Origin of the sequence: Kaistia soli DSM 19436 (genome assembly GCF_900129325.1) — a bacterium.
Taxonomy (GTDB): domain Bacteria; phylum Pseudomonadota; class Alphaproteobacteria; order Rhizobiales; family Kaistiaceae; genus Kaistia; species Kaistia soli.
Genome location: NZ_FQUP01000006.1, coordinates 1 through 115,343, shown reverse-complemented (window position 1 = coordinate 115,343; position 115,343 = coordinate 1). Strand labels below are relative to the sequence as shown.

Below are 115,343 nucleotides of genomic sequence, written 5' to 3'. Positions count from 1 at the left end.
CAGTGATGCGGCGCCAGCAACAGCTGGAAAACGGCGCGGTAGCAGGCGATGGCAAGCAACAGCCAATAGGCCGGCAGATAGAGGAGGGCGCTGGACGGCCGCTTCTGCCTGCGCAGGCGATAGGTCTGCCGCGACAACACCACGAAGACCAGATAGGCGGCGACGAAATTGGTGACGTTGAGGCCCGTGACCACCGACAGCAGCGGGCTGTCGGCCCGCCAAAGCCGCGCAGGATCAAACAGCATCGCCAGCGCCGTGGCGATATAGAGCGGGTGCACCGCCGCCGCGATCAGCGAGCCGATCGACGTCAGCATGAAGCCGATGAAGCGCTTCGTCCCGATCTCGCGCCACAGCCGGCGTGGCTCACGCAGATGGACCAAAACCGTCTGCATCCAACACTTCAGCTTGCATCCAGCCAAACTCGAAAGTGCACAATTAATGGCAGAAAACCGCCGATAATTGCGCACCAACGGTCGGAGAGGTGTGGCACAGTTTGGTAAGATCCGATAAATTTGTTGCGACACGGTTGCGACGGAAAACGGGAGGACGACTCCGTGGTAAGTGGATCAGGCGCTACTAAATCGGGAATAGCATTGACCGCGCGATCAGTTGAGGCGCTCCATCCGGAGAAAGCCCCATATCGTGTGCCCGATATCCGATGCCCTGGTTTGGCCATCCGTGTCGCGACTTCCGGCGTAAAAACGTGGGATATGAGCTACCGTATCAAAGGCGGTCAGGTCAGACGGCGTTCTTTGGGCCGATTCCCCGAAGTTGGTTTAGCCGAGGCTCGCGAGCGCGCCAACGATCTCGCCGCAGCGGCCAGGGGCGGTCGCGATCTAGTCGGCGAGGAGGATGCGGCCCAAGTTCTGATGGCCGCACGGCCCACGATCGCAGAACTGATCGAACGCTATTGTCACAGGCGTGTCAGAGGGAGACTTCGCACTGCCGTCGAAATCGAACGTCGGCTGAAGAGGGCTCTCCTGCCTGTCCTTACTAGGTACGCGGATGATCTCCGTCGCCGGGATCTTCGTGAATTGCTGGATGCTGTCGCAGACGCCGGTATGACTAGAGAGGCCGAGGCCCGACGACAGTCTATCAGCACAATGTTTCGCTGGGCTATTTCCGTTGACCTCATCGAGACCAATCCGATCTGGGGGCTTCCCACCTACGATGCCGGCCAGGCTCGTAGCCGGGTGCTCAGTGCGGACGAAGTTAGGACAGCCTGGCATTGGTTCGCCTCCTCTAACATGCTCCCTAGCCATGTGGCCGCACTTAGGTTGCAGCTGTGCATTGGTGCTCGAATTGGCGAGATCGGAGGCATGGCTCGTTCCGAAATCGACTCAAATTGGGTTTGGCACCTGCCTGCCGAGCGATCGAAGAATGGCTCTCCCAGAGCTACTCCACTTGATGGTCTTGCCAAAGATATTGTGATGGAGCGGCTCAACTACTCCACCTCAGAGCTTCTTTTTGAAAGCGAGCGGGGCGCTGCCGCCACCGCCTCGCAGATTGGCGGAGCAATTATCAAGCGCCGAAAGGATTGTCCTATTGAAAGTTTTGCTACTCACGATCTTCGGAGAACTGCGGCGACCTCAATGGCGGAACTCGGTATTTCTCTTGAAACTATTGCAACTATAGTGGGGCACTCGGCTGGAAATGCTGCCACGCATACGCTTTTGAAGCATTACATTCATACACAGAGTATTAAAATAAAGAGAGACGCTTTGGATATATGGAATTCCAAGCTCAGAGAGATAATTAGAGCGTCATGATTGGCAAGTCAGTCGATACAGCCGACGCTGACATTCCCGGAAACGGATATCGCAGACCGACCGCCGGCGGTCGTGGTGGCGCCAACTGGCGAAATTCAAACCGAGCCCGGAAAGCGGTCGTTCAGGGCTGTCTGTGGTTGCGGTGCGCCGCACCATCTTCGGGCACTTCCATCAGCAGTCGTTGATAGGATGGTGGGGCTAGTCGGGAGCCTGAGAGGTTGAGCTATAAGCTTCCTCGATGAGCGCCGCTGATATTCGGCGCAGACAGAAAGCGCTGTTTCTTCTTTCTGCTTGCGACACGATAGTCAGAGCGTCGCTTCAGAATGGATCCCAATGTCTGCCTCAGCTACTACATCCGCCCTTTGGGACGGCCGGTGATTGAGGCCTTCTGCGGCGGCACGGGTGCGGTCCTCATCGAACGCGCCGGCCCTGTGGAGGGGTTTGCGTTTGCCGTGGACGAGTTGTCAGCCCTTCTGGGCAGCAATATCCGTCGCCACCTAAGTCCGTTCGTAGCCTCGTCCTGGTGTGGCACCGAGTGGATCGGCAGCTCCTACAGCCACGCGCTGCCAGGCCACGCCGACGCCCGCCAGATACTGGCATAACCCATTGATGACAGACTATTCTTTGCAGGTGAAGCGACGCACCGGTCCGACTTCTCGACGGCGCATGGCGCCTGGGAAAGCGGCCTAAGAGCAGCCGAGCGGGTCATAGAGCGAACAATCTAAACAGTTCGGGATGGCAGTATCTGACTCTGCGCGACCCGGTACAGCCTATGCTGGGCCTGCCTACGACATCCAAGCGATCGCGACCTCGCCGACGGGGTTCTTGAGCGGAGCTGACGGATTGGTGGCGGCTTCGAACACCGCCGCCGCAACGTCGGCGCGTGCGTGACCAGTCCCGTGTCTCCGCGGACTCTGACCTGGGTCGACTGGTTCAGCGTCACCGACTGCTAGAGCCCTTCGTCAATATTCCGCCGGCCGAAGCCGAGGAATACTACTATGCAATGCTGGGCGAGCCTGCCATCGCGGCGTGGCCCAAACAAAAACGCCTCCGATGAAGCCGGGCCGGCTCCGACTGGCTAGCCGGTCGACAAACGCCAACTCTGCTTTTCTGATTCAAGTACAATCCAAACCGACGGCTGGCTCGCAGGGTCGTCTTAGAACTCTATTTGACAGTCCGGATCAATCTCGCGAGCGCGTTGCGTGGCAACGGCCCGAGCCGATTTGAGGATTTTGGCCCCGATTCCTCCCGCAAGTGCCAACTGAGGCTTTCTGAGATCGCCATAGACACCGAGCAAGGTTCCGAGCTGGGGTCCCCAGAGCCGCTCCCGGTGATGGTGATGAGTCTCGCGACCGAGCGGCGCTCGCACGGGGTTGGTGACGTATCGGCAGCGAGTGTCTTTGGCGCTGTAATCGATCCAACCCTTCAGATCAAAGATATCCACGAGCTTGTGCCCAGGCGCCCCCATAAAGCCACTGCCCCATCCCTTGAGCCGCGCCTTGATCTCAGCCTTTGTGCCCCACGCGACTCCATGGAGGTGATAGCAAAGCGTTTGCTGTCTTCCTCGGGACGTTCGATGGATCGCGACATCGACAAGGAGGAGGTACGAGAGGCCCTCTAAGGCTGCACTGACATCGCTCTCCATCGCAACGAGCATGTCCTCAAGTACTGGTGGCCGAGATGCCCCTTCGAGAGCGAAGGACCACTGTTCCGAGTAAAGGGTTATGGCGATCGTGGGCAATGAAGAGCGCTCTTGCTCGAAGGCCTTCATCAATGCGCGGCGCCACAAACCACCCGCCCAAGGGTTCAACGCGCGCATTTCGTGCGCTCTCAACTTCGAGAACTCGGCGACAGCGAATCGGCGACGGCCGATGCCACGATTGTTCAGTCTTGATGCGGCCTTGCCAATTCGCGTGTACTGGGTATATCTATTCGGTATTACGAAGGGTCCAGGCATTATATATGTGGCTCCAATAATTTACAGTCGTCGATCTATAGTACGAGTCATCGATAAAAAGCACATATGAACAGCGCAAATGTAGTTTACAGTATTGTCGTCAAGTGTTGGTTACATACGAATGAGCGATGAGATCGTGTAGCGGGCATATCGACTCCAATATATGCGAGGGATATGCCCGCTCCGCCAGCTATTCTCTTACGCGGGCGACCTTCTCGGCATCGAAAATCACGCGCTTGTTCTTCGTGCCATTACGTCGAACAAAAAGCTTTACGAGCTCTCCATCGCGCGATTTGATGACCTTCTGATAGAGCTCCAGAGGTACTGTGATGCCAAGTACGTGGCTGGTGGCAGCCGCTGATGCGTCGTCCTGCGCATCAGCGGCTTGGCTGCTCTGCCGCGCCTTAGCCGCCTTACGAATGAGCCGTTCGATCCCGCCTTTGAGAGCTTTCTGCACTTCCGCCGGTGAGGAGTCCTCTTCTAAGAACGGTGTGACGGCGCTGGCGTACTTGTAAGCGCGCTTCCGTTCGCTCACGGTTTTCGCGCGTTTCACAAAGATCATTACCGCTCGAGAGATGTTCTCGACGGTTGGCTTCGTGGATTTCATCTTGGTCTTCGAATGCACCCAGTAGGGGTTGCTTAAGAAGTCCTCCCACAGAACGGTGTCGGCGATATAGGCTTGCGCGATAAAAAAGGACTTGAGCACAAGGCGGCTCCTGGTTGCGCGTGACGTGTCGCGCAGATCGGCGAACTCACCCTGGCACGCTTCCGCTGCGGCCAACGGATCGTTGTCGATTTGCTTTTTCAGGAGCTTGACGTCGATGTGACGTGGGGTTTTGCTTTTTGAAGACATGCATTCTCCCAAGTCGCGTTACGCGACTTTCGATGGTTGACATTGATTGTGCTCTGCGCCACCAGCTTTGCTGGTAGGGCGTTCGGAACGGAAGCACTCCGGGTGCATCGGTATATTCGCGGAGGGCAGGCAGACGCCTACCGCACCGCCGGCACCGTTTAGTGGTGCCGCCGACGCTCCCGTTGCATTCCCTGGCGTCGGCCGCGAGTTCGCGCGAATCGGCTTCAGTCTCGGTTTCGCATCGGGCCGACTCTTTGGGCCTAGCTGCCGAGAAGCCGCTCTATATCACCCAGGCGCCATACGGCGATCCTCGGCCCTAGTTTGATAGGCTTCGGATATCGACCGTCTTTGATGCCGGCGAGCCAGGTGCTCCTTGCAATGGGAAGTATCCCATTCGGTTTCACAATATCGCTCAGTCGAAGCAGTCGCTCGTTCGCGATCGGCGATCTCCTTGTGTCGGTGTGCATCGCACCCTCCGTTTGTTGACGGGACGGAAGATGCGGGTGTCAGAATCGATCGAATAGTGGTGACGATTTAAGCGACGCTTCGATTCAATTTACACGCGCTCGGACTTAAGCGCACCGGCAATGAAAGTGAGCGTTCTGCGGTTATAAATTTCCGAGGTCGGTTCGATCGTATTTTGAATCAGCTCGCGGAAGCGCAATTTACCCACAATGCGATCTAATAGAAAGCCGGCGTACGAGTCGGTTTCCGCGCCGCTGATGGGGCGCTTCAATGGAGGGCGATTTCGAAAGACGTAGGTTTACACGGAAGGTGCGGGATAGCGGCTTCGGGAGGCCCACATATCGGCTACTTCTTGACCGCTAAGAGGATAGCCTTCAGGAACGTCGCTCTCTGGTCCTCCGACAGCTTTGCCAAATTTTTCTTTGGTCTACCTGCGTCGTGAAATTTGTGTGACGTTAGATCATGCCGGATTCGTTTGATCTCAGCGTCAGCTATTGGCGGACGGCCGCTTAATGCGACTGCATCGGCAATCAAATTAGTTAGCTCGTCTTTCCGCGGATAACACGAAGTAGCCGAACTAGACTGTTCGATTGCCTCGGCAATTGCTCGTTCCTTACCGGAGCCTAAGTATCGTGCTCGTTGCGGTTCCGGCTGGCCGGTGCCTTGCCGCCTGGATTGTAGCCAACGTTCGAAGCTGGCTTGCTCTATGAAAATTGGACACCACAGACGATTGCTGCGCATAACCCCCAGAGCAAATTGAACCGTCTTGGCCCTCGTTCCGGACAGTAGAGCCCTCGGATAGGGAGAAAATTCCGAAGGCGTCTTATGATAGATTGCGATAACTTGCTCAGATTCAATGGCCTCTTTGAGGGCCCTACGCGCAGCGCGAAACTGCTTCACAGCCTCGGTTGTGGATGGTCCCGCCGGGATCTCTTCAGAAGTGATCTTATATAAAGTCCCCATTACGGTGGTTGTAATGGAGTATTTCAAAACTCTCTGTGTTTTCGTCAAGATGATCGGCATGTACCTAAATGCCTTTTGCGTTCCCCATGTTTCGAAATCGTTTCGTCCTATTTGATCGAGCGCTTGCGGGACTGTTAGGTGTTTGGACGGCGCCGTCACGCCGGCCAGGTGCTTGTAGACTAAGCGACGATGCTTTTTTGGCGCTATTTCGACAGTAAGAGTACCGTCGTCGCCCTGTGCGGCGAAATTATCAACCTGAGTGGTTTTAACATCCGAATCCGATGACTGTCCGATCGGACCAGAATCAATGTAGTGATGTATCGGCAAGACAAGTTCCTTGATTCGAGTTGCTGATGCTGAGGAATCTTATGGCAAAGCGACCCGAGAGTTCCAGTGATGGGAATGGCTACATCGAATTTTGGTACCGGCATCAGTGCAGATGTTGTCGATCGCTGATGACCCGCCATTGATTTGTTAGCCAGCAGCGGCGGGGCCCGACGCGTTAGCGTGGAATTGCGCCTAGATGAGGAGGTTTGGCGTAAGCCGCGACGGGGATGTTCCGAGCGCCGAATGAAGAAATAGATGTTGCAGTCGTCAACCATGCGGCGATTTTGGCTTCAGCACGGTCGAGCCTGGGGGACACGTACCCACCCAGCAATTCGTTGGTATGAGGCCATCGAAGCGCTCGTGGAAGCCGGGCTGAATCGGCTGGACGGACCCCGATGGACTGCCGAGCGTCGGCGCTTCTGTGCCTGGGCGAGCATAGCGTTCGAGCTTAACTCGGCGCGGCGATTGGAGTCGATCACGCCGGGCTTCGCGTTGGAACAGTGCGGTTAGTTCGTTCGCCGCGCCAGCCCGGATCGAGGTGACGGAGATGGCGGTAGGCAATCCCGTGCGCCATTAGCGACGATTTCTAGCGTGCGGAAGCATGGCCGCAGGCGTCTGTCGCTGGACGGAGTCCAGCGACAGACGCGAATTGGCCTTCATCCGCCGACGAGGAGCGACACCTGAGCTTTGATGGCGTGGCGTTTTGACCGCAGCTTGCGGTCAGCCAGACTCTACCCTCGATCGAGCCGATACATCCGACCGACCCCGGCCGGCCCGCCGTCGCGTCGAAGAGGGCCCTGCATTCTTCACTTATATGATCCGTGGTCCGTGCTCGCGTCGATCTATCCATCCTTCAGAGGCCGGGCTCCAACTCCTCGTGGAAGAGAATGCAGCGGCATGGCACTGCTTTGTGTCAGACTATGCGCATCCCTCCACATGATCGGCGGACCCCGCGGGGTCCGCCGATCAAGAACGGTATGGGGACTAGGGACCTCTCAGTTCTCCTCTTTCCGTCGACTGAGATACGGGAGCGCTGTTAGTTCAAGAGTCGGCGGAGTTTTACTCAGTACGACGTTGAAGCCCTTTCCCTCAGCATTTTTCCACATCACGCCGATGGGCTGCCACGTCCTCTTTGGTCCATCGGTGGCGATCCAGTAGACGGTATGGCTGGGATACTTCTTGTCAGAGCCTTTAGTTGTCACAGATGCGTTCCTTTGATTTTTCATCGTGCGGTGTTCTTTCCAGTTGTTGTCTGGCTGCCGCCGTCGACGGCCTTGCCTAAGTCGCGAGCGCTTTGCTCGCTTCAACAGTCTGGTCGGACACAAATCTCGCGAATAGCACTGCCGAATATCTTCACAGCGTGATTTTCAGCGCTCGATTTCGGAGAGATAAATCCGTTCGACGAGGCCGAGGACGTAGTTGTACTAATCACAGTGATCTTCTAGTCCCGCGAGGGCCTCAACTCTCACGATCATCCAAACGGCTTACCTCATACGATTTGCCGACTCATGAAGCGTAACCAACGCGGCAGCGCGCACGCATTCAGGCCGCCAAATCGAATCGATCGCCAAAATGAATCGAGAGCGATTTTCGACCGATTTGCCGTCAGCCAAACATCTGGTCGCGGGCCGCTACCTGGTCACGCGTTGTAAGCGGCACACAAAGGCGAACCGTGCGGTTCTCCAAATGGCCAAGGAGAGATAAATGACAGCGAGCTATACTGAGCCTTACGCCGGCCTGTATGCGGGTGAGACTTTGACCGGAATAAAATTCATGAAGGAGGACTGGGCCATTCGGATGTACGTGCGCGCTGGGGATAGATGCGATATTCGGGTAAGGTTCCAAATGCCGCGGTGCTGGAGGGTTACGCCCATGTCTCAAGTGGAGTCGCCCATGAACGGACAGGTAATCGGCATTGAGACGGGGTTATTCCTGGTCGAAGATTCGCCCTTTTCCCGGAGCTTCAGCGAGGAGATCGTGCTTCACGATCGCGAGATGATGCGTCACTTTTCAATCGTTACCTTAGGCGGGGTGGTCGATGTCCTTTCGACCGATTTCCCAGAGCTGGCTTCGTGCTATCACCTGTGACGTGAGCCTCAGCGACGGCCTCGCTGGGGTTGAATAGGTGCCCTGAGAATGACTCTTGTCGGGGCTGCTCCCGTCGAATTTAGCTACTCGGTCAATCGAGAGTCCGCCAACCACGCTGGCGACATCTGTCAAACAGCGTTCAATGCCGATCCCCGATGGGCGTCCAATATTGACCGGTCGTAAGAATTGAGAAGGCCGTGGCGATCCGAGCGCCGCCGTAGGCGGCGTGGAGATCGACACGGCTTTTTGAGGCCGGCGGTGGTGAGTTCAGAGGCGGTTCTTGAAGCGCCAGCTCTCGTTGCCGGTCTCGACGATGTCGCAATGATCAGTTAGCCCATTCGCTGATGCTGAAATTGATGGTGATGACGACAATGGCCTGTTCATCCATGCCGAGGCCAAGCTGGCGAACGGCATGTCGGCGGCGAACGCTCAGCAGCGGTGGCTGTCAAAGGGACCTCGCTGCCCGGCGAGAGCGAGCAGTTCAAGTGCTAGGCTCCTCGCAAAAATCCTCAATCCATTCCCAGTGCGTTCCTGACACTCCGTCCCAGAGCGCCAGGTATTTGAAGCGGCCGCCCTCAATAGCTCTTTTGGCCCAATCTCTTGCCTGATTCAGCTCGTCAAAGAACTGCTGCGAATCGCCATCGCCATCAGGGTCAGCCGGAATCGAGCTTATGAAGCATGCGATGCCATAGCGCTTTAGGCTGCTATTCCAAGCCCAGTTCATGCGTGTCCTGTACGAATATGAGGCGCTTGAAATTCAACCTGCACCACTGACTTAGCCACACCTTTTGTGAAAGCACAGTGCCCTTGAGCGATCAAGAGCGGCTCATGGCATTTTTGGCAATCTGCCATGGGTTCGTACTTGGCATAATTCCGCTGTTGACCCATTTCAGGCCTCGGGAAGGTCCGCTTCCGGCATGTCGATTGCGCCGCGTTGAATGCCCTAGGTTGAGCCGAAAGCCGCCCATTGGCTTTTGGGCACATCAGCCTCCAAGGCGATCTTGTGCTTGATGATCCAGTTAAGTCATCAAAAAGGCTCGGCTTCGTTTTCGAAGGCGGTTGACTGAAACCCTCGAGAGGATGTTGCTCTCACGATACCGTCATGGCTGAGCGGCGGGCGGTTTGCCCGATCGCGTCGCCAACGGTCCGGTATAAGGATGGCGGCGGATCGTGCCCCATTCCTGGGATCGGCAGCCATTCCGCGCCGGGAATAGAGGCGGTGGTATCGCAACCGCACGCGAGCGGGATCAGGGCATCCTCCGTTCCATGTATGACGAGGGTCGGCGCGCGGATCGTCGATAGCCTCACCCTCCTGTCGCCCGCAAGGGCCATCGCCGCGCCTTGCCGTCCGAAGCCGCCCTGGACGTAGCCACGGCACAGTTCCGCGCCGATGAGAACGCGATATTCCTCTTCGTCCAGCGGATAGGAGCTGCCGGCGATCCGCCGCGCAAAGGCGACGCAGTGTGCGATGAAGCCTGCTTCGTCCAGCGCCAGATCGGGCGTGGGATGCGTCATCATCGCCATCGCGTCGGGCGCGACCGATGGCAGGCTTGGATTGCCCGTGCTCGACATGATCGAGGTGAGCGCGCACACGTCGATCAGTTGATCCACAAGCGTGCTTTCGGTAACCTGGCCAAGGCGGGTGCGATCATCGGCATGGCGCCATCCCGAATAGGTGGGCTCGCTCGGGTATGGTCGGCGAATACGGCTTCGACTACTCTTGGCACCAACCCTCGTCAACGTTAGCGGGATCTGGGCCAACATCAAGCCCGAGGTTCTTTACTATCGGGGCAACAAAACCAGGCCGGCGACGATCTCAGCGGCGACTATGGCTTAACACTCAACCTTCCCCGAGGATCAGTTCTGGAACTGCTACCGCCATCCCCCTTTCTCAGTCGATTTCGAAACGTCGACGTCGCGGGGGACGACTACTTCTTTTGGCTGTTTGAAATCTAAAAATACTCAAATTTTCAACATGCGAATTATTACCCCCAAAGTAGTAGCCGAAGCAACCGAATCCATTTCAAGAGCATTGTTCGTTCGGCGGAACGCATACAAACAAGTGCATAGGCCGCCGGGAGTGAACTTTACCAGGGATGGAAGCAATGAACCGGATCTTAGGTGTTCTCGGCTCGGCTCTCTGTATAAGCACAGCATTGGTGCCAAACTCGGGAGGTGCCCAAGGACTCATCGGCGGCGTCGTTACCAGCGTTACGCCGACCGTCAACAACACGGTCAAATCAGTCGGGTCCGTTACCAGTAGCGTCGGATCAGCGGTGGGCTCGACTGTAGGCACCGTGGGCTCGAGCGCCGGATCGGCGGTCAGCAATGTTGGTTCGGCAGTCGGCGGCCCTGTGGGCGGAACGGTCAGCGCCGTTGGAGACGCAGTCGGGAGCACGGCCCGAACGGTCGGATCGACCGTCGGTACCGCGACGACCTCCGTAGGGGGTGCGGTGTCTTCTGGCTCGACCACTCCATCGGGAAGCTCGAGTTCCAGCAATCCTGTTGCCTCGGCGGCCGGGTCCTTGGGCAACACGCTCAGCGGCGTCACATCTGTTACTGGCGGGCTGGCCGGCAATCGCAATCTGTCGGGTTCCAATTCGTCGACGGCCACCAGTGCGCCCATGCCCCATGGGCCAGGCGGCGCTCGGTCAGGCGGCTCCAATCCGCTCGCCGTTCTGCTTACGCCCAAATCAACCCTGCTCGGCGGCATCGATGCACGGCTCGATGTGCTCTCACGACGTGAGTTGGTGCGCCTCTGCGTGGATGTCGGCGGTGGCTCAGGTTGCGGCGGTTCGCGCCAGAGGCTTTCTGAGCTTGTGGACGCCCGCGTGAAGCTTCTCTCCAAGCAGCAGCTCGCAACCGTGTGTGTCAACATTGGCGCAAGCTGCGGCTCGGTCGGCGGTGCGCGCGTCAATGCGGCGGCGGTCAATCGCGAAGGTGTTCTCAGCGCGGATGCCCGTTCCAATCTGATCAACGGCATTCGAGCCAAAGCGAACGTTCTCTCGAAGGGCGACGTCGTCAAACTGTGCGCGACAGCAGGCGGCGGTGCCGGCTGCAGCACCGGGTCGCGGAACCAAGCAGTCCGTCTTCTCGACACGCGCCTTGCTGCTCTATCACCGCGCCGACTGCTTGACCTCTGCCTGAAGGTTGGCGGCTCGTGCGGTACCAGCGGAACGGTCATCGGAACGGGGCCGCAGCCCGCGACTGGCATGCATCCCGGCAACGGCAATAGTGCTCACCCTGGGATTCCTCATACGCGGCAGGGAACGCGCGTTCTTGCCAGCGTGCTCGACCGGAACGGTGTGCTCAGCGCCAAAGCTCGGTCAAACCTGGTCGGCGGCATTCGCGCCAAGGCGAATGTGCTGGCCAAAGGCGATGTTGCCAAGCTCTGCCTGACCGCCGGCGGCGGCTCCGGCTGCGGAAGCGGGTCGCGCAGCCAGACGATGCAGCTTCTCGACACCCGTCTCGCCGTCCTGTCGCCCAGCAGTCTGGTTGATCTCTGCCTGTCGGTTGGCGGTTCATGCGGCTCTGGCGCAGGGGGCAATGGCGGCGGGACCAATCCCGGCGGTGGCACAACGACGCCTGGAGGCACAATCCCGGGTACAACGGTCAACAACGGCGGTGACAGCACCGTCCCGGCCGGAAACGGCAACAATTCCGGGATTGGAGTAGCCAACAACAACAATGGGAATGGCAAAGGCAATGGGCTTGCCCCGACCCGGCCCGGCACGATGGGTGGCAATCTCCCGAACCGTGGCATTGCCCTCGCCGACAGCAGCATGAGCGATAAGGATGGCCGCTTGGCGCGCAAACGCTGTTCGACGATCCTGATCAATCCTGCGATGTACGACGAGGAACTCATCAAGCTTTGCCGGATGATCAGACAGCCCTAGTGGGAATGACTTCACGCGCGGGGCTCCGGGTCCATCCAACCCGGAGCCTTTTTTGCGTTTGGTTGATCAGAAGGAATGGCGGCAGAAGCGAGGTGAGGCTGCCTTGGTTTGTTGCGCTCCATCGGGAACGTTCGGCTTGCCGCTGCGCGCAGATTCTGAAATCGTATCCTAAAGCGAGTGCAGCAATTTCGGCCGGCTCGAAACCAGGAGACCGGCACAATGCCCTTCAGTGACCCCAATCACCCGCTCTGGGAACCAGGAAACCTGAAGTGCGCACTGCATGCAGCCGGCGTCGCTCTCTGGTGCTGGACTGTCGAAACCGAGCTTTTGCGTTTGATGAGCAGGGGTTCGGTGTTTGGGGTTTGCCGGAGAGAAAAACTGTGACCTTTGAGGACCTCTCGTCTCGCATCCATCCGGCCGACCGTAACAGGGTTCGAACCGCGTTTACTGCAACGCGGGCGATTATCGGCGCCTATGACCTCAGCAGACCACGCACTCACCCTATAACTGCCACGGTATTCGGAGCGGCGTAGTGAAGCGATTGAGAGGGCTGGCAAGTTTGTTGTTGGTGGCAGGCGCGGCCCCACTTGTGGAAATGGCGTGGCTCGCCAGCATCAGCTATGCGCTGTGGCTGGTTATCCGTGGGCGGTAGCCGGCATCGACACCATCCAGCGCCTTCTTGAGTAGGCGGGTGGGGTACCTCGCTGATCAAGGCCATTGGGGAGCACTGCGAGTTTGTTCGAGCGGATCGCAATCTACGCCGCGCCGCTGCCTACCGCGCCAGCTTTCTCGCACGATTAGCTTCAGCTTGACCGGCACTGGTTCGACTTGCGGCAGCTTGAGCCCGAGCGAACCGATCCGAAATACAGCAAGCGCCTCGTGGGCAGCGATCGACCGATGGCGATCTGCTTGGCCTGCGGACGCAGTCGGGCAAGTTCCAGCGCCTCACCAGGTCCAGGAGAGCTTGGCCACGCGCCTCGGCCGGCGCTGCGCAGATCTCGGCTGTGAGCTTGCCTGACGCCCTGTGAGCCGGACGACTTCGGCGATCGCTGCTGGTACGACGGCGGAAACCGCGCGCACCTCAACAGCGACCTTCGCTGATGCCTGGGTGCGGCTCGCGGCACGGCATAGTAGACACCTCAGGTGATGGAGATCATCAATCGGGATACTCTGAAGAGGCGCTGACATGCCCACGACTGCGCTCTTGGTGATGTTCTTGTAGTCGCAAAGGGCGCCCGTCCCTCCAGTAGCCAAACGTTGCGCGATCGACGCATTTCATTATATCGGTCCCGCATCTGTTTCTTTTTCGAAAATCACATGGCCGAAGCCACTCTCTCGCAGCGCATGCTCGAAAATTACGATGACTTCACGCGGCAGGAGCGGCGGCTTGCAGACTTGCTGCTTGAAAATCCCGATCTGCTCGGCCTCAACTCCGCGACTGAAATATCGGCCAAGGCCGTGGTCTCCAAGGCGACCACGGCAAGGTTCTTTCGCCGGCTCGGTTATGCGAGCTTCAAGACTGCACAAAAAAAGGCGCGGGATGGTACCGCACCCTCGACTGCGGCCCCGTTGCCGAAGGGGCTTGAGCGCCGGGTTGGACGGGGTCAACTGGCCGACCATCTGGCGGGCGACGTACAGAATCTAGTCAGGTCCATCGAGGCCCTACGCAGCGACGAGCTCGATCTCGCAATCCAGTCGCTTTCGCGGGCCGAGAAGCTCTGGGTGGTTGGCTTCGGCGACAATTATCCGTTGGCGCATTTCGCGCGCGCGCTGCTGATCCGCATCAAGGCGGACATCCGCATGATCCCAATTGGCGGTTTTTCAGTGCCCGAGGAATTTGCTTCGATCCAGCCCACCGACGCGATGATCGCCCTCGGCGTTGGCCGCAAGACGCGCAGCCTTCGTTCGCTGATGCGCTCGGCGATCCATGCCGGGGCGCAGGTGATCTACCTGACCGACCAAGCTGGCCGTGGCTCGACGGAGGTCGCGACCGTCACGCTTCGCTGCCGGACGCGTGGCGTGTCTGTCTACGAGTCGGTCGTCGCTCCAGTTTCCGTCATCACCTATCTCTGCTCGGCTTTGGCGCTGAGGATCGGCCAGTCGGCGATCGAACGGATGCATTTTATCGAGAACATTCACGAAGAGTGGGGCGATCTGGTGCCCGGAGACCTCTGACGCGCGCCTTTTCTGACGCGTTTCAGTCCACACTTCGGCCTGTTTGTTTCACTTCAGGAAATATAATCGTCATTTCTGAAATTGGTTTGACTAAGCCGGGCCGTTCGCCCAGCTTGCTCGTCGAGCGGAAGGGCGCGCGGCAGTAGGGCGGCGCGGGCGAGGGCAAACAGGTCCTCGCAGTCGACGGGATTGATCAGGGTATCGCCAACAGCGCGACTCCTGCGGCCTGTGCGCCGCGGGCAGCCCCCTCATGGCCGCGTCCTTGCGTTTGCGAAAAAGGAGCCAGGGGAACGAAAGCATGATTGCATTCAAGGGTCTGATACGGGCTGTCGCCGTCGCTGGCGCGATCAGCCTTTCCGTTGCCGGCGCAGAAGCGAAGGGTATCGTCTGGGCGCGCTATGGCGATATCGATACGCTCGATCCGCACCGGGCCACCAGCACGCTGTCGCTGCAGGTCTGGAGTCTCATCTACGACACGCTGCTCGCGACCGATAAGGACGGCAAGCCAGTGCCGAACCTTGCCGAATCCTGGACCTCCAATCCAGCAGGCACGGAATACACGTTCAAACTGCACAGCGGCGTCAAATGCGCGGACGGTTCGTCCCTCGATGCGAACGACGTCAAATACACGGTAGACCGTGCCTTGGACGCGGCGAATCCCAGCGTGACCAAGGCAAGCTGGGGACCGATCAGCAAGGTCGACGTCATCGATCCAACAACGGTGAAGTTCACGCTCGACAAGCCGTTCGTGGCGCTCGTTCCCTTCCTCGCCGACAGTTTCTCATCGATCATCTGCAAGTCGAATAAGGGCGTCGAGGGCTTCGGCACGACGTCTGCCGTCGGCTCCGGACCATGGAAGCTCGTCTCGTGGACGAAGGGGGACAAGATCGTCCTCGCCCGGAATCCCGATTACCAGAATTTCGGCAAGCTCGCGGACAACAAGGGCGCCCCCTATATGGACGGGCTGGTGATCTCGGTCGTCCCAGAGCCGCAGGCCCGCCTTGCCGCTCTCAAGACCGGTGAGGTCGACATTGCCGAACCGCCGCTCGACGATGTCGAGGCCTTAAAATCCTCGGGCGATCTCAAGATCACGGTCGCCGAGAACACCGGGCAGAATGTCTTCTGGGAATTCGCCGTGCACCGGCCGCCTTTCGACGATGCCCGGGCGCGGCAGGCCGTGGGCTATGCGACTGACGCGGCGGATGCGATCAACCTCGTCTATGGCGATCTCTCGCTGCCTGAAGCCTGCCCCGTCTCGCGTGGCGTCTTCGGCAACGACCAGGAGTTCTGCCTGAAGTACCGCACGAATTACGATCCGGAGAAGGCGAAGGCCCTGCTGAAGGAACTCGGCTACGGGCCCGACAAACCGCTCGAGACTTCGATGCTGGTCTGGACCGGCGGCAATCGCCAAAAGCTTGCCGAGGTCTTCCAGGCGCAACTGGCCGAGGTCGGCATCAAGGCCGATATCGAGATGATGGATATCGGCACCATGAACGCCCGCGTCCGCCAGGAGAACGAGACGCCGACGGGCAAGGGCTCGATGGATATGATGACCTGGTCCTGGTACGACCCGGACATCCTCTACGCGCTCTGGCATTCGCCGGGTGCCTATCGCGGCTTCACCTCGCCCGAACTCGACAAGATGCTGGACGAGACCCGTGTGCTGACCGAGCCGGAAGCGCGCAAGGCCAAGGTGCAGGAGGTGTTCAAGTATCTCCTGGAGAACGGCATCCACATCCCGCTCTACACGCCGGGCTGGGAATGGGTCTTTGCCGAGCGTCCGACGGTCGAGGGCTTCCATGTGGCGCCGTTCGTCTATCCCGTCTTCAACGACGTGAAGATCACCGACAAGAAGTCGTGACCCAAGAAGTCTGACCACGATCACCAAGGTCGGAGGGCCCGGTTCGCCGGACCCTCTTCTTGCGGAGAGACCCTGCCATGTGGTTCTTCATCCTCGGCCGTCTCGCGATGGCCTTCCTCACTATCCTCGCGACCACGGTTGCGGTCACGCTGCTAATTCACCTCGTCCCAGGCGATCCCGTGCAGATCATGTACGCGCAGAGCCAGGGAACGACGCCGGAGCAGATCGAGGCGATACGGCACGGGCTTGGCCTCGACCAGCCGATCTATGTTCAGTATGCGAGCTATCTGTGGCGCCTCGCCCACGGCGACCTCGGCTATACTATCCGCGGCCATCAGCCTGTGCTGGACGTGATCCTGCAGAGGCTGCCCAACACTCTGGCGCTCGCGGCCGCGGCGATGGTCGTGGCGATCGCGATCGGGCTTCCGGTGGGCTTCATGGCGGCCTGGCGGCGCGGCAGCTGGCTCGACACAGCGCTGATGGCCGGCGCCATCGCCGGCATATCGATCCCCGGCTTCTGGCTCGGTCTTTTGCTGCTCCTTGTCTTCGCGGTCGACCTCGGTTGGTTCCCCGTCAGCGGCACTGGCCCTGCCAACCTGGTTCTTCCGGCGGTGACGCTGGGCCTTTCCAACGCCGCGGTGATCGCTCGCATGACGCGCTCCTCGATGATCGACACGATGAGGCAGGACTTCGTGCGTACGGCTGAGGCGAAAGGGTTGCCCAAGGCAACCATTCTGCGCCGCCATGTGCTGCGCGCCGGCCTGGTCCCGATCGTCACGATGATCGGCCTCCAGTTCGCCTTCATGATGGGCGGGGCGATCGTGGTCGAGAACATCTTCTCATGGAACGGGGTCGGGCGCATGGCGATCGAGGCGATCTTCCAGCGTGATTATCCCGTCATACAGGGCTTCATTCTTGCCTTCGCAACCGTCGTGGTCGCCGTTTCTCTCATCGTCGATGTGATCTATGCGCTGGTCGACCCGCGCATCCGCAGGAGCTGACGCAATGACTGAGCTCCTTCACGAAATCAGCGTCCCTCCGACTCGCGTCTCCGGTCGCCGATGGGTGTTCCTGCGCCGCGTCGTTGCGACGCCTGGGGGAAGCGCGGGCCTCGCCGTGCTCCTCCTACTGGTCGGCAGCGCGTTGTTCGCCGATCTCGTTGCGCCCTATTCTCCAATCAAGATGGGCGTCGGGAAACGCTTCCTGCCGCCGAGCCTCGCTTTTCCAATGGGCACCGATGAGTTCGGGCGGGACGTGTTCTCACGCATCCTGTTCGGCAGCCGCCTGACGCTGATGATCGGTGCGATCGCCGTGGGCATCTCGATGTCGGCTGGCCTCGTGATTGGCCTCGTCGCGGCCTATCGCGGCGGCTGGATCGAGAAGGTCCTCATGCGCACGACGGATATGCTGCTCTCCTTTACCGAAACGCTGATTGCGCTCGCCTGCGTTGCCGTGCTTGGCCCGAGCCTCGCCAATGCGATGATCGCGGTCGGGATCGCCGGCATTCCGCTCTATGCCCGCACCTGCCATTCAGCCGCGCTCGTCGAGCGGTCGAAACCCTATTTCGAGGCAAGCGTGGCCGCCGGGGCGGGCCACTGCCGGCTCATCGTCCTTCATCTCCTGCCCAACATCCTGCCGACAATGATCGTGGTCGCGACACTTGGTATCTCCTCCGCCATCCTTGCCGCGGCAGCGCTGAGCTTCCTCGGCCTCGGCGCACAGCCACCGCAGCCCGAATGGGGCGCGATGCTCTCTGGCGCACGGGACTATCTCAACCGAGGACCCTGGCTTATGGCCGTGCCGGGCCTCGCCATCGCCGTCACCGTCCTTGGATTCAACCTTCTCGGCGATGCCGTCCGCACCGCTCTCGATCCCCGCGAGGCAGGCGAATGACCACCCAGCTGCTCGATGTCGAGAATCTCTCCGTCTCCTTCAGGGCTGGCGAACAGAGGCGTGAGGCGTTGCGCGGCCTATCGTTCAGTATCGGCCGCGCCGAGACGCTGGCCATCGTCGGGGAGTCCGGTTCCGGTAAGTCCGTCACGGCCCTTGCGATTATGGGCCTTCTCCCGCGAGGCGGCCGGATCGACTCCGGCGCGATCCGCCTTGGCGGTCGCGACCTCGTCGGCGCGCCGCCGGCTGCGATCGCCAGGCTGCGCGGCGCGCAGATGTCGATGATCTTCCAGGAGCCGATGACATCGCTCAATCCCGTTCTCTCGATTGCGAAACAGATGATCGAGGGACCGATTGCCCATGGTAGGGCCACCGCGCGTACAGAGACCCGCGAGGCGGCGGCGATGCTGGAGCGTGTTGGCATCACGGACCCGCTGCGCTGCCTTGCGCAATATCCCCACGAGCTTTCGGGCGGCATGCGTCAGCGGGTCATGATCGCAGCGGCCATGATGATGCGACCCGCGCTTCTGATCGCAGACGAGCCGACAACGGCGCTCGATGTGACCGTGCAGGCGCAGATCCTCGACCTGTTGCGCGCGCTGGTGCGGGATGAGGGGACCGCGCTGGTGCTGGTCACGCATGATATGGGCGTGGTCGCTGAAATGGCGGATCGTGTCCTGGTGATGCGCCGAGGCGAAGCGGTCGAGGATGCAGCCGTGCGGCCGCTTTTCGCCCATCCCGAGGCGACCTATACGAGGGCACTTCTTGCCGCCGTCCCGAGACTCGACGATGGTTTTGAAAGTGGTGGACCCCCGGGTGGACGCTCCGGTGGGACTCCGATCCTTGTGGCTCGCGGCATCTCGCGGACCTTCGGCGGACGCAGATTCTTCAGGCAACGCTCAGCCACGCGCGCCCTTGATAACGTAAGCCTAACGCTCGCGAAGGGCGAGATCGTCGCTGTGGTGGGGGAGAGCGGCTCAGGAAAGTCGACGCTTGGCCGTGCGCTGGCTCGGCTTACAGATGTCGACGCCGGCGAGATCCTCTTTGAAGGCGAGAGTCTGACGGCGCTCTCCGGAAAGAAGCTGCGCCGCAGGCGATCCGGCATCCAGATGGTGTTCCAGGATCCCTATGCCTCACTCGATCCGCGCTTTACGATCGGACGCACCATCGCGGAGCCGATGCTCGTTCATGGCCTTGCCACACGGGCGGAGGCGGGCGAACGGATTGCCGCACTGCTCAGTCGTGTCCAGCTCGACCCCGGCATGGCCAGCCGCTACCCGCATGAATTCTCCGGTGGACAGCGTCAGCGCGTCGCCATCGCGCGGGCACTCGCCGCGCGCCCACGCATCATCATAGCCGACGAGCCGACCTCGGCTCTCGATGTTTCCGTGCAGGCACAGATTCTCGATCTGATTGAGGAACTGCGCAGAAACGAGGAGCTATCCTTCGTCTTCATCTCGCATGATCTCGCTGTCGTTCGCCGCATTGCCGACCGCGTTGCGGTCATGCGGGCCGGGCGGGTGCTCGAGCTAGGTCCGACGGGCGTGGTTTTTCGCGAGCCGGCCCATGTCTATACCCGCGCGCTTCTCTCCGCGGTACCCGCGCCGGACCCTGACCTGCGCGGCCGACCGCGCATTCACATCGCCGCCGGAAGCTATCCGGCGGGTCGGCTCGTGGAGCGCGCGCCCAATCATTGGGTCGCGTCATGACGATTGGCATTGCAGCCTACGGCCGGGACGCCGGGCTTGCGGTCCTCCGCGCCCTCGCCGCGGTCGAAGCCGTCGGCCGTGGCGCCATCGGCGGGTTCGTGAGCATGGTCGCTATTTCCAGCGCCGGAGTGCTCGTGCGCGCTGAGACCCAGCGCGGAGGAAGCGCCCGGTTGTTCGAGGGAGGTCTCGCCTCCGCGCCCGGCGCCTTATTGGAGGCGGGGATCGCCGGATTGATGTCGAGCGGCCCCGACCGGCCCGAGCCGCTTTCGCAGTTCACCCCCGCCCTCGCCGATGTCGGGCTGGTCACCGGACACCGGATGCCCAACACGATGGGCGCCGGCGGACTCAACCTCAACGACGAAGTGCTGGACCTTTTGCGGCGCGGCATCGGCGTCGACGAGGCCGTACAACGGGTGCTGGCGGCCAATCCCGGCTCGGATGCCGGCGTGATCGCGCTCTCCATCCACGGCGAAGTCTGCGCCGCCGACAGCGCCCATGTCGAGCGTCGCGGCGATCGGGGCCGCGCTTTGCTTCGCGCGGCGGGTGGCGATGCCGTGGTCGCGGTGCTCCACAATTCGATCCATCCGGTCCGCCCGCTTGCTCAGCTCGCTGCCGAGGTCGCGCTCGACGTGATGTTGCCGGCAGACAGGGCAGATGGGCGGATCCGTCTTCGTAGCGGGACGCCGCTCCGCCTCGGGCCGGCCAATGCGGTCGAGATCGCGCCCGACGGGATGGTCGAGACCGTCCTTGTCGAAGATCCGCGTTTCCTCGATGGCGGGTGGAGCCTCGGCCTAGGACATGAGACCGCCGTGCTTGGCGCGGGGCGCCTAATGGGCGCGATGCTCTACGAGCCTTACCTCGTCGTGCAAGACGGACTGGTGAAGACTTTGGACGGACGAGACGACATCTTCATACCGATCCGGGTCAGCGCCGATCGTGCCCCGCCGGGACGGTTATAGACCAGCAACTCCGGCTAGCGCCGGCCGCGTCGTTTCCCGCGCACGCCCGAACGGGCCGCTGCCTGAAGCCGGGTGTCGACGATTTCGGTCCAGTTGGTCGCAAACGGACCATAGGCGCGTTGATTTCGGAGTTCGACGGCCTATTGGCGCCGATCACTGGTTGCAGGGGCACCGCGAGGAAAGCCAGCGGCCAGATGGTCGATCAGTGCGCGGACGGCCGGTGGCAGGCCGCGCCGCGTCGTGAAGACCAGATGGACGTTGCCCTGAACACCACGCCACTCCGGCAGGATTCGCACGAGCTTTCCTGCTTCGAGCGCCTCTCGACAGACATGATCGGGCAGGATCGCCACGCCAAGGCCGCTGATCGCGGCGTCCCGAACCGTCGCCATGTCTTCGCATCCCAAGCGCGGTTCGATGCGAATGACACGCTTTTGACCATCCTCGGCTTCCAGATACCATTCGAGATCGTCGGCTGCGTCGTTGGTCGCCAAGGCGGGCAGGGAAGCCAGTTGCTCGATATCCCCCACCCGACTGGCAAACTGCGGGCTCGCAACGAGAATACGGGTCGACAGCCCGAGCGACCGCATCGTCAGTGAGGCGTCGCTGGTGAGACTGCTGCGAATACGCAACGCCAGATCAATTCGCTCCTCGATCAGATCGACCGCCCGATCTGTTGCCAGGAGTTGCAGCCGCACTTTCGGATAGCGGCTCAGAAATGAGGAGATCAGGCCGGATATGGGCTGCATCATGCCGGTTGGGCAACTGAACCGGATGCGGCCGTAAGGCTCCGTCTGCGCCTGCTTGACGAGCGCCTCGGCCTGTTCGGCTTCGGCAAGCATGGCGCGGCACCGCTGGTAGAAGGCCTGCCCGGTCTCGGTGACACGGAAGCGGCGGCTCGACCGCTCGATCAGGCGCAGGCCCAGCCGATCCTCCAAAGCTGCGATGCGCCGGCTGAGCTTGGACTTTGGTTCACGCAATGCACGGCCAGCGGCGGCAAACCCTCCATGGGCAACCACCTCGGCGAAATAGGCGAAGTCGTTCAGGTCGGTCTTCATCAGCGTTCCTCCTGCAGAACGCTAAGTGCCATAAATGACAGCTACACGCATCATCGTTCTCACAGCATTTACGTTGGGCAAGGCGCCTGGCGCCGATCCGAGCTGGAGACAGATGATGAAGAACAGGTTCGACGATAAGGTGGTGGTGGTGACCGGCGGCACGAGCGGCATCGGTCTGGCCACGGCCAAGGCGTTCGCTGCCGAGGGGGCATCCGTGTTCATCACAGGGCGCCGACAGGACGCGCTCGACGCCGCGCTGAAGCAGATCGGCGGCCGAGTCACCGGGGTTCGCGGCGATATGGCCAAGCTCACCGATATCGACTGCCTCTACGATGCCGTTCAGCAGAAGCATGCTGAGATCGACGTCGTCTTCGCCAATGCGGGCGGCGGCGAGATGGCGCCCCTCGGCGCGATCACCGAAGAACACTATGCGAAGACGTTCGACACCAATGTGAAGGGCGTGCTCTTCACCGTTCAAAAGGCGTTGCCGCTGCTTAAGGACGGCGCTTCCGTGATCCTCACCGCCTCGACGACCAGCATTTCCGGAACGCCGGCGTTCAGCGTCTATTCCGCTACCAAGGCCGCGGTGCGCAATTTCGCACGCAACTGGATATTGGACCTGAAGGATCGTCATATCCGGGTGAATGCGATCAGCCCGGGCGTCACCGAGACGGCAGGCCTCGACGAGCTGTTTGGTGGCGGCGCGCAGGCCCAAGGCACCAAGGACTTTCTCGCGACCCTCATCCCGGCCGGGCGCGTCGGTCAGCCGGATGAGATTGCCCAAGCCGTCCTGTTCCTGGCGTCAAACGAGGCCAGCTTCGTGAACGGCGTGGAACTCTTCGTTGATGGCGGCCAGGCGCAGATCTGAGCCTCGCCAACACATTCGAGGCGGGTTTGCGAATGCAGAGTTCGCGTCCTGCCTCGACGAACGCCCGATTTTCGAGGAGCAGAATGTAATGATTGAAGAACGCGAATCCACCGAGCGCATCGAGGAACTGCTCACCCGCAATCTCAAGGAGATCTTCGGGGAAGCCGACGAAAAACGCCGCCGCGCCGCGATCGAAGAGCTTTGGGCAGAGGATGGCGTCCTCTACGTGCCGCCGGGTCCCGTTATTGGCTATGAGGCGATCAACAAAGTCGCTGGCCAGCTAAGGGCTGCGCATCCCAACTATGTCTACACGCCGAATGGCAAGCCGCAGGTGCTCCACAATGCAGGCCGCTTAGCTTGGGGATCAGGGCCGCGCGACCAAGCGCCCGCCTATTCCGGCTGGGATGTCATGATCGTCCGGAACGGAAAGATCGTTGCCCTCTACGTTTTCCTGGACGAAACCTCCGAGGAGTTTCGCCGTGTCAAAGTGAAGCTCTGAGGCCGGGAAACGCCACACTCGCTGGGTAGGTCTCCTATCCGGACTCTTCGAACCTGCTAGCGGATAGTTCGGGACAAGACTGCACGATTTCGGCATTCGGCCGTGTCGATCTAGTTCTTGGAGGAGACGACCGCGGGCGAGTGGAGGCAGCCGCTTTGCTCTGCCCATAACACAGCGCTGTGGCCGGCTCGGCTATCCTGAGTTGAAGCCAATTCAGGAGGCGCCGACACGCGCCAGCCCACGCATTGCGAGGCGAGCCGTAGTTCGTAGCTCGGCCTCCTTTGCGCCTCCCCGCGCCGTGACCTTCAATCCTGATCGCAACGCCAGGAGCATCCGGCCGACAGCGTCGGGATCAAGATCCGGATCGAACTCCCCGGCGTTGATGCCGGCGCGAACCCGCTCCGCGAAAGCTGCAATGACGGCTTCGCCGGCCTGATCGTTCAGGGCGTTGATGTCCTCATCCTGACGACTGAACTCGATGATCGAGCCGACGCCGAGACAGCCGGTCTCGATATCCCGACTTGAGCCGAGCCCCACCAACAAGGCCGCCTCGATGGCGTCGACGGCCGTTCCCGTCGCCAGCGCCTCTCCCATTTGCTGCAGCGAGCCGTCCGAATAGCGGTGGAGCGCCTCCAGAAAGAGCCCACGCTTGTCGCCAAAGGCGCCATAGAGGCTTTGCCGGCCGATGCCCATGCTCTCGATGAGGTCACTCGTCGAGGCGGCCTCGAAGCCGTGCCGGGCGAACACCTTGATCGAGCGGTCTATCGCCTCGTTTCGATCGAATTCCGAAGGTCTGGCCATGGCGGCACTCTAGCATTCTTGAAAGATGAGTCCAGAATGTTCTTGACTCATTGATCCATAACGGAGAGAGATTGTGGACTGATCAATCAATAATGGAATCCAGAATGTCTTCCGCTTTCTCCGCTATGTCTCCTGCCCTTGTCTTTGGCGGGTCGCGCGGCATGGGTGCTGCCATCGTCCGCCGCCTGGTGGCCGATGGTCGTCCGGTTGCGTTCACTTATGTCAGTTCGCCCGACAAGGCAGCGGCGCTCACAGAGGAGATCAAAGGGGAGGGCGGAGCCGTCCTCGCCATCCATGCCGATAGCGCCGATCCGGAGGCGATCCGTCTCGCGATCGAAGCTGCCGTCGAGCGCTTCGGCAACCTCGGTGTTCTGGTGGTCAGCGCCGGCTTGCTGATGGGCGGCACCATCGACCGCTTCCCTGTCGGTGACTTCGATCGCATGGTCGCCGTCAATATTCGCGGCGTGTTCGCTGCGATCCATTATGCGGCGCCGCACCTGCTCGATGGCGGTCGCATCGTGACGATCGGCAGCAATACTGCGGACAAGATCGGCTCGGCGGGTTCGAGCGTCTATGCAATGACCAAGGCCGCAGTGGCGCAACTCGTGCGAGGGGCCGCTCTCGACTTCGCTCCGCGCCATATCACCGTCAACAATATTCAGCCCGGCCCGATCGAGACGGACATGACGGCGAGTCTGATGGACTACATTGTGCCCAAGCTGCCGCTCGGACGGATCGGCAAGGCCGACGAGGTCGCCGATCTCGCCGCCTGGCTGGCCGGTCCTGGCGCTGGCTATATGACCGGTGCAAGCCTCACCATCGATGGCGGCTGGACCGCTTGAGGCGAACGCGGCCGCTGCATTCTTCCTCATCATTGTGCGAGGGTGGCATGATCGAGGCAGGTTCGCCGTATCACGCTCCCCTTGATGAGAAAGAGCGGAGCGGTTGCTATCGTGCGCCGTGGACGACGAGGGGGAGTGCCATCATGATGTCGAACGGATCGGAGAAATACCTGGATCGCTGCGGCTTCCCGCTGGCGTCGGCGGCGACCATCGGCGCTTCGGCAGGCCTGGTTGCTCTCGCCGGCGATGCGAGGGTCGAGGAGAAGGGGCCGCCTTTGCCTTTGCAGCAAGCGCCTCGACACCCGGGACCCCACGTATCTCAACGTCCGGTACGGGGCCGTATCCGGACTGTCAGCTATCCGGTAGCCAGTGCCGTGTAGTTGCCCTTCTGGACCCGACCCCATTGCCGTCATTGGCGCCCTCGATGTGAACTGCTGAAATCTGCCATTTGCCGCTCAAGATGCGGACGGCCCGCAGCCCCATGTCAGCTTTTCGCGGGCGACGTCGAATATGTGAATACATTTGTCTGGCACCTGAAGCTCATAAGTCTAGGTGCTACAGTTGCCTTCATGGGCACTTATTCTGATCTCAAGCTTGGAAAATTCGTCGTCGAACAAAGCGGCAATTTCTCAACCAGCACCCACCAGTCTATTTTCCTACCTAAGCACAGCACGTTTGTGCGGCGCGAGGGCAGAGAAGACGAAGACCCCGTGGAGATTTTCCAAGCTCCGCTGCGCGATCTGGTGACCCGGCTTGAGCTGATGGGTTCGACACTGCCGGCGATCGAGCGTCGGTTCTCCAATCCGTGGGTGACTTACGATGAGCCCCACGATATCAGCTTTGGCGAAACGCTGGACCTGGTGCGCAATGCTGATCTGAGTTTGATCCCCGACTGGGAAGGGGACGATGACAATTTCGGCATCTTGCCACAACATTACTACGGGCACCTCATCGAGAAGGTCGGTGTCCACTTTCTGGCCTCTCCAGCTTGGGATTTGACGGCACTGCTGGAGCGCCTCAGTGCAGAAGACATGCTGCGAGTGCTCGCCGAACGTCCTGAGAACCTTGATCTGATGGTTGTCTGGGACTTCATGGACATCGTCGAAAGTGGATACTTCGAGCGGAAAGACTTCTCTGTTGGATGTGGTAACCAGAGCTTCCTTCTGGTTACAGAGGGCACCAGCGACACGGAAATTATTCGGCACGCCTTCGATATCTTGCGTCCAGATATCAAGGACTTTTTCCGATACGTCGATATGGAAAGCAACTATCCTTTCGGTGGTCACGGCAATCTGCAGAATTTTATGAGAGGCCTGAGCAGCATCCAAAAAACGGACGGCGTTCTGGCAATCTTTGACAATGATGCCGCGGGCGTTGGGTCATTGGCGGCACTGTCCAAGCTGCGTGACGTAAATGCTGTAAAACTGCCTGATCTCGAGGAGTTCAGAAGCTTCCCGACCATTGGGCCCACCGGGGAGCACCGTGCAGATATCAACGGCAGAGCCGCTGCGATTGAGTGCTATCTGAAGCTTGCGAATGGCTGCCGTATTAGATGGACCAATTTCGATGACAAGGCCGGAGAGTACCAGGGCGCCATTGATCAGCGTGGGTCAGAGAAAAGTAGGCAACGGGATGAGTTTGTCAGAACGACCGCCAGCGACGACTATCCCTTCGACAAGATCGAAAAAGTGCTGGATGTGATCGTAGACGCCTGCATCAGGAGCAATTGCACTTAGGGGTTGCGGGCGACACTGTGAATTTTCTCATATAGAGTTTGGTGTCCGTTGGTTTGCCAGTCCTCCCCAACAGCTGACAGTCTCCTTCCCACCCAAGACTGACAGGCAGGCAACATATCCTGCGCGTCAAAGCGGCCATCCGAGGGGGCGCGGATGGCCGCCCAACTTCAGATTTCCGTCTGCTCTGCCAGCAGCAGAGCGTCCTCCACGTCGACACCAAGATATCGGACCGTGTTCTCAATCTTGGAGTGACCGAGCAAGATCTGGATGGCGCGGATGTTGCCCGTCGCCTTGTAGATCATGGAGGCTTTCGTGCGACGGAGCGAGTGAGTGCCATATTCCTCTTGGCGTAGGCCGATCGCGGTGACCCACTCGTCGACTAGGCGAGCATACTGCCTTGTGCTCATGTGGTGCGCATGATCGATGCGGCTCGGGAAGGCATAGTCCTCAACGGTGCCGCCGCGCCGTTCCAGCCAAGCCAGCATGCTGGCTCGTACGTCGCTTGTGATCTCGAACTGGACCGGCCGCCCCGTCTTCTGTTGCACGACGATCGCGCGAGCCCTGATCTCCGGACCGGCGACCACATCACGGATCCTGATCTTGACCAGGTCGCAGCCGCGAAGCTTGCTGTCGATGGCCAGATCGAACAGCGCACGGTCACGAATGCGTCTTTCGCGATCGAGGAAGAATCGAATGGCCCATATCTGTTTCTGGGTGAGCGGACGCTTGGTGCCGACATGCTTTCCGGCATTCCAAGCAGCACGCTCGCGGCTGGCATCATCAAATTTAGAATGGCCCATGTGAGTTCTCCTCGGCCTTGATTGGCCACGGGAGAAACGTCGAGGGACCCTACCGCACAGGGGCCGATTGCGGATGGGCGGGTTTTAAGTTCGCTATTACCTAAAGCCGACATCGGCTGATCAGCCGTAACCTTTCCGATCCGTCGCACTGAGGTCGTTCTTGCCTCTTGGAACGCGCAGACCGTCGCTCAAAGCGTTTCCGGCAGAACCTCTGTCGAGAGAGACAGGCGATAGCTGATCTGGTTTCTGAGCTTGGGATCGTGCCTAATTAGGCGCCGGACGTTGCGCGGGTCACATTGGCAGCGCAACGACGTTTTCAGTCTCGAAGAGATGCGTCACGGCTTCCATCGCCGCATTGCCGAGCGCCTGCGTTGCGAGCACGGCAAGACGCTTTTTCGGCCGGGACACGGCGACGTAGAAGAGATTGCGGCAGCGGTGAAAACCGCCCGTGTTTTTATCGGTGATCTTGGCGGTAGTGAGCAGTTCGAAAAACTGCGGCCAGTTGTAGTGATTCCAGCCGCCGCTTAGGATGACGAGCACGTTTTCGAACTCGGCCCCCTTCACGCTGTGCTGGGTGGCGAAGGGCGTGAAGCCATTGATGAAGTCGGTGACGGCGATCAACTCGCGATAGGGGACGTTTCGCAGCTCACGGTAGCGCTTGAGCGATTTCGGCTCATCCTCGGTCGGCTCGGGCCCCAGCTTTGCGATCTCATCTTCTCGGTGGACGACACGATCGCTCAATCGCGGCCGTCGCGTACCTTTCAGATGGTCGATCAGTTCGCCGATGGTCCCAGTGTCCCGAAGCGCGATTACCGCGTCCATGTCGGCCTGCCATTGCGCCTTGTCGGCCGTCTTCCGGATGGTCGGGATGCCGCCCATTAGTCGGAACATTTCCCCGTAATTGCCCGCCTTGTAGGCGGCGCAGATGGGCTCGACGGTATCGGCCAGGAAGGCAATCGCAGCGTCTTCCTTCTTGGCGAAAGCCTCGTTGCGATCGAAAATCCGGGCGATGTTGGGATAACCGCGCTCGGCCGCGATAGCGTTGTGGGTGAGCATCAGGATCTTCGTCCGCGCGGGATCGAAATCCCAGCCCTCGTCCTGTAACGTCTGACGGACGCGCTCGATCGAAGCCGCGTGCGAGTCTTCGGGCAATTCCTGTTTGCCGTTGCGGGAATCGACACGCGCGCCGGCAAACAAGTTAGTGTGGAAAAAGCGGGCTTCGCCTTGCCCGTCCACGTCGTTGACTTCCTGCACAAGCTCCGGGCGCAGGCGGTTGAGCACATCCACGATGACCGGGACCGAGCGAAAGTTCGATCCCTTGTCGATGCCCTCGACGTTGGGGAGATCGAGGAGCGCATGATCCTTGCGGTAGATCGTTTGCCAGTGATCGCCGAACAGCCCGGTGATCGGACCATCGCCCGGCGCGAAGAAATGATCGGCCAGCGCCGACATCACGAGCGGGTCGGTGTCCTGATACTCGTCGATGAAAAGGACGGGGTACAGGCTCCTGAAAATTCGTTTGAATTTCGCGTTGGCGAGCATCGCCGCGAGGAAGCGCGGAACGTCGTCATGGTTGAGGGTGATCCGTTTCTCGTCGATCCCGAAGAACCCGAGATTGTAGTCCACCTGCTGATCCTGAATCCCGCCCGCCGCCTCGATCGCCTCGCTGTACGGCTCATGCGCGGCGACGAGCTCGCGCAGGGTCTTTTGAAACCGGGAGATGAAAGCCCAGCCGAACCCGTGGATGGTGTTGACGAGGATGGCCGGGTGTTCCTCGATCTCGTTAGCGATCTCCTGCCGGGCAACCTCCGTGTAGGTGATGCACGCGACCTGCTGCCCGGCGTGTATGAGTGCCGGGCCGCTCTCGGCAATGATCTTCTTGAGTGCCGCAACCAGCGAATATGTCTTGCCAGCTCCTGCGCCTGCTTCGAGCCGGAAATTCTGGCTGTTGCCGAGGCATTCGTCGAGGCGGGCCTGTGCCTGTTGAGCTGCTACAACGGCCGGCGATGGTTGCCCGGTCACGCTGCCCCCTCGGCCGCTGGCGCGTCAGCCCCACCCGGCGCTGGCGGGACGTCTTCGGGAACGATCGGCGGCGGCGCGTCCGGCGGCGGCGGCGGCTCCGATAGCCAAACGAGGCCTTCCTTGATGTATTTGGGGACGTTCCAGTCGGCCTCGATGATCGCGAAACGGATAGCCTCCTCGGACTTCTTGAAATCCTGCGCGGCATCGAAGGCGTTCTGCGCGGCAGCCGCATCGTCGGCGATCCCGAAGCGATCGAGATTGGCAAGGATCAGCGCGTCTTCGTAACTCCGCGCGGTGTGAGCTGAACCGTCCTCGGGCATTTGGTAGGCGATGCGGCAGAATCGGCGCGTTTTGTCGGCCGGCGTCTTCGCGGTGAGCGCGGCGACCGAGATCATGGCGTCATCAAACCACCTTTTCAGGGCGTTGTTCGAAGTCCGCTCCGCTTCCGCGCATGGGCATTTCCGTAGCTTGCCATCGGGATGCAAGCGCACAGCGTCGATGTCGGTGACGATGAGCGTCTTCAGCTCGAGCAAGTCCAGCAGCGGGTAGAAAACCTGCGCGTGCGCGCCGCCAACCTCCATCGTCGTGATATATTGCCGGCAGAGCTTCGCTTCCGGGGGAAGCGTGTCATCCACCAGTTTCAGGATGCGGGGCATCAGGATTTTTTCGGTCGCGCCTTCGACGAGGATCACCTTGTCTGCGAAATAGAGGTCGCACTTCGTCAGCGTCATATACTGCTGGAGGAAGCTACGATCGTCCGACTGAATCGCAGCCGCGCCCTTGCGGAAATCCTTCACCTTCGTCCGCCTGACGCCTTGCGCGGCGGTCGGCTCGTTGAGGAAATACCGGATGGCGTCGAACTGGGCCGCGTTCGCTAGATGCGAGGAGTGCGTGGAGACGATGAACTGCACCTGCCAGACAGGCTCTCCGGGATATTTTTCCGAAAGCGTGGCTATGGCTTCGTTGAGCTGCGTGATGAAAACTTCCTGCATCTGGGGATGCAGGTGCGCTTCCGGCTCCTCGATGAAGACGAGATGCGTCCCCGGTCGGGTGGCGGTGCTGCGATAGGTTTTGTGCAGGGCTTCGAGCTGAAGCAGGATATAGATCAGGTTGCGCGTTCCAAGGCCGTTGTAGCCCTCGGGCAGATGGACTCCATCCGTCCCCGTGTAGAGAATACGGGTGTTGTCGGTCAGAAGGCTCTCAACGTCGATCTGCGTCTGCGGGCGCAGCTCAGTGTCGTTGAGGCTCGGAAATCCAAATGAGTTCAGCGCCGGCAACAGCCCCTTGAGCTGATCGTCAAAATCGCCCTGCATCGTCTGTTCGATACCCGCGACGGCGGCCTTGAGCTGAGTGGCGATTTCCTGATCGCCCGGCGATGCGTTGAGATTGCTCGCCGTGCGGAAGAGCTTGTTGAGAAGCTTGCCGATCACGTCGGTGTCGCCCCGCTTGCCCATATCCAAGGTGCGCTGCGCCTTGACGAAGCCGGTTTGCAAAAGCGCCTTGAGTTCGGCGGTGCCGTCGAACGCCCGGCGATTGTTTGCGTCGGTCGGGTCGATCGCGAAACACTTGATCGAATATGCGGCGGGGATCGCATCACGGAGGTGTCTGAACAGCACCTCGTTGGCATTCTGCGCTCCGGCTTCGTAGTCGGGAAGATCGAGCAGCGGCGCGAGTTTGTTGAGCGAGCAAGAGTATTCGATCAGAGCGATGGCGCTGGTGCAGGCCGGGTCGAGGTCGATGATGAAGGGAGACAGGGGACCGAGGTCAGCCTGCGCGCCATCATAGGTGAAGGTGAGGGTCAGCGCGATACGCGGGAGAGCGGCAAGGACCGCTTCCGGCTGACTGTCCACCACATCCCGCGCCGCCTTCGCCGTCACGAAATGCGCGCGGACGGCGGCCGAGAAGTCCTCCAGACGGAACGAGCCGAAGCGCTCGCCGAGAAACTTGTCGAACACCTCGGTGAGCGAGGTTTTGCCGCTATTGTTGCGGCCGACAATAACTGTCGCCCCCTGCTCGATAGCGATATCCACGCTTTCAAGCAGGCGAAACCCTTCGACGCGCACGTTTGATAGCTTGACCATGAACCCCCTCCGTCAAGCTATCGTAGTGCCGCTTCGATCTCTGCTCTAGCGCCGATTGGGCCGATCGTTTCTATCGCCACGATAGGGAGCGTGAGTTGTTCGGCGCGTTGCCATGCACGCGAGGATGTCCGGAGGGGCACTGATAGAGGGATGCAACGGGAGAGCGCAGCGTCTCACATGCGAAGGCTGCGTGGTACTACCGCGCACGAGTTGCGGTTAGCATAAGCGAATTTCTTCACCCTGCCACAGGTCCGGTGATAGGAGTGTCCCATACATCCGCGAACCCAGCTATGAGATACAATGCTTTAACAGACTGACCTTGCCACTCTGCCGCCCGAACTTGCCAAGGAAATCGCCGAAACCGAATTCGTCTCCATGGCATATCTCGCCGTGATTTCGTTCGTGGTCATGGATACCAAACGCGACCCCGATTATTTTTCAAATCACCTGCCGTCGTGTTTGTCCCAAGACCTTCTTCAGTCCGCCATGTCGCTCCATTCTTGTAAGGGAGGAAGTTCTAAACGTGGCACGACGCGAGTTGCGATTTCTCATCGAAGCGTCCGTTAAAATTGCCGCTATCCAGCAGCGTAGCTACATGACCAAGATTGAGGCGAAGGTCGAAGCCTTCAAGGGCGAATTTTCATCGTCCAGTATCTCGATCAAAAAGGACATCGGCCTGTCGCTTCTACCCGAAGCATATCGAGCCCCCTTTCTTGAGGAGGTTGGCCGACTTTACGGCCTCACGTCGCAATACGTCCATCTGTCTCCGGCACAAATTACTCAGTCGCTCGAAGCTTTCAAGTCGGGCGCGACCGCTGGGAAAGAGCGCCCAGCCGACGTTCGGGAATTCAATCGCACTGCCGAGCGGGCATTAGCGGCCTCGCTCGTCCTTCTTTTTCACGGTGTTCCCTATTGGGTTGCGGGTGACTGGCTCGTCGATGGCGACGGCGCGAGCGTCGGGGGTCACTTCATGAAGTCACGCTTCTTTGCCGCGATGGATGAGGGCTTTGACTACAAGCATGAGCGACAGGCGAAGCTTGGTGAGGTGCAAGCCGCTCGGTTGGCGGCGATAAAGTTTTAGCCCTCCCCCGCAAGGTGGTTTGCGATCCTGTAGCGACGGGCCGCACCACCAATCTCGATGTCAGCTTCCAGTCGTTATCAAGCTCACGTCGAATGGCCGAAGAGGGGGCGCAACGCTGACCGGCAGCGCCGCAGGCCTCAAAATGCTTGGCTTTGACCCGCACTGGGCGGACGGCGTCGCCTTCGACTTCGGGTTCGACGTTCAGGCCCAAGCCGACATCAAACGGCGATGATAGACCAGTTGCCATACCGGATCGAAGCCCTTGAACGGCAAGGTGTTCCAACCGTGGGTCACCTCATCGAGGGAATCGCAAACGACACAGCCGCTACCCGAGACCAGATGGAGGCCAGCATCATGCTGCTCTGTCGGGAACGTCAGATCGATTTGGTGAGCGCTGCAGGTTCGCAGCGGAGGCCGGGCGCCAAACCAGAGCCCGGCAATTTCATAAGGCTATCGCGGCAATTGCTCATACCCGGTGTCGCAATGCCGCAGAGATAAAGCCTTTGGCGCGCGGGGCAACGTTAGTTGCACAGGCCGCTTTCGGGCACAGCTATAAGGGTGACGAACGACTGGGATGGCGGCGCGTCCCTGACAGACGGCTCCGGGGCCGATTGCCGACAGGCCACTTTAGAGAGGCTCGCAGTGAAAAACGGTCTTTCGATTGCTGCGACCAGCGACTCGACTCCTCACGCAGCCTCCGATTTCTCCCTCCACAGCTGGTCGGCAATGGCCACGAAGTGCGGGATCGAACAGAATTCGCAGTCGACGATGCGGGGGCGACAGCTGCGGAGCTTCCCGATGGGTGACCCCCATGGATCGACCTGCCAGTAGTTGGTGTCTGCCTGACCGGTCTGAACGCGCAGCATCTCGACCACCAGCAGATTGCCGGCCAGAGCACTGACGAACGCGAAGGGGGCGAGAACCTGCTTGCCCTCAGCGGATTTCAACGCCTGCTCAGCGCACAGCTGCTTGAACAGGCTGTCATAGGCCATGCCCTCGATTGCCGCCGCCTGAATTCCCGCGTGGGCGCCAGCGATTAGCGCCGCCGCATCGGCGGAGATGAGACTTTCCCTGACCATGTCCAGGCTGATCCCGAGCCCGCCGGCGATGGCCCGTTCCCGCGCCTGCTCGTCGGGAACGTGGCGGTAGATGCACGACAGGCACGCATTGGCAGTCGGCTGGCGGTGCGAATGAACGACCACCGCCCGGATGTCGGTGGTCGACGCGTCGAACACGCGTCCGGGAACTTCGGCCTGAATAGCGCGACGGACGCGACGACTGTCGACGGTGACGATCGCGGTGCGGTGAGGGCCGTTCTTCGCCACGTAATCGTGAAAATTCCCATTGAAGGGGATTAGCGCGACATGCGGGAAATCGGGGCTGGCGTTCCGCGCCAAAGTTTCAGCCTTGGGGTGCTCGACGTCGGCCTCGGTGAAATAGAGGCACCGGTTCGGATTGCCGCCGCCGACGGCCTTGGGATCGACGATCGGCAGCGTACCCCGCGCGTCGACATGGCGCAACGCCCGCAGGAAGGCGTTGCCGACGGCGCCAGCGCCGATGAGCGCGGCGCCGTCTAGGTCGATCGACGCATCAAGAGCCTCGCGCGAGATGCCGAGCTGATCGAACGGCACCGTGATCGGAAGGCCGACCTTCGGAAGTTCCTCGGCATCGATCGCCAGGGACAGCGTCGCCGCCGCCGCCGAACATGCTGCGATCGCCGCGAAGAGGGGATGCGGCTCCGTAGACGCCACCTTCGGCGGTTCCAGGCCGATCACCGCCTTCGACGCATCGATCCTGGCATACAACCTCTTTGCGTCCGAACGCGGCACGGCATCGCCGACGACAAGTTCGACCTTCACGTCGTCTGCCGGATCCCGCGTCACCGACATCGTGCGATCGAGAAGATCGCAGATCTCCCTGGCCCAATCGGCGCAGGAAGCGCGCTCGCCCGCCGTAACTAGGATCCGTCCTTCGAGACGGGCTGATGCGGCATCCTCGTCGACGCCGAGCGCCGATGCGAGCATCCGAGCATTCTCCTGCCTGGCGTTGATCATCCCACGACTCCAATGCATCCGTCCGGCCCGCCCGTCGGCACGCGAACCCATTCGTTTTCGCCGGAAAGGCGATAGCTGGCGGCCTGCTCCGCGAAGTTCGCCGGCGTGGTGTTACGGGCGAATTCCGGCAGCACGAGCGACAGGGCGCCGACATGGCGGACGATCGCCCATTCGTCGTCGGCCTCCGAGTGGAAGGCCCTGCCGGGGTGGCTATGGACCTGCGCCAGTATCTTCAGGCGCGCGCCGCGCAGATGGGTCATCAGAGCGCGCAGGCTCGTCGGCGGCAGCTTGAAATAGTCGATGTCGGTGATCTGATCCGGCTCGTAGACCTCCGTCACCGGCATCGGTTCTCGGATAGCGGAGGCGGGCCCCAACCAGAGGACGACGCGTTCCTCGGAACGTGCGCCGCCCGCACGCAGGATGTCGATCGTTCGTGCGAGCGTGTCGGTGGTGCAGCTTAGCGCGGTCATCCTACTGTCTTCTTCCATGAGCGGTAGATCTGGGTGACGATGCCGATGAGGTCGTTGCCCGACGTGCCGCGATAGTTCGACCATGCCTCGGTGAGGTGGCTTTCATGGGTATGGTATTCCCGGACCCCGCGCATGCACACGAACAGACGCCCCGTCACCGGATGGGGGCACGGATGGAAGATGCTGCTCGTGGAAGGCGGCGCCGCATCCACCGGCGTGCCGTCGGCACGCAGGAGCTGGATGCTGGGGGGCAGCTCGTTCCACTGCTCGCATTCCAGCCGCAGGCGCAGCGCCGCCGCGGTCGGGTGGTGGAAGATGACGTCGAGGACGGGGTATTCCGCCGACACGATCTCCCACCCCCAGCGACGCACGGCGGCGACGTCGAGGCGGCTTACGTCCGCCTCGAACGCCGCCCGCGAGATCAGCTCAAGCATTGCCGCCGCCACCTTCGCGCGGCATCCAGTCGAGTTCGACGGTACCGGTCAGGCCCGCCTGCCCGAAGGTCAGCGAGGCGTTGATGTCGTTGCCTGCCACGCTGACGACCCAGCCCGACGTGTCGGCGAGGTCGAGCTTCCGCGCCGCCTTCTCCAGCACAGACGAGATCGTCTCGTCGCTCTTGACGCGCAGCCCGCCTTCGCCCGGGAACACGCCGCTGAGCGTCATGACCGTCACCAGCAGCTTGTCGGCACCGTGATGCTTGCGCGAGACGATGTGCTCGACGCCCTTCGGGCCGAACGCGATGGTGTTGCCCGGCCGGAGAACCACGTCCGGTTCGTCCTTCCGCTCCAGAACCCAGTCCTGCCCCTCGGGGGCCGGCCAGATCCGGTAGAACTCGTCCGTCTCGATCTGATCCGTGGGCCAGATCTGCCCGATCTCGTTCACGGTGAAGGCGGACGCCTCGTCGGACAGGATGGCGCGCAACTGACCAGTAGGATGATCGGCGAGGACGATCCTAGCGTCCGTGGTCATATGAGTGGTGCGTCCCTTCTCGATCATGACGGCCTGATACTCGCTGGCCGGGGTCAGCCCGGCGGCATTAAGCGCCTCGCGCACCCTGATGATGGCGTCGTCGAACTTGATGAGCTCGCCGTTGACGGGGAACTCGTTGGCGGCGCGATCGCGCCCGGGGTCGAAGATGGTCATTGTGTCTTTTGCTCCAGTACGATGCCGGCCACGTCGCCGGGACTCTTGACGACCGAATGATCTGGACTAAAGTGTCGAAACAGTCTCGATCTGGACGATGTATGCATCGGGACTAATTACCGCGTCAAGTCCACATATGGACAAGGAGTACTTTAAGATGGCGATAAGCGCCCCCGACGCCCATGCGGTCGTCGGGCGATCAGGGATTCCAGCCGAGCTGGAGGCCTTCTTCGCAATGGCCGAGCGGTGGGGCCTGTCCACCGACGAGCAGATCCTGCTGCTAGGGTCCCCCGGTCGTTCGACCTTCTTCAAGTGGAAGAAAGAGGGCGGCAACCTGCCCGCCGACACGCAGGAGCGGCTCTCCTATATCTTCGGCATCTGGAAATCGCTGCGGATCCTCTTCACCGTCGACGAGCGCGGCGAGGAGTGGGTGCGCAAGAAGAACACGTATTTCGACGGTGCCAGCGCGCTCGACGTGATGCTAGAGGGCAAGGTCACTAGCCTCTACAAGGTGAAGCGCTTCCTGGATGCCCAGCGTGGCGGTTGAGATCGGACCCATCGTGCCATGGAAGGGCGAGACCTTCCGGCTCATCCCGTCCCGTTTCCCTCCGGTCTCGGTGTACGAGGGCCTGGTCGCCAACGACCGCATGGACGCCCTGGTCGACATCGAGAACCTGACCAACCCCCGCCTCCAATCGCAGGCTCGCATAGCCAACATAGAGAACAAGGACCCGAAGACGTCGGCGCGCCTTCAGAACTGGAACCTCGCCCCCTTCGCCTACGGCCATCCGGACGGCAGCACCTTCTTCGACGCCGACCGTCCGTGCCTCGAGGTCGCCGCCGACCGGCAGACCGCGCTGGCGATCTCCGTGGCGAAGCGTCAGCGCTTTCTTGCCTGCACTTCGGAGGGCCCGATCGGCCTGGACATGCGGATGTTCAAGACGCCGCTGTCGGGCCGGTTTGTCGATCTGCGCCACCTCAGCGCGGAGGAGGTGCGGGACCGCGGGCGTGACCTGGGCAAGTCCATCGTGAACGATGTGGACGGGGTGCTATTCCACCCGATCGAACGCCCCAGCGCGATGGCGATCTCCGTGCTGAACGGGTCGATTCTCGAGAAGACCCTCCAGGCGGTCCACTACCGCTACCAGTGGAACGGTGAGCGGATATCGCTTCTCTACGCGTTCGACGACAAAGGTACCCGGATCGAGCCGGACCATCTGCGCAGCGAAGCGGACTGCCTCGCTGCCTAGATCGCGGCGGGAATCCTGCCTGCCCGCCAGCCTTCGAGGCGGACGATCTCGTGGAAGTCGCAGCCCGGAGTCCTACACACGATGCTGGGAACGACGCGGCCGTCGGCTTCGATCGTGTGGTCGCGAAGCGCGATGCCGTGCCCTTGGGAGCACGTCACCTCCGCCTTGAAGCGACGTATCGTGGAGGGATGGCTCGCCTTCCAGTGAAGCCTTTCCGGCCTACCTTCTCCGGCATGCTCCTTGAGGCCGATGAGCGGATAAGATCGCTGGCGCGAAGCAGCGCCTGTCGGCCGGGACGTTCTGGAAGCTGGCCGCTGGGCGATCGGCTCGCCGACGAAGAAGCGCAGTACCGCCTTCAACCACTTTGGCATCGACTTCTCCACGCAGGCGCGGCCACAAATGTCCATATGCAGCGGTCTGACTATAGAGATCGTCGGCGTCTTCGCTGCTACGGATCGGTTTACGGGCTTCATGTCCAGAACCTAGTATGTCGCTGAACCCTATCGGGATCTCGATAGGGACTGAGAAAACGGCGACTTTCAGGACCGAAAGTTGGACTCGCCAATGGCTGAAATGCGGGCGCGATGCTGACCGAATTGCCGAAAGAAGAGGGGCCACCTCACAGTCAAGGTCGGTCGCGTTTTTAGTGATGGGGCCAACCCAAGGGATCAAGAAGTAGCCCTTCAAGTTCCACATTTGAGCAACTCAGGCTACGCATGGCGGATATGATCGAGGAGATTTTTTACATACTGGCGATCCCGTCTTGGGAACCGATAAGGGTGTCGCCATTCCAAGGCTTCGCTCCAGGGCTTTTTCACATCGCGCCATATCTCGTGAGCGTGCCAGCCTTCCCTAGCGACATTTCCGAACTCGCCATGGATCCGGCCGACCGACTTGCGAGACGGCGGGCGGGCCAGGGCGCGTGGCATTGGTCGCCTGTGACCATCGAAAATTTACTCGATCATGGACAACCTACGCCAAGTCGGCCGTTCATGGTCGTCATAACGAGCGAGCCTGAAATGGCGCGCCGTGTGGCGACCTGGCGGAGAGGTCTGCGTGTTCGTCCCTTGCACCTTAGCGCCCATAGAATCGGCGGTGCAATTCGTCCGCATGAACTGACCGTGGAGCGTTTGCAGCAACACTGTCGCACTGCGCTGCGCCAAGCGAAGGAAGCAAACCGATGGCTCGACATCACCGAAAGGCTGTCGATGATCGACGCTTGGCGTCCTTGGGAGATGAAGCCATCCGGGCTGCACCATCACTCCCACAACGTGACGCTGCCTAATGAGATGGTCCTTCGATCGGCGGGGTTCATCACGGAAGGAGAAGATGGCAGGCTAGAAGGGTCGCCTGAGCAGGACTATGTCGACGGCATCACGGAGTCGGCGAGCGCAGTATTCAGCTTGCACGAGCAAGCGAATGACCGCCCGATCTACCTGCTAAACCCGCCGCGACCAGACCTCATTCTTCTAGCGCCCTCGATGCATGTCCAAGCGGCCGAGCTTATCGGAAGGGCGCAGCTACCAAAGTTGAGCATGCGCGCATTCAGAGCGCTCAAACGCCAACGCGGATACACGATCCAACTCCCTGTTCAGGACGAACAGTCTATCAATGAGATCGGACCCATTTTCGGGCTCCGCGGAGGAGAGCTTCGCATCACGACCTACGCGGTTGGGGTTCGCGCCACGTCCACCGCTGCTGCAACCATCCGACTTCCAGCTCTGATCAATCGGTCCGCTGGCGTTGTCGGCCAGTTGGCGCGTTTTCTTCGTCACCATGAAAACCCTCCCCCTATCAAAACTGCCCGAGTCTTTCGCGCCGTACAAAATGCGCTCTCCGAAACAATGCCCCCTGATTATATGGACCTGCTCCGGCAGTCCAACACCGGCATCAAGATAATTGGAGAGGCCCCACTCGAGTGGTTACCGCTCGGCGATCTCCCGCTTGGCATCGCCCGCGACGTCTCACGCATTGGGACCACCCCGGGCAACCTGCTGATCGAACAGCTGCGCCATGTTCCTCCACTCTACATTCCTGCGGACGAATTCAAGAAATACCTCGTCGTATCAATGTTCGAGGAAGGCGACGGCATTGCGCATCATGTGCGGCGGGCGCTTGAGGTTCTTCCTGGTGCTGCCGAAGCCAAGCTGACCGGAATTTCGGCGGCACCAAAGTCGACCGACGAGTTTGTCTCTGTCGTGAATGGCTACAGTGGTCCGATCCTGATCGTCGATAGTCACGGTACCCACGCCGACAATCCTGACGTTGGGGGGCTCAATATTGGTGGGAAGTTTGTCGACGTGTGGGGCCTGGCCGGGCACTTGCGGCCGCCACCTATTGTGATTTTGAGCGCCTGCGATACGCATCCGTTCGATCGCTCCCACGCCACCGTCGCGAACGGTTTCCTGCGATGCGGAGCAATTGCGGTCCTAGGGACGGTCCTACCAATCCGCTCGCGCGATGCGGCAATCTTCCTCGTTCGGCTGATGTTGCGCGCCATCTCGTTCGGCAATGCCATGAACGCAAACGGCAGGTCGGTGGCCTGGACCAACATTGTGGGTGGCGCGCTACGAATGCAGCTCGCGAGTGACATCGTGCGCAGCCTCGGAGCACAAGGGCTGCTCCCCAAGGAACATGTCGCCGACATCCATCGCGCGGCAAATTACGACATCAACCCGCCGAACGAGCGAACCGATTGGCTTCCACGCTTGAAGGAGCGTTGTATCGAGACGAGAGGCTTCAACCAGTCTCAATGGACAGCGGCCTATACAGGCATCCTCGCGGGGTCAGATGTCATCCGCTACGTCAACATCGGTAATCCAGAAGCGATTCTGATCTCCGACGAGCGCGTCCTGAAACGGACGATGCACGATGCGCAGATGCAAGCTTAGGGTTTCAGCGATCGGAGTGCCCGCCGGCACAAACTGAAGGTCCGCATTCGGTGTCGAGGCCAACTTCCGCTTCTGGCGCAAAGGTGCCGACGTGCCCCAACTCGTTGATGTCCGCTTTTGGGCCGCGGCCGTTGCCAGATCAATGACCGAGATGGGGCGCGTAGCCGTCGGGCAGCTATCGATCCCGATCCGGCCCTCGACGGCCAATCGCCGGACTCATTCCGGACACTTAGTTTGCATGGCCGGACGCTGAAAAATGCCAGGTTGCAAGCCCACCGCTTTAGATAACTCCTAGTGCCTCTGTTCTTCCGTTGGAGCGGCCCGCCACCCCGCCACACACGCAGTCAGCATCACGACATTGCCGACTGCGCCTATCAGGCACGATCGGCGCGTCGGAACGATACGTCGGGGTGATCGTCAGCGCGAGGACCAAACCCGGCGACACCAGGCACCGGCCCCCGAGCACGACGAACACCGCCGCCAGCCAACACTGGATCGTGCGGACCGACATCACGGCGCCGCTACAGGCCGTGTGACGACCGCGCAGGGTGCCGGGGTGCAGGGCATCGCCAGCGGCTGCCGATCTGGCAGCACGCTGTATTTGCGTCGGGAGATTCCCGACAGGGCGAGGCTGAGGTTGCGCTTGAACGGCGGGACGCGGTTTAGGATGCGCAGCACGATGTTGCGGATCCGCCGTGCAATGCCCGACCGCACCGTCGCCATCCGCGTCAGGCGGGAGGCTAGCCCTAGCACCAACTGGGCGGCAGGCCTGCGGGTTGCCGCATAATCGTCTAGCACGCCGTCCGGCGCACCGTCTCGCACCACGCGGGTCAACGCCTCGCCGAGCACGATGGCATCGACCAGCCCGGCGTTCATGCCCTGACCACCAGCAGGGCTATGGACGTGTGCGGCATCGCCCATCAGCAGGATCGGGCCCTTCCGATAGGTATCAGCCAGCCGGTGATGCACGCGGAAGCGCGACGACCAGGCCATATCGGTGACGCGCGCGCGCCTCGCTTCCGGGCCGCGCACGTCAAGCAGGTGCTGGATCAGGTCGATCCCCGGCACTGCCGGCGCGTCATCGACCGTAGCGACGACGCGGTAGGACCCGTTCGGCAGCGGCGCGACCACCACGAGCCCGGCCGGCGAGAAGAACAGCGACACTTCGCTGTTGCCCATCGGCCAGTCCATGAAGACGTCGGCGAGCACGAAGGATTCGCCGTATGCCGCTCCCTGGAAGGCGATCCCCGCGGCTTCGCGGATCACGCTGTTCATGCCATCCGCACCGACGACGTAGCGCGCATGGATCGTGCGCTCGCCCTCGGCGGTCTTTACCTGCACCGCCGCGCCACTCGCATCGGTCGTGACGCCCAGCGCCGCGATGCCGCGATGCACGTCGCCGCCAAGATCCACCAGCCGCGCCTGCAGCACGGCCTCGGTGGTCGATTGCGGCACCAGCAGCATGTGCTGGAACGCCGATGGCAGCGCCGCATAGCTGATACCGAGCAACGGCTGGTCGCGGTCGCGCACGGTGAAGTCGGTAACGGTCATTCCCTCGTCGGACAGCGGCGCCGCGACGCCGATCCTTGAGAGCATTTCCAGAGTATGCGGATGCACCACCCCGGCGCGTGACGTGTTTTGCGCGGTCTCCAGCGCATCGACCAGCAGATGATCCACCCCTTCCTGCTGCAGGGCGGTGGCGAGCGCGAGCCCTGTGGGTCCGGCGCCAACGATAAGAACGTCTGTTTGAAGCGGTACCATGATTGTGTCTCCTTAATTTGCCAACAACTGTTGACTAAAATAGCCTATTGCATTTGTCAACACACGTTGGCAAAAAGGCATATGACCAAACCAAAGGGCAGCACGCCCAAAGCGCTCCGTACTCGCGAAGCTATCGAAATTGCCGCGCGGGAATTGTTTGCAATCAATGGCTTCGACCGCACCACTGTGCGCGACATCGGCGCCCGCGCGGGCATCGATCCGTCGATGATCATCCGCTATTTCGGCAGCAAGGATGCGCTGTTTGCGCAGATCGCGGCACCTGATCTGCACCTGCCCGATCTCAGCGCGACCGACTCGGGCGTCATCGGCGAGACTCTGGTGCGCCATTTCCTCGACCTATGGGAAGGTGACGGGGTCGGCGGCGGGATGCCGGTACTGCTGCGCTCTGCGGCATCGAATGAAGAAGCCGCCGAACAGCTGCGTAAGATTTTCCTGACGCAGGTTTTCCCGGCCGTTGCCCGCGCCGGGCCGCCCGAGACCGCGCCGAGGCGCGCCGGGCTGGTCGCGAGCCAGCTGCTCGGACTGGCGCTGACGCGTTACGTGCTGATGGTGCCGCCGGTCGTGATGATGCCGCCCGAGTTCATCATCCGCACCGTCGGCGCGACGATCCAACGCTATGCTTCGGGCGAATGCCTAAGCCCCGACGAAGCCTAGGTTCTCGGTACAGGCGTCGTTGATTGGGTGTGGAGCAACGGCAGCTTTCCACATTGACGCAATACACCGGGAACGACCGCTATGGGGGCGCAAAGCGGACGTCGCGCTTGACGTTTGAGGAGTCGGTAGGTGTTAACACCGGCCTCTCGCGTTTCTGCTAATTCCGACTGGACTTCGCCCGCGGTGCGAGCATTGCTGTGACCGCGTCAAGGCGGCCGGGAAACCTGCCGCCGCCGCCGCCCGGCTCCTGATCTTTGCCGGGCTCGTCTCCGTGCAAGCGCCAGCAGAGGGCTGGTGCCCAACGGAGCAAGATCATGAACATCGCCAACGACATCGAGAAGACCGGGATCGCAGGCGAGGACAAAGAGCAGACCGCTTCGACACGCCGAAGCGCCGGTACCCGAAATGGCAAATTGGGTACTGCCGAAGGGCGCCACGGAGACGGGGGCTCAGAATGCACGGTTGACGGGGCGCAAAATGCGTCTCTCCGCACCCTCGTGAAGAGCGGCGGCTCACAAGCCCCGAAAACGACGGCGCTGTCGGCCGCAGTCTCTCAAAGGTCAAAAAACAATTGAGAACAAGAAGTTAGTGGCGGTGGACGCAGTGGGTCGCTAACCCGCCTCTGTTGATTTCTCTGTTATCAGGGAAAATACAGGGAAGATTTCGCCGATATCGGCCTCTTTCAAGCGTGACAACGCCGATAGCGACGCCAAATCAATGGTTTACGTTATCGGGTCCAGCGCGCGAGAACAGGGAACTCTCCCGGAAAGAATAGGGAGTTGGCCGCAGCAACGTAGAGCTAGCCCTCCGTCGTACAAATGCAGCTGGAGTCGGCGATTCATCGGCCGGGGGGCAGAGAACTCGATCAGGGACATTGGATGCGAGGACTGAGGCGACTCGGTGTGCTGCGTCCTTGGCAGTTGCGACGAAAAACTGTCGTGAGTTGTGCAATGCGTAGCGGTGACGGGACGTCCACTGTCTCGCCGTTCTCATTAAGCCACTGAAAATCCCTGTCACCTGGGATAATCTGGACTCGTAACGAGCTACCCTCGTTTACTGCGATCCCTGGTCGATCTGAGTCGCCACCAGAATCGCGTCGGCCTACAAATTGCCGATCGAAGCTTCCCTTAGGATGACCTTCTCAAGGGTCAAATCGGAGATGGCCTGGCGGAGACGTTCATTCTCCTTTTGCAGTTCTTCGATGCGGAGCGACGCGTGGCCGGTCGGTCGGCCTAACTCTGCACGCCACTGCTGAAAGGACATTGCGGTGATGCCGACCTGGTTAAGGGCGTCGATCATGGCCGCACTATCGGCTCCGCAATCTGCCGGATGCAGGAGCCTGCTCATACCTGCGAGGCCTGCTCGTTTAGCCTCCCGGCTGGTGGCCAGGAAATGAACAGAGGCAACTGGCAACAGATTATCAAAGAGCGGTGTCATATTCATGGTCACCAGCTGGCAGCGACCGGGAACGATCAGCAGTCGCATATCGGCAGGATGCGCGCCGATAGTGGCATTGCCGGTTGGCTGGTGCGGCGGATGTTCCGCCAACGCAGATGTCTCCCGGCCGCCGTCTAGACGGGCCTGTCGCTGTGAAATCAGAATAAAGCACGCTGCGTCGAGGCCGCACGCCTCGTGAAGCAAGGCCAGGAGGGCCCGTGCAACTGCTGTGGGGACGACATTGCTGGTCTCGGTCAGTCTCGCAAAGGTGTCTGATGCCAGAAGGCGAGACAGGACATCGATCGTTTCGTTGGGACTGATCAGAAGTTGCGGTGGCTGTCCCAACGTCGAAGCCGCGCAGAAACTGCCGGCGCCAGGATGAGTCTGAGCCTCTGTCGGCGCAATCCGATTGACTGGTGCCACAAAAGCGTAGCCCCGACCGGCCACATTGACGATATAGCGGGCCTCGCCATTTTGCTCGCCGAGTGTCCGGCGAAGGGTAGCTATGCACACGCGAAGATTGGCTTCCTCGACAACGACGTCGGGCCACACGAGGTTGTGGAGTTGTCTTGCTCCAACAACCTGGCCGGCCCGATCAACCAAGGCGAGCAGCAGGTCGAAAGCGCGGCCGCCTATCGAGACCGGAACCCCGTTCCGCGTCAGCAGACGCTCGCTTGCCCTCAGACTGAAAGGGCCAAATTCGAGACTGGCCGGAACCGTCGGGGTTGCCTGACCTGACGCCCAGCTGCGGTCGGGGACGAGGGCCGCCCGAGTCTGCTTTCCGAACGTTCTCATCGATGGTTCAACCGTCATGATGATGGCCTCCGGGGGTCGAGAGCGCCTGCGAAACGGCCGCGAGCAGAGCGGTGGCGTCGAAGGGCTTGCGGAAATAGCCCTGGTGGTTACTCCTTGACGCGCGCGTTTGATCAGCAGTCTCGTAGCGTCCGGTGATGAAGATGACAGGCAAGTCCGGACACGATGTGCGTACGATCCGACAGAGCTCGATACCGTCGATGGCGGGAAGTCCAATATCCGTAATCAGGCAGTCAAGGCCGTCCACTGCGTCTGCTTCTATGAGTGCCTCTGCAGATGCGAACAGCTGGACTGAATGGCCGACGGCTTCCAGCAAGTCCTCGATGGATTCCAGAATCCGCTGATCATCGTCGACGACTGCAATAGATTTCTTCCCACCTGTCATTTTTCGACACGCTCGCCGATGAGGCGGTTCGCCAAGAAGTTCAATTTCTCGGCCATGCGCACGAGATCGGCAAACGAAGTAGACTGCATCTTCCTGGTAATGTTGCTTCGATGAATCTGCAGCGTCACCTCACTTACGCCGAGTTTCGCCGCGGCTTGCTTGTTCATCAGGCCGCTAGTGACCAGCGGTAGGACTTCTCTCTCTCTTGGTGTCAAGAGGGCGAGACGGTCTCGCAGGATTGCCAGTTCAGACTTCTGCCGGCGATTGCTATGATCGAGCTCGATCGCCGCTCGGACGGAAGCCACGAGTTCGTTCTGCAGAAACGGCTTCGTAAGGAAGTCCACGGCGCCGCCTTTCATCGCCCGCACAGAAGACTGAATGTCGCCATGGCCGGTGATGAAGACGATGGGTGGATGATCCTCGCGGTTGAATTTCGTCTGAAGTTCAAGCCCGTTGATGTCTGGGAGTTCGATATCGAGAAGCAGGCATGCTGCCCGGTCGGGTCTTTCGAAGGCGGTATAGTTGGCAGCCGAACCAAAGGTCCATGTATCAATTCCGTGCGCCGCGAGGAGATCACTCACGGCCTCACAGACGCGCTGATCATCGTCGACGACGAAGGCAATTCCCGTGTCCTCTGACATATCCGACCACCCGCCCGGAGAAGCCAAACTTGCGAATGCACTCCACGGACTTTACCAGCGACGAGGTCAGCTGATCCATAACAGAAGCACGTTAGAGCTTCCGGCTGGACAAGTGCAGGCGCCCATTGCCCGCGAGCCGAGTGCGCCCGGCATGAATCTGATCTTCTTGACAGGCGGGGGCAGGAGAGTCGCCTCGGGACAGGCGGTGTTCAGGATAGAGTCCGTGCGGCTTCTGTCTCTTGCGGTAACGGCTATGCAGACACGATCACGCGTGCCTAGCCGCTCCCGACGGCCACTACACGTCGGGCTGGTCGCGGCTCCCGCGGCGACCGATGTCCCCGAGAGAGATAGCATCGTGGATCGGGAGTTCGAACGCGAACACTGCACCTCGCGATGGGTTAGCCTCCGCCCAGAGCCGACCTGAATGCGCATCAACAATGGTTCGACAGATGGACAGCCCCATGCCCATCCCATCGCTCTTCGTGGTAAAAAAGGGCTCGAAGACCTTACGTGAGTCCGCCAGCCCGATCCCGTTATCGGCAACCCTCACAATCGCGGCGTCGCCAGCCACACGAGAGCTGATATCCAGTCTCATCGGCACTTCTCCGTTTTCTCGCATCGCCTCAACGCCATTTCGCAGAATGTTAAACATAAGCTGCTGAATCTGTACTCTATCGAGTTCTATGAGAGGAATATGTTCATCCAGGTCCATGGAAATTGATAGTCGTTTGTCGGAGTATTTCTTTAAGATTAAGCCGATCATCTCATTCAAGAGGTTATTGATATCGGCCGCTTCCTTGTGAGGCGCCTTTTTTGCAAATAGCTCGCGTATCCGGCTTACAATGTCGGCCGCGCCCTTCGCATCGCGGACTATTCGGCTGACATTCGTTCGAGCTCTGTCGAGGTTCAGCGATTCGGCTGACAGCCAGAGTTGACAGGCTTCACTATTAGTAACCACGGCAGCCAATGGCTGGTTGACCTCGTGAGCGATCGAGGCCGCAAGCTCCGCCAAGCTTGCATATTCCGACGCCTGTGCCAGCTTGTCTTTCGCATCCTGCAAAGCCGCCATGGCCTTCACTTCGTCATCGATATCGATGTGGAGACCGTACCAACGAACGACCTTGCCATTCTCGTCGAATGCCGGATTCACGCGCATCCTGAACCAGCGATATACGCCATCATATCTACGCTGGCGGACCAGCCGATTCATCGGCACAGCGTTCTCGATGCAAAATAGGGTATCGGCAACGTATTCGTCCACGTCATCCGGATGAATGAACTTGTGATATCCTGATCCGTTCACCTCGTGAAACATGCTGCCGTAGAAGATCATGCTATGTTGATTGGAGTATTCATTCTCTCCATTGCTGTCCGCAATCACGATATTTTCTGGAATGTGATCTAGGATTGTTCTGAGGTTCTCCTCGCTGCTGCGCAGAGCGTCTTCGGCTGCTTTCAGATCACTGATGTCAATGAACGTTCCCCACGACGAAACGACCACACCGCTTTGATCAAGGATGGGATGCACTGCCGATCGAAACCAGTGATAGCGTCCATCAGGACCGAGAAGACGGTGCGTGCCACGCTTTTCCGATCTGTGCTGCTGCCCCCATAGATCCAGCGTCTTGTACTTATCTTCCGGGTGAATGGACTCTGGAGAAACTACGAGGGAGCCCCGCGGCACCTGAAGGAACTCCCTCATTCGAGAGTTCATGCTACGTATTCGTCCGCCGCCGTCGGAAGTCCACCCCAGGCCCGGAATGTTCTCGACGAAACCACGTTCGGTTTTGCGGAGAAGGCGTTCCCGATAGTAAGAATGGATCGACCCACCAAGAAGCGCGCTTGTGATGGCTAGAAAGAACAGAGAGAGGATGCCGCCTTCAAACAACAAGAATGCACAGGCGGAAATGAAAAGGGTGACTAGAAGCGCAACCGCGAAAATCACGGGCTTGGCGCTCTTGAGGTCGTCCATCTTGCGCCCCCCCTTCAATCCATTTCAGTGTATTGCAAGCTGCCGACCGTGAACGGACAATTCCGCCTCGTTGCAGCACGCCCGGTGCTAGACGAGGTTATTGCCCCCGCCTTCGGGTCACCACAGCAGGTTTATCTCATGGGCCGACTGGCACAGCAACGAGCTCGCTATATGTGCTGTCTTTCCAAGGCGTTAAGGGCATGTGCTCGGTTGAGCTCTATCGTCAACAACCGTTCTGTACCGATGCTTGCTGGTTATTTCGGCCTAACCGGGCCTTCAAATACCTCGTTCTCGCCATCCTCGACACTGGTGTTGCCGAGGATGGCGATACGTCTGCCGCCATTGCATATTATCTTAGTCCGCTGATGGGCGCGGCAGCACGGTGGCCCTAAATGACCTAGAGCAGCGAGGATTCTTGAGCGCTAGCATCGACATTCTTGTCTTTGGGCCGTTTACGCTCGTTCCAGGTAAACGGCTGCTGCTCAGGAACGGGGATAGGGTACCGCTGGGAAGTCGGGCTTTCGAGATCCTGACCGCACTTACCGAGCGTGCCGGAGAGGTTGTTGGAGCGCGCGAATTGATGCAGCGCGCCTGGCCGCATGCCACCGTCGAGGATGCGAATCTTCGCGTCCAGATCGCGTCTCTGCGCAAATTCTTGGGCGACAGCGCTGAAGGCGCCAAGTTCATTGCCGCCGTTTCGGGGCGTGGATATGTTTTCGTTGCTCCCATCCAGCGGCTCGATCGGCAGACGCGATTTGCACCACCCGCCGACCTTGCAAAACTCCCTCAGCTGCCAGCAACTGTATTCGGACGGCATGAAACCGTCGATGCCCTCTGCCTTCAGGTACTCTCGCGGCGCTTTGTGACCATTGTAGGACCCGGCGGGGTCGGCAAGACAACTGTCGCTGTCGCAACAGCTCAAGCGCTCGCTTCAGATTTTGCTGCGCCGTCGATCGCATTTGCTGATCTCGGGGCAGTGGGTGAACCAACCCTCGCGGTCGGCGTCGTTCTGGCGGCCGCGGGCTGCGCGGTTCGTGGTCCGGATCCGCTGGCCACTTTGGCCCAGCATCTCGCTGACCGGCACATGCTCCTGATACTGGATAGCTGCGAGCACGTGATCGAGGCCATGGCGCCCCTCGTGGCGACATTGCTCAAGGGAGCGCCCAATGTCCACATCGTTGCAACCAGCCGTGAGGCCCTCCGCATCCAGGAGGAGACTGTTCACAGTCTGCTGCCCCTCGGATGTCCCGCGTTTGGAACGCCAACCGCATCCCAGGCACTCGCCGCGCCGGCAGTTCAACTGTTCATGGATCGAGCGATTTCCAGCGGCCACTCGGGGCCCCTCCGGGATTCCGAAGCTCCCGTGGTGGCGGCAATCTGCCGACGGCTTGACGGCATAGCACTTGCGATCGAGATCGCTGCGAGTCGGGCTGGGACCTATGGGTTCGATACGCTCGCCGAAATGCTCGACGGGGGCGGTGAGCTGTTCCTTCAGGGCGATCGAATTGGCCAGATGCGTCATCAGACCCTTCAGGCGACACTCGACTGGAGCTACGCGCGCCTCTCGCCTTTCGAACAAGATGTCTTTCGCAAGCTTTCTGTGTTCGCAGGTCCATTCTCGATGGCTGCCGCCAGCGCTGTCACGGGTGAAACAGGGCTAGGTACCGCTTCCGTGGGCGCAGCTGTTGCCGGCCTCATCGACAAGTCGCTCGTGGCCGTTGCGCCGAAATCAGGACCAGCCTGCTTCCGACTCCTTGACACGACACGCGCCTATGCGGAATTGCGTCTTGCTGAAGCAAGCGAGGCAAGCAAGCTCGCACAGCGCCATGCTGTCTATTTCGCTGATCTGCTCAGAACTGGAAATGGTTCCGGACCCGACATTGTGACGGGAGCGGTATCCCAGCTCGTTCCGCACCTGGGCAATATCCGCAAGGCGCTTTCTTGGAGCTTTTCGGTTTCAGGAGATCGCCGAACCGGAACCGATCTGGCGTCGTCGGCGGGGCCTCTGTTCTTGGGGCTCTCGCTGCTTGACGATTGTCGTCATTGGTGCCGGCTCGGCCTCAACGCGCTCGACGATGACTGCCGCGGATCAATGCTCGAGCTTTCGTTGCAGGAAACGCTTGCGACGGCGCTGATGTATGGCAGCGGCAATGGCGAAGAAGTCAGGCGGACCTACGAGCGGGCACTGGAGATCGCGACAGCACACGCGGATACGGGACGGCATCTGCAACTGCTGACGGGCTATTACACTTTTCACTCCAGGCGTGCCGATTTTCATGGCTCGCTGGCCGCAGCGCGCAGGCGCCGAAGGATCACGCGGGGGATGGACGATCTAGCACAGAAGGCGCTGACCGAGTGGCTTCTTGCAGTTTCACTGCACCTAATTGGACGGCAGTCTGCAGCGCGCCGCCATTGTGAGATTGCATTTAGCAATGCGGCGGGCCTCAGTGCGGAGCGGCTCAATATTTTCGGTCATAGCCTTCATGTGTCCGGTTACACGACCTATTCACGCGCACTTTGGCTCAGCGGTATGCCCGATCGAGCGCTCGCGATTGCCGAACAGGGACTCCAGAAGGCGAGGTTGTATGATCATCCGGTGACGCATTGCATCGCGCTCTCCTACCTGACCCCGGTATTCTTCTGGCTCGGCGATCTGGCGAGGGCAGGGGCGATGGCGGACGAGTTGCTGTCGCGAGCGCGGACCCACGCTCTGGCGCCCTATCATGCCGTCGGCCTCGCCATGAAGGGCGAGTGGCTTTTGCTCGAAGGCGACGCCCAGGCAGCAGCCGGAATGCTGGGCGAGGCCGTGCATGCCGCAGAGGTGAACCAGTACTACACGGCCATTTTCGGGACGATGCGGGCGCAGGCCGAGGCGCTGGCCGGGTGCGGCCGGCCGATCGAAGCCCTTGCCGTCATCGACGACGCAATGGCCCGTGCGAGACGTGCTGGCGGCACGATGTGGTTGTCCGACATCCAGCGCGCTCGTGGCGAGATCCTGCTCCAGCAGCCCAACCCTGACATCGGCTCCGCCAAGGAGATGCTTGAGTCCGCCCTCGCGGAAGCGAAGCTACGTTCCTCCCCGGGATGGGAACTGCGCGCCGCACTGCCTTTGGCGCGCCTCGTCGCCGAAGAGGACAAAGCGCGGGCACGCTCGCTTCTCGCTTCTGTCTATGAGCAGTTCAAGGAAGGCTGGGATACGCCCGATCTCCTTGCGTCGCGCCGCCTGATAGTCCGGCTCGGTACCCGCTGACGCCTCTATTGCGGTGCCGATGTTTTACCGGAATTTACAAACCAAAACTCGCCGGCGACGCGATGCGCAGCGAAGCTTTTCGCATGAGCACGCAATATCCCCCTAAGGTCTTATCGCGCCGCAGCCCCGCTTCGCTCATAGCCGAGAGCTTTGAGGCGCCGGAGCCACCCCCGCACCTCCAACACATCCAGAGACCCGGCGAACTGACGCTGTCGGAGATTCTCCTGGAGCCCCGCAGGACCGGACCGAACCAGTCGCTGGGTTATCAGGAGAGCTTCCACGTCGCCGTTCTCCTACGGGGCGTCGACCACGAGCTATGGCTGAACGGGCGTTCTGTCCCGGTCGAGCCCGGACTGTCCGGCGAGACCTATATCATCGATCAGCGGCAGGATCCGCGCGCGCTTGTCCACGGTCCCTCCCACTTCATTCACTTTTCGCTACCCCTCACCGCATTGAACCGTGCGGCGTCCGAGATCGACAAGGCATCGATCTCCGAACTCCGAAGTGATCTGCCGCGTGGCTGGAACGATCCGGTCATGAGGGGCCTGGCAGAGGGCGCGCGCGCTGCCCTGTCCGGCCGGCACCCGCTCAGCGGCCTCCTGCTTGACGGCCTTCTCAGCGGCGCCTGCGCCCATATCATTGGCCGCTACAGTGAACGCACGGTGCAGACATCAGCCTCCCCAACACGCCTTGCGCCCTGGCAGGAGCGGCGCGCGAAAGAGATGATGAATGCTAATCTCGATGTTTCGCTGGCCGAACTCGCTCGAGAATGTCGGATATCGAGCGCACATTTCGGCCGTGCCTTCCGGAACACGACCGGCGTCAGCCCACATCAGTGGCTGATATCGTGCCGGATCAACCGAGCTGAACAGCTTTTGCTCGATCCTGAGATATCACTCGCCGAAATCGCGCTCGCCTGCGGTTTCGGCAATCAGAGCCATTTCAGTATCGCATTCAAAGCACGGAACAGGGTGAGCCCGGGGCGGTGGCGCCGGGAGCATCTGTCGGGCGAAGCACCCGTTGGACCACTGCTGCTCGACTCGCGGATCGATTATCTCGGCCGATCGTCGGGCGCCGTGCCGACTTTGTAAAATTCGCGCCGGAAGGTTGAAAGACGCCTCCCGCGTCATCCGGCATTTTCTGGCGCACCAAGGATCGTTCCCCTGGAAGAGAGGCCGCACAATGCTCAAGGGCTACACCGTACCTCTGACCCCGGAAGGTGCGTCACAACTAACGCCGCCACCGCCGTGGCACTATTCGAGCGATTGCATTGCGATCGAATATTGGGCGGACCCCGCCGCCGTCACTGCGCTCCTGCCGCCGGGGTTGGTCCCTGACGAGGCGGATCAGGGAAGAGCGTTCTTCTGGTTTCTCGACTGGCAGTTTACGGGCGAGAACGACGAACTCACGGATCCGGCCCGCTATCAGTACCGCGAGGCCTTTGTGCTCGTCGAGGCGCGACTGGATGGCAAGCCGGTCAATTTCTGCCCCTACATCTTTGTCGACAATGATGCCGCGCTCGCTCGGGGCTGGGTCCAGGGCTACCCGAAGAAGCTTGGCAGCGTTTTTCAGACGCGCAGCTTCGCCGCGCCGAGCGCCGCTGCTGCCCCAGTCGCGGCCGGCAGCAGGTTTGGTGCAAGCATTTCGGCGCATGGCGAAAGGCTGGCGACGGCCCGCATCCAACTGGAGGCGAAAGTCGATGATCCCCGAACGGTGTTCAACCGACCGACGATCATCCGCCGCTACTTCCCGCAGCTTAGCGCCGGCAAGCAGGACCAGCCGGCCGTCAATGAGCTGACGCTCTCGCTCATGGACGACCTCACCTTCACCGATGTCTGGGCGGCATCGGCCGAGCTGTCGATTCCAGTGGTGGCTGGCGAGGACATGCACGCGATCGCTCCCCTGCGGGTGGGCCGCGGCTACAGGTTCGGGATGGCTTATTCGGTCACCGATCTGCCAATCCTGAAGAACTACCTCGCCTAGTCCGTCAAGCGCCTGGCAGCGCTGTGAGCGCGGCTCCGCCGCAACATGGGAGTTTTGACCAATGACGCAGACCGGAGCCGATTTCCTCGCGGACACGCTCGCAGCTGCCGGCGTGAAGCGCATCTACGGCGTGGTGGGGGATTCGCTGAACGGCTTCACCGACGCGCTGCGGCGGCTCGGTGCCATCGAGTGGATCCATATGCGCCACGAAGAGGGTGCCGCCTTCGCCGCCGCGGCGGAGGCTCACCTGACCGGAGAATTGGCGGTCTGCGCCGGCAGTTGCGGACCGGGAAACCTTCATCTCATCAATGGGCTCTATGAGGCGCAGCGAAGCCGAGTCCCGATGCTTGCCATTGCAGCGCATATTCCGAGTAGCGAAATCGGTATCGACTACTTCCAGGCGACGCATCCAGAGAGCCTGTTCCGAGAATGCAGCCACTATGCCGAGCTGGTCTCGAGCCCGGCCCAGTTGCCGCAGGTGCTGCTTCGCGCCATGCGGGTCGCAGTGGCCGAACGCGGCGTCGCGGTGGTAGTGCTGCCCGGGGACATCGCGCTGAAGCCCCTCGAAAAGAGTGTGCCCTCCTGGCTGCTGCCCGCTGAGCCGATCGTGCGTCCGGGCGAGAGCGAGCTCGATGCACTGGCTGATCTCTTGAACGAGGGCGAGCGCGTCACGCTCTTCTGCGGTGCCGGCTGCATCCACGCTCATGACGAGGTGGTGGAGCTGGCGCGACGCCTGCGAGCGCCGATTGTGCACGCGCTTCGTGGCAAGGAATTCGTGGAGCACGACAATCCTTATGATGTTGGCATGACAGGCCTGCTCGGCTTTTCGTCCGGCTACAATGCAATGAAGAACTGCGACACGCTTCTTCTGCTCGGCACCGACTTCCCCTACCGCCAGTTCTTCCCCACTCACGCGCGTGTCGCCCAGGTCGATATTCGCGCCGCGGCGCTCGGCAATCGCTGTTCCCTCGATCTTGGCGTCGTCGGCACCGTGCATGACACACTCGCCGCTCTTCTTCCGAAAATCGACGTCAAGGAGGACAGTGCGCATCTTGACGACGCCCGCGCCGATTATCGCAAAGCGCGCGCCGATCTCGATGCGCTCGCCGAGGGCGGGCCCGGAACGCGCCACATCCATCCTCAATATCTTAATCGCCTCGTGAGCGACTATGCGAGCAACGACGCAATCTTTACCTGCGACGTCGGCACGCCCGTGGCCTGGGCAGCGCGATACCTGAAGCTGAACGGTCGTCGCCGCCTCGTTGGCTCGTTCAGCCACGGCTCGATGGCCAATGCCATGCTGCAGGCGATCGGGGCCCAGGCGGCGTTTCCGGAACGCCAGGTCATCTCGATGTCAGGCGACGGCGGCTTCACGATGATGATGGGCGAGTTCGTCACGCTCATCCAGCATGGATTGCCGGTGAAGGTCGTGGTCCTCAACAACGGCACGCTCGGCTTCGTGGAGCTCGAGATGAAGGCTTCTGGATTCTTGGACGCCGGCGTCGATCTGAAGAACCCGAACTTTGCCGCGATGGCAGAGGCAATGGGGATTAAGGGGGTGCGGGTGGAGGATCCGTCCGACCTCGAGGCCGCCGTCAAAGAGGTGCTTGCCCATGACGGGCCGGCCCTACTCGACGTCGTCAGCGTCCGGCAGGAATTGGTAATGCCACCGGTCAAGACGGTCGAGGAAGCGGAGTCCTTCAGCATGTTCATGCTGAAGGCGGTCCTCGATGGACGTGGAGGCGAGCTCATCGATCTCGCTCAGTCCAACCTGCTGCGGTAGCCGACGACAAGGAGGCGAAGCATGCCGCTCTATACGATCGTTACTGAAGCCGGCAGCCTCACGGCAACGGGCAAACAGGCTCTCGCAGAGAAGCTGACGGCGCTGCACCACGAATATGCCGATGTGCCGCGCAACTGGGTCCATGTGGTCTTTCAGGATTACCAGCCGGGTAGCGGCTTCACTGCGGGCGTGCCAGCAGCGGCGGTTGCGCTGACGCTTCTGATCCGTACGGGCCGTTCCGATGTCTACAAACGCGGTCTGCTCGTCCAGCTCTGGGCTTTAGTGCAGGAGGCAACCGGCGCGCCCAACGACCAGATTGTCCTCAGCATTCTGGAAGGTCCCGCCAGTCAGGCCATGGAGATGGGCAAAATCATGCCAGACGTCGTCAGCGGAGGCTGAGGGCGGCCGACGATGGAAGCCAGCAATCGGGCAGGGCGGCTCGCGCCGTTCGGGCTCTAGTGGTGATTTCGTCATTCACTCCGAATGAGGAGCTGCGTCCTTGAGCCAGCGTGTCTCTGATGTCCTGATCGATGTTCTCGTCACCGCCGGCGTGAAGAGGTGGCCGTTCTGGCCTGGCTGGAACAACCGGGGCCGGCGCTACCGCACGTCAAGGTCAGCCCGATGGAGCTCGTTATGCCTCCACCACCCTTCATGCAACCCGAAGCCGCCCTCGGCATGGCCCTCGACGGCGCGAGGGCGGTCTTGCACGGCAAGTGACACGACGTCTGGGAGATGGTCGTCGAGAACATGAAGTAAAGCGACGCCACGATGGCCACTGGTCCTCGGCTGCGCACTTCAAGGCAACTTGCTGGAAAGGAACCGTGTCATGGACACGACCGCCCTGTTGCTGTCCCGCCTCCAGTTCGCTGGGACCGTGTCATTCCATATCATCTTCCCGGCCTTCACAGTGGGGCTTGCGGCCTGGCTCTGTGTGCTTGAGGCGCGATGGCTGGCGACCGGTCGACCGGTCTATCGGCGACTGTTCGATTACTGGCTCACGATCTTCGCTATCGCCTTCGGCATGGGGGTCGTCTCGGGTATCGTGATGGCCTTCCAGTTCGGCACCAACTGGAGCGAACTCGCACGGCGGACCGGTCCCATCCAGGGGCCGCTTCTGCTCTATGAGAGCTTCACGGCCTTCGCGCTCGAGGCAAGCTTTTTTGGCGTTTTGATGTTGGGCCGCGGCCGCGTGCCGAGCTGGCTCTATCTCTTTTCCTGCCTAATGGTGGCGCTCGGAACGACGCTTTCGTCATTCTGGATCATGGTCAACAACAGCTGGATGCAGTCACCGGTCGGCTTCGAACTGCAGCCTGACGGCGTGTTCTGGCCGAACGACTGGCGCGCGATCCTGTTCAGCCCGGTCGTCTGGGTGCGATTCCCGCATATGCTGCTGGCCGCCTATATCACCTCCGCATTCTGTATCGCTGCGGCCGGGGCGTGGCACCTGCTGCATGGCGCGTTCAGGGCCGAGGCCGCGGTCATGCTGCGCATGGCCCTAGGCCTCGCCGCGGTGCTCGTTCCAGCTCAGCTCTTGGTCGGCCATCTGGTCGGCGACTACACCCATGATAAGCAGCCGGCGAAGTTCGCGGCTATCGAAGCGCGGTGGAAGGATGAGCAGCCAGCGTCGGAAGTGCTGATCGCATGGCCCAACGAGGCCACGCAGTCGAACGACTTCGCCGTTACCATCCCGTATCTTGGCAGCCTGATCGGCTCGATGAGCCTGACGGCGAAGGAGGTGGGGATCGAGAGCTTTCCGGATGCGGAACGCCCGCCCGTCATCATCCCCTTTTTCGCGTTCCGCATCATGGTGGGGTGTGGGCTACTGATGCTCGGTCTCGCCTGGTACGGCTGCCTGCAGATCGCCCGCGGGCGGCTCGAGGATCGACAATGGCTCCTCCGGGCGATAGCCATCTCATTTCCGCTCGGCTTCACAGCGACGCTGACCGGCTGGTTCACGGCCGAAGTCGGTCGCCAGCCCTGGACCGTCTACGGCATGCTGCGCACGGCCGACGCGGTCACGCCGTCCCTCACCGGCGCGCAGGTCTGGGCGACAATCATCATCTTCACCGTCGTCTATGCGGTCATCTTCGCGGCAGGGGTGACCTACATCTTCCGCCTGATCCTGCGCGGTCCCGTGCCGATCCCCCTTTTCGAGCCGGGCGAGACCAACCCGAAACGACCCCTGTCCATTCCCGGCGAGAGCCCCGGTGTCCCCGGTCCTGTGGCCGTTTCGCACCAGGAGGTGGCATCATGACGGAATTTTGGACGGCCGCGCTCGCGCTCTCGATCCTGCTCTATGTCCTTCTGGACGGGTTTGACCTGGGCGTCGGAATGCTGCTGGCCCTGATGCCGAACGAGCGGGGGCGCCGGCACATGCTCCGCGCGATCGCTCCGGTCTGGGACGGCAACGAGACGTGGCTGGTGATCGCCGGGACGATCCTGTTCGGGGTCTTCCCCCTCGTTTATGCGACCCTGCTTTCGGCCTTCTACCTGCCGATCATCGTCATGCTGACCGGGCTCATCCTGCGCGGCGTCTCCTTCGAGTTCCGCGAGAAGAGCCGCCATCCCGGGTTCTGGACCTGGTGCTTCATTCTCGGATCGCTGGTCGCCACCTTCGTGCAGGGCGTCGCGATCGGCGCCCTGGTCGAAGGCCTTCCGATCGCCGATGGGCGTTATGTCGGCGGCGCGTTCGGCTGGCTATCGCCCTTCGCCGTGCTGTGCGGGATCGCGCTGTTGCTCGGCTATGCGCTGCTCGGCGCCGGATGGTTGACGCGCAAGACGACCGATGACGTGCAGGCATTCGCCTTCGGCGTGCTGCCCAGGCTGCTCGTCGCCGTGCTTGTCCTTCTCGCCGCGATCTTCGCCTATTCGCTGGCGCTCGACCTCGCCGTCATGAATCTCTGGCTGGAGCGGCCCGTCCTGATCGTCTTCCCGGTGATCGGCGCGCTGGCCTCCGCGGCGATGGCGCTCGCGATCCGCCGGCGGATGGATCTGGCACCGTTCCTGTGCGGCGCCGTCATCTTCGCGGCCGCCTTCGCAACTCTCGCTGTCTCCTTCTATCCCTACATCATCCCGTTCTCGGTCACGATCGCCGAAGCGGCAGCGCCGCATGCAAGCCAGTCCTTCATGTTCTGGGGGGCGGGGATCGTCGTCCTGCCGATCACGCTCGCCTACACGATTTCCGTCTACTTCGTCTTCAAGGGCAAGGTCGATCCGGACGCCTCTTATGGGCAGCCGAGCCGCGAGAAGCGATCGACATGACCGCGGCTGTCGGGCAACGGCCCCTCGTCCTGGCCGGCTTTCCAATTGCGGGCTGGGCCTTCGCGCTGCGAACCTGGATCGCCCTGGTGCTCGCGCTCTATGCCGCGTTCCGCCTCGAACTCCAGTCTCCCGCGACGGCCGCGCTAACCGTGGCGGTGCTGGCCTTCCCGACCCGCGGGCAGGGGATGGAGAAGGCGGCCTATCGCGTCGCCGCCAGCATCATCGGCCTGACGGCGGCGGTTGGCATCATCGGGATCTTCCACCAGACGGGCGGGCTCCTGATCGCGGTGCTCGCGCTCTGGATCGGTGCCTGCGTCTTCGTCTCCTGCCTTCTGGACGGCTTCCGCAGCTATGCCGCGGTGCTGTGCATAATCTCGGTGGCGCTGGTCGCCATCGAGCCTCTCGATATGCCGCAGAGCGTGTTCCAGCTGGCCCATGAGCGCGGGGCAGCGATTGTCGTCGGCATCATCGCCTCGACGCTCGTCAACGACATCCTCTTCGCGCCCGATCATCACCCGAGGATCCACCAGCGCCTCGCCGACCTGCAGCACCGCGTCGCGGCGTTCGGCCGGGCGGCGCTGCAGGGCATTTCGCCGGGCGCCGGCGAAAGCGCCGCGCTGCTGCGCGACATCACCGGCCTCAGGCCCGACATCACCGGCCTCGCGCTCGAGTCGAGCCTCGGACCCAGGCGCAGCACCGCTGCGCGCACCGCCATGGTCGACCTGGTGTTCACGCTCGCAGCCGCGCGGATGCTCGCCGTCCTGACGGCGGGGCAGGGCGCCACGCGCGATCCACGCGCCCCCGCCGCCGGTGCCATCGCCTGGATGACGGCCGAGCTCAGGCGGAGACAAGGCGACGTTGCCGCCAGCCTTGCGGCATTGACGGCCAGCAAGCTGCCGCAGCGCGGATGGCGCTCTCCGCTTTACCGGTCCACCCGGATCGCAGCCGCCAACGCCTTGCGCGCGATCGTCTATTTCAGTCTTTCGGCAGCGGCGCTCGCTCTCGCCGGCTGGGACGCCACAAGCGTGTCCCTTGCCTTCGTCGGCATCCTGATCGGCCTGTCCTTCATGGCGCCGGATCCCGCCGGCGCCTCCAAGCTTGCACTGGTCGCGGCGCCGATCGGCGGCCTCCTGGCCGGGATCCTCGAATTCGTCGTCCTGGATGGCGTCAGCGATTTCCCGCTGCTCGCGATCGGCCTGCTGCCGTTCGTCCTGGTGCCGACGCTGCTGATGACGCTGCCGAACCTCGCTTTGGCCTCGCTCGGCCGCAGTAATCTAGTCTTTGCGATCGCGATCTTCAGCCCTGCCAACCAACAGAGTTACAGTCCACAGACCTTCCTGTTCTCCTGCCTCTTCCTGTGCCTCGCATCTCTGCTGCTTGCTATCTGCCAGAAACTGCTACCGCCGCTCGAGCCGGCCCGCCAGCGCCGCATCCTGCTCGGCGAGGCGGCCCGGGACCTCGACAACCGGCAGGCAAGTCACCGCCCCCACCGCGAAGAGCAGATGTTCCGCGATGCCGGGCGCGTGTCGCGGATCGCGGCAACCACGGGGAAGGATACCGCCGGGCAGAGCGATGTCGAGGCGGCATTGCGCATGTTCGACGAGGCCGCGATCCTCCGCCTCGCCGGCGGGGCGCTCGACATGCTCCCGGCCGACACGCCTCACGATCAGCGCCGGGCGTCCGCAGCGGCCGTCGCAGCGGCCAATGCAGGAGGCATGATCGCCGCCGCGGATCTGCTGGCCTCGAGGATGCCGAGCACGGGCGCGGCGGCTCTCGCCGCAGCGGGGCTCGCTCTCGCCAGGTTGCGGGAGCCCGACACGCGATGACCCCGCGCTTCTACGATCTCGTCATCGGCGGCGTCATGATCGCTCCGATCGTCCGCACGCTCGGTCTCGCGATCCTTGTCGCGCTCGTGCTTCGCCCGGTCCTGGCGCGCATCGGATTCGGACACTGGTTCTCGAACCCGTCACTGGCGGAGTGCGGCCTCTTCGTCGCGATCTTCGCGCTCATCACGATCCTGACCTAGAGGATGTCCATGGCCGAGCCATCCACGTCCGTGCTGTCCACGCCCAGCTCACTCGCAGCGGCAAGCTCCGCCCCTGAGCCGAGACCTGCCCCTGCGGAAGCCCCGGTCGCCGCGGAATCGCTGCCGACAGCTCCCCCGACCAATGCTGCCTCGATCGAGGCGCGCCGCAGATCACCCGTCTTGCACTTCGTCGCGAAAGCAGCGACGACGCTCGCCACGCTGGCCGTCGCAGCCGCGGCGGTCGTGGCAGTTCTGATGGTCTGGCAGTACTACGCGACGACGCCTTGGACGCGGAATGGCGTCGTGCGTGTCCAGGTTGCCAATATCGCTCCGCAAGTGTCGGGAGAGATCATCCGCCTCGCCGTGGCCGACAACAAGTTCGTCCGGCAGGGCGAACTGCTCTACGAGATCGACCCGTTCAACTTCGAAGTCGCAGCGAGGACCGCGCAGGCGGGCGTCGACCAGGCGGCGGCCGACGTCCAGGTCAAGCAGGCGCAATCCGACCGTCGCCAGCGCCTGTCGGACGCCGCGACCACGCCCGAGGAGCAGCAGGTCTTTGCCGGCGGCGCCTTGCAGGCGAAGGCTGCTTTCGACGCCGCAACCCAGCAACTGGCGCAGGCCCGGATCAATATGGAGCGCACCAAGGTGACGAGCCCGGTCAACGGCTACGTCACCAACCTGCTGCTGCGCGTCGGCGATTTCGCGGCGGTCGGCAACAGCAACATCTCGGTCGTGGATGCCGAGAGCTTCTGGATCGACGGCTATTTCGAGGAGACGAAGCTTGCCCAGATCTGCATCGGCGATCCCGTCGAAGCGAAGCTGATGGGCTATGGCACCCCCATCAAGGGCCATGTCGAGACGATCACGCGCGGCATCAGCGTCGGGAACGCCGCGGCCGGCGCGCAGGGGCTGCCGGACGTCAATCCGATCTATACCTGGGTTCAGCTCGCCCAGCGGGTTCCGGTCCGCATCGCGATCGACGAGGTGCCGCCGGGGGTTCCGCTCGTCTCCGGTCTGACGGCCACGATCACCGTCAATCCTGCGCCGGCAGGCGAGAACCCGGGCTGGCGGCAACGGCTCGTGGCCCAGTGGCACGATCTCGCGAACCTCTTCGAACCGCCCGCGCCGCGTGCGAATTGCCTCGGCCCGGCCGTGGCGGAAGCGTCCGAGGTCGAGCGTTTACCGGTTCCGGCCACGTCCCCGGCCCCAAGCCCCACAGAAGTCGATCCGGGGCTGGTTCCCGGCCTCGACAGCTCTCCAAGCCAGAACTGATCGGCCGCCCGCTGGTGGGGTCGGACCTGCGCGAAATCGGCTGACCGGTTTTCTGCAATTCGGGCCGGAAACCGGGAAGAAGCCCGGTCGCTGATGCATCAGTCTCGTGCAGCGGCCATCCGTGCGCCGCAGGCTGATCAGCAGGAGGGGCGGTTGAGGAAGCTCTTTGAGGCCAATCCCACCAAGATCGGGCGTCCGTCAGGCTCGATCGTCTGCGATGCCGTTCCCGACGACCGTATCGATGGAACGCCGGCCGATCTGCGCGACTCCCTGGTGAGCTTGCTGGGGCCGGACAGAGTTCTTCATCGGCTGACCGATCTCGTTCGCTATGCATCGGACGCCAGTCCGTATCGCTACCTGCCCAATGTCGTCGTCATGCCGCGCAGCGTCGACGAGATGGCACGCCTGCTGGAATTCTGTCGGCAGAATGGTCGGAAGGCCGTATTCCGCGCCGCCGGGACGAGCCTCAACGGCCAGTCGCAGTCGGACGATGTGCTGATCGATGTCCGACGATACTGGCAAGGCTGCAGCATCGAGCAGAACGGCCTGCGCCTCCGCGCGAAAGCCGGCACTATCCTCGGCATTGCCAATGCCCATGTTGCGCGGCACGGCCGTCAGCTTGGCCCCGACCCGGCCAGCCACGGCGCCTGCACGATCGGTGGCGTGATCGCCAACAATGCGGGAGGAATGCGCTGCACGCTCGACCGCGATGCCTATCGCACCATGGCCGACTGCACCTTCGTATTGCCATCGGGAACGATCATCGACACGGCGGAGCCAGGTGCCGAGGAGGCGTTCGCGGCAGCCGAGCCAGCCCTGGCCGAGGGGCTGATGCAGCTGCGTGCCGAACTGCTAGCCGACGCGGAACTTGCCGTACGGGTGCGCCGGAAATACTCGATACGCAACACGCATGGCTACCGGCTCTGCGCTCTCCTCGATGGCGAGACGCCTCTGCAGATATTCCGCCGGCTGCTCGTTGGGTCGGAGGGGACGCTTGCCTTCATCGCCGAGGCGGTGATGGAGACCGTTCCGGTGCCGGCCGTCAGGGGCGTGGCCTTCCTGATCTTCCCGTCGATCGACGCTGCAGTGTCCGTCGTGCCGCATCTCGTGGCGATGGGTGCGTCGGCGGTGGAATTGATGGTGGCGCCGGCATTGACGGCGGCAAGCCAGCTGATCGAGGGCACCCCCAGCTATTGGGCGCGGCTCGATCCGGAGGCGGCTGCCCTGCTGGTCGAGTTCGGCGCGGGTTCGGTTGAAAGCCTGGCGCTCAAGGAGAGCGAGATCACAGCCCACCTCGAGGGCAAGGGCCTTCTCCAGCCCGTCGCCTTTACGAGTGTCGCCGAGGCGGTGGAGCTTGCCTGGCACGTCCGCGAGGGCCTGCTCGGCCTGGTCGGCAAGCAGAGGCCCGCAGGAGCCATGCTAATCACCGAGGATGTCTGCTTCCCGCCGGCAAGCCTTGCCGCCGCAGCGCGCGACCTGCAGCAATTGCTCGCGAAGCATGGCTTCACACCCGGCATCGCCGGGCATGCGGCGCATGGCAATCTTCATTTCATGCTGGTCGCGAAGCTGGACGAGGAAGAGAGCCGCGCCCGCTACTCCGCCTTCATGGAAGAACTCGTGTCGCTCGTCGTCCAGAAATATGACGGGTCGCTGAAAGCCGAACACGGGACCGGCCTGAACATGGCGCCGTTCCTCGCTGCCGAATGGGGCGAAAAGGCCACGGCGATGATGTGGCGAATCAAGGAATTGGCGGACCCGGAAGGCGTCCTCGGACCCAATGTCATCCTGACGCGCAGGAAGATGCTCCATCTGGAGCGGCTCAAATCCGTTCCCATGATCGAGACTGTCGCAGATGCTTCCCAGTGCATCGAATGCGGCTTCTGCGAGCCGGTCTGTCCGAGCCGCAACGTCACCACCACGCCGCGGCAGCGCATCGTGCTCCGGCGGGAGATGGCGCGACAGTCGGATGGCTCTGCTGTGCTCGACCGGCTCCAGAAGGACTATGAATACGACGCCATCCAGACCTGCGCAGGCGACGGAACGTGCTCACTCCGCTGCCCTATTGGCATCGATACCGGCAGCCTCATGCGATCGTTTCGGCGCATGGAGCGCAGCGAACGCGAGGAAACGGTGGCCTTGCGCGTGGCGCGCAACTGGGCGCTGGTGGAGCGACTGTCGCGCATCGGGCTTTCGACTGCCGACGTGATCCAGAAGACCTTCGGAACCCGTACCCTTACGGCGCTGACCGGGCTCGGCCGCAGCGTGATATCCGAGGACCTGCTCCCCTCTGTGCCAGGACCGATGCCGCATGCGGCCAAGGCTCTGCCGCACACGATGAAGGACGGCGCGGCGGCTGTCTATTTCCCGGCCTGCATCAACCGCATGTTCGGCCGCGACCCGGATTGCAGCGATCCGATGAGCCTGCCGGAGGCGCTGCTGCTGGTCTCCGAGCGGGCCGGTCGGCCCCTCTGGATACCGCCGGACGTTGCGGGCCTCTGCTGCGCCACTCCCTTCAGTTCCAAGGGGTACGCGCGTGCTCATGCCGACATGTCGACCCGCATGGCCGATGCGCTGTGGCGTTGGTCGGAAGAAGGGCGCCTGCCGGTGGTGATCGATGCGGCCTCTTGCACGCACGGGCTCGTCACCGAGGTCTGCAGGAGCCTGGACGAAGAGCGGGAGGCTCGCTTCAAGCGGATCAAGCTGATCGATGTCACCCAGTGGTGCCGCGATCTGCTGCCCGCGCTCTCCGTCGAGCGGGAACTCGGCCACGTGGTGCTGCACCCGACTTGCTCCATGATGCATCTAGAGCTTACCGGGGCTCTTGAGGAGATCGCACGGAGCCTCGCACTTGAAGTCGAGGTGCCGATCGGGGCCGCCTGCTGCGGGACGGCAGGGGACCGCGGGCTCCTCCATCCCGAACTCGTGCGCTCGGCTACGTGCGAGGAGGCGCAGTCGGTCGCTGAGCGGTCGGCAGATGCGTATTTCTCCGCCAACCGGACCTGCGAGATGGGCATGCGCCACGCCACCGGACGCCCCTACGAATCCTTCGTGTTCGCCCTGGAGCGCCAGAGCCGCGGCACGGAGCCGGCGCTTGGGAATCCTGGTCAGCCGGGGCCGGCCGCTCTGGGCGACTCCAAATCTTAACGGGGAGGTTGGAGCCGGATTTGAGGTCCTTTTCGCAAACGTTGCTGATTTCGCGAAAGAGGCTGAAACCCGGATCTGCTGAACTGGACCTAATGCAGCCAGTGAGCACCTCGTAAGGCGGAGCAACCAACCCGCTGCCGCCCGACTAGGGATCGGCAATCAGAGCGATGCGGGCGGACACAGCCCGCCAAGACAACCTCAACCCGGGAGACGATCAATGACAACAAGCAGACTGATCCGGGCCGGCCTTGTGGCCGCCTGTGTTTTGATAGCGACTGCGCCAGGTGCCGAAGCAGCGCCGCTGAAGAACATCGTCCTCGTACACGGAGCCTGGGTCGATGCCTCTGGCTGGAAGGGCGTCTACGATTTTCTCGTCAAGGACGGCTATTCCGTCACGATGGTGCAGGAGCCGGAAACCTCGTTCGCCGACGATGTTGCGGCGACGAAGCGGATCCTCGATCTGCAGGACGGACCGGTACTGCTGGTCGGCCATAGCTATGGCGGATCGGTCATCACCGAGGCTGGCGTCGATCCGAAGGTGGTCGGGCTCGTCTATATTGCGGCGCACGCACCCGATGTCGGCGAAGACGAGAGCGCCCTCGGCGCGAAGACGCCGAGCGTGCTCGGCAAGACCGAAGGCGCGATCAATGTGACGCCCGACGGCTACACCTATCTCGAGCACGACAAGTTCCTGACCCTGTTCGCGCCCGACCTGCCGCGACCGGACGCCGAATTCGCCTCGCGCTCGCAGGTTCTCGCGCAGAAGAGTGTGTTCGCAACGCCCCTCACTGCGGCTGCCTGGAAGGACAAGCCGAGTTGGGGGGTCGTCGCCGGTTCCGACCAGATCATCAGTCCCGAACTCGAGCGTTGGTATTACGAGCGGGCCAAGAGCAAGTGGATCGTGATCGAGGGCGCCAGCCACTCGGTCTATGCCTCCCACCCCCGGGAAGTCGCCGATGTGATCGCCGAGGCAGCCCGCAGCCTCGACAAGTGACGGCGGCTGGTGCGTGGGGGGCCGCCCCCTCCCGGCCCCCCACGCACCCTTTTCCCCACGGAGCGAAAGGCCCATCATGGCCGAATGGCAGCAGAATCGCGCCAGGCGCGATAGGCGTATCGAGGCCGGCATCAAGCTGGCTGAAGGCAAGATCGTCGCCGCTGGTGACGCGACTCGCCTGCTGGAGGCGGTCATCCAACCCGGAGACCGGGTCTGCCTCGAGGGCGACAACCAGAAGCAGGCCGACCTCCTGTCCGCGGCCCTCCTCGCTGCCGACCCGGCCCGGCTCAACACCCTTCACATGGTGCAGTCTGGGGTTGTGCTGCCGGCCCATCTCGATCTTTTCGAGCGCGGGATCGCGAAGCGGCTCGACTATGCCTATTCCGGACCACAGTCGGCGCGCATCGCCGCGATGCTGTTCGGCGGAAAGATCGAGCTGGGCGCTGTCCACACCTACCTCGAACTCTTTGCGCGCTACTTTATAGACCTGACGCCGCATGTAGCATTGATCGCCGCCGTGAGCGCCGACCGCGACGGCAACCTCTATACCGGCCCAAACACCGAGGATACGCCGACGGTTGTCGAGGCGACCGCCTTCAAGGACGGGATCGTCATCGCGCAGGTCGGAGAGATCGTCGATCACGTGCCGCGCGTCGATATCCCGGGTGACCGGGTGCATTTCGTGGTCGACGCCGGCCGCCCGTTCTTCGTCGAGCCGCTGTTCACCCGGGATCCGGCGCTGATCACCGAAACGCAGATTCTGACCGCCATGCTCGCGATCAAGGGCATCTATGCCCCTTATGGCGTCAGGCGGCTCAACCACGGCATCGGCTTCTCCACCGCGGCAATCGAGCTGCTGCTGCCGACTTTCGGTGAACGGCTCGGCCTCAAAGGCAAGATCGCCACCCATTTTGCGCTCAACCCGCATCCGGCGCTGATCCCGGCGATCGAGGCTGGCTGGGTCGAGCAGATCCATTCCTTCGGCTCCGAGGTCGGGATGGACGGTTATATCCGAGCCCGCCCGGACATCTATTTCACCGGCTCGGACGGATCGCTGCGCTCCAATCGCGCCTTCTCGCAGGTCGCCGGACTCTATGCTTGCGACATGTTCATCGGTTCGACGCTGCAGATCGATCTAGCCGGCAATTCCTCAACAGTAACGACCAGCCGCGTCGCAGGCTTCGGCGGCGCGCCCAACATGGGCTCCGACGCGCGCGGCCGCCGTCATCCGAGCGAGCCCTGGCTGAAGGCCGGCGCCGATGCCGATCCGGTATCGCCGGCGCCACTGCGCCGTGGTCGCAAGCTGGTAGTGCAGATCGGCGAAACGTTTGGCGAGAAGAACGCACCTCAATTCGTCGAGCGGCTCGACGCCATCGAGCTCGCCGACAGGCTGAAGCTCGATCTGGCGCCGGTCATGATCTATGGCGACGACGTCACGCATATCGTGACCGAGGAGGGCATCGCTAACCTCCTTCTCTGCCGCAGCCCAGCCGAGCGAGAACAGGCCATCCGCGGTGTCGCCGGCTACACCGATGTCGGCCTCGCCCGCGACCGCAAGGCCGTCGAAGGTCTCCGCGCCCGCGGCGTGATCTGCCGGCCGGAGGATCTCGGCATCGACCCGCTTGATGCCGACCGCAGCCTCCTTGCGGCCCGCTCGATCAAGGACCTCGTGCACTGGTCCGGCGGCCTGTACGACCCGCCGTCCCGCTTCCGCAACTGGTGAGGGTGAAGGCGATGGAGACATTGACCATCCAACTGCAGGCGCCACAGCCGGCCCGCGGCCGGCGCGCCATGGCGATCGTCGGCGTCGTCGGCTCGGGCGATCTCGAGGTGCTGGCCGAACGCGTTCTTGCGGCCGAGGAGTGTCACCTGGAGATCAGCACCGCCATCGCCGGATTCGGTCCCGTCTGGCAGGCCGTCGCTCGCGATTTCGTGGAGCGGCGATCGCCGGGCGGCGTCCGCTTCTCAATCAATGACGGCGGCGCAAGGCCCGACATCGTCGCGATCCGCCTGGCACAGGCCGCCCGTCTCATCGAGGAGGATCAGCCATGCACGTAAGCCGGGCCGAGAGCGGCGGAGACCCTGTCGGAAGTCGGCCTGCCGGAGCAGGGCCGCGGAGCTGGTACGAGGCGAGCGCGCGCCAGCGCCTCGATCTGCTGCTCGATCCAGGCAGCTTCGCCGAATTCCTGGCGCCGCCGGACCGCGTCGTCAGCCCGCATCTGGCGCTGTTCGATCTCCCGCATCAGTTCGACGATGGCATCGCCGTTGGACGGGGGAGGCTCGGCGGCCGCGATGTGCTCGTGGCGGCGCAAGAGGGTCGCTTCATGGGCGGGGCCTTCGGCGAGGTGCACGGGGCAAAGCTGACAGGTCTCGTGAAGGCGGCGCGGGATCTGGCGTCGACGCCCGTCCTAATCTTGTTCGATACGGGCGGCGTCCGCCTGCAAGAGGCGAATGCCGGCGAACTCGCCATAGCCGAGATCATGCGGGCTGTGATCGAAGCTCGCGCGGCCGGCGTTCCTGTCGTCGGCCTCATCGGCGGCCGCGCCGGCTGCTACGGCGGCGGCGGTCTCATCGCGGCGTGCTGCTCCGCACTCGTCATCTCCGAGCAGGGACGAATCGCCGTGTCGGGTCCCGAGGTCATCGAGACCAACCGCGGCGTCGAAGAATTCGACTCGCGGGACCGCGCGCTGGTCTGGCGCACCATGGGCGGCAAGCATCGCCGCTTGATCGGTGCGGCCGGTACATTCGTCGATGACGCGGTCGCGGCCTTTCGGGCGGCCGCGATCGAGTGCATCGGGGAAAATGGCGCAATCGATGCGGCCGTGCTTGCTGCCGAGCAGGAACGGCTCGACACCCGCGTCCAGCGCTTCGGCACGATGGAGGACGGGCTCGACATCTGGGCCGCGCTCGGCATCCCCGATCCGAAGTCGGTCCCAGGCATGCCAGCCGAGACCTTTATTCCTCTCGCAGACCAGTTCGGGGTGAACGGCCATGACGCTCGCTGACCTTCTCGCGTCGCTTTTTCCGAGCGGACACGACATTCATGTCGACAAGGGCGTCCTCGTCGGATCGGCGAGGCTACCGGACGGATCAGATGCACTGGTGCTCGGCGTCACCGATCATGCGCCGATCGGTGTCGACGAGGCGATCGTTCTCGCGAAAGCGGTGATGGACTCGATCGACCGAGGAACGGGACCGATACTCGTCCTCGTTGATAGCGGCAGCCAGCGCATGAGCAAGCGAGACGAACTGCTGGGGCTCAATGAGTATCTCTCGCACCTTGCTAAGGCGCTGATCCTCGCCGATCTCAAGGGGCGACCTACGATCGGGATCCTCTACGGCCATTCGGCAGCCGGCGCCTTTCTGGCCACTGCGCTGGCCACGCGCGTCCTCGTTGCCATTCCGGGCGCAGAGCCAGCCGTCATGGATCTGCCGTCGATGTCCCGCGTGACGAAGCTGCCGATCGAGGTGCTCGAGGAAAAGGCGAAGTCGACGGCGGTCTTCGCGCCCGGCCTCGACAATCTCGCTAAGACCGGCGCCGTCTATGCTGTCTGGGGCGATAGGACTTCTCTCGACAGACAGCTCGGCGCACTTCTGGCCGCGATGCCGGACACGGTCGACCGGCGCGGCGCTCTCGGTAAGGAGCGAGGCGGCCGAACCCTGGCAGCCGATATCGCTGCCCGCGTTCGCCACGCCGGCCTGTCCGGGGCCCGAGACTGATGCGTCGGCACGATCTCGCCTGGATACGGCCGCAAAGCTGGAGGAGGGGCCTCGGCGGCTACGCGGCCGATACTCTGGTCCGAGAATGGGCCACATGCAACCGGCCGCTGGTGAAGCGGCGGTCATTGGCCGGCGAGCCAGCCGGGGTGTCGCTCGGGCTGCCCACCCCGCCCGCCGACGGAAAGAGGCGGCTCGTCTTCCTGTTTCCCCTCGAAGCCATTGACCGCGTTATGAGGCCCCCGACGCTGGCCGATAGCCTCTCCACCTTGCCGCTGTCTTGGCATTGCACAGCGGCGCGGATCTCTCTGCTTGGAGAGCAGCATGCAGTCACGATGCGCGTGTTCGGGAGCGCGGCGTTCCAGCTTCTCACCGGCCTCGATTTTCTGACACCCGCCTCGGATCTCGATCTGCTGATCGAGATCGGGCCAGAGACCGATCTCGTTGGATTGGCCGCAGATCTCACAACGATCGCCCAGCGCGCGCCGATGCGTCTCGACGGCGAGTTCATGGGACCGGATGGCGCGGCCTGCAAATGGCGCGAGATCGGACGCGACAGCGACCCGGTCCTGATCCGGACCGCCGACGGGCTCTCACTCGGTCCTTCCAACTCAATTCTCTCGGGCGGAGCTGGCATATGAGCCCATCCCGCGCAGCCTTTGGTGCCGCTCGCCGCATTCCGGAGGAGAGCAGCGAGATTGAGGCCTCTCGCGTCACGCTGCTTGCGCTCTCGGCACTGCTGCGCGAACTCGAAACCTGGCCGAAGCCGGGACTCGTCAGCCATGTCGACAGCGGCAGCCATGACGACATGGATGCGGCGCTGTTTCGCGAGAGCGCCTTCGCCATCGCGCCGTTCTGGCGACTGCTATATCTTGCCGCCGCCGATGGCGCTGACATGGCGGCGCTGCGCACGATCGGCATTGCGGCAGAGGCGGCCATGGTGGCGGCAACCGGTGGCATCAATGCGCATCGGGGCGCTATTTTTGGCATCGGCCTCCTCTGTGCTGCCAGCGGTGCACGCGACGCAAGACGCATCTCCGCAAGGGCCTCGCTCGGTGAAACGGTGCGAGCGCTGTGGGGCGCCGAGATTCTGGCGGGGCCAATGGTGCTGCACAGCCATGGCAGCGAGGCGAGACGTCGTTTCAGCGCCGGAGGCGCCCGAGCTGAGGCCGCCGCCGGCTTTCCAAGCCTCTATCGGATCGGCCTACCAGCTCTCGCGATGGCAAGGCACAAGGCGCCGGGCGATCCTGAAGCCCAGCGCGTTGAGACGTGCTTCGCGCTGATCGCCGCCCTGGAGGATACCAATCTTCTTCATCGTGGCGGCCGAGATGGGCTCACCTTCGCGCAGTACGAGTCACGACTGTTCCTGGCCGAAGGCGGCGTTGCCCACCCGGATTGGCGCGATCGCGCAGCCTCGATCCATCGCCGCTTTGTTCGCCGGCGCCTTAGCCCTGGTGGCGCTGCCGATCTTCTGGCAGCGACCCTCTTGGTGGACGCCATCGAGGGAGTTCGAGAGTCATGACGGCCGCAATCCTGCTCGCACTTGTGCCCGTCTTTTTCGTGCTCGGGCTCGGCTATGCGGCAGGCCGGCTCTCCATCGTCGAGAACCATCACGTTGACGGCTTCAACAAGCTGGTCATGAGCTTTTCCTTGCCGGCGGCACTGTTCGTGGCGACGGCTTCCGCATCGCGGAGCGAGATGGCGGAGCAGGTGCCGCTCTTTGTGATTCTATCCGTGGTGATGCTCGTCATTCTGTTCCTCTGGTACGCGCTGGCCCGGATCGCGCTCAAGGCGTCCAAGGCCGATGCGGCGCTTCAAGCCCTCACAATCGCGTTCCCCAATCTTGCAGGGGTCGGCCTGCCAATCGTCGGTTCGGTCGTCGGAGCGAGTGGTACCGTTCCGATCGCCGTGGCGCTTGCCGCCGGGTCCATTCTCGTCACCCCGTTTGCCCTCGTGATGGTAGAACTTAGCGCGGACAAATGTTCGCCAGAGCTGTCGGCGATCACGCGTGTGCTCAGTTCCTTCCGTCGCGCCCTTACCAAGCCCGTAGTCGTTGCACCCTTTCTCGGCGTCGCCTGCTCGCTCCTGGAGGTGCCGATCGATCCCGTTGCCAAGGCCGCACTGCAATTGATCGGTCAAGCGGCGGCCGGCGTCGCACTGTTCCTGACTGGCCTCGTGCTCTCGGCCCAGCCCTTCAGGCTTGACTGGCGGATCTTAGGCGCGACGGCCGTCGCGGACATAGCCCGGCCCCTGCTCGCGCTGGCAATCGTGGCACTCGTTCCGGTGAGCACCGAAACTGCGCGCCTGGTGATCCTCATCGCGGCCGTGCCGTCCGGCTTCTTCGGCATCCTGTTTGGCATAAGCTACCGACAGGATTCAGCGGCGCTCGGTTCCATGGTGGCAGCGAGCACGATCGTCAGCATCGCGACGCTCGCCATCGCCATCGCGCTCCTGTTTCCGTGAGGCCGGGCCATGCCGCTCGCGATTCTATGCTCCGGACAAGCCCATCAGGGCCCGGACATGTTTGCCCTGACCGCTGACGCGCCCGTCGCCCAACTACTCTTCTCGCTGGCGTCCGCCCTGCTCGGCGGCCGCGATCCCCGCAGAATGGTGCTTGAGGCGGATGCAACGACGCTGCAAGCCAATCGGACTGGGCAGATCCTCTGCGTCCTCCAAGGTCTCGCGGCCGCTGCGACTCTCGCCGACGTGATGCCCGACAGTTTCATTGTGGCGGGTTACAGCATCGGCGAACTGACTGCCTGGGGCGTGGCTGCAGCTATCGCGCCAGCCGATGTGCTCCGTCTGGCGGCAGAGCGGGCCGAGCTAATGGATGCCGCCAGTCGGCCGGGCGAGGGACTGCTGGCCCTTCGCGGCCTGGACGAAGTCCGCATTGCCCAGCTTGCGACAGAACACGACGCCGCCGTCGCGATCGTCAATCCGGGCGGCGGCGTCATACTGGGCGGCAGCGCCAATGCCCTTTCAGCGCTGTCGGCCGATGCCGTCTCGGCAGGCGCGTACCGGGTCGTCAGACTGCCTGTTGCCGTGGCTTCGCATACGCCACGGCTCGCCGATGCAGCGCGACAGTTTCGGATCGATCTGGCCGGAACGACCATCGACACCCGTGCGCTTCGGAGACACCGGCTTCTCAGCGGCATTGATGGACAAGCCGTCTTCGACCCCGATGCTGGCCTGGACAAGCTGGCCGCCCAGATCAGCCGGACCGTACACTGGAACGCCTGCCTGCAAGCCTGCCTCGAGGCCGGCGCAACCGCCTTCCTGGAACTCGGCCCCGGCCACGCTCTCGCCGAGATGGCTGCCGGCGCATATTGCATGCCCGCCCGCAGCATCAGCGAGTTCGCCGCCATGGAAGGGGTAAGAGCCTGGGTGAAGACGCGATGATATGCGGCTCTCGCGCCTGTAGCGGAGTCATTCAGTACGGTGCCATCGGCAGTCGTCATTCATTACTATGAAGCGACGTCGATTTCGGAAACGATCTCACCGCCAGACTTGGCCGTGAATGCCGTTTGCGCTTGTTTGGCCGCGCTCGCCATCGCGTTGCGACTTCTAGGGATGAGCGCTGCAGCGGCCCGCCGCCGCACCATGGCATAGGCGTTGGGCTGGGTGAGGGGCGTGGTCGTCAGCTGGTCGTTTCCCCGGCCGATCGTGCGAAACAGCGGGCCCTTCGGGTCGTCGGCGAGGCCACAGGTATCGATATAGGCCTGCAGATAGGCATCGAGATCATGGTGGCGGGGCATCTCGTGCTGCTTGCCGCCTTTATCATGCAGCCGAACCCAGAGCCGTCGATTCTGGATGAAGACATCCTCGACTTTCATGCTGAGCACGGCGTCAATGCGGGCGAAGGAATAGGCCATCAGGTTGATCCAAGGTGCGGTCGCGGAGGCCGATCGGCGTCGACACGTCGATGGCATCGTGCAGTTGCTGTGCCTCGTCCGGCGCCCAGCCCGCGATCCCTATGGCAGCACATATTGCGGAACGAATTTGAGGCACCGCGGCGAGCTTCACGGTCTTAGATTTGCCCAACGGTAGCGACGGCTTCGGGAGGTGACATACGTTCTGTCGAACGACTGCAACGAGGGCGCAGAGCGGACGTTCGCCGAGTCGTGTCGGGAAGACCGCTTTGGGCCAACATCGGAAATCGACCAGACCTTGAGTCACGTAGTTGCGGGTGCCGCCATCAATTGAAACTTGATGGTACTGCCAGAATATCAGTGCGTGATGCGGATCTGGATCTGCGCCGCGTTAGCTAGCGGCTTTCCTTCCCCGCCGAAGGGTCTGTGGTTTCGGACTGTCGGCGTCGGGAACCTCAAAGAGCGCGGCGACCGATACGCTCAGTGCTGCGGCGATCCTGTCAAGCAAGTCGACGGTCGGATTTTCCTGCTCACGTTCGAGACTGCCGAGGTAAGCGCGGTCGATACCGGCATCGACTGCCAGTTTCTCCTGCGAGAGCTGCCGGAGAACGCGCAGGCGTCGAAGATTCCACGCGACTAGCTGGCGACCGTTCATAGCCGCAGCTAGGCGGGACGATGTCTATTAAACCACGGTCTATAGCCATCATTTTAAGCCGATGATACGCTCTCGTTGCACACCGTTCTGCTCGCAACCCGATTGAGCCCTTCACATGAATCAGCCTGTCGCATTCGTCTCCACCGACTTTGGGGGACGCCGGTGATCGAAATGTTGGCGAGGAGTGCCGTCTATGGCTTTGGCGCATCGTTTGGGCGCGATGCCTACAAGGGCGCAAAACAAGCATCAGGCGCGATCACTGTGCTGGCCGTCTTGTTTTTGACGATCTGGGGTTACCGTGGTCTAGCGCGTAACATTGGCAACAGAACACGATCGGAGGTGATAGCGCGCGTCCTAGGCAGTGTTTTCGCGATTTGCGCCGGTACCTATTTATCCGGCTCGGTTGCCATAGTAGTTTTCTCGGTGACCCTGCCTTGGCTGGTCGGCGTTCATATTGTCTCGGCCATTGTCGGACTTTTATGGGGCCGTGCTCAGAAGCGCAACGACGAAACAAGCGCCGAAATCGAACTCAGCAATGTCGAGTTCATGGAGGCGAATGGCCTGCACGACAGCCCGTTCGACGCCGATCTGATCGAGGATGGGGACGGCAATCGCCTCCGCGTCAAGGAGACACGCGATGACGCCATCGTATTCATGGTGGTCGGGAGACGCGGCCTCCGCGCCGTGATCTCACTCGACAGTGGCCGGATGGTTGAATATTCCGGGCTCGTTCGGCTGTGAGGCCTGCCGTCAAACAACGCGTCCTGGCAGCCCACCATCTTAGTGGCCGGGTGGCGCGATACGTTCCTCGCAATATGTCTGCGGTTGCCCAAGCCGATTGGCACCAACACGGTCTTGACCGTCGGCCGCCGCTGCAAGGGCATACGAACTGGGCATTGCCGGTCGCGAGATCGGCTGTCGGCTGGTCGAGGATTGTCGCTGCCGCTCATGCAGCGCGTTCGCGTGCGACGCGCTCATATTCGCATCGCCGCTTGCAACTCATGGCACTTCACCACTTTTGCCATCAGTGGGATCAAACAGCGCCTCATGGCTACCAATTTGTTAGCTGTACCAATTGGGTCGACAGTCAGAGGCGAGTGGTATCGTTGGGCAGGTCGTCAGCCATCTGGAGCTCAATCGCGTGTTCCATCTCTGGGCCGGGGAGAGGGATCTGCGGCACCGTGACGACCGCGGCTGGCAAGGTCGGGTGCGGCAATCCGATTGGAGACCGCTATTCGGTCATTTGAAATCCGACATGGTTAGCGGAGATCGTTGCCGGGCTGACGAATCGGACCAAGAAGATCGAAGCATTGTACGGAAACGTTCGTTTTCGGGACGGTCCGCCGACCTAGGACTCCTCGCTCAGCAGTTGCTCGTATCTGGCCAGGTCGAGGTTCGGAGCCGCGCAAGCGTCATAGGTTTTTTGGACGAACGCGAAGATCAGTGCGCGAGGAGCGTCGCCGGTGACCTCCCTCAACGTTCGTTCCAACTGGACCTCGTTGGCCAGGGCGGGATATCCGCCGCGCGCATAGCGCCGTCCGGGCAGGACGCTGCCTTTAAGGCCGCGCGTCCCTACGATCACTCGCCACGCCTTGGGCGCACCGAACTGCGCGAGCGTCGCGAAGGTCGCCGCCACGTCGAAAGAAATAACTCCAAAGCTTGGTGGGTGGGTGATGTTGCAACAAGGAGCAGTGTAGGCTCGCATTGGAGCACACACCCTGACGGAGGGTATACAGCCTGATGCTAGCGCCACGCCGACGTGTCGAGCCTTTCATCCGCCTTGCGATGATGATGGCACCATTGGCCGCGCTAGGAGCAGTTTGTGTCGGGGTGATGGTGCTTGCCGGCTACGCGCTTGGCATTGAGCGGCTGTGGCGCCCAGTTCCCGCTGGCTCAGCGACACATCCGCTCACTGCCTGCGCAATCGCTTGTATTGGTCTCTCAGTATTGCTGGCGCGGCCGATGCGCCGCAGCAACGCTAGTGTCGCGTTCGCGATCTTGGGCGGCACTATCGCCTGGATCCGCTTGTTGACGATCCTCACTGGCCGCAATGATGCGTTTCAAGCTTGGTCGCCGTTCGGCGAAATCCTTAAGGAAGCGGCGGCTTCGGGTCTACCGATCTCGATGGGTCTACGTGCCTCTATCATGATCGGCCTCTTGGCTGCGGCTCTGATATGCATCAGAATAAATGCTCATTTCTCTGCGCAGATATTAACTGTTGTCGCAACGTATCCGCCTATATTCTCGGCGATAGTCTATATTTATGGTGTTAGTGATCTCGGCGGCGTCCTTTCACCGACCACCGTCATCGCCGGCTTGCTTTGCATCGTCGCAATATTGTGTCGGAGCGCCTACCGCGTTCCCTTGCGTAGCCTGCTCGCCCACGGATCCGCTGGACGCGTTTTCCGACATCAAGTTTCTATCACGGTCGGAGTTTGCGTTGTGCTTGGCTTGATCGCAGTGCGGTCAGGCTTCGATAACGACGGAAAGACCCTCGCCATCGAGGCCTCCACGCTAGTCGTTGCGCTTGTCCTGGTTCTGATGAATGCAGCGCATCGCTCAAGGGTGGGCGCTGCCGGTGAAAGACGTCGGCTGGAAAAGCCCTCCCTGTTGATTGATCTTGAGACAGCGCAGGAACGCGGGGAGCTTTTTCTCGTCTATCAGCCGCAGGTTGCTTTAGCGGATGAACGCATCGTGGGCGCCGAGGCCCTAATCCGGTGGTGCCACCCCGGCCGCGGGTTGGTCCCTCCGTCCGAGTTCATTCCCCTTGCCGAAGCGTCCGGGCTGATCGTTGGCCTCGGCGCTTGGATCCTGGAGGAGGCTTGTCGGCAGGTAACGCTATGGCAGGGCGGGCCTCTGGGTCACGTAACCGTCGCGGTCAATGTCTCGGCTTTGCAGCTAATGGATAAGACATTTGGAGAAAGAGTAGCGGCTACCGTCGCTAGCACCGGATTGCCGCCAGAGCGCCTCGTGCTCGAAATCACCGAAAGCGCCGCGATGGACACCAAGGACAAGAGCATGCGGCTTCTAGCCGGGTTGCGCGAAACGGGCGTCCGGATTGCCATCGATGATTTCGGTACTGGATATTCGTCCCTCGCTTATCTCCGCGATATCCCCTGTGATTACCTGAAAATTGATCAATCTTTCGTCCGAGACGTTTTCGTGGACTCCCGGGCTAGTGCCATTGTCCGTGCAATTGTCGCGGTGGGTCGCAGCCTCGATCTTGTCGTGATCGCAGAAGGCATCGAGACGAAAGAGCAGGCCGACTTTATGCAGAGTATTTGGTGCGACAAGGGTCAGGGCTACTTTTACGGGCGTCCTATGCCGGCCGAAGATCTGATGGTCTGGGCGAACAAGTATGGCCTGCGTGAACAATCAGCATCGGTCATGCAACCGGGAATCCTTTATGGGTAAGTTCGACAACGTGCAGGGGCAGATGACCCGAAAGGTTTCTACTGGCATCACGGGCTTCGACAGGATGTCTGGCGGTGGATTGCCGGCTGGGAGGGTCACCGCGGCGATCGGAGGGGCGGGTACGGGTAAAACAGTCTTCGCTTTGCAGACGCTCGTCCACCGAATCAACGAGAGTGGTCGGCCGGGCATCCTGGTCACCTTTGAGCAGTCCGCCGACGGAATAACGTCCGATATCAATTCGTTTGCATGGGAGGGTGGTCGCCTGCTGGAGAGCGGCAAGCTGATTGTGATCGACGGGCGACCGAAGCCCGAGACAGTTATGAGCGGATCCTTCGACATCGCCGGCCTGCTGGCGATGACAGAAGGTGCTGCGGCCCCCGACTGGCCGTCCTGCATTGTCTTCGACGGCATCGACACTCTTCTTGCCCTGCTAGGGACGGCAACAGCTCAACGGGCGGAACTGTTGCGATTGCAGGATTTCATCAATCGAATTGACTCGATGGTGATCCTGACGATCAAGGCGGGCAGCGACTCTACGACCGGTTTCGAAGAGATTGCTCTCTACATGGCAGACTGCGTCATTGAGCTTTCCCGCGAAACCGAGGATGGCGCTTCGCCTCGCGGCATTCGAATCCAAAAATATCGCAGTTCGGACCATATGCTGCGTCGTTTGCCATTCTTGATGACCGCGGGCGGCATCGAGGTGGAGGGCATCGAGGCGGAGCCGCGAATACTGCCGGTATCGAGCGAGCGGCTGTCTCTTGGCGTCCCGCATCTTGACGTCATGCTGGCTGGGGGGATTTTCCGAGGCAGCAGCACCTTGCTCTCCGGATCGCCCGGGACAGCGAAAACAACGCTTGGATGTCTCTTCGTCGACACGATGTGCAAGCGCGGAGAACGCGCCCTGAGCATTTGTTTTGACGAAGGTCCGATGGAGATCGTCCGCAACGTCGCGTCTGTCGGCATCGATCTCCAGCGGCACATCAATGCAGGTCTGCTCCGCATGCACAGCATTGCGGATCGTTCTGCAGGCCCGGATGAATTCGCTTTTGAAATCAGGACGGAAGTCGAACGACACCGGCCCAGTCACTTGGTGATCGATCCGATCTCCGTATTTACCGCAGATCCGATTTCACAGCGTGCTGTGCGACGCATCATTGAGCTTTGCAAAAGGGAAAACATCACAATTGTCCTGACAAGCCTGCTCGATCGCGCCGCCGGGGAGTCGGAATCGTCCCGATCCTACGTGTCGACCATTTGCGATACCTGGATCCACCTCAGCTATGTGCTCAGCAATGGGGAGCGCAACCGCGCGCTCACCATCGTCAAATCTCGCGGTACCGCCCACTCCAACCAGGTGGGAGAGCTTCTGCTCGCTGCCGGAGGCGTTTCGATAGCCGATGCTTATACAGAGGACGGCGAGGTGCTGATGGGTTCCCTGCGATGGCAGAAGGAGCGAAGCAATCAGCGCGCCATTCGGGAGGCCGAGGCCGAGGCCAAGCTTCGCTATCATGAGGCGAAGCGCGGCGTCGAGGAACTGGCGCAACGCATTGCTATGCTCACCGCGGAACTGGCAGAAAAAGAGGGCGATGTCCAAAGACTGGCCGATGAAGCGGCTGCCAGCATCCTGTTTGAGACCGAACGTCGGGGCGAGATGTCGCGCTTGCGGAGTGCAATGACCACCGCGGCCGGCGAGCGGATCGCAGAATGATGCGCGCGCCGGACCTTGCCAAAGTGCCAAGCGGTATTGCGCTGGAGCTCTATGTCGCTGGCGACAGCCTCAACTCAAGACGGGCGGCCACCAATCTTGCCGAGATTGTGCGGCGTCTGGACTCGCAGGCAACGGTGACAGTCGTCGACGTCCTGAAGGACAAAGGGGCTGCGTTCGCCCGCCGCATCTTTGTCACGCCGTCCCTGATCGCCAGCATCAAGGGTCGGGAGCATCTGATCATAGGAGATCTTTCCGATGTAGATGCCGTCGTTCAAAGTCTCAAGGACTGAGCTCGGCCGGTTCGAGCCGGTCACCAGGTCGTCCGCGCACGTTCGGATCCAAAATATTGAAAGGCCGACAGACAATGTGGATCCCTCCCGAGGCGCCCTCGAATGAGATCGAGCGGCTCGAAGCCCTGGCACAGTATGGAATACTGGACACTGCCCGTGACGAACGCTACGACCGGATAGCTCGCATTGCTGCGAAGGCTTATGCCGCCGACATCGCGTTTTTGAGTTTCGTCGACGCGCAGCAGCAGTGGATGAAGGCGAAGACATCGGATGTGCTGCATGATTTCGTGGCCCGGGATGCCAGCGTCTGCACCCTGGTGATTTCTTCGGGCGAATCGCTGGTCTTTGAGGACATGCGCACGGCGCCTGAGCTCGAGGGCCACCCACTGGCGAGAGATATGCCTTGGCGATTTTATGCGAGCGTGCCGATCCGCGGTGAAGGCTCGAACGTATTGGGCACGCTGTGCATCATGCGAACCGACCCAGGGACACCGGCAGACTTCGAGCTGGAAACGTTGCTCGATCTGGCGGCCATAACGAGTCACGAATTGTCTCTGACACTTCACAACACCCAGCTGCGCGAACAGAGCAACACGGATAGCCTGACCGGGATCCATAACAGGCGCAAACTCGACGAAGAAATGCCGAGGGCCATTCGGCGCTCTACCCGCACATCGACGCCCGCGACGTTGCTGTTGATTGATCTCGATCATTTTAAGGAGGTCAACGATCGTCTTGGTCATCAGGCCGGAGATGATTTACTGGCGCGTTTCGCGGCCTTCTTGCAGTCGTTTCCACGGCGACCCGACGACGTTCTCGCGCGATTTGGCGGCGAGGAGTTTGCGCTGATCCTGGCAGGTACTGACGAAGACGGCGGTGTTGCCGTTGCCACGCGGATCATCGCATCTCTTGCCAAAACTCAGATGCCCCATCCTGCCCGGGGGCAGCTGAGTGCCAGTATAGGCATAGCTGCGCTCGGGGCGGCCGACGACAAGAATTCCTGGCTGGCCCGTGCTGACCGGGCCCTCTACCTCGCCAAGGGGCTTGGCCGAGCGGCGCTTAGTGTTGCTTGACCCGAACTGACGGCAGTCAACTCGGGCAGGCCGGTGCCGATATGTTGCTTGATACCGGGGATCGGATTGGTCCAGGCTGCACTTAGGGCGAGAACAGCGGGGGCGTCGCGGAGCAAACCGAGGCAGATGCTTCACATTGTTTACATCCTTCCCATTGAGGGGCGAGTGGAACGGATCACGTCCGAGAGCTGCGGCCAGTCGATGGGGTAAAGCTCGCCTCATGAAATCTCTCGATTGATTACGAGCCAACATCGCAGCCATGATTACATGCCGGAGCACAGCGGTCCAAAGCAGGATGCCTGTCGCTACGCCGCAACGAAGGCGAGATAGGCTGTGAATCCTACGCTATAGATCAGCATCCCTCCGATCGATGGCCCCGACCAACAGGCGACGCCCAGGGCAGCCAAGGCAATACTGGCGACGCTCGTAACCTCAGCCGCGACGCCTCCAGCGGCAGGCCCAGCGGCAATTGCCCTTGCCAAGGGCGGAATGATGAAAAGTGCGAACCCTGCCGCAATGTCTGCAAAGACCACTAGAACCAGCACGGTCTTCGTGAACGCCTCTGATCGTCTTCGGCTCGACTAAGGCTTCGCCACCGCCCTCCCGGCCGCGCCTTAGCCCTGACAACCAACTGCCATATGCGTCGATCTTGCGATTGCCCGATTGTAATCTTTGGTGTCAGCGGGTTATTGGCGGCGTTTTGAGCATCTTGGGCAAAGGCGAGATTTGAAGCCAACACCGCCAAGGCAGAAGCCAAACAGATCGATCGCACTATTTTCAAATGCTGCGCCCTTGCTATCCGGCGCCGATGCTAGGGCAAAAAATGGATCCGTCCAACACCCGCTCATGCGTCGGCCCCTTTGCCTTGGTCTGGGGCGGCTGCGGCGCCTGCAGCGGCCGTTACCGGACGGGTCGCTCAAGATTGGGTCGCGCGGCGCGAAGCAGGACGGGTGACTGCTGGTGGCGGCATCTGCCGAGCGAATACGGTCTAGCCCACGCCTATCGAAGTATACTTTTCGGTGCGACAGCCGCATGGAGGCAATATAGGCTGGGGCATCGGGGAGGGTCGTCGACTACCTCATTGGGGTCGGCAATGGAGGGGGTTCAAATGCGAATCTATCCACTCTTGCTTGCGAGCGCCGCAGCCGCTTTGATTGGCTTCGCAGGGCTCGAGGCAAGCGATGCTCAAGAGGCCCAGCCAGCATCTTCGGGAACAGCCAAGCCGAATATCGTTGTCATCTTCGGTGACGATATCGGCATCGCCAATGTCAGCGCCTATAGCGACGGTCTGATGGGCTACACCACGCCCAATATCGACCGCATCGCAGAACAGGGTGCCCGGTTCCTGCAATACTATGGCGAACAGAGCTGCACGGCGGGTCGCGCGGCTTTCCTCACTGGCCAGCACGGCTTGCGCACCGGCCTCACTAAGGTCGGCTATCCCGGAGCGCCGATGGGTCTCAGCCAGCTTGATCCGACCATAGGCGTCGTTCTCAAGAATGCCGGCTACGCGACCGGCCAATTCGGGAAAAACCATGTCGGCGACCGGAACGATACGCTGCCGACGGTCAACGGCTTCGACGAGTTCTTCGGCAACCTCTACCACCTGAATGCCGAGGAGGAGCCGGAGCTGCCCGACTATCCCAAGGACCCTGCCTATCTGGCAAAGTTCGGGCCGAGGGGCGTCCTGAAGACAACGGCAACGGATGTCGATGACCCCACCGTCGACCCACGCTTTGGCAAGATCGGCAAGCAGACGATCGTCGATACCGGCCCGCTGACCAAAAAGCGGATGGAAACGATCGACGATGAGACCTCGGCGGCCGCCATCGACTTCATGAAGCGCCAGCACACCGCCGACAAGCCGTTCTTCGTCTGGTTCAATTCGACCCGCATGCATTTGCGAACGCATGTGCGCCCGGAGCATCGCGGCCGCTACACCCATGGCGACAGCGAATATATCGATGGCATGATCGAGCATGACGATACGATCGGGACGATCCTCAATGCCCTTGATGAGATGGGCATCGCCGACAACACGATCGTCGTCTACACCTCCGACAACGGCCCCCACATGAACACCTGGCCGGACGGAGCAATGACACCGTTCCGCTCAGAAAAGGACACCAACTGGGAAGGCGCATTCCGTGTGCCCATGATGGTCCGCTGGCCAGGCCATATCGCGGCGGGGACTGTCACGAACGAACTGATGAGTCACAATGACTGGATGCCGACGCTCGCCGATATCGCTGGCGATCCGAAGCTCGTGGACGAGCTGAAGGCGGGCACGACCTTGAACGGTAAAGCCTACAAGGTCCATCTCGATGGCTTCGATCAGGCCACATTCCTGGAGACGGTCACCGGGACGATCGGGAAGAACAACGGCGCAAAAAGCGCCCGCAATGAGTTCTTCTACGCCGATGACGACGGGCTCCTCGTCGGCATGCGACAGGGCGACTACAAATACGTCTTCTCCGAGCAGCGCAAGGAGGGAACGATGGGGCTCTGGGCCGAGCCCTTCACGACCCTGCGCCTACAGAAGATCTTCAATCTGATGCAGGACCCCTATGAGCGCGCCGACATCACATCCAATACCTACTGGGACTGGAACCTCAATCATGTCGGTTCTGCCTACGGGATGATGGATGACGTCTTCAAGTTCGTCGCGACCTTCGACGACTTCCCGCCGCGATCGTTCCCGCCCTCATTCAATCCGGCGAATGTGCTGGAGGACAAGATGAAGATCATCCGCGGCGAACGCGCGCTGCGGCAGGCGTTCCCGATGCTCCCTGACGCTGCCAAACCGACCGACGAGGCTAACTGAGCAGAAAGCGTCTCTCGACTATATAGCCCGACGCGTTCTCGTGGTGCATCGGGCGCATTTATGGCTGGCGAATTATCCGCCGAGCTGGCGAGCTGTTTAACCAGATTTGGCCGGCGACCGGAGCTCACCGCTCGTCATCTCATTCCCGTCTTCCGGCCCTCCCAATACCTATGGTCCGATCGATACTTGTTCCTATGCCGAGATGACCGCCAGCCGCGACAGCTTGCAGTTCAAGACCAATGCGGTTCCCGGCCAGAATGGGGCGACCTGGAGATGGACGCCGTCTGATGGCTTCATCAACAGCGACCCTGTTGTCTACAGGGTCGACAGTGACAAGGGCTGGAGCGACCTTCGATCGAGGACGATTGGGCACCCGAGCGAGCTGTTCTTTTACGGCGAGATTGCTCGCCAGCTCGTCGAGCTTCTAGGCGTCGACCGAATTGCGTTTCAAGCGATCCTCTCTGGCGTGGGGTCGGGGGAGTTTAAGGGTAACAACTACTTCGGCTCCGCCTGCACGCCCCATATGTGCGGCACAGAGGAGGGTATGGTCTTCCTCGATGCGCTTTCGAAGCGCGCCTACATCGCGTGGAAGCCCAACTAAAAGAAGATCGTTGTGCGCCCGCCGGTTGAGCAATGGCCTGTGCCCGCACGTACGCACTTGTAGAGCTGGGCGGCCGGATTCTAGCGGATCTGGTTCTATAGCTATTCGCTCTGATCTGTTGCCATAGGCGCTGCTTCGTTGGTCATACAGGACCGCTATTCGGTCAATTGGAAGCCGACGCCGGGATCCGGAAACCGCTCGTTTTCAGAACCGCTGGAGCTGGCTTCCAACCTGAGCCACCGCCGGGAGCGCGACGTAGCCTCCCGGCGGTGGCATTGATCTCCGCAGTTATTTTGCGCCGGCCGCAGCCTCGATGACCGCGGCGACCTCAGCGGCATGGGAGGCCAGCGAAGCGTGGCTGCCGTCGACCTTCGTCACCTTGGCCTTGATGAGCCCTGCAAAGAACTCCTGCGCATGGGGCTCGAGAACTAGGTCCTTCGTGCTGAGGACGTACCAGCTCGACTTGTCGTGCCACGCCGCGACGGTGGCCGGTGCATCGATGGCGGTGTGGTTGATCGGCATCTGGTGAGCCGCCAGTTGCTCGCCGACTGCCTTAGGAAGGTCGCTTGCGACGGCGCTCGGAACACGGCTGGGTCAATCGTCAGATAGCCCTTGCTGTCGTGACGGATCGTCTCGGCGCTGACCGCTCTTGGGGCAGAGAGACGAATCTTGCTCCCTACATGTGCTCCGAAAACGGTCGGGTTCCGACATCCGGTCTAGTTCGCTTGTGCTCGCAAGTAGTCGCAGGTTCGCTTTGGCTTTCGCACACCGGCCCTGCCGTGATCAGGAGGGGGGTTCCTCTGCGTTTTACCCTAATGGTCGGAAAGCGCAGCGTTCGTCTCAATCGTATTTGTGACTGCTGACGAGATATGATGGACGTTGGCCGCCTGGAGGGCATGATCGGCGGCAACTGGTCGCCTGCGCTCGCGGTTGAAGTGAAGTAGTCTATCTGAACGTCATCGGATGGGCCGCCGCCGTTTCGCTGCTGCCCATCCCTTCAGCTCACCGATCGCCCCGGCAAGGCGGATAAAGGCGGCTCTAAAATTATAGACAAAGGAAACGCAATCATGACGGCCCATCAAATGGCTAAAACGGCAATGCTGTTGGCGGCAATGGCCCTCTCGGCGGGTGCTGCCGAGGCGCAGCAAGCCGCCAAGTCGCCGCATGTCCCGCTGCAAAAGACGATCGGCCAGGTTACGCCGACCGGCCCGGAGCCTTCGCTGGCTGTGATCAATTCGGCTGGCGCGCGTCTCGAGGGCGACAAGCTCATCTTGACAGGCGTTTCGGCCAACTCGATCGTCTTCGCTGATCGGCCGGTTCGCGCCGCAGGCCACGTCACCACGGCTCAGTTCATCCAGCAGTGGGACGAGGGCAAGGACAGCTTTGCGAAAGACCCGCCGAATGCCACCATTTCGGTGCTGGGCGGCGATGGCTCGGATGTAAGCGACGCTGTAGTGACGCTGAAGTCAGCCAAGCTGGACGGTACCAACCTGACATTCGACGTCACAGTGCTCGAGGGTAACTTGACCGGCGCCAACGGCCCGGCTGCACTGTTCATTGACTTCTTCGCCGCGCATTACGGAGGCGGCTATGGTGGCTTCCATGGCGGCGTGGCGGTGGGGGGCTATCATGGTGGCGCCTACTGGCATGCACCGGTCTACCATGGCGCCTGGTACGGCGCCGGCGCAGGTGCAGCTGTCGCCGGAGCCGCTGTCGCAGGTGCCGCAATCGGCGCTGCTGCCGCTGCGCCCTATTACCGGCCCTATCCGGTCTATCCGCCATATCCGGCGCCGACTTGCGGCTACTATCCCTATCCGCCTTGCTACTGAGCCGCGGGTATATTGCGAGGGCCCGGGCAAAACTGCGATAGTTTGCCCGGGCGTGCACATATCATAGAAGTTCGAGCGCGAGCGCAGCCGCTGGCGCTCGAACAGCTCCGGATACGCGCCGTGCAGACATCCGGGCACCTCTGTGAGCGTGGTTTCGTCGAGCCCTTGTTCATCGGGTCGGGGTGGGTACTCTCGCGCTTTCGCACACCAGCGCAGGATAGTATCGAGCTCGACATCCGCTGGCTGAGCCACCGCCTCGGCCAGCGGCTGCACCGGCTTCTGCGTCGGAAGCAGGGTGTTGCCGGCATAGGTGAAGCGGCGGACATCGGCGATCGGTCAGTGGCCCAGAGGCGGGGCCCCCTTGGCCATGTAGGCCTGCTCGTTATCATGGCCGAGGAAGCGGCTCGCGGACGGGTCATCCTTGACGAGGTCAGGTGGCCAACCATTCGCAGGTCCGCCTCCCGCCAAACCTCAGCGAAGTGGTCGACGACATTTCAGCCATAGCTGACCCGGAGCGACCGCGAGATCTGCGAGGCGATCGGGCCCGAACTGAAGCGCCGCGGCTTCTTCTTCGTCGGAAGCTGACGCAGAGCCCGCCGGGCTTCAGCAGCCGCACCATATTCGCGAAGGCCGGCTTCCGTCAGACCGGATCGTTGTCGTCGGCGAGGGTGCGTCCGGCCCAGTCGATAGGCGACGAGATAGGGCGATCGGTGAGAATCATGTCGGCGCTCGCGGAGGGTACAGCGCTTGCTAATGCCCGAGACGCCCGACGAGCTGAAGCGTCGACGTGATTGGCCTTGCGACGTGGTAGTGCTGACGTCGCTCAGCGCTCGCTCTCGAACGGCGGTATCCCCGGCTTCTTCTCGATGCGGTCCCGATAGAGCGCGGCGCGGCCCAGGAGCATCAGTGTGACCGGCGTCGTCACGGTCACGAAGACCGCGATCGCGATCTCGTGCAGCACCAGCCGCGACTGAAGGGCCGAGGACAGGATCATAGAGGCGACGAGCACGCCGCCGGTACCGAGTGTCGTTCCGAGCGTCGGGGCGTGGAGGCGGGCGTAGAAGGTGCGCATACGCACGAGCCCGATGGCGCCGAGCAGCGTCACCGCGGCGCCGAAGATGATGAAGATCGCGACGAGAACCGCCACCCAGAGTGGCAGGTCGGCGGTGGCGTTCATTCGATGACCTCCCCGCGCATCAGGAACTTCGCCAGCGCCGCGGTCGACACGAAGCCGAGAAGCGCGATGACCAGCGCAGCCTCGAAATACAGCGTCCCGCCGCTCAGCATGCCGATTGTCAGCAGCAGCAGCATCGCGCAGACATAGAGCGCGTCGAGGGCGAGCACGCGATCCTGCGCCCGAGGCCCGACGACGAGCCGGTAGAGGCAGCATGCCATCGCCGCAACGAGGAGCAGCTGCGCGAGAGAAATGGACCAGGAGAGGATCGCGGTGCTCATTCGAATATCTCCAGCAGGAGCGGCTCATAGCGCTTCTTGATCAGGTCGATCCAGTCCTGCTCCTCGCCGAGATCGAGCACATGCAGCAGGAGGGTGTCGCGGCGCGAGCGGTATTCGAGCCAGGCCGTGCCGGGGGTCGCGGTCAGGATGCAAGCGAGGACGGCGAGGGCGGTCCGGTCGTTGAGCGCCAGCGGCACGACCAGGAATCCCGGCTGGCCCGGCCGGTCGGGCCCCTCGATGATGATGCGACCCACGGCGATGTTGGAGCGGACAAGGTCGACGAAGACGATCGCGACCAGCCTGACGACGCTGTCCCAACGCCGTACGCGCGGCTTGGAGGGCTGCAGCGCCGCCATGGTCCGCGCGGCGCCGATCGCGAGAACGGTGCCTAGCAGGAGATGGCCGGCGGAGACACCGTTGAGGAGCAGCCACATCACCAGCAGCGAGGCGGTCAGCACCGGATAGGGCAGCCAGCGTGTCATCGGTCGTCTCCCGCCGTGACCCGAGCCGTGGCGCGAACGCTGTCGATATAGGCCGCCGGAGCATGCAGCGCCTCGGCCGTCGCGGTGGCGTAGCGCATCAGCGGCCCGCCGCCGACGGTCATCGCCACGCAGAGCCCGAGCAGGATCGCGACAGGCGCGAACTCAATCACGCGCACCCGCGGCACGATCGGCTCCATCGGCGCCCAGAAGATGCGGATGCCGGCGCGGACCATGGCGACCATCGCGAACAGGCCGGAAAGGATGACGAGCGCTAGGAAGGACCAGGCCGCCGGCCGGATCGCGCCTTCGCCGCCGGCCCCGAGCGCGGCCGAGAGCAGCGCGAACTTGCCGAGGAAGCCGGAGAAGGGTGGTAGGCCCGCGACGAGGATGCCACAAAGCGCGAAGCAGGTGCCGAGGATGGCGAGCGTGGCCGGAATGGCAATGCCGACCTCCGCGACGTCCTCGCCTTCGTCATCGCCATAGAGCTCCGACGTGACCGCGAGGACGTTCGCGGCCGGGTCTTGGGCGCGCTCGACGAGCTCGATGAGAAGGAAGAGGGCGCCGATCGTGAAGGTCGAGCTGACCATGTAGAAGAGGGCACCGGCCGTGGTCGCGACATCGGCCATTCCGGCCGCGGCGAGCAGGGTTCCGCTCGAGACGATGATGCTGAAGGCGGCGAGCCGCGCCAGCGCTTGTGAGGCCAGCACGCCGATCATGCCGAACGCAACCGTAGCGAGGCCGCCTACGAGGAGCATGAGGTCCGGCAGGCCAGCCGACGATCCGGCGTCGACGCCGAGCAGGAGTGGCGAAAGGCGGAAGACGGCATAGACGCCGACCTTGCTCAGCACCGCGAAGACCGCGGCGACTGGTGCGGCCGCCGCCGCATAGGCGCCCGGCATCCAGAAGCACAGCGGCCACATGCCGGCCTTTACCAGGAAGGCGATGCCGAGGATCGCCGTGCCGGCCTCGAGCAGGCTGCGATGATCCGGCGACAGGCCGGCGACGCGGCCTGCCAGGTCGGCCATGTTGAGCGTGCCGGTGACGCTGTAGATCAGGCTGACGCCGATCAGGAAGAGAAACGAGGCGACGAGGTTGATGGCGATGTAGTGAAGCCCGGCGCGGACACGCACGGCGCCGGAGCCGTGCAGCAGCAGCGCATAGGAGGCGGCGAGCATCACCTCGAAGAAGACGAACAGGTTGAACAGGTCGCCGGTCAGGAAGGCGCCGCTGAGGCCCATCAGCAGGAACTGGAATAGGCTGTGGAAATGCGGTCCGCTGTTGCGCCAGCGCGCCAGCGCGAAGAGCTGCGCCGCGACGGCGAGCAGGCTGGCAGTCACCAGCATCATGGCCGACAACCGGTCGAGCACCAGCACGATGCCGAAGGGCGCCGGCCAGTCGCCAAGCAGATAGGCCACAGATTCCGGGCCGGTGCCGGAACTCATCATCGCGAGAAGTGCGATCGAGACCCCGGCCAGCGCCAGCGTCGACAGCGTGCCGATCGTTGCCTTCAGGATGTGGCGGCGCTCGTCGAAGAGCAGCAGCAGCGCTGCGGTGACCAGCGGCAGCACGATCGGCACAATCAGGAGGTGGTCGCCGAGCTCCATCGTCACGGCTCCCTGCCATCGACGTGATCGCTTCCCGTCAGCCCACGGGAGACGAGCAGGACGACGAGGAAGAGCGCCGTCGTCGCGAAGCCGATCACGATTGCGGTCAGCACCAGCGCCTGCGGCAGCGGGTCAGTATAGAGCGTTGGGTCGATGGGGCCGCCGGCTGCCAGGACCGGCGGGGCGTTCACACGCAGCCGACCCATCGAAAAGATGAACAGGTTCACACCATAGCCTGCGAGCGACAGTCCGATGATCACCTGATAGCTACGCGGGCGCAGCACCAGCCAGACCCCCGAGCCGGTGAGCACGCCGATCCCGATCGCAAGCGTGAGTTCCATCACGGCGCCTCCGCGTTTTGGGAAAGCGGGATCCCCGAGGCGCGCAGCCTGCGGATCGACTGGTGCGCGAGCGCAATGAGCATCAGCACCGTGGCACCGACAACGAGCGAGAAGACGCCGAGGTCGAAGAGGAGCGCGGTCGCGGCGGGAATCTTGCCGATGACGGGCAGGTCCACATAGCGCGCATGCGAGGTCAGGAACGGATAGCCGAATACCCAGGAGCCCATGCCCGTCGCGGCAGCGATGAGGAGGCCCATGCCGATCCAGCGCACCGGAAGGACGCGCAGCTGCTCCTCCACGACGCGCACGCCGGACGCCATGTATTGCAGGATGAAGGCGGCGGCCATCGCGATGCCGGCCGCGAAGCCGCCGCCCGGCAGGTCGTGTCCGCGCATGAACAGATAGGCCGCGAACATGATGATTACCGGGAACAGCCAGCGCATGGTGACGGAGGGGACGAGCAGGTAGTCACTGGCGATGCTGCCGTCGCCGCCCGAGGTCGCCTCGTCCTCGGGGCCGGTCTGCTGCTGCTGCTGAAACGGGGATTCGACGCTGTCGGGCGCCGGGCGGAACCGGCGGAGTAGGGCGAAGACGGTGAGCGCCACGATGCCGAGCACGGCGATCTCGCCGAAGGTATCGAAGCCGCGGAAATCGACCAGGATGACGTTGACGACGTTGCGCCCCCCGCCTTCGGAATAGGCTCGCTCGACGAAATAGTCGGCGATCGTCTGCGGCGGCTGGCGGGTCATGACCGCATAGGCGACGAGCGTCATGCCGGCACCGCTCACGACGGCGATGCCGAGGTCGCGATATCGGCGCAGGGTGGCCCGGATGGACGAGGGCTGCCGGACCTCCTCGCTGCGCTTCGGCAGCCAGCGCAGCCCGAGCAGGATCAGCACCGTCGTCACCACCTCGACGAGGAGCTGGGTCAGCGCGAGGTCGGGCGCCGACAGCCAGACGAAGGTGACGCAGGTGACGAGGCCGGCGCCGCTCATCAGCACCAGCGCAACGAGGCGGTGGTACTTGGCCTGGTAGGCGGCGCCGATGGCGCAGACAATACCGATCGCCCAAAGCACCGGGAAGAGAAGGTCGACGCCGCGGCTCCAGGGCGAGGGCAACCCGAGCCCGCCCCGCAGCAGCACGACGAGCGCCGCCGCAACGGCGACCGAGATCACGAGCAGGAGCTGCGGCTGCAGCCGCCGCGTGCCGAACCGGATCTCAAGCAGCCGCGCCCAGCGCCAGGCGACCGAGACCATCACGCGCTCGAAGATGCGCTCGCCGCGCAGGCGGCGGATGAGGGGCGGACCTTCCTCGCTGGTCGCCAGATAAATCTTGAGCGTGAAGTAGAAGAGGCTGCCGGCAACCAGCGCGATCGTGCTCATCAGCAGCGGCAAATTGACGCCGTGCCAGACCGAGAGGCTGTAATACGGCGTCTCGTCGCCGAGCACGGAGAGCACGGCGCTGTGCAGGAACGGCCCGATCGTGTGGCCGGGCGCGATCCCGACGATCAGGCAGATCAGGACGAGAAGCAGCACCGGCAGCCGCATGACGAAGGGCGGCTCATGCGCCGTGCGCGGCATATCGGCCGGGATCGGGCCTAAGAAGACGCTGTGGATGAAGCGGATCGAATAGGTGACGGCGAAGGTGCCTGCGAGCACCGCGACATAGGGCGTAACCGTGTCAAGGATCGATGGCGTATGCGTTTCCACGGTCTCGGCGAAGAACATCTCCTTCGACAGGAAGCCGTTCAGCAGCGGCACGCCGGCCATGGCGGCGCTCGCGACCATGGCGAGTGTCGCCGTGATCGGCATGAAGGTGAACAGCCCGCCGAGCTTGCGCATGTCGCGGGTGCCGACCTCGTGGTCGATGATGCCGGCGGCCATGAAGAGCGACGCCTTGAACGTCGCGTGGTTCATCATGTGGAAGATGGCCGCGACCAGCCCGAGCGGGCTGCCGAGGCTGAGCAGCAGTGTGATCAGGCCGAGATGGCTGATCGTCGAATAGGCGAGCAGGCCCTTGATGTCCTGCTCGAAGATGGCGAAGAACGCGCCGAGCAGAAGCGTCGCAAGGCCGGCAAGGCCAACGAGCCAGAACCATTCGGGCGTGCCTGCCAGGACCGGCCAGAAGCGGGCGAGCAGAAACACGCCGGCCTTCACCATGGTCGCCGAATGCAGATAGGCCGAGACCGGCGTCGGGGCCGCCATGGCATTCGGCAGCCAGAACTGGAACGGGAACTGCGCGCTCTTGGTGAAGGCCGCGAGCAGAACGAGGATCAAGATCGGGAGGTAGAGGTTGCTTGCGCGGATCGCGTCGCCCGATGCGAGGACGGCGTCGAGGTCGTAGCTGCCGACAACATGGCCGATGAGCAGCCCGCCGGCGAGGAGCGCAAGCCCGCCGACCCCGGTTACGGTCAGCGCCATGCGCGCGCCGTCGCGGGCCGGGGCATTGTGGTACCAATAACCGATCAAGAGGAAGGAGAAAACACTCGTCATCTCCCAGAAGACAACGAGCTGGATGATGTTGCCCGACGTCACCACGCCAAGCATCGATCCGGCGAAGGCAAGGAAGAAGGCGTAGAAACGCGCCACCGGATCTTCCGGTGACATGTAGTAGCGGGTGTAGAGTACCACGAGCAGCCCGATCCCGGTGATGAGCACCGAGAACACCCACGCGAATCCGTCCATCCGCAGCACGAGACTGAGGCTCAGTTCGGGGATCCAGCCGATGTCGCGCCGGAGCGCGGCGCCGTGCGCGACGCCGGGATAGGCGAAAGCGACAAGGACCAGCAGGATCAGCATCGTTACGCCGACGAGCCACGCCTCGGCGTTCCGCGACCTGGCCGGCAGGCACAAGGACGCGAGCGCCGCGAGGAAGGGCAGGCTGATTAGCGAGACGAGGAAGGCACTACCTTGCACCGGCGGCACGACTCCATGGAGCAGGGGATGGACGACATTGCGCAATGTCGCCCAGTATGGTTGACTTCGCAAACCGAAATCGAGAGCCCGACCGATGCTTCTTCATCCAGCGCAATGCCGTGCGGCCCGTGGCCTCCTCTGCTGGACCCAGGATAAGCTCGCCTCGGCCTCCGGCGTGTCCCGTAGCACCATCAAGGATTTCGAACGTCACCGACACGAGTTGCATCGCAGTTCCGAGGCGCTGCTGATCGCCGCATTCGCGCAGAGCGGCGTCGAGCTTCTGTTCGACGACAAGCTGACACGTGGAATGGGTGTCTGCATGAGAACATGCAGCCTCGGCGGCTAAACGAGGACGTCTGACAAGAGTCCTGCTGAAGAGCCGCCGTGTCATAATTGCAGCAAGAATGTGTCGAGCGGTCCAGCAAGGTCGAGGCACTGGCTTCCTCCGCCAGCAGGCGAACTACGACGAACTGAGTTCGAGCGTCGGGTCCGGAGCGCCAAGCCTCCTACGGTCACGGCGTTGGCGCTAGCTTCACTGCAAGTCTTCACCTTTAGCTGCGTGTAGATCATATTGCCGCGCTCATCGATTGCATACGTGACAGATCGCTGCGGACCTGCAGAGGTGACGATATCGTCGGCACACGATCTTGATCCGCTAGAGGCTCTAAATTTGCTGCCGTGGGTGTGGTTTCGTCATGTGCTCGCCAGCTGCCAGTGTGGCACACTGTGTTTCCGCCGGATGCCGAGGCGCTTCGGCGAGTCACCGAATGGCTGGGCTGCCGAAGCGCGCTGATCACGCGTGCGACGCAGCGGGTCCCACTACAAAGCAGTGTCGAACCTCAGCCCGAAGCCACCATGTTGCGGATCTTGGTGGCCAGATCATCCAATGCAAAGGGTTTGGTGATCATATCCATGCCTGGCTCGAGGAATTCAGACCGCGAAGCAGCCATCGCGGCATAGCCAGTGATGAACAAGACCCGTAGGTCCGGGCGCGTTTGACGGGCAATTTCGGCCAGTTGGCGGCCGTTGAGACCAGGCAGCCCTACATCGGAGATTAAGAGGTCAATTCGGGCTCCCGATTGCAGGATGGGCACCGCATGATCCCCATCGCCGGCCTCGATAGCGCTGTAACCCAGCTCCTCCAGGACGTCGACGACGAGCAGGCGGACCGAAGCATCGTCTTCGACGATGAGCACAGTCTCACCGCTGCCCATAGGTGTCGTGACCACCCCGATATCTGTTGCTGATGGCGCCCAAGTCTTGGCGTTACGGGGCAGATAAAGCGACACTGTCGTGCCGTTGCCCAGCGCACTTTCTATTTCGACATGCCCGCCCGACTGCCGGACAAAACCATAGATCATCGACAGTCCCAGCCCGGTTCCCTGGCCGATCGGCTTGGTGGTGAAGAACGGGTCAAAAGCCTTGTCGATGACTTCAGGCGCCATGCCCTCGCCCGTGTCGATCACTGAGACCCGAAGATAGTCGCCGACGACTGCCCCATCGATGCCGCGAATGTCCCGCCCGCTCAGGGTCTTGTTCGCCACCTGAATGATCAATTGGCCGCCTTCGGGCATTGCATCGCGGGCATTGATCGCGAGGTTCAGGATCGCGTTTTCCAGCTGATTGGCATCAGTGATCGCCTGCCAGCTATCAGCCGGCAGAACGGTCTCCAGCGAAATCTGCTCCCCTAGGGTGCGGCTCAGCAGGTCGCGCATGGATTCGATCAGCGGCACAACGTCGGTAGGCTTGCGATCAAGCGATTGCCGCCGCGAAAAGGCCAGCAGGCGATGGGTCAGCGCGGCCGCGCGCTGCGCTGAGGTGATGGCGGCATTCATAAAGCGGTCTAGATCGTCATAGCGCTGGTTAGCAATGCGGCGCTTCATCACTTCCAGTGAGCCGATGACGCCAGTCAGCATATTGTTGAAATCATGTGCGATGCCGCCGGTCAGCTGGCCAACGGCTTCCATTTTCTGAGACTGGCGCAGCAACGCTTCCGTCTCGCGCAGGATTTCCGCCTGCTTGCGTTCGGGAGTGATGTTATGGCCATAAAGATAGATCAGTTCGCCTTCGGCCACCGCATCCCATGAAAACCAATGGAGAGACTCGTCGGCAGCGGTCAGGCTCAGATCAGTCGATGTCAGCAACCGCTGTGGATCGAATTCGATCAGGCGGCTGGCGGCGTCCAATTCCTCCTGCGTAATTAGCTCCAGGAAGGACCGGCCGATGATCTTGGCAAGCTCGTATCCAAGAATGGCACGCCAGGCGGGATTGGCGTCGCGGATGATTCCGTCAACGCCGACCACAGCCAGCAGATCGCGCGAATTCTGCCAGACCTGATTGCGCTCGCGAGTGCGCTCGCGCACGCTTTCCGATAGGGTCTCATTGGCCAGCCGGAGCTGCTCTTCGACGCGCTTGGATTGGGTAATGTCGTAGATGACGCCGATGTAGCGCAGGCCGTTGGCATCCAGATCCTGCAGATATTCACCCCTGCGCGCTAGCCAGCGAGTTTCCCCGCTATCTGCACGGGTTATGCGAAATTCGATATTCCGCTCCGGCTGCGGCGTGCTGGGCAATTTGGGATCGATGATGGGGCGATCATCGGGATGCACCAGCAGGTTGATGGTCCGGACCGGCAGCACATCGGTCGGATGCAGGCCAAGCAGCCGGCAGAACTGGCGCGACACGGCAACTGTGCCGTAGCCATCGGTATGCTCGAACGTACCTACGCGACCGGCAGTCTGGGCGACACGCAATTGTTCTTCGGCTCGCTTGCGATCGGTGACGTCGACCAGCGTGCCATGGAAACGCAGAGGCCGGTCGAGCTCGTCGAGGACCGTTCGGCCTTCAGCATGGATCCAGCGGATGACACCATCGTCCTTGAGCAGACGGTAGTCCTTAGAAAACACTTCCGCACCGGCCAGGATACCTGCCACCGCGATGCGGATGCGGCGGACGTCTTCGGGATGAATGCCGGTGAAAAACTGTGTCGTTGGCACGCCATTGGCGAAAGCGAGCGGGTCCTGTCCGGTTAGGCCGGCAAAGTGTGCATCGGCAGTGAGGCGCTGGTTGGCGATGTCCCATTCCCAGCTACCCACAGCGCCTGCCGCTTCCAGCGTGAGGTCAAGCCGCTGCCTTGCCTCGGCGATCTGGTGCTGCAGGTCGGAAAGCTCGGCGCGGGCGGAGCCGGTATCGTCCATGTGTTGGTCATTGCGCACTCAGGGAACGGCCTTCATCATTGCAAGCTGTTGGTCAAGCACCCACGGCCCAATTGCTGTCAGCGGTGACGCGGTTGATGAAATCGTCAAGCAGCTCTTTCAACATGTTCAGCGACGGCAAATCCATGATCATGGCGATATAGCCACGGATGTTCCGGTCGCGCACGGCAAAATTGATATATAGGAACAGCACCAAACCGTCAGCATCGGGCTCGAGTCCGACATCGAATAGGACCTTGCCGTCGCCATAAACTACCTTGGGCAGCGACATCTGCAGCGACTGATTGAGCATGTTGGCAATAGTGCCGAGACATCCGTTCAGGATCACATTGCCGGTCTCAGCCAGAGCCTCGTCCTTGAGCGAAGCCACTTCGGCGGCATCCACTTCATCTCCGATAATGGCGCGGACCAATTCAAAACTGTTGTCTTCGGGGAAAATCAGCAGGGCCTTGCCGGAGAAGGCGCCGCCGAATTCCTGCTGGATGGCGACCAAATCGTCGCTTTCACGCTGGCCGATCAGCGCCGCCGCGGCTTGCTGGGTCACTACTTCCACTGTTGGCACCGACAGCAGAACCTGCTTGCCGACCATCTTGCGCAGGCTGGCCGCAGCGCGGCTGACCCCAATGTTGACCAACTCGGTCAGCGCATCACGTTCAAGTTCATCCAGGGTCAGGTTGATCAGTGTCATACGCTGGCCCGGCGCAGACGCAGGGCAGCTCCGCTGAGGAAGCCCTTCATGGTCTCTTCGGTCACCGGCTTGCCAACAAAGGTCGCATTGAGCTCGCGAGCCCGCGCAATGACTTCGTTCTGCACATTAGCGGTAATGATGGCGATCGGCATCTGCGGATAGGCCTCGCGCAGCTCCGCCGCTAGCTCTAGGCCGTCCTTGCCAGGCATATTAAAATCGAGAACGGCCAGGTCGATAGACTGCGCCTTGACGGCCTCCAGCGCTTCATCGGCATTGCGGGCCTCCACCCGCTGCCAATCCGGCTGCAAGGCAGCAATGGTCTTGCCGGCCACGATTCGCGCCAACTTGCTATCGTCCACGAGCAGAACCGTTACCATCAAAAAACTCCGTCAATCTATCGATCCAGCGGATCGCTGCGTCATCTCTAGGCGCACGCTAAGTCAGCGGCAAGTTAAGTCCCCGAGTTGCAGGGACCCGTTCCGTCACAAGAGGCATGATCCGTTGGCGTATGAATGGATCGCTTGGCTCCCCGATGAGGCGCGGCCGCAGCACCATCGCTACTTGCCACAACGCCGTGTGTATCGATCCAGATCCACTGATGTCGACCGGGAAGTCGGGATTGGCTTGCAAAAGGCCCATCAGCGTCTCCGCCTCTTCGACTCCACAATCGCCTCTGATGGCAACTATCTGTCCGTCCAAGACCACGCTCATCCGATCAGTTCCGCAATATCGAGCACCAGCAGCACCTCTCCGTTGGCGAGTACGGTTGTTCCGGCCACGCCCGGCATGCCGGTCAACAGACCGTCCAAGGGTCGCGTAATGGTTTCCATTCTTTCGGCAATGGCATCGACGATGATGCCGACCCGCTGCTCGTTCAAAGTCAGGATGAGCACGGTCATATCGCCCGCGAGGGCTGGCTCGCTCAGCCCGAGCAGGCCCGACAGAGACAGCAGCGGCACGGTTGCGTCGCGCAGGACGAAGGCACGACTGTCACGGATGGGCGTTACGGCATGACGATCGACGCGCACGGTTTCTAGAACTGCCTGCATGGGCACGCCATAGCGTTCGACCCCCACGGATACGATCAGCAACTGCGTCATGGCAAAGCCGACGGGCAGGCGAAGCGCCGTTGTCGTGCCCAGACCAGGGATGCTGCTAAGTTGGACTGTGCCGCCCAGTCGTGTGACATCGCTGCGCACCGCATCGAGGCCGACGCCGCGGCCGGAGAGATCGCTGACAGCAGCCGCGGTGGAAAAGCCGGCTGCAAAAAGCAAATCCAGCACCGCCCGATCATCGAGGCCCTCAGCGCGCTCGGCACTGAGCATGCCCTTGGCAATTGCAGCAGCGCGGATGCGCGCGGGATCGATGCCCCTGCCATCATCGGAGAGGCTGATAATGATATGGTCGCCTTCGGCCGCGACCTTCAGCGCCAGCGTGGCCAGCGCGGACTTCCCGGCGGCCAAGCGGTCTGCCGCGCTCTCGATGCCATGGTCCATGGCATTGCGCACCAGATGCATCAGCGGTTCGAACAACTCATCGACTATGGTCTTGTCAGCCTCGATGCTGTCGACAGCGATCACCAGATCTGTCGGCTTGCCCAGACGGCGCGACAAGTCTCGCACCAGGCGCGGCAACCGGCGAAAGGCCTGATCCAGCGGCACCATGCGCGTCTGCAGCACGCCCCCATAAAGCGCGCCGGCAATGCGATCGAGCGTCTTTTGCGTAGCCGCGAGGTTGCGGGCGATGTCGGCTCCACCCGGCAGGGTGCCGGCCGCTGCCGTCAGCCCGGTCATGCCGTTCTTGGCGATCATCAGTTCGCCCACCAAATCAAGCAGCGCATCGATGCGGGCCGGATCGACGCGCAGGCCGCGCATCGCCTCGGCTCTAGTCTCGTCGGCAGCCGGCTCAACCGGAGACGGGATCATGGCAGTCCCAAGCGGGACGATGTCGACCTGGTCCGGTACCATCCGGAAAATGGTCTCGACATCCGCAAGTGGGGCCGTGCTTAAGGCCTGGAAGACCAAATTGGAGCGGAAAGGGTCAAACCGGGCCTGTGCCGGCCAAGGCTCGCGGGGCTCTATCGACAGATGCACGAGCCCTGGTATGCGCGAGACCAGCGCAATGGGATCATCGCCGCTGAAGAAGCAATCGGCATGCGGCCGATAGTGCACTGCGACCGTGGCCCTGCCGCTGATCTGCGCCGCGAGGGACAGCGCCCAGGCAATCGATGCCGAAGGCTGGGTCTGCACAGCGTCGAAGAGCGCCTGGCTTTCCACGCCCAAATCCGCCTCAAGCCCTGCCGCCTTCTCCAGCCGTTGCGGATTGACCGCACCATGGCTTTCGAGATCATCAACGCAGCGCTCAATCCATTCGAGGATGGCGACGATGGCGTCGACTGATTGAACGTCGAGACCGGCGGAGCCCGACCGGACACTGCCCAGGATATCTTCGGCCTTGTGTAGTGCGGAATTGAGGGCCGGCAGGTCGAAGAGCGCCGTCGAGCCCTTGAGCGTATGGACGGCGCGAAAGGCGCTGTTGAGACGAACTCTGTCGCCGGGTTCGGCTTCGAGGACAAAAAGGTCATCAATGGCCGCCTGCACCAGTTCCCGCGCCTCAAGGATAAACTGGGCCATCAGCTCGTCCATCAGAGCTGCTCGGGGCGTTGATAGACGATCGCGTCAGGAAAGCGGCGGGTGATGAAGTTCGCGGAAATGCGCGACATGGACTCGGAATGGCCGAGACACATATAGCCGCCGGGCAAGAGGCTTTTGAGCAGATTCTCCATGCAGCGCACTCGCGCCGCTCCATCGAAATAGATCAAAAGGTTGCGGCAGAAGATAACGTCGAACCGTCCTTGGCGGGCCACGGACGCCGCATCGGTGATATTGCACGGCGCGAAGGTGACCGATTCGCGCAGGTCATCGATGAGGCGGACGCGGCCGTCCTCGATAGGCTCGAAATAGCGACCGATCAGCTCGGGGGACAGCCGCATCACAGCGCGACGGCCGTATTTCGCCTCGAGCGCTTCAGCGACAATGGCGGTATCGATATCGGAACCGACTATCTCGACATTGTAGGCGTCGACCAGCGCCCAGTTTTCCAGCAGCCAGATCGCGATCGAGTAAGGCTCCTCCCCGCTCGAGCAGGGCACCGACCAGATGCGGATCTTGTCGCCCGGCCGCTTGGATGCCACGATCTCGGGCAGAATAGATCGGCTGAGGCAGGCGAGTTGGTGATCCTCGCGATAGAAATAGGTCTCGTTGATCGTGAAACTATTGATCAGCTGCTCCGCTTCGTCCGCCTCGGCTCGAAGCAGGGCATAGTAATCGGCAAAGGCCGTCAGGTGCCTATGCGCCATACGGTCGGCGATGCGCCGGTCGATATAGTAGCGTTTGGACTCACCAAATTGCATGCCGGTGCGGTCATAAAGGAAATCGCACAGCATGGTGAGATTGGCGCTTGAAAGCGGCGACAGCGCATTGGCGCGAGCCAGCTGGTCCGCCCTGCGGCTAGTCATGCCAGTAGCTCCGTCAGCCGGCGCGGAATATCGTCCATCGGCAATGTATCTACGGCGCCGCCACGATTGACCAGTTCGCCCGGCATGCCCCAGACCACTGCAGTGTCCTTGGCTTCGGCAATAGTATGGCCGCCTGCCGCGCGCAGCTCGGCCATAGCCGCGGCGCCGTCCGAACCCATGCCTGTCAACAAAATGCCGAGCAATTGGGGGGCAGGCAGCTGCTGCATGGCGGTGCGTACCAGCCGGTCGACGCTGGGATGCCAGAGATAGCCGTCATGCATCGGCGCGGCATTGGCGATCAGTTTGCCCGCCCGCTTGCTGATGACCACATCGGTGCCCCCGCGGGCGACATAGACGCACCCGGCAAGCAGCGGGGTGGGGCCGACGACCTCGCTGACGGTCAGCGGCGACAACCTGTCGAGGCGGCGGGCCAATGGCCCGGTAAAGGCCTGCGGCATGTGCTGGGCGATCACGATCGGCCAGCGCAGGTCAGCCGGCAGGGTCGACAGCAGGATATCGAGGGCCGGCGGGCCACCTGTCGAGGTGCCCACGACCACCAGCCCCGAAATACCGGTCATGGGGGCAAATTTTACGGCGGTGGGCGCGACGGGCGCGTTGCCCGCGCGACGGAGCCGCATCCGCTCCGCCAGCCGGCGTGCCCGCGGCAGCTGAACGGCGGCCGCGGCTCTGACCTTCGCGACCAGATCCTCGGTCAGCGCAGCCATATGCAGCGACACGGCCCCGTCCGGTTTAGCAATGAAGTCCACCGCGCCCATTTCGAGGGCCATGAGAGTTTCGTCGGCACCATCAGCGGTCAGGGCTGAGACCATCACCACCGGTACCGGATGCTCCAGCATGATCCGGTCCAGACAAGCCAGCCCATCAAGCTTGGGCATGTTAATGTCGAGGGTCACCACATCGGGGCGGAAACTGGCCACCTGGTCCAGCGCCTCAAGCCCATCCCGAGCCAGGGCGATCTCGAAATCGCCTTCCGCCTTGAAAATCCCGCTCAGCAACTTGCGCATGAGCGCGGAATCTTCGGCGATGAGGATGCGGATCACGCTGTAGACGCCGGGTCTTGCCGAGCGGCGATTTCGGCAATGACGTCTTGCTCGGCGCGGCTGAGCAGTTCTCCGGGGTCGATCAGCAGGATCAGCTGTCCATCCGCCCCGACATTGGCGACGCGGCTGAACACCGCAGACCGCTCGCTGGACAGGGGTGGCGCCACAGCCAGGCTGTCGGCCGCAATCGAAAGGACTTCCGATACCGCATCGACGACGAAGCCCGCCTGCAAACCTCCGACCGCCAAGATGATGACGCGCGGCTGTGTAGCATCCTTAGCGCTAGGAGCATCGAAGCGTTGCCGTTGATCGATGATGGGAACCGGCCGGCCGCGCAGGTTGATGATACCGGCAACAAAGCGCGGACCATTGGGCAGGCGGGTAACCCTGTCGGGCAGGCGGACTACTTCCTGCACTGCGGCGATCGGGAGGCCATAGCGCTCATCACCCAGATCGAACACGACAAACTGTTCCTGCTTCTGGGTCACACTTCGCTCGGCCACGCTATTAGCCTCTTTGCTCTTTGCATCGACCGTGGCCCCAACCGTCTCATTGGCAAACAGCCGCGACACGGAAAGGATTGATACCAGCGGCCGGCCGGCGCCTTGTCTACCGATGGCATCGAGCTCGGCATGCCCGCGCCCGCGCTGCAGGATCGGTGGCACGGCGTCGATCGCCGTTTCATCCAGCCGCATGATTGCTTCAATTGCTGCCACGGCGAATCCAATCTGCGCGCCTTCATGTTCAACGACGAGAACCCGTCTGGCTGAGATATCGTTCCCGTCCAAGGCAAATCCGAGGATCGATGACAGCGAAAGGATGGGCAAGGCGTGATTGCGCACATTGGCCAGACCCAGCACAGCCGCATCGGCCCTTGCGATGCGCGTAATGGTTTCTGGCAGGCGGAGCACTTCAATTACGGCATCGAGCGGAAGGGCGAAGGTTTGCCCATGGACGAGGAAGGCTATCAATATGCGCTGTTCATCCCGGGCCTCATCGCGAGCGGGCGTCACAACCAGCTGCTGCCTGTCGGCGGCGGTGCCAGTCGCTCGACGCCTGAACCCTTTTTCGAGCAACGCGGCGATATCGACCTGGTTGTTGGCCGATGCCGTCTCGGCCAGATCGAGCCCCAATACGGCATCCACCAGAAGGCCCGCCGCCCCGGCTAAGTCCAGCACGACGATACGCTCTTCGCTGCCTTGCGTAGTGCCCATCAACTTCGCCAGCGACACGACCGGCAGCACCGCGCCACGCAGATTACTGACACCCAAAAGGGCCGGCGGCCCATGCGGCACGCGGGTGACGCGGGGGCGGCGCAACACCTCCACAACGTTTTCCCCCGGCAGGGCATAGCTTTGCCCACCCACGACGACTATCAACTGGCGCTGTGCGCTGGCCATGGCCGGCCCCGTGCCGCTCACTCCCCTCTCGTCGCCTGAAGCTCTTGGGACAGCAGCGCGATCTCTTCGATCGCCGCCGCCAGATCCTCGGCGGCGCTCGACTGCTCGCGGGCCGACGATGCAGCCTGGCCGGAGGCGGCGCCGGCTTCCTGCGCGACGGTGGCGATCTGATCGGTGCCGACCAGGATTTCGCGCACCGCGCTCAGCACGGCTTCGGCGCTAGCCAAAATTCCCGCATTGCCCGTGCCTATCGTCTCGCAATCGCGCTGCACCTGATCAAGCCGCTCGACAATTAGCTTGTTGCGCGCCAGTTCGGCGGCAGCCGTCTGCACGGTCATATCGAGATCGCGCCGCGCCGCGCCTATCGTGCTCTGGATCGACCGGACGCCCTCCTTCGCGCTCTCTATGGTCTCCGACGCATTGTCGGCCAGCTTGCGGATATCGCTTGAAACAATAGCGAAGCCCCGCCCTTCGCTGCCAGCCCGCGTTGCCTCGACAGACCCGCTGACCGCCAGCATGCTGGTTTGCACGCCGACGAGAATAATGCGGTCGATGGCGCGCTCTATGCGGCGCGCAATCTCATCGAGCGATCCCAGGGTTGCGATGGCCGCGCGTGTTTTGCCAAGGCCATTTTCGAGCTCGCTACCAATGCCAACGACACTGATGCGATTGCGGGCCAGGCGCTCGGCAATTGCCTGTACCCGTTGAAGGGCATCCTGCGCATTTTGGGTACTCAGGCCCGCACTCGTCTCGATCTGCGCCATGGCCGCGTTGGATTCCTGGGTCGCTGCCGCCTGTTCTTCAGCGCCCCGGCCGATCTGGTCGACTGCAATCAAAATCTCCGCGGCGGCGCTCGACAGCTCCTGCACGGTGGCCGACAATTCTTCGGCAGCTGCACCCATGGCGGCCGACCCACTCGCGGTGTCGGCACTGTCGTTAAGACCCTCGGCGATCTGCGATAGCATCTGTGCCGCCTGCTGGCTCTGCTCCAGGGCGATGCTCTGCTGCTGCACCGCGCGCTGCGCCTCGGCGGCAGCGGCGGCCTGCTCTTCGGCAGCGGCGGCGACATTTTCCGCGCCCTTCTGGACGTCCCGCACGGCCAGATCAGCCTCGACCGCGGCGTTCAGAATGACGCTGCCACCCTCCAGCAATGCCTGGAGATCGCCACGGATCGTCGCCAGATCGGCGAAAATCTCCTGACCAACGCCAGTTTGCGCCCGTGCAGATTGGGCGGCGCCCGCAATGTGCGCAGCGACCTCGGCTACCCCGTCCCCGATCGACTGGGCCAGTTGCTTGATGTCACGAGCGCTGCGCTCCGCTCTCTCGGCCAGTGCACGCACCTCATCGGCGACCACGGCAAAGCCGGCGCCCTTGTCGCCCGCGCGTGCTGCTTCGATGGCAGCGTTGAGAGCCAGAAGATTGGTTTGATCCGACACATCAGCGACAACCAAGGTCGTTTCGCCAATGCTCGCGGCCTGGCTCTGCAGCCGGTTGATAAGCTCCACCGCGGCTAGTTGGCGCGATGCATTGCCCTCTATTACCAGCAGCGAGCCCTCAATTGTTGCCGCCGATTCAATCACGGCTGTGTGCAGCACTTCCGCTTGGCGGCGGGAGGCTTCGGCATCGGTTCGGGCCCCGGCGAACTGCCGTGACAATTCTCCAACCCTGGCCAGCGATTCATGGGCAGCGCCAGCGGCTTCCTCTGCGCCGCTTGCAATCTGCTCAAGTGTTCGCCGCAGTTCTTCGGAGGCGGCGGCGGATTCAGCGATACCGCTGGACAGCTCCATCGAGGCAGCGGCTACTCGTTCGGCCGCTTTGTCTCGCGACACTGGCGCACGAGGCTTGGCCGGCGGCCGCGGCGCCTCGGGCGTCCGTGTGGCGGATGGAGCGGCCGCATTGTCGGCCTTTCGCCGGGCCAGTGCAGTCGTTTTAACAAGGGCCATACGCTATCCCGTCCGGTCGGATTCATTTCACCCAATGGAGATATCATCCAGCAAGCCGTCGGCATACAGCGTGTCCCTCGGCAGAGCCCAATGATATGCTCAGAACATCGGTCCCTCATAGAACGTCGCTTGGGTGGGCCGGTGGCCAGCTCACCACTATCCAAGGCTGCAACTCGGAGTTTAGTGTCGGCTGACTTCCACCGGACACCAAAAGCAGCCAGTCCGCTTCCAGCCCCGTTTCAGCCTTGGGCCTTTCGTTCCCTCAACGAACGTTCCTAGTTCAAACTTGCCGCTCGACCCACCGATGACGGGCCTCATAGAGCGCAACCGCATCGGCACCACCCGGAAATTGAAGCCGATCAGTCGTGCATGGACAGCATCCCAGATGGCCTCAGCATATCTCTCATCTGCGAATACATCTGAACCCGACATGGCTGGTCGAGGTATCCACAGGTTCGGCGTGGCGTGCGGCCGGCCGGTAGCGGCGGCAGTAATTGGGCGCACAGAGATGCGAGCCGCCTTTCAAGACTTTTCGAGGAATGAGGATGCGGGGATGCGCTGGGTCGTAGCTTGCTTCGACAGGCCCTCCGCGCGGATTTTCAGGCACGCAGCAAGCTTTGGGAGCATCGTCGGTGTGGCGGGTCGACCACCAGTCGCTCGTCCATTCCCAGACATTGCCAATCATGTCGTAGAGACCAAAGCCATTGGGTGGGAACGACCGGACCGGGGAGGTCCTCTCGAAGCCGTCAGTCTTTAAATTCTGGTTCGGAAACTGGCCCTGCCAGGTGTTGGCCATTTCGCGACCATCAGGATTGAGCTCGTCCCCCCAGGCATATTCGGCGCCGTCAAGGCCGCCCCGCGCCGCGAATTCCCACTCCGCCTCGGTAGGCAGTTCTTTGCCTGCCCATTTGGCAAAGGCCTCGGCGTCGGCGAATGCGACATGGACCACTGGATGGTCGTCCAGGCCCTTGATCGACGAGCCTGGCCCATAAGGTCGACGCCAGTTGGCGCGGAACCGAAAATCCCACCATTTCGACCAGTCATGCGTATCGACTGGATATTCCGGTGGCTGAAAAACCATCGAGCCGGCCTTCAGCATATGTGGCAGAGCACCCGGGTAGTCTTTGGGGTTTGGCGCGATCTCGGCAAAGGTCACATGACCCGTTGCCTCGACAAAGGTCCGGAACTGGGCATTGGTGACGGGCGTCACGTCGATTTCGAAACTGTCGACGGTGACCCGGTGTGCGGGCTTCTCTTCGGCATAGTGGCGGTCGGAGCCCATGCGGAAGGTGCCGCCGCGGATCTGCTGCATGGGAATGTCGGCTGGAGCCGTCTGGGCCGGTGCGGTGCGGTGAAACCTGGTAATGCTGCCCATATGCTGCTCCTGCGGTTTGAGGGACTGGCTCCGCTGAAGCAAGAACGAAGTTTTCAGCGCCTTGGGCCGAGCATCGGGGAGTACGCCCCATCGTGTTTCGGCACTCTGAATTTCCGGTCAGATCAAGGAATGGACCGCTATCTAGCTTTTACCAGTGCCGCCTGACGGTGGCCAGATCAGTAAAGACTGGAACTTGTAGACCATCTTCGCTGTGAGCCGGTTGGTGGTAGGCTCCTGCGAAAGCGTCAGGTGGGCCTCATCTGCCGGGTACCCGTTGCGGGCACCCGGCAGTTCGTTTTGGGACTAGACCGCAGCTCAGTCCTTAGCCTTGGCAGCCGCGTCCATTGCCTTGAGCTGATCGGCCGAGAGTAACTGGCTCGGGCCGAGCTTGATCGTCAGCTTGTCGATCTTGCCGGTGAAGTCGAACGGCAGCGTGTAGTCCGCCGCGTTTAGTTCCGTCCGCAGGTCGGTGCCGACATCGAAGGTCTCGTCGGCGACTTCGAGGAAGGCGATCGAATTATCCTGCTTCCCAGTGGCGACCACCTTGCCGTCGACCGAGAGGGTGCCGGAGCCGCCCTTGGCGATGCCGGGACCGTCATAGGTGTAGTCGAAGACGATCGTATGCTTGCCAGCGGTGAGGGCGTCAGCATCGGCCCAGCGGTACTGCTTCAGCGTCAGCATGTTGTAGCCGAACACCGGCTTGCCCTTGAGCAGGTACAGGCCCCAGCCGCCCCAGCGCCCGCCAAGCGTGGAGATCACGCCGTCGGCGTTTTCAGGCACGTCGATGTCAGCGGTGACCGTATAGGATCGGCCGATGAAATTGGGCGCGTTGGCGGTGGCGATGCCTGGATTGACGCCGGTGTAAGTGAACTCAGTGCGGCCCGCCGTGGTGCTCGGGCGAGGCTCGACCGCGCGCGCGAATGAGCGGTTGTCGAGCGGCAGCACATTGTATTTCGCTGCCTCCTGGTCCCAGAGCGCCTGCATCTCCTTGAGCTTGTCAGGCATCTTGGCAGCGAGGTCGTTCGCCTGAGAATAATCGTCCTTGAGGTTGTAGAGCTCCCACTTGTAGTCGGTCGGCGCGGGAAGGGGCGCGTTCAGGATCCACGGCCCATGCGGCGGTGTGGTGTTGGCATACCAACCGTCGTGATAGATGCCGCGGTTGGCGATCATCTCGAAATACTGGGTCGTGTGCTTGGTCGGAGCATCGGCATTAGCCTTGTCGAAGGTATACGCCATGCTGGTGCCTTCTATGGGCTTCTGCTTGACCCCATCAACGAGCGTAGGCGCCTTGATGCCAGTCGCCTCGAGGATCGTCGGCACGATATCGATGACGTGCGCGAACTGGTTGCGGATGCCGCCGACATCCTTGATGTGGCCGGGCCACGAGATGGCGAGACCCTGACGCGTGCCGCCGAAATGCGAGGCGATCTGCTTGGTCCATTTGAACGGCGTATCGAATGCCCACGACCAGCCCACCGCCATATGCGGATAGGTCGCCGCTGAACCCCAGAGATCGTAGAACTTCATCTGGTCGGCAATCGGAATGTCGAGAATGCCGTTATAGGCCGTCCACTGGTTCGGCGTGCCGACCAGCGTGCCCTCCGGGCTCGTGCCGTTGTCGCCGACGATGTAGATGATCAGCGTGTTGTCGAGCTCACCCATGTCTTCCACCTGCTGGATGACGCGGCCGATCTCATGGTCGGTGTAGGCGGCATAGCCGGCGAAGACCTCCGCCTGGCGCGCGAACAGCTTCTTCTCGTCCGCTGATAGCGTGTCCCATTTCGGCAGGCTATCCGGCCAGGGTGTCAACTGCGTATTGGCAGGAATGACGCCGAGCTTCTTCTGGTTGGCGAAGATCTCCTCGCGCATGGCGTTCCAGCCCATGTCGAACTTGCCATGGAACTTGTCGATCCATTCCTGCGTCGGCTGGTGCGGGGAATGCGTGCCGCCGGGCGCGTAATAGACAAACCAGGGCGAGTCAGGTGCTGCGGCCTTCAGGCCCTGCATATAGCCGATCGCCTTGTCGGCCATGTCGGTGGTCAGGTTGTAGCCAGGTTTGTTGATCCAAGGGAAAACCTGGCGGTTGTTCTCGAAAAGGTACGGGGTCCATTGGTCGGTCTCGCCGCCCATGAAGCCGTAGAAGTAGTCGAAGCCCATCCCAGATGGCCATTGGTCGAAGGGGCCGGCGACGCTGTACTGGAAGTCAGGCGTGTTGTGGTTCTTGCCGAACCACGAGGTTGCATAGCCATTGTCCTTCAGGATCCGGCCGATCGTCGCGTCTTCGGGCCCGATGATGCTGTCATAGCCGGGAAAGCCGGTCGAAAGCTCCGTGATGACGCCGAAGCCGCCGGAATGGTGATTGCGGCCGGTGATCAATGCGGCGCGCGTCGGCGAGCACAGCGCGGTCGAGTTGAACTCGGTATAGCGCAGGCCGGCATTGGCGATCCGGTCAAGTGCGGGCGTCGGGACGACGCCGCCGAAAGTGCCGCTGACGCCGTAGCCCTGATCGTCGGTCATGATCAGCAGAATGTTAGGGGCACCCTTGGGCGGAACGATACGCGGCGCCCACCAGACCTTCGAGCCTTCCAGCGTCTCCTTGATGACGCCGCCAAAAGGTGGCGTCGGAGCTGGAATGCTGTTGCCGGGAATGGTCGTGGTAGCGCTGGGCTGCCCGAGCACGCCAGTGACCTGTTGCGCGAAGACGGGAGCGGCAGACATCGCAAGGGCTATCAATCCCCCTGCGAGAATGCCCGCCTTTTTCAAACTGCTTTTCATTGTGTCCTCCCCGTGGGGCGTGATTGTTGATATCAACCCATACGTCCTAACCGCGGACCCCATTGGGTCCGAACAGCCCGACATTCCCGTCAGACAAACGGCCGTCTTTCCGCCTCTGGTCGGTAAAAGTAGCTTGCTGCCGCCAGTAAAAGAGCCAAGACCGCGTGAACGGCGACGGCTGGCCAGAACAGAATGCCGGCGGGGATGTTCAACACGCCAATAACGCCGAGATATACGGCCAGCATCGCATTAAGCGCCAACATAGCTGCCAGTGTTGGCGGCCGATCGCGGAGCAGCGATCTCGGCGCACAGGCCACGCTCAACGATAGCAGGGCGATTCCGGCGATCCGGGCGAAGGCGACGCCAAGGTCGGCGACTTCAATCCCGAAGATCAGCCGCGACACCAAGTCCGGGAGCAACACCAGGCCCAGCCCGGTTAGCAGTTCGAGAGCCCCTGCAATGCGGATGAACAATGTGCCGATGACAAAACTCCGGGACAGAACATTTGAATATGTCTCAGAATGCGTGATCTCACGCCACTAGTTCATCAGACGAAGTCTACGAGGCAGAACCATGATCGGCTCGGTGTGAGAAGCCTCGACTAATGCGCACGCAAATAATTCTGCGCCCGTCGGGGTTATGACGATCGAGACCACGACCATGTCAGGTCCGCCAGTCCGAAGCCGGACATAGTCGCCAACCTTAAGCCCGCTCGCCACAGAACATATCAACCCCCGCCAACTCATTGACCCCATGAAGAGGTTGCTCCTCCGACGACGGGACGGGCAGCGACAGGATGCAGCCAAACGTTTCGAACTGTCGGTAGCTTCGATATAACAGGCGTTCGCACAGCCTGCTTACGAATCGAGGACAAGAGTGATGAAATCCTTGAGTCCAGACGCACCGCAAAGAGTCGGTCCGGTTGCGGGGCTCGCAGCGCTGATGGCGGAGCTCGGATCCGACCCCGATGCAGCATGCAGGTCCGTCGGGATTTGTGTCGACGATCTCGATCCTGATAATCGGCTGCCGTTCGCCTTGATCGTGCAGTTGCTCGACCGGTCCGCGCAACTTGCGGGATGTCCGCATCTCGGCCTGCTGTTGGGAATGAGATATGATCACCGATCTCTCGGGGTCGTCGGCGCCCTGATGTCACATGCGCCGACACTTAGCGTAGCGCTTGACGACTTCGTCGGCTCGCAAATCTCGAACTCACGCGGCGCGGTTGTTTATCTGCACCGCTTGGGGACTGACTACGCGCTCGGTTACGGAATTTATGACAGGCAACTGCCAGGTGCTTCGCAGATCTATGATCTCGGCCTGGCTATCGGCTGCAATCTGGTCCGGACACTGACCAATGGAAGGTTTTGGCCCACTGAAGTGCTCATTGGGCATTCGCCATCTGACGACATCCGACCTTATGCCGAGTTCTTCAAGGTGCCCATCCGTTTCAACCAGAACCAGAGCTGCGTCATTATCTCCGGCGAAGCCCTCACTGCCAAGGTTGAGGACGCTGACACCGGCGAGCGGCGGCGTATTCTGGATCAGGTGCGAGAACTCATGCGGCTGGAACTCGGCGGCTGGGCGGCCCGAGTGAGGCACAGGATCCGACCAGCCCTGCTCGAAGGACTCCCGTCAATGCCGTCGATCGCGGATCAACTCGGCCTCCATCCCAAGGCGCTCGCGCGCCTCTTGTCCCGGGAGGGCACGACCTTCCGGTCTTTGCTCGCGGATGTGCGCGGCGTGACCGCGCGAGAACTACTCGCAACAACGGATCTTCCTATCGGTGACATCGCGGCTGCTTTGGCCTACGCCAACCATGGTGCATTCGTGCATGCATTCCGCCAATGGACTGGGGTGTCGCCCTCCACATGGCGACAAGCGACCATGGCAATCTCGCGTTAGTTTCGCTCTTCGCCACTCAACGCAGTCGTGATGGACAAGCTCTAGCTTGATGGCGCGCCTCATAGTGAAGTGGCGACGTCACCCCCGCCACCGTGCTTACGCTACCTGGACGGTCTGACTAGAAGCCGAATATTTGTCGCGTGGAACAATCGGACAACTCGGCGGATCTCGGACGATCTGGAAGCGGGCGGCGCTCTGATGGTCGCGCTCATGCAGCTGGCCATCACGCTGGACGCTTTCACGTGCGGGATCTTGTCCGATTTTCCAGTCTGGCAAGCGCCGTTCATTGGCGGGTGAGGGGATGCCGTCAATCTGGAGGAAGTGCGGTAATGTCTACCATCCCGGACACTTGGTAACTAGGCAGGCTGGTGAACCTGGACACGGTCGCGGCCGTTCTGCTTGGCGAGGTATAGGGCAGCATCGGCCGCTGCAAGCAATGCTGTAGCGGATCCTGCGGCTCCGCCAAGGGTTGCCGCAACCCCGGCGCTCAGTGTCACAGCGCGAATACCGCCGTGATCCGACAGCGATCTTGCCTCAAGGTCCGACCGAATTCGCTCTGCAACAAAGGCGGCACCTTCCGCCGTGGTGTCAGCGAGAACCATTGCGAATTCCTCCCCGCCGATGCGAGCCGGAAGGTCACCCGGTCTTCGCGCGGCCTCGTCCAGAACGCCCGCAACCAGTTTGAGCATCTCGTCGCCGATAGCGTGACCATGTTTGTCATTAAGCCCCTTAAAGTTATCCGCATCGAACAGGATCACCGCCAGGTCGGTACGGGTTCGCGCCGCACGACGCCACTCCCTGTGAAGACTCATCTCAAACTGCCGCCGGTTAGGGAGGCCCGTCAGGAAGTCGGTTCTCGCCTGCCTCTCCAGCTCGCTCTGAGCAGCCGCCCGAAGACGGGATTCCCGCAAGAGCAGAAGGGCGGCGAAAACGAGCGCGGAGCTGATAGCGAGGGCTAAACCTCCGATGAGGAGTGACTGGCGTCGCCAGTTTCCATAGAGCGAGTCGGTTGCGATACCCGCTGAAACGATAAGTCTGGTCCCCTCGACCTTGTCGAATGTGATCAGGCGCTCCACGCCGTCCAGCGACGATCGCGAGACGAAGCTGCCATGTCCCAGTAGTTGCATTCGCTGGAAGTTGGCATTGCGGGTGAGGTCGACCCCGGCGTCACCATTGTCCGCAAGTGCCGGCTTGCGCGCGATGATACGGCCATTACCAGAGACGACGGCGACGGAGTCGGTCGAATCCATGGGTATCGGCTGCAGGATGCCTCGGATGGCTGCCAAGTCTATTACCAGCGCTGTGACCCCGCCAAACTTCCCATCGGCTAGCGCCATACGCCTGCTGAGCACAATCATCTGGCGGCCGCTATTGTCAGCCTCCGGATCGCTGATGAGCAGGCCAATGGCCGCGCTTGCCTGATGCGCCCTGAAGAAGGGAAGTTTTGCATAATCGACGTCCGCGCTGGCGCTTTGCTTGGCCAGGACTTGCCCCCCGGACCCTATAATGGTGATCGAGTCGATGCCTGAATCGCTATTCTGGATGTTGCTCAGGAGACGCGCCCAAACCTCGTTGTCCAGCATGCGCAGTGTGGGATCCGAAAAGTTCGCGATGATCAGCCGCAGCGCTGCGTCATAGCTCTCGAACCGGGCACGCAACTGCGCTTCAACGCTGGCAACCCTTGCGCGGCCAGTCAGCAATGCATGGGCCTCAACTTCTTCGCGGTACTGCCAGAGCGACATTGCAATGGCAGCAAGCACCGTAAACGCCGCGACCGTGCTGCCAATGACCAATTCTGCGCCGGATCGACGGGGTCTGCCCCACCATGATCGGATGCGTTCGAGCATCACAAGTTTCGGAACAATGTCGTGGTCTCCCACTATCCAGTGTCGTTGCCGGCACCAGGCTCACACGATTTCGCCAGCTCCAGCGATCGCTGACCACAGCGGGAGGGGTACCCTTCACCAGAGCTGGGACGATCGCGATACGGTGCTTCGCACCATCTATTGTGCATGGCAATATAGGATGGCGAGGCGACCTTGAGCCTATGAATTCCTGCCGAAGTCGGTCAAGCGGAAGGTGATTGCTAAAAGCTGGCAGACCAGGTGTCGCCGAGCCCTAAGAGAGGGTCGACCGATAAGCGCCCATCCAGCGAGATGACAGCCCCATAAGCGGGCGGAGGCAACTAGAAGACGACATCGGCTTTTGCCGGGCGCTATCCAAATATTCTCGCTATCACCTTAGCGAGGCCGTACGGCACCCAAATGGGCAACATCCGATAAGGGTGACCATGCGGCAATCGATAGCCGTGACGCCGTGCTTGGCGGGCCTCATGCTTGGCGCGGCGGCGGGACGGTGAAGGTTCGTGAAACGCCATGTCGATGCTGCCTTGAACCATGCGGGCGGTCCTCAGCTTGTGGGCAAGCCTCGGACTGCGAGATCGATTGTGGGAATTCCTCTCGCCCAGCACGACACGGATGTCGCGCCGCACCCATTGTTGCAATGCACCATATGGCCAAAGGTTTCTGTGAAACATCCAGCTTCTGCCACATTGCTGACCTCGGCAAACCGCTCCCGCAGCCACTGGTCGCTCTGGATACTGACGAGCCAATGAGATCCAGGTGAGCCGCCTATGCCCTGCTCATTCTTGATGGCGTTGGCGCCCGCAATTCGTTCATGACGATGGCACTCCTCCTGGTGCTCTCCTCGATTCGCTTTCGTGAAAGGCACCGGCTCAGATACTATTGAGCCGTGGGGTCGGAGTGTCGCCGATGGTCGCTCAGCGATCGAAGGACCAGCATGCTTGAACCTCAAAGGGGATCTCACTTTTCGCGAACCGGCCGGGGCCGCGTTTTTCTTGTGACGATCCTCGGTACCTTGGGTTGCGTTGTCGTGGCCCTCTTCGTCGATTCATTCAATTTCCCCAATCTCGATGCCGCCGGACTCGCCCGAGCCATCACAGTCGATGTCTTACTGCCGATATTTCTGGCGGTTCCGATGCTGTTTCTGTTGATGAGCAAGTTGCGCGAGCTAGCGATTGCCAATGAAAAACTTGCCGCCATTGCATCCACCGACAGTCTCACCAGCGTTTTGACGCGCGGCGCCTTCACCGTCCTGGTCGATGCCTATCTCGCCAAGTTCCAGCACGATGCCGATCGCATGAGGGGCGCGTTTCTGGTCGTCGACGCAGATGACTTCAAGCGGATCAATGATCTGTTCGGGCATAGCTCCGGCGACGAAGCCCTGCGCCTGATTGCGTCGATCATTCGTGAAAGCCTGCGACCCGAAGATCTCGTCGGACGGGTGGGGGGCGACGAGTTCACCGTCTTCCTGCCTGGCTTGAGCCCCAGCCAGGCCATCGCCATTGCTGAGCGGATGCGGCAGACGATTCACGCCGCAGAAGTTCGCTTTCTCGACGAGCGTCGGCGCCTGTCGATCAGCATCGGCGGCACGACGTTTGCTCATTCGACCAGCTTCGACGTTCTGTTCAACGCGGCCGACGAGCGCCTGTATCTTGCGAAGTCGCGCGGCCGCAACCGTATCGAGATCGAGCCTCTGTTGGTAGCCGCGATGTGAACGCTCGTCCGGGCGGGCGGCCGAAATGACAATTGCAGAAACGGAGAATTCACACGACCGGCGCGGTGCTGGGTCCCGCCAGCGGTTCTCACCTTTCTTTGCGGGGCACCCGGCCGCCACCGTTTTACAAGCCCCGATCGCCGAACTGATCCGGTTCACCGCGCATCATGCATTTGAGCTCGTAGCCGAGATCGACGCAGCGCTGGCCGAGGCCCGCGGCGGAGCGCTGCTGGACCAGTTTTAGGCGTCGACGCGACGTTGCCCCGGGTGTGACGAGCTTAACGTGGATCAAGCACCCGGTTCGTTCACAGGGATAGAGTGGCGGCACTCGACTACAGCAATGCCTGCAGCAGTGGCTGGAAGATTCCGCCAGGGGGAGACGTCATGCAACGCCCCGAATTCTCCGACCTCGTCCAGCGCTTGGTCGAGGCGTCGATATCTCTGGAGAACATGTCGCAAGACGAGATCGCAGGACTGTTTGCCAAAGCAGCCGACACGATTGCCGACCTGCGCGCTGATGCCGAAATTCGATTGTCCACATTCGTCCGGCGGCCCAATGGCGACGGTGCGGCCTCCACGGAGGCGTGACAGCCTGACAGGGCAATATTGATCCGGGCCGCAGCAGCCCGCGTTCTTGACATCCGCTTAGTTCGCCCGCCTCAGCCGCCGATGTAGGTAATTCTCATCAAAACCGGCGATCTGCACCAGTTTGACGGGGTTCTCGATATGCAGGCTGCCGCGCTGGAAAGACATCGCACCCGTAACCCGCAGCTCCTTCAGGATCCGGTTGAGGTGAACCGCCGTCATGCCCAGTGAGTCCGCAATCAGCAACTGGGACAAGGGCATCGTCAGCGTCGGTTCGGATATCAGACCAATATTGCGCGCCCGGAGGTAAAGTTCGCACATCAAATGTGCCACCCGCTCCAGGCTCGTGCGACGACCCATGCTGGTAATCCAGGCCCGCATCGTGCCTTCGTCGACGAGCTGGGACACATACATCGCCTTGGCCACCTGATGGTGACTGTCCAGGATCGCATCCATATCGGCGCGCTCGATCGTGGCCACCAGGGCCGGGCCGATTGTCTGGATGCTGTGATCCATCTCCGCCAGCAAGGCGACATGCAGGTCACATGAGTCACCCGGCATCATGAATGCAAGGACTTGCCGCGTTCCGCTTGGCAGAATCTTGTAGCGGCACCCCCAACCCTC

The 115,343-nt window shown here is 61.9% G+C and carries 97 protein-coding genes and 2 pseudogenes (1 of these 99 running past the window's edge); 54 read left to right on the top strand and 45 right to left on the bottom strand.

The features are described from left to right. On the bottom strand, window positions 1–392 hold the 5' portion of the coding sequence (locus BUB39_RS21125; RefSeq protein WP_073057772.1) for an ABC transporter ATP-binding protein. It extends 55 nt beyond the left edge of the window; 392 of the gene's 447 nt are visible here — the first part of the coding sequence; it begins with the start codon at window positions 390–392; its stop codon lies off the left edge, out of view. A gap of 162 nt (window positions 393–554) precedes the next feature. Here BUB39_RS21125 and BUB39_RS21120 point away from each other — a divergent pair, with 162 nt between their 5' ends. After that, on the top strand, window positions 555–1,769 hold the full coding sequence (locus BUB39_RS21120; protein WP_175561920.1) for a tyrosine-type recombinase/integrase: 1,215 nt from the start codon (window positions 555–557) through the stop codon (window positions 1,767–1,769). A 344-nt stretch (window positions 1,770–2,113) separates the two neighbouring features. Then, a pseudogene (locus tag BUB39_RS21115) lies at window positions 2,114–2,494 on the top strand (FAD-dependent oxidoreductase); the annotation flags it as partial. Window positions 2,495–2,925: 431 nt separating this feature from the next. Here BUB39_RS21115 and BUB39_RS21110 read toward each other — a convergent pair. The 4 genes from BUB39_RS21110 to BUB39_RS25300 form a co-directional block, all read right to left on the bottom strand. Beyond that, window positions 2,926–3,588 (bottom strand): hypothetical protein, encoded by a 663-nt coding sequence (locus BUB39_RS21110; RefSeq protein ID WP_073057766.1) that lies wholly within the window; start codon window positions 3,586–3,588, stop codon window positions 2,926–2,928. A 328-nt stretch (window positions 3,589–3,916) separates the two neighbouring features. Further along, window positions 3,917–4,579, bottom strand: a complete 663-nt coding sequence (locus BUB39_RS21105) for a hypothetical protein (RefSeq protein ID WP_073057764.1) — start codon at window positions 4,577–4,579, stop codon at window positions 3,917–3,919. Window positions 4,580–4,839: 260 nt separating this feature from the next. Then, a complete protein-coding gene (locus BUB39_RS21100; RefSeq protein WP_073057762.1) occupies window positions 4,840–5,046 on the bottom strand; it encodes a helix-turn-helix transcriptional regulator in 207 nt (68 codons plus the stop codon). 343 nt (window positions 5,047–5,389) lie between these two features. Then, complete coding sequence (locus tag BUB39_RS25300; protein WP_139251569.1) at window positions 5,390–6,334, bottom strand: hypothetical protein; 945 nt, start codon at window positions 6,332–6,334, stop codon at window positions 5,390–5,392. Window positions 6,335–8,038: 1,704 nt separating this feature from the next. Here BUB39_RS25300 and BUB39_RS21090 point away from each other — a divergent pair. Further along, window positions 8,039–8,422 carry a hypothetical protein gene (locus BUB39_RS21090; protein ID WP_073057758.1) on the top strand — a complete coding sequence of 128 codons (384 nt, stop codon included), beginning with the start codon at window positions 8,039–8,041 and terminating at the stop codon, window positions 8,420–8,422. A 481-nt stretch (window positions 8,423–8,903) separates the two neighbouring features. Here BUB39_RS21090 and BUB39_RS25645 read toward each other — a convergent pair whose 3' ends face one another. Both BUB39_RS25645 and BUB39_RS21080 read right to left on the bottom strand, forming a co-directional pair. Continuing rightward, a complete protein-coding gene (locus tag BUB39_RS25645; RefSeq protein ID WP_073057756.1) occupies window positions 8,904–9,146 on the bottom strand; it encodes a hypothetical protein in 243 nt (80 codons plus the stop codon). A 365-nt stretch (window positions 9,147–9,511) separates the two neighbouring features. Further along, window positions 9,512–10,033 (bottom strand): alpha/beta fold hydrolase, encoded by a 522-nt coding sequence (locus BUB39_RS21080; RefSeq protein WP_073057755.1) that lies wholly within the window; start codon window positions 10,031–10,033, stop codon window positions 9,512–9,514. A gap of 914 nt (window positions 10,034–10,947) precedes the next feature. On the opposite strand from BUB39_RS21080, the gene BUB39_RS21075 reads away from it, so the two are divergent. The 7 genes from BUB39_RS21075 (at window position 10,948) to BUB39_RS21045 (ending at window position 20,912) form a co-directional block, all read left to right on the top strand. After that, entirely contained in the window at window positions 10,948–12,318 is a 1,371-nt protein-coding gene (locus tag BUB39_RS21075) for a hypothetical protein (RefSeq protein ID WP_073057753.1), read from the top strand. A 1,317-nt stretch (window positions 12,319–13,635) separates the two neighbouring features. Next, on the top strand, window positions 13,636–14,493 hold the full coding sequence (locus tag BUB39_RS21070; RefSeq protein WP_073057751.1) for a MurR/RpiR family transcriptional regulator: 858 nt from the start codon (window positions 13,636–13,638) through the stop codon (window positions 14,491–14,493). Window positions 14,494–14,791: 298 nt separating this feature from the next. Continuing rightward, window positions 14,792–16,354: an ABC transporter substrate-binding protein gene (locus BUB39_RS21065; protein ID WP_073057749.1), complete on the top strand. Its 1,563-nt coding sequence runs from the start codon at window positions 14,792–14,794 to the stop codon at window positions 16,352–16,354. Between the two features lie 77 nt (window positions 16,355–16,431). After that, window positions 16,432–17,355, top strand: a complete 924-nt coding sequence (locus BUB39_RS21060) for an ABC transporter permease (RefSeq protein ID WP_073057747.1) — start codon at window positions 16,432–16,434, stop codon at window positions 17,353–17,355. 4 nt (window positions 17,356–17,359) lie between these two features. Further along, a complete protein-coding gene (locus BUB39_RS21055) occupies window positions 17,360–18,247 on the top strand; it encodes an ABC transporter permease (protein ID WP_073057745.1) in 888 nt (295 codons plus the stop codon). Beyond that, complete coding sequence (locus tag BUB39_RS21050) at window positions 18,244–19,953, top strand: ABC transporter ATP-binding protein (RefSeq protein ID WP_073057743.1); 1,710 nt, start codon at window positions 18,244–18,246, stop codon at window positions 19,951–19,953. Before BUB39_RS21055 ends, BUB39_RS21050 begins: the two co-directional genes overlap by 4 nt. Continuing rightward, window positions 19,950–20,912 (top strand): DUF6963 family protein, encoded by a 963-nt coding sequence (locus BUB39_RS21045; RefSeq protein WP_073057741.1) that lies wholly within the window; start codon window positions 19,950–19,952, stop codon window positions 20,910–20,912. Before BUB39_RS21050 ends, BUB39_RS21045 begins: the two co-directional genes overlap by 4 nt. Window positions 20,913–21,052: 140 nt before the next feature. Here BUB39_RS21045 and BUB39_RS21040 read toward each other — a convergent pair whose 3' ends face one another. Beyond that, window positions 21,053–21,967: a LysR family transcriptional regulator gene (locus tag BUB39_RS21040; RefSeq protein WP_073057739.1), complete on the bottom strand. Its 915-nt coding sequence runs from the start codon at window positions 21,965–21,967 to the stop codon at window positions 21,053–21,055. A gap of 115 nt (window positions 21,968–22,082) precedes the next feature. Here BUB39_RS21040 and BUB39_RS21035 point away from each other — a divergent pair, with 115 nt between their 5' ends. Together BUB39_RS21035 and BUB39_RS21030 are read left to right on the top strand one after the other, a co-directional pair. After that, window positions 22,083–22,835 (top strand): SDR family NAD(P)-dependent oxidoreductase, encoded by a 753-nt coding sequence (locus tag BUB39_RS21035; RefSeq protein ID WP_073057737.1) that lies wholly within the window; start codon window positions 22,083–22,085, stop codon window positions 22,833–22,835. Next, a complete protein-coding gene (locus BUB39_RS21030) occupies window positions 22,813–23,334 on the top strand; it encodes a nuclear transport factor 2 family protein (protein WP_244540337.1) in 522 nt (173 codons plus the stop codon). Before BUB39_RS21035 ends, BUB39_RS21030 begins: the two co-directional genes overlap by 23 nt. 213 nt (window positions 23,335–23,547) lie before the next feature. On the opposite strand, the gene BUB39_RS21025 is transcribed toward BUB39_RS21030, so the two are convergent. Continuing rightward, window positions 23,548–24,135 carry a TetR/AcrR family transcriptional regulator gene (locus tag BUB39_RS21025; protein WP_073057733.1) on the bottom strand — a complete coding sequence of 196 codons (588 nt, stop codon included), beginning with the start codon at window positions 24,133–24,135 and terminating at the stop codon, window positions 23,548–23,550. A 104-nt stretch (window positions 24,136–24,239) separates the two neighbouring features. Between BUB39_RS21025 and BUB39_RS21020 the strand changes: the two genes are divergently transcribed. Continuing rightward, on the top strand, window positions 24,240–24,977 hold the full coding sequence (locus tag BUB39_RS21020; protein WP_073057731.1) for an SDR family oxidoreductase: 738 nt from the start codon (window positions 24,240–24,242) through the stop codon (window positions 24,975–24,977). Between the two features lie 569 nt (window positions 24,978–25,546). Next, window positions 25,547–26,713, top strand: a complete 1,167-nt coding sequence (locus tag BUB39_RS21015) for a HEPN/Toprim-associated domain-containing protein (protein ID WP_073057729.1) — start codon at window positions 25,547–25,549, stop codon at window positions 26,711–26,713. 167 nt (window positions 26,714–26,880) lie between these two features. On the opposite strand, the gene BUB39_RS21010 is transcribed toward BUB39_RS21015, so the two are convergent. The 3 genes from BUB39_RS21010 to BUB39_RS21000 all read right to left on the bottom strand — a co-directional run bounded on the left by BUB39_RS21010 (window position 26,881) and on the right by BUB39_RS21000 (window position 31,616). Beyond that, window positions 26,881–27,513 carry a tyrosine-type recombinase/integrase gene (locus tag BUB39_RS21010; RefSeq protein ID WP_073057727.1) on the bottom strand — a complete coding sequence of 211 codons (633 nt, stop codon included), beginning with the start codon at window positions 27,511–27,513 and terminating at the stop codon, window positions 26,881–26,883. A 291-nt stretch (window positions 27,514–27,804) separates the two neighbouring features. Continuing rightward, window positions 27,805–29,535 carry a UvrD-helicase domain-containing protein gene (locus BUB39_RS21005; RefSeq protein WP_073057725.1) on the bottom strand — a complete coding sequence of 577 codons (1,731 nt, stop codon included), beginning with the start codon at window positions 29,533–29,535 and terminating at the stop codon, window positions 27,805–27,807. Beyond that, window positions 29,532–31,616, bottom strand: coding sequence for an ATP-dependent nuclease (locus tag BUB39_RS21000; RefSeq protein WP_073057723.1), 2,085 nt, complete (start codon window positions 31,614–31,616; stop codon window positions 29,532–29,534). The genes BUB39_RS21005 and BUB39_RS21000 overlap by 4 nt, the downstream gene beginning before the upstream one ends. Before the next feature lie 523 nt (window positions 31,617–32,139). On the opposite strand from BUB39_RS21000, the gene BUB39_RS20995 reads away from it, so the two are divergent. Next, on the top strand, window positions 32,140–32,697 hold the full coding sequence (locus BUB39_RS20995; protein WP_073057721.1) for a hypothetical protein: 558 nt from the start codon (window positions 32,140–32,142) through the stop codon (window positions 32,695–32,697). A gap of 686 nt (window positions 32,698–33,383) precedes the next feature. Here the strand turns inward: BUB39_RS20995 and BUB39_RS20985 are convergent. From BUB39_RS20985 to BUB39_RS20970, 4 genes are read right to left on the bottom strand one after another with little or no spacing between them, the layout of a single operon-like run. Further along, window positions 33,384–34,751, bottom strand: coding sequence for a ThiF family adenylyltransferase (locus BUB39_RS20985; protein ID WP_073057717.1), 1,368 nt, complete (start codon window positions 34,749–34,751; stop codon window positions 33,384–33,386). Beyond that, window positions 34,748–35,221 carry a Mov34/MPN/PAD-1 family protein gene (locus BUB39_RS20980; RefSeq protein WP_073057715.1) on the bottom strand — a complete coding sequence of 158 codons (474 nt, stop codon included), beginning with the start codon at window positions 35,219–35,221 and terminating at the stop codon, window positions 34,748–34,750. The genes BUB39_RS20985 and BUB39_RS20980 overlap by 4 nt, the downstream gene beginning before the upstream one ends. After that, window positions 35,218–35,655, bottom strand: a complete 438-nt coding sequence (locus tag BUB39_RS20975) for a putative metal-binding protein (protein ID WP_073057713.1) — start codon at window positions 35,653–35,655, stop codon at window positions 35,218–35,220. The genes BUB39_RS20980 and BUB39_RS20975 overlap by 4 nt, the downstream gene beginning before the upstream one ends. Then, window positions 35,648–36,364: a hypothetical protein gene (locus tag BUB39_RS20970; protein WP_073057711.1), complete on the bottom strand. Its 717-nt coding sequence runs from the start codon at window positions 36,362–36,364 to the stop codon at window positions 35,648–35,650. The genes BUB39_RS20975 and BUB39_RS20970 overlap by 8 nt, the downstream gene beginning before the upstream one ends. Before the next feature lie 157 nt (window positions 36,365–36,521). Here BUB39_RS20970 and BUB39_RS20965 point away from each other — a divergent pair, with 157 nt between their 5' ends. Further along, window positions 36,522–36,911: an MbcA/ParS/Xre antitoxin family protein gene (locus BUB39_RS20965; protein ID WP_063141731.1), complete on the top strand. Its 390-nt coding sequence runs from the start codon at window positions 36,522–36,524 to the stop codon at window positions 36,909–36,911. Continuing rightward, entirely contained in the window at window positions 36,892–37,614 is a 723-nt protein-coding gene (locus BUB39_RS20960) for an RES family NAD+ phosphorylase (protein WP_073057709.1), read from the top strand. The genes BUB39_RS20965 and BUB39_RS20960 overlap by 20 nt, the downstream gene beginning before the upstream one ends. Here BUB39_RS20960 and BUB39_RS20955 read toward each other — a convergent pair. After that, window positions 37,611–37,985 carry a hypothetical protein gene (locus tag BUB39_RS20955; RefSeq protein WP_073057707.1) on the bottom strand — a complete coding sequence of 125 codons (375 nt, stop codon included), beginning with the start codon at window positions 37,983–37,985 and terminating at the stop codon, window positions 37,611–37,613. The genes BUB39_RS20960 and BUB39_RS20955 overlap by 4 nt on opposite strands. Before the next feature lie 345 nt (window positions 37,986–38,330). On the opposite strand from BUB39_RS20955, the gene BUB39_RS20950 reads away from it, so the two are divergent. After that, on the top strand, window positions 38,331–40,505 hold the full coding sequence (locus BUB39_RS20950) for a CHAT domain-containing protein (protein ID WP_073057706.1): 2,175 nt from the start codon (window positions 38,331–38,333) through the stop codon (window positions 40,503–40,505). 510 nt (window positions 40,506–41,015) lie between these two features. Here BUB39_RS20950 and BUB39_RS20945 read toward each other — a convergent pair. Beyond that, window positions 41,016–42,266 (bottom strand): FAD-dependent oxidoreductase, encoded by a 1,251-nt coding sequence (locus BUB39_RS20945; RefSeq protein WP_073057704.1) that lies wholly within the window; start codon window positions 42,264–42,266, stop codon window positions 41,016–41,018. On the opposite strand from BUB39_RS20945, the gene BUB39_RS20940 reads away from it, so the two are divergent. Both BUB39_RS20940 and BUB39_RS25290 read left to right on the top strand, forming a co-directional pair. After that, window positions 42,174–42,941 carry a TetR/AcrR family transcriptional regulator gene (locus tag BUB39_RS20940; protein ID WP_244540336.1) on the top strand — a complete coding sequence of 256 codons (768 nt, stop codon included), beginning with the start codon at window positions 42,174–42,176 and terminating at the stop codon, window positions 42,939–42,941. The genes BUB39_RS20945 and BUB39_RS20940 overlap by 93 nt on opposite strands. 314 nt (window positions 42,942–43,255) lie before the next feature. Beyond that, entirely contained in the window at window positions 43,256–43,516 is a 261-nt protein-coding gene (locus tag BUB39_RS25290; protein ID WP_139251566.1) for a hypothetical protein, read from the top strand. A 1,297-nt stretch (window positions 43,517–44,813) separates the two neighbouring features. On the opposite strand, the pseudogene BUB39_RS25830 reads toward BUB39_RS25290, so the two are convergent. From BUB39_RS25830 to BUB39_RS20920, 4 genes and pseudogenes are all read right to left on the bottom strand, one after another. Next, window positions 44,814–45,173 (bottom strand): annotated as a pseudogene (locus BUB39_RS25830) (winged helix-turn-helix domain-containing protein); the annotation flags it as partial. A 7-nt stretch (window positions 45,174–45,180) separates the two neighbouring features. Further along, window positions 45,181–45,576: a response regulator transcription factor gene (locus BUB39_RS20930; RefSeq protein WP_073057699.1), complete on the bottom strand. Its 396-nt coding sequence runs from the start codon at window positions 45,574–45,576 to the stop codon at window positions 45,181–45,183. Further along, window positions 45,573–46,217: a response regulator transcription factor gene (locus BUB39_RS20925; protein WP_073057697.1), complete on the bottom strand. Its 645-nt coding sequence runs from the start codon at window positions 46,215–46,217 to the stop codon at window positions 45,573–45,575. Before BUB39_RS20925 ends, BUB39_RS20930 begins: the two co-directional genes overlap by 4 nt. A 295-nt stretch (window positions 46,218–46,512) precedes the next feature. Next, window positions 46,513–48,189, bottom strand: coding sequence for a sensor histidine kinase (locus tag BUB39_RS20920; RefSeq protein WP_139251565.1), 1,677 nt, complete (start codon window positions 48,187–48,189; stop codon window positions 46,513–46,515). Window positions 48,190–48,604: 415 nt separating this feature from the next. Between BUB39_RS20920 and BUB39_RS20915 the strand changes: the two genes are divergently transcribed. The 20 genes from BUB39_RS20915 to BUB39_RS20820 all read left to right on the top strand — a co-directional run bounded on the left by BUB39_RS20915 (window position 48,605) and on the right by BUB39_RS20820 (window position 73,018). Then, window positions 48,605–51,439, top strand: a complete 2,835-nt coding sequence (locus BUB39_RS20915) for an ATP-binding protein (protein WP_073057694.1) — start codon at window positions 48,605–48,607, stop codon at window positions 51,437–51,439. An 83-nt stretch (window positions 51,440–51,522) separates the two neighbouring features. Further along, entirely contained in the window at window positions 51,523–52,530 is a 1,008-nt protein-coding gene (locus BUB39_RS20910) for a helix-turn-helix domain-containing protein (protein WP_175561919.1), read from the top strand. A gap of 91 nt (window positions 52,531–52,621) precedes the next feature. Continuing rightward, window positions 52,622–53,422 carry an acetoacetate decarboxylase family protein gene (locus BUB39_RS20905; RefSeq protein ID WP_073057690.1) on the top strand — a complete coding sequence of 267 codons (801 nt, stop codon included), beginning with the start codon at window positions 52,622–52,624 and terminating at the stop codon, window positions 53,420–53,422. A 61-nt stretch (window positions 53,423–53,483) separates the two neighbouring features. Continuing rightward, on the top strand, window positions 53,484–55,205 hold the full coding sequence (poxB, locus tag BUB39_RS20900) for a ubiquinone-dependent pyruvate dehydrogenase (protein WP_073057689.1): 1,722 nt from the start codon (window positions 53,484–53,486) through the stop codon (window positions 55,203–55,205). Window positions 55,206–55,226: 21 nt separating this feature from the next. Then, on the top strand, window positions 55,227–55,604 hold the full coding sequence (locus BUB39_RS20895) for a tautomerase family protein (protein ID WP_073057687.1): 378 nt from the start codon (window positions 55,227–55,229) through the stop codon (window positions 55,602–55,604). Window positions 55,605–56,031: 427 nt separating this feature from the next. Then, window positions 56,032–57,459, top strand: a complete 1,428-nt coding sequence (locus BUB39_RS20890) for a cytochrome ubiquinol oxidase subunit I (protein WP_073057686.1) — start codon at window positions 56,032–56,034, stop codon at window positions 57,457–57,459. Then, window positions 57,456–58,466 carry a cytochrome d ubiquinol oxidase subunit II gene (gene cydB / locus BUB39_RS20885; protein WP_073057684.1) on the top strand — a complete coding sequence of 337 codons (1,011 nt, stop codon included), beginning with the start codon at window positions 57,456–57,458 and terminating at the stop codon, window positions 58,464–58,466. Before BUB39_RS20890 ends, cydB begins: the two co-directional genes overlap by 4 nt. Then, window positions 58,463–60,292 (top strand): FUSC family protein, encoded by a 1,830-nt coding sequence (locus BUB39_RS20880; protein ID WP_073057683.1) that lies wholly within the window; start codon window positions 58,463–58,465, stop codon window positions 60,290–60,292. The genes cydB and BUB39_RS20880 overlap by 4 nt, the downstream gene beginning before the upstream one ends. Beyond that, on the top strand, window positions 60,289–60,492 hold the full coding sequence (locus BUB39_RS20875) for a DUF1656 domain-containing protein (protein ID WP_073057681.1): 204 nt from the start codon (window positions 60,289–60,291) through the stop codon (window positions 60,490–60,492). Before BUB39_RS20880 ends, BUB39_RS20875 begins: the two co-directional genes overlap by 4 nt. A 9-nt stretch (window positions 60,493–60,501) precedes the next feature. After that, window positions 60,502–61,764, top strand: coding sequence for an HlyD family secretion protein (locus tag BUB39_RS20870; RefSeq protein WP_084527812.1), 1,263 nt, complete (start codon window positions 60,502–60,504; stop codon window positions 61,762–61,764). Between the two features lie 153 nt (window positions 61,765–61,917). Further along, window positions 61,918–64,908: an FAD-binding and (Fe-S)-binding domain-containing protein gene (locus BUB39_RS20865; RefSeq protein WP_073057921.1), complete on the top strand. Its 2,991-nt coding sequence runs from the start codon at window positions 61,918–61,920 to the stop codon at window positions 64,906–64,908. Window positions 64,909–65,125: 217 nt separating this feature from the next. Continuing rightward, entirely contained in the window at window positions 65,126–65,902 is a 777-nt protein-coding gene (locus BUB39_RS20860; protein WP_073057679.1) for an alpha/beta hydrolase, read from the top strand. Between the two features lie 76 nt (window positions 65,903–65,978). After that, window positions 65,979–67,625, top strand: a complete 1,647-nt coding sequence (gene mdcA / locus BUB39_RS20855) for a malonate decarboxylase subunit alpha (protein ID WP_073057677.1) — start codon at window positions 65,979–65,981, stop codon at window positions 67,623–67,625. Between the two features lie 11 nt (window positions 67,626–67,636). Beyond that, window positions 67,637–67,960, top strand: a complete 324-nt coding sequence (gene mdcC, locus BUB39_RS20850) for a malonate decarboxylase acyl carrier protein (protein ID WP_073057675.1) — start codon at window positions 67,637–67,639, stop codon at window positions 67,958–67,960. Beyond that, window positions 67,951–68,907 carry a biotin-independent malonate decarboxylase subunit beta gene (locus tag BUB39_RS20845; protein ID WP_073057673.1) on the top strand — a complete coding sequence of 319 codons (957 nt, stop codon included), beginning with the start codon at window positions 67,951–67,953 and terminating at the stop codon, window positions 68,905–68,907. Before mdcC ends, BUB39_RS20845 begins: the two co-directional genes overlap by 10 nt. Beyond that, complete coding sequence (gene mdcE, locus BUB39_RS20840; RefSeq protein WP_073057672.1) at window positions 68,894–69,622, top strand: biotin-independent malonate decarboxylase subunit gamma; 729 nt, start codon at window positions 68,894–68,896, stop codon at window positions 69,620–69,622. Before BUB39_RS20845 ends, mdcE begins: the two co-directional genes overlap by 14 nt. Continuing rightward, window positions 69,622–70,260 (top strand): malonate decarboxylase holo-[acyl-carrier-protein] synthase, encoded by a 639-nt coding sequence (gene mdcG / locus BUB39_RS20835; protein WP_073057670.1) that lies wholly within the window; start codon window positions 69,622–69,624, stop codon window positions 70,258–70,260. The genes mdcE and mdcG overlap by 1 nt, the downstream gene beginning before the upstream one ends. Beyond that, on the top strand, window positions 70,257–71,141 hold the full coding sequence (gene mdcB, locus BUB39_RS20830; protein ID WP_073057668.1) for a triphosphoribosyl-dephospho-CoA synthase MdcB: 885 nt from the start codon (window positions 70,257–70,259) through the stop codon (window positions 71,139–71,141). The genes mdcG and mdcB overlap by 4 nt, the downstream gene beginning before the upstream one ends. Continuing rightward, the gene (locus tag BUB39_RS20825; protein WP_073057666.1) at window positions 71,138–72,082 is read left to right on the top strand and encodes an AEC family transporter; all 945 of its coding nucleotides are present in this window, start codon (window positions 71,138–71,140) and stop codon (window positions 72,080–72,082) included. The genes mdcB and BUB39_RS20825 overlap by 4 nt, the downstream gene beginning before the upstream one ends. Before the next feature lie 9 nt (window positions 72,083–72,091). Beyond that, on the top strand, window positions 72,092–73,018 hold the full coding sequence (locus BUB39_RS20820) for an acyltransferase domain-containing protein (RefSeq protein ID WP_073057664.1): 927 nt from the start codon (window positions 72,092–72,094) through the stop codon (window positions 73,016–73,018). Window positions 73,019–73,083: 65 nt separating this feature from the next. Here BUB39_RS20820 and BUB39_RS20815 read toward each other — a convergent pair whose 3' ends face one another. Together BUB39_RS20815 and BUB39_RS20810 are read right to left on the bottom strand one after the other, a co-directional pair. Beyond that, window positions 73,084–73,491: a site-specific integrase gene (locus tag BUB39_RS20815; protein ID WP_139251563.1), complete on the bottom strand. Its 408-nt coding sequence runs from the start codon at window positions 73,489–73,491 to the stop codon at window positions 73,084–73,086. Window positions 73,492–73,879: 388 nt separating this feature from the next. After that, the gene (locus BUB39_RS20810; protein WP_073057662.1) at window positions 73,880–74,143 is read right to left on the bottom strand and encodes a helix-turn-helix domain-containing protein; all 264 of its coding nucleotides are present in this window, start codon (window positions 74,141–74,143) and stop codon (window positions 73,880–73,882) included. A gap of 162 nt (window positions 74,144–74,305) precedes the next feature. Here BUB39_RS20810 and BUB39_RS25285 point away from each other — a divergent pair, with 162 nt between their 5' ends. Then, window positions 74,306–74,884 (top strand): hypothetical protein, encoded by a 579-nt coding sequence (locus tag BUB39_RS25285; protein WP_139251562.1) that lies wholly within the window; start codon window positions 74,306–74,308, stop codon window positions 74,882–74,884. A gap of 607 nt (window positions 74,885–75,491) precedes the next feature. On the opposite strand, the gene BUB39_RS20800 is transcribed toward BUB39_RS25285, so the two are convergent. Beyond that, the gene (locus BUB39_RS20800) at window positions 75,492–75,779 is read right to left on the bottom strand and encodes a hypothetical protein (protein WP_073057658.1); all 288 of its coding nucleotides are present in this window, start codon (window positions 75,777–75,779) and stop codon (window positions 75,492–75,494) included. A 197-nt stretch (window positions 75,780–75,976) separates the two neighbouring features. Between BUB39_RS20800 and BUB39_RS20795 the strand changes: the two genes are divergently transcribed. The 6 genes from BUB39_RS20795 (at window position 75,977) to BUB39_RS20770 (ending at window position 84,056) form a co-directional block, all read left to right on the top strand. Then, entirely contained in the window at window positions 75,977–77,557 is a 1,581-nt protein-coding gene (locus tag BUB39_RS20795) for a putative bifunctional diguanylate cyclase/phosphodiesterase (protein ID WP_073057655.1), read from the top strand. Continuing rightward, entirely contained in the window at window positions 77,550–79,268 is a 1,719-nt protein-coding gene (kaiC, locus tag BUB39_RS20790; RefSeq protein ID WP_073057654.1) for a circadian clock protein KaiC, read from the top strand. Before BUB39_RS20795 ends, kaiC begins: the two co-directional genes overlap by 8 nt. Continuing rightward, on the top strand, window positions 79,265–79,558 hold the full coding sequence (locus tag BUB39_RS20785) for a circadian clock KaiB family protein (protein ID WP_084527804.1): 294 nt from the start codon (window positions 79,265–79,267) through the stop codon (window positions 79,556–79,558). Before kaiC ends, BUB39_RS20785 begins: the two co-directional genes overlap by 4 nt. 74 nt (window positions 79,559–79,632) lie before the next feature. Further along, window positions 79,633–80,631: a GGDEF domain-containing protein gene (locus BUB39_RS20780; RefSeq protein ID WP_073057653.1), complete on the top strand. Its 999-nt coding sequence runs from the start codon at window positions 79,633–79,635 to the stop codon at window positions 80,629–80,631. A gap of 1,108 nt (window positions 80,632–81,739) precedes the next feature. Continuing rightward, complete coding sequence (locus BUB39_RS20775; RefSeq protein ID WP_084527802.1) at window positions 81,740–83,455, top strand: arylsulfatase; 1,716 nt, start codon at window positions 81,740–81,742, stop codon at window positions 83,453–83,455. Between the two features lie 202 nt (window positions 83,456–83,657). Further along, a complete protein-coding gene (locus tag BUB39_RS20770; protein ID WP_073057649.1) occupies window positions 83,658–84,056 on the top strand; it encodes a hypothetical protein in 399 nt (132 codons plus the stop codon). Window positions 84,057–84,344: 288 nt separating this feature from the next. Here the strand turns inward: BUB39_RS20770 and BUB39_RS20765 are convergent, their stop codons facing one another. Beyond that, window positions 84,345–84,578, bottom strand: coding sequence for a hypothetical protein (locus BUB39_RS20765; protein WP_425292927.1), 234 nt, complete (start codon window positions 84,576–84,578; stop codon window positions 84,345–84,347). A 545-nt stretch (window positions 84,579–85,123) separates the two neighbouring features. On the opposite strand from BUB39_RS20765, the gene BUB39_RS20760 reads away from it, so the two are divergent. Then, window positions 85,124–85,885, top strand: coding sequence for a hypothetical protein (locus BUB39_RS20760; RefSeq protein ID WP_084527800.1), 762 nt, complete (start codon window positions 85,124–85,126; stop codon window positions 85,883–85,885). A gap of 504 nt (window positions 85,886–86,389) precedes the next feature. Then, window positions 86,390–86,470 carry an ATP-grasp domain-containing protein gene (locus BUB39_RS26020; RefSeq protein ID WP_280174678.1) on the top strand — a complete coding sequence of 27 codons (81 nt, stop codon included), beginning with the start codon at window positions 86,390–86,392 and terminating at the stop codon, window positions 86,468–86,470. 238 nt (window positions 86,471–86,708) lie between these two features. Here BUB39_RS26020 and mnhG read toward each other — a convergent pair whose 3' ends face one another. Genes mnhG through BUB39_RS20725 form a run of 6 tightly spaced genes read right to left on the bottom strand, consistent with a single transcriptional unit; the run spans window position 86,709 to window position 92,682 of the window. Then, window positions 86,709–87,062 (bottom strand): monovalent cation/H(+) antiporter subunit G, encoded by a 354-nt coding sequence (gene mnhG, locus BUB39_RS20750; RefSeq protein WP_073057647.1) that lies wholly within the window; start codon window positions 87,060–87,062, stop codon window positions 86,709–86,711. Further along, on the bottom strand, window positions 87,059–87,340 hold the full coding sequence (locus BUB39_RS20745; RefSeq protein WP_073057645.1) for a K+/H+ antiporter subunit F: 282 nt from the start codon (window positions 87,338–87,340) through the stop codon (window positions 87,059–87,061). The genes mnhG and BUB39_RS20745 overlap by 4 nt, the downstream gene beginning before the upstream one ends. Next, entirely contained in the window at window positions 87,337–87,822 is a 486-nt protein-coding gene (locus BUB39_RS20740) for a Na+/H+ antiporter subunit E (protein WP_073057643.1), read from the bottom strand. The genes BUB39_RS20745 and BUB39_RS20740 overlap by 4 nt, the downstream gene beginning before the upstream one ends. Beyond that, a complete protein-coding gene (locus BUB39_RS20735) occupies window positions 87,819–89,426 on the bottom strand; it encodes a monovalent cation/H+ antiporter subunit D (RefSeq protein WP_073057642.1) in 1,608 nt (535 codons plus the stop codon). Before BUB39_RS20735 ends, BUB39_RS20740 begins: the two co-directional genes overlap by 4 nt. Window positions 89,427–89,428: 2 nt before the next feature. Further along, window positions 89,429–89,767 (bottom strand): Na+/H+ antiporter subunit C, encoded by a 339-nt coding sequence (locus BUB39_RS20730; protein WP_073057641.1) that lies wholly within the window; start codon window positions 89,765–89,767, stop codon window positions 89,429–89,431. Continuing rightward, a complete protein-coding gene (locus BUB39_RS20725; protein ID WP_073057918.1) occupies window positions 89,767–92,682 on the bottom strand; it encodes a monovalent cation/H+ antiporter subunit A in 2,916 nt (971 codons plus the stop codon). The genes BUB39_RS20730 and BUB39_RS20725 overlap by 1 nt, the downstream gene beginning before the upstream one ends. Before the next feature lie 94 nt (window positions 92,683–92,776). Between BUB39_RS20725 and BUB39_RS20720 the strand changes: the two genes are divergently transcribed. Continuing rightward, window positions 92,777–93,028: a helix-turn-helix transcriptional regulator gene (locus tag BUB39_RS20720; protein ID WP_073057639.1), complete on the top strand. Its 252-nt coding sequence runs from the start codon at window positions 92,777–92,779 to the stop codon at window positions 93,026–93,028. A gap of 493 nt (window positions 93,029–93,521) precedes the next feature. On the opposite strand, the gene BUB39_RS20715 is transcribed toward BUB39_RS20720, so the two are convergent. The 11 genes from BUB39_RS20715 to BUB39_RS20660 all read right to left on the bottom strand — a co-directional run bounded on the left by BUB39_RS20715 (window position 93,522) and on the right by BUB39_RS20660 (window position 109,129). Further along, entirely contained in the window at window positions 93,522–95,879 is a 2,358-nt protein-coding gene (locus BUB39_RS20715) for a hybrid sensor histidine kinase/response regulator (RefSeq protein WP_073057637.1), read from the bottom strand. A gap of 52 nt (window positions 95,880–95,931) precedes the next feature. Beyond that, on the bottom strand, window positions 95,932–96,585 hold the full coding sequence (locus BUB39_RS20710) for a chemotaxis protein CheC (protein WP_073057635.1): 654 nt from the start codon (window positions 96,583–96,585) through the stop codon (window positions 95,932–95,934). Continuing rightward, the gene (locus tag BUB39_RS20705; protein WP_342169526.1) at window positions 96,582–96,962 is read right to left on the bottom strand and encodes a response regulator; all 381 of its coding nucleotides are present in this window, start codon (window positions 96,960–96,962) and stop codon (window positions 96,582–96,584) included. The genes BUB39_RS20710 and BUB39_RS20705 overlap by 4 nt, the downstream gene beginning before the upstream one ends. A 330-nt stretch (window positions 96,963–97,292) precedes the next feature. Then, window positions 97,293–99,230 carry a chemotaxis protein CheA gene (locus tag BUB39_RS20695; protein ID WP_073057630.1) on the bottom strand — a complete coding sequence of 646 codons (1,938 nt, stop codon included), beginning with the start codon at window positions 99,228–99,230 and terminating at the stop codon, window positions 97,293–97,295. Next, the gene (locus tag BUB39_RS20690) at window positions 99,230–100,102 is read right to left on the bottom strand and encodes a CheR family methyltransferase (RefSeq protein ID WP_084527796.1); all 873 of its coding nucleotides are present in this window, start codon (window positions 100,100–100,102) and stop codon (window positions 99,230–99,232) included. Before BUB39_RS20690 ends, BUB39_RS20695 begins: the two co-directional genes overlap by 1 nt. Beyond that, entirely contained in the window at window positions 100,099–101,163 is a 1,065-nt protein-coding gene (cheB, locus tag BUB39_RS20685) for a chemotaxis-specific protein-glutamate methyltransferase CheB (protein ID WP_073057628.1), read from the bottom strand. Before cheB ends, BUB39_RS20690 begins: the two co-directional genes overlap by 4 nt. Beyond that, on the bottom strand, window positions 101,160–102,563 hold the full coding sequence (locus BUB39_RS20680; protein ID WP_084527794.1) for a chemotaxis protein CheW: 1,404 nt from the start codon (window positions 102,561–102,563) through the stop codon (window positions 101,160–101,162). The genes cheB and BUB39_RS20680 overlap by 4 nt, the downstream gene beginning before the upstream one ends. Window positions 102,564–102,580: 17 nt before the next feature. Then, on the bottom strand, window positions 102,581–104,350 hold the full coding sequence (locus BUB39_RS20675) for a methyl-accepting chemotaxis protein (RefSeq protein ID WP_244540335.1): 1,770 nt from the start codon (window positions 104,348–104,350) through the stop codon (window positions 102,581–102,583). A 559-nt stretch (window positions 104,351–104,909) separates the two neighbouring features. Next, the gene (locus BUB39_RS20670; RefSeq protein WP_073057916.1) at window positions 104,910–105,818 is read right to left on the bottom strand and encodes a formylglycine-generating enzyme family protein; all 909 of its coding nucleotides are present in this window, start codon (window positions 105,816–105,818) and stop codon (window positions 104,910–104,912) included. A 378-nt stretch (window positions 105,819–106,196) separates the two neighbouring features. Continuing rightward, a complete protein-coding gene (locus tag BUB39_RS20665) occupies window positions 106,197–108,656 on the bottom strand; it encodes an arylsulfatase (protein WP_084527789.1) in 2,460 nt (819 codons plus the stop codon). A gap of 89 nt (window positions 108,657–108,745) precedes the next feature. Then, window positions 108,746–109,129, bottom strand: a complete 384-nt coding sequence (locus BUB39_RS20660; protein ID WP_073057619.1) for a hypothetical protein — start codon at window positions 109,127–109,129, stop codon at window positions 108,746–108,748. A 406-nt stretch (window positions 109,130–109,535) separates the two neighbouring features. On the opposite strand from BUB39_RS20660, the gene BUB39_RS20655 reads away from it, so the two are divergent. Beyond that, complete coding sequence (locus BUB39_RS20655; RefSeq protein ID WP_084527787.1) at window positions 109,536–110,558, top strand: AraC family transcriptional regulator; 1,023 nt, start codon at window positions 109,536–109,538, stop codon at window positions 110,556–110,558. Between the two features lie 356 nt (window positions 110,559–110,914). Here BUB39_RS20655 and BUB39_RS20650 read toward each other — a convergent pair whose 3' ends face one another. Further along, window positions 110,915–112,405, bottom strand: a complete 1,491-nt coding sequence (locus BUB39_RS20650) for a GGDEF domain-containing protein (protein WP_084527785.1) — start codon at window positions 112,403–112,405, stop codon at window positions 110,915–110,917. Window positions 112,406–113,450: 1,045 nt separating this feature from the next. Here BUB39_RS20650 and BUB39_RS20645 point away from each other — a divergent pair. From BUB39_RS20645 to BUB39_RS20635, 3 genes are all read left to right on the top strand, one after another. Then, complete coding sequence (locus BUB39_RS20645) at window positions 113,451–114,134, top strand: GGDEF domain-containing protein (protein WP_244540334.1); 684 nt, start codon at window positions 113,451–113,453, stop codon at window positions 114,132–114,134. Window positions 114,135–114,159: 25 nt separating this feature from the next. After that, a complete protein-coding gene (locus BUB39_RS20640) occupies window positions 114,160–114,378 on the top strand; it encodes a hypothetical protein (protein WP_073057611.1) in 219 nt (72 codons plus the stop codon). Window positions 114,379–114,452: 74 nt separating this feature from the next. Continuing rightward, window positions 114,453–114,722, top strand: a complete 270-nt coding sequence (locus BUB39_RS20635; RefSeq protein WP_139251561.1) for a hypothetical protein — start codon at window positions 114,453–114,455, stop codon at window positions 114,720–114,722. 57 nt (window positions 114,723–114,779) lie between these two features. On the opposite strand, the gene BUB39_RS20630 is transcribed toward BUB39_RS20635, so the two are convergent. After that, on the bottom strand, window positions 114,780–115,343 hold a 564-nt coding region (locus BUB39_RS20630; RefSeq protein WP_073057607.1), incomplete at its 5' end, for a Crp/Fnr family transcriptional regulator.

Excerpts from the sequence above, each read along its gene's own strand:
- BUB39_RS21015 (WP_073057729.1), top strand. The coding sequence starts at position 25,547 with ATGGGCACTTATTCTGATCTCAAGCTTGGAAAATTCGTCGTCGAACAA.
- BUB39_RS20665 (WP_084527789.1), bottom strand. The coding sequence starts at position 108,656 with ATGAAAAGCAGTTTGAAAAAGGCGGGCATTCTCGCAGGGGGATTGATA.
- BUB39_RS21025 (WP_073057733.1), bottom strand. The coding sequence starts at position 24,135 with ATGGCCAGACCTTCGGAATTCGATCGAAACGAGGCGATAGACCGCTCG.
- BUB39_RS20880 (WP_073057683.1), top strand. The coding sequence starts at position 58,463 with ATGACCGCGGCTGTCGGGCAACGGCCCCTCGTCCTGGCCGGCTTTCCA.
- BUB39_RS20985 (WP_073057717.1), bottom strand. The coding sequence starts at position 34,751 with ATGATCAACGCCAGGCAGGAGAATGCTCGGATGCTCGCATCGGCGCTC.
- BUB39_RS20820 (WP_073057664.1), top strand. The coding sequence starts at position 72,092 with ATGCCGCTCGCGATTCTATGCTCCGGACAAGCCCATCAGGGCCCGGAC.
- BUB39_RS21105 (WP_073057764.1), bottom strand. The coding sequence starts at position 4,579 with ATGTCTTCAAAAAGCAAAACCCCACGTCACATCGACGTCAAGCTCCTG.
- BUB39_RS21040 (WP_073057739.1), bottom strand. The coding sequence starts at position 21,967 with ATGAAGACCGACCTGAACGACTTCGCCTATTTCGCCGAGGTGGTTGCC.
- BUB39_RS20730 (WP_073057641.1), bottom strand. The coding sequence starts at position 89,767 with ATGGAACTCACGCTTGCGATCGGGATCGGCGTGCTCACCGGCTCGGGG.
- BUB39_RS20770 (WP_073057649.1), top strand. The coding sequence starts at position 83,658 with ATGACCGCCAGCCGCGACAGCTTGCAGTTCAAGACCAATGCGGTTCCC.
- BUB39_RS20690 (WP_084527796.1), bottom strand. The coding sequence starts at position 100,102 with ATGACTAGCCGCAGGGCGGACCAGCTGGCTCGCGCCAATGCGCTGTCG.
- BUB39_RS20905 (WP_073057690.1), top strand. The coding sequence starts at position 52,622 with ATGCTCAAGGGCTACACCGTACCTCTGACCCCGGAAGGTGCGTCACAA.
- BUB39_RS20780 (WP_073057653.1), top strand. The coding sequence starts at position 79,633 with ATGTGGATCCCTCCCGAGGCGCCCTCGAATGAGATCGAGCGGCTCGAA.
- BUB39_RS20760 (WP_084527800.1), top strand. The coding sequence starts at position 85,124 with ATGACGGCCCATCAAATGGCTAAAACGGCAATGCTGTTGGCGGCAATG.
- BUB39_RS21010 (WP_073057727.1), bottom strand. The coding sequence starts at position 27,513 with ATGGGCCATTCTAAATTTGATGATGCCAGCCGCGAGCGTGCTGCTTGG.
- BUB39_RS20810 (WP_073057662.1), bottom strand. The coding sequence starts at position 74,143 with ATGAACGGTCGCCAGCTAGTCGCGTGGAATCTTCGACGCCTGCGCGTT.
- BUB39_RS20825 (WP_073057666.1), top strand. The coding sequence starts at position 71,138 with ATGACGGCCGCAATCCTGCTCGCACTTGTGCCCGTCTTTTTCGTGCTC.
- BUB39_RS20980 (WP_073057715.1), bottom strand. The coding sequence starts at position 35,221 with ATGACCGCGCTAAGCTGCACCACCGACACGCTCGCACGAACGATCGAC.
- BUB39_RS21110 (WP_073057766.1), bottom strand. The coding sequence starts at position 3,588 with ATGCGCGCGTTGAACCCTTGGGCGGGTGGTTTGTGGCGCCGCGCATTG.
- BUB39_RS20795 (WP_073057655.1), top strand. The coding sequence starts at position 75,977 with ATGGTGCTTGCCGGCTACGCGCTTGGCATTGAGCGGCTGTGGCGCCCA.
- mdcG (WP_073057670.1), top strand. The coding sequence starts at position 69,622 with ATGCGTCGGCACGATCTCGCCTGGATACGGCCGCAAAGCTGGAGGAGG.
- BUB39_RS20720 (WP_073057639.1), top strand. The coding sequence starts at position 92,777 with ATGCTTCTTCATCCAGCGCAATGCCGTGCGGCCCGTGGCCTCCTCTGC.
- BUB39_RS20875 (WP_073057681.1), top strand. The coding sequence starts at position 60,289 with ATGACCCCGCGCTTCTACGATCTCGTCATCGGCGGCGTCATGATCGCT.
- mdcC (WP_073057675.1), top strand. The coding sequence starts at position 67,637 with ATGGAGACATTGACCATCCAACTGCAGGCGCCACAGCCGGCCCGCGGC.
- BUB39_RS20870 (WP_084527812.1), top strand. The coding sequence starts at position 60,502 with ATGGCCGAGCCATCCACGTCCGTGCTGTCCACGCCCAGCTCACTCGCA.
- BUB39_RS21000 (WP_073057723.1), bottom strand. The coding sequence starts at position 31,616 with ATGGTCAAGCTATCAAACGTGCGCGTCGAAGGGTTTCGCCTGCTTGAA.
- BUB39_RS20640 (WP_073057611.1), top strand. The coding sequence starts at position 114,160 with ATGACAATTGCAGAAACGGAGAATTCACACGACCGGCGCGGTGCTGGG.
- BUB39_RS25645 (WP_073057756.1), bottom strand. The coding sequence starts at position 9,146 with ATGAACTGGGCTTGGAATAGCAGCCTAAAGCGCTATGGCATCGCATGC.
- BUB39_RS21050 (WP_073057743.1), top strand. The coding sequence starts at position 18,244 with ATGACCACCCAGCTGCTCGATGTCGAGAATCTCTCCGTCTCCTTCAGG.
- BUB39_RS20785 (WP_084527804.1), top strand. The coding sequence starts at position 79,265 with ATGATGCGCGCGCCGGACCTTGCCAAAGTGCCAAGCGGTATTGCGCTG.
- BUB39_RS21055 (WP_073057745.1), top strand. The coding sequence starts at position 17,360 with ATGACTGAGCTCCTTCACGAAATCAGCGTCCCTCCGACTCGCGTCTCC.
- BUB39_RS20895 (WP_073057687.1), top strand. The coding sequence starts at position 55,227 with ATGCCGCTCTATACGATCGTTACTGAAGCCGGCAGCCTCACGGCAACG.
- BUB39_RS20650 (WP_084527785.1), bottom strand. The coding sequence starts at position 112,405 with ATGCTCGAACGCATCCGATCATGGTGGGGCAGACCCCGTCGATCCGGC.
- BUB39_RS20860 (WP_073057679.1), top strand. The coding sequence starts at position 65,126 with ATGACAACAAGCAGACTGATCCGGGCCGGCCTTGTGGCCGCCTGTGTT.
- BUB39_RS20950 (WP_073057706.1), top strand. The coding sequence starts at position 38,331 with ATGGCGGATATGATCGAGGAGATTTTTTACATACTGGCGATCCCGTCT.
- BUB39_RS20775 (WP_084527802.1), top strand. The coding sequence starts at position 81,740 with ATGCGAATCTATCCACTCTTGCTTGCGAGCGCCGCAGCCGCTTTGATT.
- BUB39_RS20735 (WP_073057642.1), bottom strand. The coding sequence starts at position 89,426 with ATGGAGCTCGGCGACCACCTCCTGATTGTGCCGATCGTGCTGCCGCTG.
- BUB39_RS20960 (WP_073057709.1), top strand. The coding sequence starts at position 36,892 with ATGCCCAGCGTGGCGGTTGAGATCGGACCCATCGTGCCATGGAAGGGC.
- BUB39_RS20705 (WP_342169526.1), bottom strand. The coding sequence starts at position 96,962 with ATGGTAACGGTTCTGCTCGTGGACGATAGCAAGTTGGCGCGAATCGTG.
- BUB39_RS20715 (WP_073057637.1), bottom strand. The coding sequence starts at position 95,879 with ATGGACGATACCGGCTCCGCCCGCGCCGAGCTTTCCGACCTGCAGCAC.
- BUB39_RS20975 (WP_073057713.1), bottom strand. The coding sequence starts at position 35,655 with ATGCTTGAGCTGATCTCGCGGGCGGCGTTCGAGGCGGACGTAAGCCGC.
- mnhG (WP_073057647.1), bottom strand. The coding sequence starts at position 87,062 with ATGAACGCCACCGCCGACCTGCCACTCTGGGTGGCGGTTCTCGTCGCG.
- BUB39_RS20710 (WP_073057635.1), bottom strand. The coding sequence starts at position 96,585 with ATGACACTGATCAACCTGACCCTGGATGAACTTGAACGTGATGCGCTG.
- mdcA (WP_073057677.1), top strand. The coding sequence starts at position 65,979 with ATGGCCGAATGGCAGCAGAATCGCGCCAGGCGCGATAGGCGTATCGAG.
- BUB39_RS20955 (WP_073057707.1), bottom strand. The coding sequence starts at position 37,985 with ATGCCAAAGTGGTTGAAGGCGGTACTGCGCTTCTTCGTCGGCGAGCCG.
- BUB39_RS21070 (WP_073057751.1), top strand. The coding sequence starts at position 13,636 with ATGGCCGAAGCCACTCTCTCGCAGCGCATGCTCGAAAATTACGATGAC.
- BUB39_RS20965 (WP_063141731.1), top strand. The coding sequence starts at position 36,522 with ATGGCGATAAGCGCCCCCGACGCCCATGCGGTCGTCGGGCGATCAGGG.
- BUB39_RS20675 (WP_244540335.1), bottom strand. The coding sequence starts at position 104,350 with ATGGAGCTGTCCAGCGGTATCGCTGAATCCGCCGCCGCCTCCGAAGAA.
- BUB39_RS21065 (WP_073057749.1), top strand. The coding sequence starts at position 14,792 with ATGATTGCATTCAAGGGTCTGATACGGGCTGTCGCCGTCGCTGGCGCG.
- BUB39_RS20740 (WP_073057643.1), bottom strand. The coding sequence starts at position 87,822 with ATGACACGCTGGCTGCCCTATCCGGTGCTGACCGCCTCGCTGCTGGTG.
- BUB39_RS20655 (WP_084527787.1), top strand. The coding sequence starts at position 109,536 with ATGAAATCCTTGAGTCCAGACGCACCGCAAAGAGTCGGTCCGGTTGCG.
- BUB39_RS20930 (WP_073057699.1), bottom strand. The coding sequence starts at position 45,576 with ATGACAGGTGGGAAGAAATCTATTGCAGTCGTCGACGATGATCAGCGG.
- BUB39_RS21020 (WP_073057731.1), top strand. The coding sequence starts at position 24,240 with ATGTCTTCCGCTTTCTCCGCTATGTCTCCTGCCCTTGTCTTTGGCGGG.
- kaiC (WP_073057654.1), top strand. The coding sequence starts at position 77,550 with ATGGGTAAGTTCGACAACGTGCAGGGGCAGATGACCCGAAAGGTTTCT.
- BUB39_RS25290 (WP_139251566.1), top strand. The coding sequence starts at position 43,256 with ATGAACATCGCCAACGACATCGAGAAGACCGGGATCGCAGGCGAGGAC.
- BUB39_RS21060 (WP_073057747.1), top strand. The coding sequence starts at position 16,432 with ATGTGGTTCTTCATCCTCGGCCGTCTCGCGATGGCCTTCCTCACTATC.
- mdcE (WP_073057672.1), top strand. The coding sequence starts at position 68,894 with ATGACGCTCGCTGACCTTCTCGCGTCGCTTTTTCCGAGCGGACACGAC.
- BUB39_RS21035 (WP_073057737.1), top strand. The coding sequence starts at position 22,083 with ATGAAGAACAGGTTCGACGATAAGGTGGTGGTGGTGACCGGCGGCACG.
- BUB39_RS20970 (WP_073057711.1), bottom strand. The coding sequence starts at position 36,364 with ATGACCATCTTCGACCCCGGGCGCGATCGCGCCGCCAACGAGTTCCCC.
- BUB39_RS21090 (WP_073057758.1), top strand. The coding sequence starts at position 8,039 with ATGACAGCGAGCTATACTGAGCCTTACGCCGGCCTGTATGCGGGTGAG.
- BUB39_RS20845 (WP_073057673.1), top strand. The coding sequence starts at position 67,951 with ATGCACGTAAGCCGGGCCGAGAGCGGCGGAGACCCTGTCGGAAGTCGG.
- BUB39_RS20945 (WP_073057704.1), bottom strand. The coding sequence starts at position 42,266 with ATGGTACCGCTTCAAACAGACGTTCTTATCGTTGGCGCCGGACCCACA.
- BUB39_RS20890 (WP_073057686.1), top strand. The coding sequence starts at position 56,032 with ATGGACACGACCGCCCTGTTGCTGTCCCGCCTCCAGTTCGCTGGGACC.
- BUB39_RS20940 (WP_244540336.1), top strand. The coding sequence starts at position 42,174 with ATGATCCACCCCTTCCTGCTGCAGGGCGGTGGCGAGCGCGAGCCCTGT.
- BUB39_RS20745 (WP_073057645.1), bottom strand. The coding sequence starts at position 87,340 with ATGAGCACCGCGATCCTCTCCTGGTCCATTTCTCTCGCGCAGCTGCTC.
- BUB39_RS20920 (WP_139251565.1), bottom strand. The coding sequence starts at position 48,189 with ATGGACGACCTCAAGAGCGCCAAGCCCGTGATTTTCGCGGTTGCGCTT.
- BUB39_RS20695 (WP_073057630.1), bottom strand. The coding sequence starts at position 99,230 with ATGGACGAGCTGATGGCCCAGTTTATCCTTGAGGCGCGGGAACTGGTG.
- poxB (WP_073057689.1), top strand. The coding sequence starts at position 53,484 with ATGACGCAGACCGGAGCCGATTTCCTCGCGGACACGCTCGCAGCTGCC.
- BUB39_RS20680 (WP_084527794.1), bottom strand. The coding sequence starts at position 102,563 with ATGGCCAGCGCACAGCGCCAGTTGATAGTCGTCGTGGGTGGGCAAAGC.
- BUB39_RS21030 (WP_244540337.1), top strand. The coding sequence starts at position 22,813 with ATGGCGGCCAGGCGCAGATCTGAGCCTCGCCAACACATTCGAGGCGGG.
- BUB39_RS20925 (WP_073057697.1), bottom strand. The coding sequence starts at position 46,217 with ATGTCAGAGGACACGGGAATTGCCTTCGTCGTCGACGATGATCAGCGC.
- BUB39_RS20815 (WP_139251563.1), bottom strand. The coding sequence starts at position 73,491 with ATGGCCTATTCCTTCGCCCGCATTGACGCCGTGCTCAGCATGAAAGTC.
- BUB39_RS20910 (WP_175561919.1), top strand. The coding sequence starts at position 51,523 with ATGAGCACGCAATATCCCCCTAAGGTCTTATCGCGCCGCAGCCCCGCT.
- mdcB (WP_073057668.1), top strand. The coding sequence starts at position 70,257 with ATGAGCCCATCCCGCGCAGCCTTTGGTGCCGCTCGCCGCATTCCGGAG.
- BUB39_RS20765 (WP_425292927.1), bottom strand. The coding sequence starts at position 84,578 with ATGCCGATCAACCACACCGCCATCGATGCACCGGCCACCGTCGCGGCG.
- BUB39_RS21100 (WP_073057762.1), bottom strand. The coding sequence starts at position 5,046 with ATGCACACCGACACAAGGAGATCGCCGATCGCGAACGAGCGACTGCTT.
- BUB39_RS20670 (WP_073057916.1), bottom strand. The coding sequence starts at position 105,818 with ATGCAGCAGATCCGCGGCGGCACCTTCCGCATGGGCTCCGACCGCCAC.
- cydB (WP_073057684.1), top strand. The coding sequence starts at position 57,456 with ATGACGGAATTTTGGACGGCCGCGCTCGCGCTCTCGATCCTGCTCTAT.
- BUB39_RS21045 (WP_073057741.1), top strand. The coding sequence starts at position 19,950 with ATGACGATTGGCATTGCAGCCTACGGCCGGGACGCCGGGCTTGCGGTC.